The organism is Ruegeria sp. Alg231-54 (genome assembly GCF_900143525.1).
Classification (GTDB): Bacteria; Pseudomonadota; Alphaproteobacteria; order Rhodobacterales; family Rhodobacteraceae; genus Ruegeria.
Genome location: NZ_FREZ01000011.1, coordinates 57672 through 158214, shown reverse-complemented (window position 1 = coordinate 158214; position 100543 = coordinate 57672). Strand labels below are relative to the sequence as shown.

At 54.0% G+C, this 100543-nt stretch carries 83 protein-coding genes and 2 pseudogenes (1 of these 85 running past the window's edge); 51 read left to right on the top strand and 34 right to left on the bottom strand.

Annotated features, from left to right (window positions below):
- Nucleotides 1-471: 471 nt before the first annotated feature.
- On the bottom strand, nt 472-1503 hold the full coding sequence (locus tag DHN12_RS18410; RefSeq protein ID WP_159090073.1) for a GlxA family transcriptional regulator: 1032 nt from the start codon (nt 1501-1503) through the stop codon (nt 472-474).
- Nucleotides 1504-1646: 143 nt separating this feature from the next.
- On the opposite strand from DHN12_RS18410, the gene DHN12_RS18405 reads away from it, so the two are divergent.
- The 5 genes from DHN12_RS18405 to DHN12_RS18385 all read left to right on the top strand — a co-directional run bounded on the left by DHN12_RS18405 (nt 1647) and on the right by DHN12_RS18385 (nt 7793).
- On the top strand, nt 1647-3041 hold the full coding sequence (locus tag DHN12_RS18405; protein WP_108861489.1) for an FAD-binding oxidoreductase: 1395 nt from the start codon (nt 1647-1649) through the stop codon (nt 3039-3041).
- Nucleotide 3042: 1 nt separating this feature from the next.
- The gene (locus tag DHN12_RS18400) at nt 3043-3987 is read left to right on the top strand and encodes a homocysteine S-methyltransferase family protein (protein WP_108861488.1); all 945 of its coding nucleotides are present in this window, start codon (nt 3043-3045) and stop codon (nt 3985-3987) included.
- 217 nt (nt 3988-4204) lie between these two features.
- Complete coding sequence (locus DHN12_RS18395; RefSeq protein ID WP_108861487.1) at nt 4205-4837, top strand: TetR/AcrR family transcriptional regulator; 633 nt, start codon at nt 4205-4207, stop codon at nt 4835-4837.
- Nucleotides 4827-6926, top strand: a complete 2100-nt coding sequence (locus DHN12_RS18390) for an alpha/beta fold hydrolase (protein WP_108861486.1) — start codon at nt 4827-4829, stop codon at nt 6924-6926. The genes DHN12_RS18395 and DHN12_RS18390 overlap by 11 nt, the downstream gene beginning before the upstream one ends.
- A 12-nt stretch (nt 6927-6938) precedes the next feature.
- Entirely contained in the window at nt 6939-7793 is an 855-nt protein-coding gene (locus DHN12_RS18385; RefSeq protein ID WP_108861485.1) for a class I SAM-dependent methyltransferase, read from the top strand.
- 106 nt (nt 7794-7899) lie between these two features.
- Here the strand turns inward: DHN12_RS18385 and DHN12_RS18380 are convergent, their stop codons facing one another.
- Complete coding sequence (locus tag DHN12_RS18380; protein ID WP_159090072.1) at nt 7900-8697, bottom strand: methyltransferase domain-containing protein; 798 nt, start codon at nt 8695-8697, stop codon at nt 7900-7902.
- 463 nt (nt 8698-9160) lie between these two features.
- Here DHN12_RS18380 and DHN12_RS18375 point away from each other — a divergent pair, with 463 nt between their 5' ends.
- Entirely contained in the window at nt 9161-10084 is a 924-nt protein-coding gene (locus tag DHN12_RS18375) for a sulfotransferase domain-containing protein (protein WP_058276742.1), read from the top strand.
- Nucleotides 10085-10272: 188 nt separating this feature from the next.
- On the opposite strand, the gene DHN12_RS18370 is transcribed toward DHN12_RS18375, so the two are convergent.
- On the bottom strand, nt 10273-11601 hold the full coding sequence (locus DHN12_RS18370; RefSeq protein ID WP_108861483.1) for an adenylate/guanylate cyclase domain-containing protein: 1329 nt from the start codon (nt 11599-11601) through the stop codon (nt 10273-10275).
- Nucleotides 11602-11765: 164 nt separating this feature from the next.
- Nucleotides 11766-12746, bottom strand: coding sequence for a LysR family transcriptional regulator (locus DHN12_RS18365; protein ID WP_159090071.1), 981 nt, complete (start codon nt 12744-12746; stop codon nt 11766-11768).
- On the opposite strand from DHN12_RS18365, the gene DHN12_RS18360 reads away from it, so the two are divergent.
- Entirely contained in the window at nt 12736-14172 is a 1437-nt protein-coding gene (locus DHN12_RS18360) for an FAD-binding oxidoreductase (protein ID WP_306418413.1), read from the top strand. The genes DHN12_RS18365 and DHN12_RS18360 overlap by 11 nt on opposite strands.
- A gap of 114 nt (nt 14173-14286) precedes the next feature.
- Here the strand turns inward: DHN12_RS18360 and DHN12_RS18355 are convergent, their stop codons facing one another.
- Entirely contained in the window at nt 14287-14925 is a 639-nt protein-coding gene (locus DHN12_RS18355) for an alpha/beta family hydrolase (protein WP_108861481.1), read from the bottom strand.
- A 372-nt stretch (nt 14926-15297) separates the two neighbouring features.
- Between DHN12_RS18355 and DHN12_RS18350 the strand changes: the two genes are divergently transcribed.
- The 3 genes from DHN12_RS18350 to DHN12_RS18340 all read left to right on the top strand — a co-directional run bounded on the left by DHN12_RS18350 (nt 15298) and on the right by DHN12_RS18340 (nt 17532).
- A complete protein-coding gene (locus tag DHN12_RS18350) occupies nt 15298-15897 on the top strand; it encodes a VOC family protein (RefSeq protein ID WP_234416690.1) in 600 nt (199 codons plus the stop codon).
- A 189-nt stretch (nt 15898-16086) separates the two neighbouring features.
- Nucleotides 16087-16617 (top strand): CIA30 family protein, encoded by a 531-nt coding sequence (locus tag DHN12_RS18345; RefSeq protein ID WP_234416692.1) that lies wholly within the window; start codon nt 16087-16089, stop codon nt 16615-16617.
- A gap of 336 nt (nt 16618-16953) precedes the next feature.
- Nucleotides 16954-17532, top strand: coding sequence for a YitT family protein (locus DHN12_RS18340; RefSeq protein ID WP_234416689.1), 579 nt, complete (start codon nt 16954-16956; stop codon nt 17530-17532).
- 117 nt (nt 17533-17649) lie between these two features.
- On the opposite strand, the pseudogene DHN12_RS18335 reads toward DHN12_RS18340, so the two are convergent.
- The 4 genes and pseudogenes from DHN12_RS18335 to DHN12_RS18320 all read right to left on the bottom strand — a co-directional run bounded on the left by DHN12_RS18335 (nt 17650) and on the right by DHN12_RS18320 (nt 20693).
- Nucleotides 17650-18657 (bottom strand): annotated as a pseudogene (locus DHN12_RS18335) (LLM class flavin-dependent oxidoreductase).
- 76 nt (nt 18658-18733) lie between these two features.
- Nucleotides 18734-19153, bottom strand: a complete 420-nt coding sequence (locus tag DHN12_RS18330) for a DUF3010 family protein (protein ID WP_108861479.1) — start codon at nt 19151-19153, stop codon at nt 18734-18736.
- Between the two features lie 153 nt (nt 19154-19306).
- Entirely contained in the window at nt 19307-19786 is a 480-nt protein-coding gene (locus DHN12_RS18325; protein WP_108861478.1) for a TspO/MBR family protein, read from the bottom strand.
- A gap of 127 nt (nt 19787-19913) precedes the next feature.
- Complete coding sequence (locus DHN12_RS18320) at nt 19914-20693, bottom strand: hypothetical protein (protein ID WP_234416688.1); 780 nt, start codon at nt 20691-20693, stop codon at nt 19914-19916.
- A gap of 532 nt (nt 20694-21225) precedes the next feature.
- Between DHN12_RS18320 and DHN12_RS18315 the strand changes: the two genes are divergently transcribed.
- On the top strand, nt 21226-21837 hold the full coding sequence (locus DHN12_RS18315; RefSeq protein WP_108861477.1) for an HdeD family acid-resistance protein: 612 nt from the start codon (nt 21226-21228) through the stop codon (nt 21835-21837).
- Between the two features lie 291 nt (nt 21838-22128).
- Nucleotides 22129-22929 (top strand): hypothetical protein, encoded by an 801-nt coding sequence (locus DHN12_RS18310; protein ID WP_108861476.1) that lies wholly within the window; start codon nt 22129-22131, stop codon nt 22927-22929.
- A gap of 151 nt (nt 22930-23080) precedes the next feature.
- Here the strand turns inward: DHN12_RS18310 and DHN12_RS18305 are convergent, their stop codons facing one another.
- Nucleotides 23081-24457 carry an exonuclease domain-containing protein gene (locus DHN12_RS18305; RefSeq protein WP_108861475.1) on the bottom strand — a complete coding sequence of 459 codons (1377 nt, stop codon included), beginning with the start codon at nt 24455-24457 and terminating at the stop codon, nt 23081-23083.
- Nucleotides 24458-24958: 501 nt separating this feature from the next.
- Here DHN12_RS18305 and DHN12_RS18300 point away from each other — a divergent pair.
- From DHN12_RS18300 to DHN12_RS18290, 3 genes are all read left to right on the top strand, one after another.
- On the top strand, nt 24959-25705 hold the full coding sequence (locus DHN12_RS18300; protein WP_159090069.1) for an alpha/beta fold hydrolase: 747 nt from the start codon (nt 24959-24961) through the stop codon (nt 25703-25705).
- Nucleotides 25706-25964: 259 nt separating this feature from the next.
- Nucleotides 25965-26219, top strand: coding sequence for a hypothetical protein (locus tag DHN12_RS18295; RefSeq protein WP_108861473.1), 255 nt, complete (start codon nt 25965-25967; stop codon nt 26217-26219).
- A gap of 514 nt (nt 26220-26733) precedes the next feature.
- Nucleotides 26734-27372 (top strand): hypothetical protein, encoded by a 639-nt coding sequence (locus DHN12_RS18290; protein ID WP_159090068.1) that lies wholly within the window; start codon nt 26734-26736, stop codon nt 27370-27372.
- A 417-nt stretch (nt 27373-27789) separates the two neighbouring features.
- Here the strand turns inward: DHN12_RS18290 and DHN12_RS18285 are convergent, their stop codons facing one another.
- From DHN12_RS18285 to DHN12_RS18255, 7 genes are read right to left on the bottom strand one after another with little or no spacing between them, the layout of a single operon-like run.
- Entirely contained in the window at nt 27790-29103 is a 1314-nt protein-coding gene (locus DHN12_RS18285) for a TRAP transporter large permease (RefSeq protein WP_058276740.1), read from the bottom strand.
- Complete coding sequence (locus DHN12_RS18280) at nt 29100-29609, bottom strand: TRAP transporter small permease (protein ID WP_058276739.1); 510 nt, start codon at nt 29607-29609, stop codon at nt 29100-29102. The genes DHN12_RS18285 and DHN12_RS18280 overlap by 4 nt, the downstream gene beginning before the upstream one ends.
- 59 nt (nt 29610-29668) lie before the next feature.
- Nucleotides 29669-30682 (bottom strand): TRAP transporter substrate-binding protein, encoded by a 1014-nt coding sequence (locus DHN12_RS18275; protein WP_058276738.1) that lies wholly within the window; start codon nt 30680-30682, stop codon nt 29669-29671.
- A gap of 55 nt (nt 30683-30737) precedes the next feature.
- Nucleotides 30738-31544 (bottom strand): DNA-binding transcriptional regulator, encoded by an 807-nt coding sequence (locus DHN12_RS18270; RefSeq protein ID WP_058276737.1) that lies wholly within the window; start codon nt 31542-31544, stop codon nt 30738-30740.
- 32 nt (nt 31545-31576) lie between these two features.
- Entirely contained in the window at nt 31577-32557 is a 981-nt protein-coding gene (locus tag DHN12_RS18265) for a fumarylacetoacetate hydrolase family protein (protein WP_058276736.1), read from the bottom strand.
- Entirely contained in the window at nt 32523-34025 is a 1503-nt protein-coding gene (locus tag DHN12_RS18260; protein WP_058276735.1) for a bifunctional 3-(3-hydroxy-phenyl)propionate/3-hydroxycinnamic acid hydroxylase, read from the bottom strand. Before DHN12_RS18260 ends, DHN12_RS18265 begins: the two co-directional genes overlap by 35 nt.
- A gap of 3 nt (nt 34026-34028) precedes the next feature.
- Nucleotides 34029-34997 carry a VOC family protein gene (locus tag DHN12_RS18255; RefSeq protein WP_058276734.1) on the bottom strand — a complete coding sequence of 323 codons (969 nt, stop codon included), beginning with the start codon at nt 34995-34997 and terminating at the stop codon, nt 34029-34031.
- A 443-nt stretch (nt 34998-35440) separates the two neighbouring features.
- Between DHN12_RS18255 and DHN12_RS18250 the strand changes: the two genes are divergently transcribed.
- Both DHN12_RS18250 and DHN12_RS18245 read left to right on the top strand, forming a co-directional pair.
- Nucleotides 35441-36145 (top strand): IS6 family transposase, encoded by a 705-nt coding sequence (locus tag DHN12_RS18250; RefSeq protein ID WP_108861471.1) that lies wholly within the window; start codon nt 35441-35443, stop codon nt 36143-36145.
- A 209-nt stretch (nt 36146-36354) separates the two neighbouring features.
- A complete protein-coding gene (locus DHN12_RS18245; protein ID WP_058278265.1) occupies nt 36355-37938 on the top strand; it encodes a hypothetical protein in 1584 nt (527 codons plus the stop codon).
- A gap of 230 nt (nt 37939-38168) precedes the next feature.
- Here DHN12_RS18245 and DHN12_RS18240 read toward each other — a convergent pair whose 3' ends face one another.
- From DHN12_RS18240 to DHN12_RS25250, 3 genes are all read right to left on the bottom strand, one after another.
- Nucleotides 38169-38399 (bottom strand): hypothetical protein, encoded by a 231-nt coding sequence (locus DHN12_RS18240; protein WP_108861470.1) that lies wholly within the window; start codon nt 38397-38399, stop codon nt 38169-38171.
- Between the two features lie 57 nt (nt 38400-38456).
- On the bottom strand, nt 38457-38927 hold the full coding sequence (locus DHN12_RS18235) for a hypothetical protein (RefSeq protein WP_058278267.1): 471 nt from the start codon (nt 38925-38927) through the stop codon (nt 38457-38459).
- Between the two features lie 296 nt (nt 38928-39223).
- Nucleotides 39224-39574 (bottom strand): mechanosensitive ion channel domain-containing protein, encoded by a 351-nt coding sequence (locus DHN12_RS25250; RefSeq protein ID WP_108861469.1) that lies wholly within the window; start codon nt 39572-39574, stop codon nt 39224-39226.
- Nucleotides 39575-39646: 72 nt separating this feature from the next.
- Here DHN12_RS25250 and DHN12_RS18225 point away from each other — a divergent pair, with 72 nt between their 5' ends.
- From DHN12_RS18225 to DHN12_RS18215, 3 genes are all read left to right on the top strand, one after another.
- Nucleotides 39647-40354, top strand: a complete 708-nt coding sequence (locus DHN12_RS18225) for an IS6 family transposase (protein WP_108861468.1) — start codon at nt 39647-39649, stop codon at nt 40352-40354.
- 131 nt (nt 40355-40485) lie between these two features.
- On the top strand, nt 40486-41103 hold the full coding sequence (locus tag DHN12_RS18220; RefSeq protein WP_108861467.1) for an isoprenylcysteine carboxylmethyltransferase family protein: 618 nt from the start codon (nt 40486-40488) through the stop codon (nt 41101-41103).
- Nucleotides 41104-41514: 411 nt separating this feature from the next.
- Complete coding sequence (locus DHN12_RS18215) at nt 41515-43146, top strand: oleate hydratase (RefSeq protein ID WP_108861466.1); 1632 nt, start codon at nt 41515-41517, stop codon at nt 43144-43146.
- Nucleotides 43147-43693: 547 nt separating this feature from the next.
- Here the strand turns inward: DHN12_RS18215 and DHN12_RS25245 are convergent.
- A pseudogene (locus DHN12_RS25245) lies at nt 43694-44626 on the bottom strand (adenylate/guanylate cyclase domain-containing protein); the annotation flags it as partial.
- A gap of 72 nt (nt 44627-44698) precedes the next feature.
- On the opposite strand from DHN12_RS25245, the gene DHN12_RS18205 reads away from it, so the two are divergent.
- The 9 genes from DHN12_RS18205 to DHN12_RS18165 all read left to right on the top strand — a co-directional run bounded on the left by DHN12_RS18205 (nt 44699) and on the right by DHN12_RS18165 (nt 56312).
- The gene (locus DHN12_RS18205; RefSeq protein ID WP_058271332.1) at nt 44699-45406 is read left to right on the top strand and encodes an IS6 family transposase; all 708 of its coding nucleotides are present in this window, start codon (nt 44699-44701) and stop codon (nt 45404-45406) included.
- 153 nt (nt 45407-45559) lie between these two features.
- Nucleotides 45560-46675: a phage terminase large subunit gene (gene terL, locus DHN12_RS18200; protein WP_159090067.1), complete on the top strand. Its 1116-nt coding sequence runs from the start codon at nt 45560-45562 to the stop codon at nt 46673-46675.
- A gap of 587 nt (nt 46676-47262) precedes the next feature.
- A complete protein-coding gene (locus DHN12_RS18195; protein WP_058271399.1) occupies nt 47263-48807 on the top strand; it encodes a tannase/feruloyl esterase family alpha/beta hydrolase in 1545 nt (514 codons plus the stop codon).
- Nucleotides 48808-48907: 100 nt separating this feature from the next.
- Nucleotides 48908-50791 carry an alkyl sulfatase dimerization domain-containing protein gene (locus DHN12_RS18190; RefSeq protein WP_159090066.1) on the top strand — a complete coding sequence of 628 codons (1884 nt, stop codon included), beginning with the start codon at nt 48908-48910 and terminating at the stop codon, nt 50789-50791.
- Between the two features lie 194 nt (nt 50792-50985).
- Nucleotides 50986-52197, top strand: a complete 1212-nt coding sequence (locus DHN12_RS18185; protein ID WP_058271397.1) for an MFS transporter — start codon at nt 50986-50988, stop codon at nt 52195-52197.
- A gap of 9 nt (nt 52198-52206) precedes the next feature.
- Nucleotides 52207-53328, top strand: coding sequence for a calcium:proton antiporter (locus tag DHN12_RS18180; RefSeq protein ID WP_058271396.1), 1122 nt, complete (start codon nt 52207-52209; stop codon nt 53326-53328).
- A 367-nt stretch (nt 53329-53695) separates the two neighbouring features.
- Nucleotides 53696-55120: a mechanosensitive ion channel family protein gene (locus DHN12_RS18175; protein WP_108861463.1), complete on the top strand. Its 1425-nt coding sequence runs from the start codon at nt 53696-53698 to the stop codon at nt 55118-55120.
- A 78-nt stretch (nt 55121-55198) separates the two neighbouring features.
- On the top strand, nt 55199-55702 hold the full coding sequence (locus tag DHN12_RS18170; RefSeq protein ID WP_108861462.1) for a DUF3124 domain-containing protein: 504 nt from the start codon (nt 55199-55201) through the stop codon (nt 55700-55702).
- Between the two features lie 244 nt (nt 55703-55946).
- Nucleotides 55947-56312 (top strand): hypothetical protein, encoded by a 366-nt coding sequence (locus DHN12_RS18165; RefSeq protein WP_108861461.1) that lies wholly within the window; start codon nt 55947-55949, stop codon nt 56310-56312.
- Nucleotides 56313-56502: 190 nt separating this feature from the next.
- Here DHN12_RS18165 and DHN12_RS24485 read toward each other — a convergent pair whose 3' ends face one another.
- Entirely contained in the window at nt 56503-56766 is a 264-nt protein-coding gene (locus DHN12_RS24485; RefSeq protein ID WP_159090064.1) for a hypothetical protein, read from the bottom strand.
- Between the two features lie 77 nt (nt 56767-56843).
- Nucleotides 56844-58268 carry a DUF1214 domain-containing protein gene (locus tag DHN12_RS18160; RefSeq protein WP_108861460.1) on the bottom strand — a complete coding sequence of 475 codons (1425 nt, stop codon included), beginning with the start codon at nt 58266-58268 and terminating at the stop codon, nt 56844-56846.
- A 237-nt stretch (nt 58269-58505) separates the two neighbouring features.
- Here DHN12_RS18160 and DHN12_RS18155 point away from each other — a divergent pair, with 237 nt between their 5' ends.
- On the top strand, nt 58506-59897 hold the full coding sequence (locus DHN12_RS18155) for a DUF1214 domain-containing protein (RefSeq protein ID WP_108861459.1): 1392 nt from the start codon (nt 58506-58508) through the stop codon (nt 59895-59897).
- A 418-nt stretch (nt 59898-60315) separates the two neighbouring features.
- The gene (locus tag DHN12_RS18145; RefSeq protein ID WP_058271395.1) at nt 60316-61023 is read left to right on the top strand and encodes an IS6 family transposase; all 708 of its coding nucleotides are present in this window, start codon (nt 60316-60318) and stop codon (nt 61021-61023) included.
- 114 nt (nt 61024-61137) lie between these two features.
- Here DHN12_RS18145 and DHN12_RS18140 read toward each other — a convergent pair whose 3' ends face one another.
- Nucleotides 61138-61824: a hypothetical protein gene (locus tag DHN12_RS18140; RefSeq protein ID WP_145974965.1), complete on the bottom strand. Its 687-nt coding sequence runs from the start codon at nt 61822-61824 to the stop codon at nt 61138-61140.
- A 92-nt stretch (nt 61825-61916) separates the two neighbouring features.
- The gene (locus tag DHN12_RS18135) at nt 61917-63077 is read right to left on the bottom strand and encodes an IS30 family transposase (RefSeq protein WP_108861457.1); all 1161 of its coding nucleotides are present in this window, start codon (nt 63075-63077) and stop codon (nt 61917-61919) included.
- A 327-nt stretch (nt 63078-63404) separates the two neighbouring features.
- Here DHN12_RS18135 and gltS point away from each other — a divergent pair, with 327 nt between their 5' ends.
- The 5 genes from gltS (at nt 63405) to DHN12_RS18110 (ending at nt 70182) form a co-directional block, all read left to right on the top strand.
- Nucleotides 63405-64637 (top strand): sodium/glutamate symporter, encoded by a 1233-nt coding sequence (gene gltS / locus DHN12_RS18130; RefSeq protein WP_058272842.1) that lies wholly within the window; start codon nt 63405-63407, stop codon nt 64635-64637.
- Nucleotides 64638-65043: 406 nt separating this feature from the next.
- Nucleotides 65044-65457: a cytochrome c gene (locus DHN12_RS18125; protein WP_058272843.1), complete on the top strand. Its 414-nt coding sequence runs from the start codon at nt 65044-65046 to the stop codon at nt 65455-65457.
- Nucleotides 65458-65879: 422 nt separating this feature from the next.
- A complete protein-coding gene (locus DHN12_RS18120) occupies nt 65880-66596 on the top strand; it encodes an ABC transporter ATP-binding protein (protein WP_108861456.1) in 717 nt (238 codons plus the stop codon).
- Complete coding sequence (locus DHN12_RS18115) at nt 66593-68956, top strand: ABC transporter permease (protein ID WP_234416686.1); 2364 nt, start codon at nt 66593-66595, stop codon at nt 68954-68956. The genes DHN12_RS18120 and DHN12_RS18115 overlap by 4 nt, the downstream gene beginning before the upstream one ends.
- A gap of 5 nt (nt 68957-68961) precedes the next feature.
- Nucleotides 68962-70182 (top strand): efflux RND transporter periplasmic adaptor subunit, encoded by a 1221-nt coding sequence (locus tag DHN12_RS18110; RefSeq protein WP_108861454.1) that lies wholly within the window; start codon nt 68962-68964, stop codon nt 70180-70182.
- Between the two features lie 359 nt (nt 70183-70541).
- Here the strand turns inward: DHN12_RS18110 and trpS are convergent, their stop codons facing one another.
- Nucleotides 70542-71543, bottom strand: a complete 1002-nt coding sequence (gene trpS, locus DHN12_RS18105) for a tryptophan--tRNA ligase (protein ID WP_108861453.1) — start codon at nt 71541-71543, stop codon at nt 70542-70544.
- Nucleotides 71544-72096: 553 nt separating this feature from the next.
- Nucleotides 72097-73095: an AraC family transcriptional regulator gene (locus DHN12_RS18100; RefSeq protein WP_234416685.1), complete on the bottom strand. Its 999-nt coding sequence runs from the start codon at nt 73093-73095 to the stop codon at nt 72097-72099.
- A 233-nt stretch (nt 73096-73328) separates the two neighbouring features.
- Between DHN12_RS18100 and DHN12_RS18095 the strand changes: the two genes are divergently transcribed.
- Nucleotides 73329-74750 carry an amidohydrolase family protein gene (locus tag DHN12_RS18095; RefSeq protein ID WP_108861451.1) on the top strand — a complete coding sequence of 474 codons (1422 nt, stop codon included), beginning with the start codon at nt 73329-73331 and terminating at the stop codon, nt 74748-74750.
- A gap of 303 nt (nt 74751-75053) precedes the next feature.
- Nucleotides 75054-76223 (top strand): amidohydrolase family protein, encoded by a 1170-nt coding sequence (locus tag DHN12_RS18090; RefSeq protein WP_108861450.1) that lies wholly within the window; start codon nt 75054-75056, stop codon nt 76221-76223.
- A gap of 325 nt (nt 76224-76548) precedes the next feature.
- On the opposite strand, the gene DHN12_RS18085 is transcribed toward DHN12_RS18090, so the two are convergent.
- Nucleotides 76549-76974, bottom strand: coding sequence for a lipocalin-like domain-containing protein (locus DHN12_RS18085; protein ID WP_108861449.1), 426 nt, complete (start codon nt 76972-76974; stop codon nt 76549-76551).
- 328 nt (nt 76975-77302) lie between these two features.
- On the opposite strand from DHN12_RS18085, the gene DHN12_RS18080 reads away from it, so the two are divergent.
- Nucleotides 77303-78535 (top strand): dienelactone hydrolase family protein, encoded by a 1233-nt coding sequence (locus DHN12_RS18080; protein ID WP_108861448.1) that lies wholly within the window; start codon nt 77303-77305, stop codon nt 78533-78535.
- Between the two features lie 189 nt (nt 78536-78724).
- On the opposite strand, the gene DHN12_RS18075 is transcribed toward DHN12_RS18080, so the two are convergent.
- Nucleotides 78725-79300, bottom strand: a complete 576-nt coding sequence (locus DHN12_RS18075; protein ID WP_108861447.1) for a TetR/AcrR family transcriptional regulator — start codon at nt 79298-79300, stop codon at nt 78725-78727.
- A 116-nt stretch (nt 79301-79416) separates the two neighbouring features.
- Here DHN12_RS18075 and DHN12_RS18070 point away from each other — a divergent pair, with 116 nt between their 5' ends.
- The 3 genes from DHN12_RS18070 (at nt 79417) to DHN12_RS18060 (ending at nt 84328) form a co-directional block, all read left to right on the top strand.
- The gene (locus tag DHN12_RS18070) at nt 79417-81000 is read left to right on the top strand and encodes a sulfatase-like hydrolase/transferase (RefSeq protein ID WP_108861446.1); all 1584 of its coding nucleotides are present in this window, start codon (nt 79417-79419) and stop codon (nt 80998-81000) included.
- A 72-nt stretch (nt 81001-81072) separates the two neighbouring features.
- A complete protein-coding gene (locus tag DHN12_RS18065) occupies nt 81073-81873 on the top strand; it encodes an outer membrane protein (RefSeq protein ID WP_108861445.1) in 801 nt (266 codons plus the stop codon).
- A 520-nt stretch (nt 81874-82393) separates the two neighbouring features.
- Nucleotides 82394-84328 (top strand): DUF3604 domain-containing protein, encoded by a 1935-nt coding sequence (locus tag DHN12_RS18060; RefSeq protein WP_108861444.1) that lies wholly within the window; start codon nt 82394-82396, stop codon nt 84326-84328.
- Nucleotides 84329-84731: 403 nt separating this feature from the next.
- Here the strand turns inward: DHN12_RS18060 and DHN12_RS18055 are convergent, their stop codons facing one another.
- On the bottom strand, nt 84732-85685 hold the full coding sequence (locus DHN12_RS18055) for an SDR family oxidoreductase (protein ID WP_108861443.1): 954 nt from the start codon (nt 85683-85685) through the stop codon (nt 84732-84734).
- A 168-nt stretch (nt 85686-85853) separates the two neighbouring features.
- Between DHN12_RS18055 and DHN12_RS18050 the strand changes: the two genes are divergently transcribed.
- Nucleotides 85854-86747, top strand: coding sequence for an AraC family transcriptional regulator (locus DHN12_RS18050; protein ID WP_108861442.1), 894 nt, complete (start codon nt 85854-85856; stop codon nt 86745-86747).
- 413 nt (nt 86748-87160) lie between these two features.
- On the opposite strand, the gene DHN12_RS18045 is transcribed toward DHN12_RS18050, so the two are convergent.
- Together DHN12_RS18045 and DHN12_RS18040 are read right to left on the bottom strand one after the other, a co-directional pair.
- Nucleotides 87161-88471: a sensor histidine kinase gene (locus DHN12_RS18045; protein ID WP_255415474.1), complete on the bottom strand. Its 1311-nt coding sequence runs from the start codon at nt 88469-88471 to the stop codon at nt 87161-87163.
- 53 nt (nt 88472-88524) lie between these two features.
- The gene (locus DHN12_RS18040; protein WP_108861441.1) at nt 88525-89193 is read right to left on the bottom strand and encodes a response regulator transcription factor; all 669 of its coding nucleotides are present in this window, start codon (nt 89191-89193) and stop codon (nt 88525-88527) included.
- Between the two features lie 139 nt (nt 89194-89332).
- Between DHN12_RS18040 and DHN12_RS18035 the strand changes: the two genes are divergently transcribed.
- From DHN12_RS18035 to DHN12_RS18015, 5 genes are all read left to right on the top strand, one after another.
- On the top strand, nt 89333-90421 hold the full coding sequence (locus DHN12_RS18035; protein WP_108861440.1) for a tricarboxylate transporter: 1089 nt from the start codon (nt 89333-89335) through the stop codon (nt 90419-90421).
- A 79-nt stretch (nt 90422-90500) separates the two neighbouring features.
- Nucleotides 90501-92531, top strand: coding sequence for a tripartite tricarboxylate transporter permease (locus tag DHN12_RS18030; protein WP_108861439.1), 2031 nt, complete (start codon nt 90501-90503; stop codon nt 92529-92531).
- Between the two features lie 88 nt (nt 92532-92619).
- The gene (locus DHN12_RS18025; RefSeq protein WP_108861438.1) at nt 92620-93708 is read left to right on the top strand and encodes a 4-oxalomesaconate tautomerase; all 1089 of its coding nucleotides are present in this window, start codon (nt 92620-92622) and stop codon (nt 93706-93708) included.
- A 51-nt stretch (nt 93709-93759) separates the two neighbouring features.
- A complete protein-coding gene (locus tag DHN12_RS18020; RefSeq protein WP_050605950.1) occupies nt 93760-93978 on the top strand; it encodes a hypothetical protein in 219 nt (72 codons plus the stop codon).
- A 14-nt stretch (nt 93979-93992) separates the two neighbouring features.
- On the top strand, nt 93993-94973 hold the full coding sequence (locus DHN12_RS18015; RefSeq protein WP_108861437.1) for a D-2-hydroxyacid dehydrogenase family protein: 981 nt from the start codon (nt 93993-93995) through the stop codon (nt 94971-94973).
- Here DHN12_RS18015 and DHN12_RS18010 read toward each other — a convergent pair.
- Nucleotides 94942-96006: an AbrB family transcriptional regulator gene (locus DHN12_RS18010; protein ID WP_186437349.1), complete on the bottom strand. Its 1065-nt coding sequence runs from the start codon at nt 96004-96006 to the stop codon at nt 94942-94944. The two genes, DHN12_RS18015 and DHN12_RS18010, sit on opposite strands and share 32 nt — an antisense overlap.
- A gap of 78 nt (nt 96007-96084) precedes the next feature.
- Here DHN12_RS18010 and DHN12_RS18005 point away from each other — a divergent pair, with 78 nt between their 5' ends.
- From DHN12_RS18005 to tcuB, 3 genes are read left to right on the top strand one after another with little or no spacing between them, the layout of a single operon-like run.
- Entirely contained in the window at nt 96085-96765 is a 681-nt protein-coding gene (locus DHN12_RS18005) for a GntR family transcriptional regulator (protein WP_108861436.1), read from the top strand.
- A gap of 11 nt (nt 96766-96776) precedes the next feature.
- Nucleotides 96777-98171 (top strand): FAD-dependent tricarballylate dehydrogenase TcuA, encoded by a 1395-nt coding sequence (tcuA, locus tag DHN12_RS18000; protein ID WP_108861435.1) that lies wholly within the window; start codon nt 96777-96779, stop codon nt 98169-98171.
- A complete protein-coding gene (gene tcuB, locus DHN12_RS17995; protein ID WP_058271345.1) occupies nt 98161-99240 on the top strand; it encodes a tricarballylate utilization 4Fe-4S protein TcuB in 1080 nt (359 codons plus the stop codon). The genes tcuA and tcuB overlap by 11 nt, the downstream gene beginning before the upstream one ends.
- A 225-nt stretch (nt 99241-99465) precedes the next feature.
- On the opposite strand, the gene DHN12_RS17990 is transcribed toward tcuB, so the two are convergent.
- Nucleotides 99466-100543, bottom strand: the 3' portion of a protein-coding gene (locus DHN12_RS17990; protein WP_108861434.1) for an IS1182 family transposase. 293 nt of this gene lie beyond the right edge of the window; the window shows 1078 of its 1371 coding nt (coding positions 294-1371); its start codon lies beyond the right edge, outside the window; the stop codon is at nt 99466-99468.

Genomic DNA, 100543 nt, shown 5'->3' with positions numbered 1-100543 from the left:
GATCAGGTGGATGCCCTGACCCAGTTCGCTGAATACATGCGTCGAAGCCAAGGGACATATCTCGATACAGATCCTTACACAGGCCGCCGCCAAGGCAACTATCGACCCGAACGACCAAGAAGGGAAGATCGCATGCGGTTCTGACGCCACGCCAAAGCGCTTTCAAGCGACCTCGGGTTGGATATCAAATCTTCGACCTCGAACGTCTGCGATGAAGCGCAAAGCTGCCGTAAGGGCCAACTGCAGCGAAGGTCTGCTCCGAGCCTAACTTGTGAATTCACTTTTTTCGCTGCGAGCGCACGCAGCGCGAAAATCGCTACAAGTGCTCGACTTCCAACGCTGCGCGGCTACAGAGATAGCCGCCGTTCGTTCATGGTGCAGCGAAAATTTGAAGAGGAATTCTCAGGTCGCGTACATAGCGGGCTTTTGAAGCAGCTGGTTCGACGTCTGATCCGTTGACAGAGCCGAAACCTAGTTATCAACGCTGGCGATCTGAGAAATGCGCTGAAACTTCTTTCGGTACGCTGCAGGAGACATTCCGGTGCCGCGCTTGAACACCCGTCGGAAAGATGCAGGATCATCGTAGCCGACGGTAGAGCCGACATCGTCACTGTTATGTTGATCCGTCTCCAGCATCTGCTTCGCCTCTTCGACCCGCAGCGCCTGCACGTATTCGATCGGGGTGAAACCCGTCGCCGCACGGAAGCGTCGGGAGAATGTGCGGGAATTCAGCCCTGACCGCTGAACCATTTTCTCTACAGGCTTGGTGGTGGCGTAATTGTCAGCAATCCAGATCTGGCACTCCGATATCGGGCCGTCATTGGACTCCATCGGCCTTGTCATCACCGAGTATGGCGACTGTCCTTCAGAGTGGCCGCTGATCAGAAAGACCTTTGCGGTTTCTATTGCGGTTTTGTAGCCACAGAAACGGGCGATCAGATAGACAGTCAAATCATGCCAAGCGCTGACACCTCCAGCGGTTACGATGCGGTCTGTTTCGGCGGCAAGGCATAGTATGGATTCATTTCGAAAGGTTATTTCGGGGAAATGCCGCTGAAACATGTCGCGATATGCCCAATGGGCCGTTGCCTCATGCCCATTCAGGAGGCCCGACTCTGCGAGCAGCAAAGACCCAGAACAAACCGAAGATAGCAGCGCGCCGTCAGCGTGCATTTTCTTGAGCCATGCGATTTCGCGCGGATAGCGACCCTTTGGAACATCGTAGATTGACGTATACATATCGCAGATGACAACTGCATCCGGCGTGTTCACATCACCAACAGCAGCGTGAGGTTCGACCGGAATGTTGCCGATGCAGTGAAACGGCTTCCCGTCCGCTGACACGATTTTGACATCGAGCAATTCATCCCCTGGCGCACCGTTCACCATATCGGGGTAAACAGCGCCCGCGGAGAGCAGAACGTCATAAAGCCCGTATAGAACGGATGCCGATGTTTCTTGCGCAGCAAGAAGTGCGATTGTTGGTTTGCGGTCGGATGGCATCGGTGCTCCTGTCATAATTGGCTCTGTTTTGGCAGAAATGACTTGTCATGATGTCTATTATGCCACGTATCTGGCAAAGTTGCCACTGAACGCGCGGCATCGAAGCTCTTACTGTAAAGGAAACAACCGATAGGAGGGCTGACATGGATAGTCATGAAACGACGGGTATGACAGGCATTGCGGGGTTTTCCGGCGAAATCATATTGCCGGGCTCGGATGAGTATGACACCGCCAGAGCAGTCTGGAATGCCATGATTGACCGTCGCCCCGGCATGATTGCTCGGTGTCGCAATAGCGAGGACGTGATTGCGGCAGTCAATCATGCGCGCGCGCATGATCTGCCAATCTCGATCCGTGGTGGTGGACACAATGTTGCCGGTCACGCGGTCTGTGACGATGGGTTGATGATTGATCTCAGTGGCATGCGCGCGGTTACCATTGATCCCGACAATCGCATTGCGTCGGTCGAAGGTGGTGCATTGTGGGCAGATGTCGATTCCGCAAGCCAATCCCACGGCTTGGCCACGCCCGGCGGGCTGATTTCCGACACCGGTGTTGCCGGGTTGACGCTTTCCGGTGGGATCGGCTGGCTTCGTGCCAAGCATGGCCTCTCAATAGATAACCTTGTTGCCGCAGAGGTGGTGACCGCCAACGGGCAAATGGTTCGGGCCAGCGACGACGAAAATGAGGATCTGTTGTGGGCGCTCAAAGGTGGTGGCGGCAATTTTGGCGTCGTCACCCGGTTCGAATTCGCCCTGCATCCCATTGGTCCCGAAGTCATGTTCGTGGCACCAATCTATGCAGTTGAAGACGGGCCGGAGCCGATCCGCGCCTGGCGAGACATGATGAAAGAACACGGCAACCTTGTCGGATCGCTGTGCGAGTTTTCGACGGCCGGGGGCGAGGATTTCGCGGAGAAGGATCAGGGCAAGCGCGTCTACACGTTGGCGTGCGTATACAACGGGGATGCGGCCGAGGGCGAGGCGCTGTTGCAGCCGCTGCGTGAGCTCGGCACGATGGTCGCCGACTTTTCGGGCCGAATGAAGTACTGCGAGGTGCAGCAACTCTTCGATACGCTGATGCCTGCGGGTGATTTTCGATGCTATTGGAAAGCACGGTATCTGACCGATCTCTCAGACGAGATGATTAGTCTTGCCATGCAGAACGCGCTTTCTGCACCTTCTGACAATTCGATTTCCTCGTTGTGGAATTTCGGCGGTGCAACTGCTGAAGTTCCAGCGGCTGCTACGGCCTTCGGGGATCGTTCGATGGGGTGGATGTACTCTCTGGATGGGGTCTGGACGGACCCGGCGGACGATGCCCGAAACATTGCTTGGTCACGCGACGGTTGGGAAAGTTCCGCGCCCTTTGGGCACCATGGCCGGGCCTACCTGAATTTCCCCGGCCACGGAGAGGACGGCGACGCGCTGACCCGGACGTCTTTTGGTGAGAATTTCCAGCGGCTGGTTGAGATCAAGACCAAATATGATCCGCATAACCGGTTTCGCTTCAATCAAAATATCCAGCCGGAGGTTTGAAATGACCATTCAATCCCCATTACCCGCTATGGGCTCGGGCGAGATTTTTCTCACCGAGGGCGGTACCGAAACCGAAATCATGTATCGTCATGGGTTCGAGTTGCCTGAATTTTGTATGCTGCCGCTGCTGGATAATCCAAAGGCCGTATCCGCGATGCGGGACGTGTTTTCGCAACAGCTTGATGTGGCCGCAGAGTTTGGCTTGTCCTTTCTGCTGACTGGGCTCGACTATCGCGCGAGCCCGGACTGGGGTGCCAAGTTGGGCTATTCATCGTCTGGTCTGGCCGAGGCCAATCTGGCCGCGATCTCGTTTCTCAGAGACGTTGCCAAAGGGTATAAGAGCCAGATACCGCGACTGTTGATCGGCGGCATTCTTGGCCCAAGAGGGGATGCATACAGCCTCAACCAGGAAATCACCGCCGAGAGCGCCGAGGACTACCATGCCGTCCAGCTTGAGACGTTGAAACGGGCAGATGTGGATTTTGTATGCGCTGCAACATTCAACAATATACCGGAAGCCGTCGGTGCTCTGCGCGCGGCGGAAAGGATTGGGGTGCCCCTCTCAGTGTCGCTGACGCTCGACAGTTCATGCCGGTTGAAATCAGGCCCAACTCTGGGAGAGGCGATCGTTGAAATTGACCGTCAGGCTGCACAGGCCGCGCCGGAGTTTTACATGGTCAATTGCTCCCATCCGCTTGAATATGAACCCGCTCTGGAGAACCGGGAGTGGATCAAGCGGCTGCGCGGGGTCCGCCCCAATGCCTCCAAGATGGAAAAGCTTGCCCTGTGCAAGCTCGGACATATCGAAGACGGCGACCCGGTTGAGCTTGGCGCACAATTGCGGACGCTTTCAGATCGCTATCCTCATATGGATATTTTTGGGGGGTGCTGCGGTACCGGACACGCGCACTTGCGTGAGATTGCAAAAGCACTTTTGCCTGGCTGAAGGTTGAATATTGCTTTGAAATTATGGGTGCCGCCATTCGTAGGATGTGCGGCACCCTCATTTATGGGCACATTTCGACCCGATGTTTTGAACAAGTCACGCGAAATATCCCGGCAGAGACAGGCTGTTCTACCCCGCAGTAGTGGTGCGACAAAACTAGATTGCAATTGATTAATTCGTTCGATCGAATTATAAAATTCACTCGAAAGGATTCGCCATGGCTCGAGTGACGGCAGACCGCGTTGAAAAGACCAAAAGAGTGCTGCTGGAGGCAGCCCGCCAAGTGCTGACCGACGAAGGGTTTGCAGGGCTATCAACGCGTCGGGTTGCAGAGGTTGCAAATACGCAGATGAGCCAAATTCGGTACCATTTCGGGTCGAAAGAAGGGATGATCCTTGCGCTCTTTGAGTACATGAACGCAGGGCTTATCAAGCGGCAAAGGCAAACCTTCTTCAATCCTTCGCTTCGGATTTCGGAAAAGTGGTTTCTCGCCTGCGATTTTCTGGATGAAGACATCCAGTCAGGGTACGTTCGCGTTTTTCAGGAACTTATTGCGGCAGGCTGGTCAAACCCAAAGATCGGGGACGCGGTGCGTGAGGCCCTTGCGCAATGGCACGAACTTCTAACGGCGCTGGCGCAAGAAGCTGTTGAGGAACACGGTGATATTGGCCCTTTCTCGGCCGAAGCGATGGGGTCTTTGATCGCCTGCGCGTTTGTGGGGGCCGAAGCGCTTATCCTGCTTGGCTATGAAGAGCAGATTCACCCCGTCCGAAAAGCATTGCGCCAAGTTGGTGAAACTATCGCGAAGTTGGAGGATCTTCAGAAAGAGAGGCACAGTCATGCGCGCTAAACTTCTGCATACCGAAGGAAATATCGACCGTGATGGCGTAAAGCTGCATTACGAGGTCTATGGACAGGGGGAGCACACGATCGTTTTCGTTCCGACCTGGGCGATCATTCACTCACGCGTGTGGAAGGCCCAGATCCCTTATTTCTCGGAACATTTCCGAGTCATCGCCTTCGATCCCCGTGGCAACGGAAAATCCGACCGCCCCCTTGATCCCGAAGATTATGCGCTGGACAAGATCGTGGGCGACGTCATCGCGGTGATGGATCATACGGAAACCGAAAAGGCAACGCTGGTCGGTCTGTCGTTCAGCAGCGCTATCGCTTTCGTGGTTGCTGCCAATCACCCGGACCGCGTCGAGGCTGTCGTCTCAACCGGCGGCTGGAGCCCCATTGTCCCTCCATACGCGGAAAGGTTTGTGGCTTATGAGGCTGAGGCGGAAGACAATCCCGAGGGTTGGAACAAATACAATGCCGATTACTGGCTCCGCGACTATCCGGATTTCATCAGCTTCTTCATGAGCAAAGTGCATAACGAGCCGCACTCGACCAAACAGCAGGAAGACGCTGTTGCTTGGGGTCTTGATGGGGACGGCACAATGCTGCGCATGACGCAGGATGCGCGCTCAGATGGTGCATCTATCGTAATCGATGAAGATATGTACCGGCGGGTTGCCTGTCCCAGCCTCATATTCGTCGGAGATGCGGATGAGGTGACGCCGCCGGAAACCTCGCACCGGATTGCAGAACTGACGGGCGGTGAACTGCATGTGATTCAAGGAGCAGGGCATGGCTTGCACGGACGTTACCCGGCTATGTTCAATACGACGATGCGAGACTTTCTGGCCAAGCACCTTGGAACTTACAAACCGTCGCGCCAGAGGCTGAAACGTGCGAAGCGTGCCCTCTACCTGTCCTCTCCCATCGGGTTGGGGCACGCGAGACGCGATCTGGCGGTGACGCGCGAGTTGCGCAAGCTGCACCCGGATCTGCAGGTCGACTGGTTAGCACAGGACCCGGTGACACGGTTTCTGAACGCCAATGCCGAGCGCGTTCATCCGGCCAGTAAACTATTGGCCAACGAAAGCGCGCATATCGAGGCGGAATGCGGTGAACACGACCTCCATGCTTTTCAGGCGATCCGCAGCATGGACGAGATTCTGATCAAGAATTTCATGGTGTTTCAGGAAGTACTGGAGGAGGAACCCTACGATCTGGTGATCGCGGATGAGGCCTGGGATGTCGACCACTATTGGCACGAACACCCAGACCTGAAAAAAGCGACGATGGCGTGGTTTACTGACTTCGTAGGCTGGCTGCCGTTCGCAGAAAACGGCCCGCGCGAAGCGTTTTTGACCACCGACTACAACGCCGAAATGATTGAGCACGTTGAACGGCATCCCGACATCCGGGATCGCGCCATTTTTGTCGGCACGACCGAGGATGTCGTGGATCAGAGCTTTGGTGAGGGTCTACCAGAGATGCGAAACTGGACACCGAAGCACTTTGAGTTTTCTGACTACATCATTGGGCGGCATCCGTCGGAGTTCGGCACACGCGACGACTTGCGCGCCGAATTCGGATATGATGACGGGCGCAAAACCTGCATCGTGTCTGTGGGCGGGTCCGGTGTGGGCGAGGCGCTGATCCGGCGCATTCTCAAAGCGATTCCTTTAGCGCGCACACGTTTGCCGGAACTGCGGGTCATCGTGGTTGCCGGCCCGCGCCTTGATCCGGATATGTTCGATCTGACCGACGGCGTCGAGATGCGCGCCTTTGTACCTGACCTCGACCGGCATCTGGCGGCTTGCGACCTTGCGTTGGTTCAGGGCGGTTTAACCACCTGCATGGAGCTTGCCGCCGCAGGTACACCCTTCCTCTACTTTCCCCTGCGCAACCATTTTGAGCAGAACTTCCACGTGGCAAGTCGGCTGGAGCGCTACAACGCGGGGCGCAAGATGATTTTTGCCGAAAGCGACCCTGACAGGATTGCAGCGGCCATGCTGGAGGAATTGAAGGCGCCACGCATCCCGATGAGCGTGGCCGCAAACGGGGCCTCCCGCGCCGCCGCGATGCTTCACGACTTGCTGTAAGGAGAGAGAAGAATGACGGAATTTGATCCCATTGCATTTAAGGATTCCACTCGAAATCAGTGGGATAACGTCGCTGAACATTGGAACGCCTGGGGCGGGTTGTTGGATCGGTGGCTTGGGCCAGCCACCGAAGTGCTTTTGGATATGTGCGGTGTCGGACCCGGGGCCCGCGTGCTGCACGTCGCCGGTGGGTCCGGTCAGGATGCGATGCAGAGCGCGAGGCGGGTCGGGCCGGAAGGGTTTGTCTTGTCCACCGATTTTTCTGATGAACTCACGCGACTTGCCAATGATCAGTTCACGCAAGCCGGAATGACGCAGGCGCGAGCCTCCGTAATGGACGGCGAAAACCTTGAGACAGGAGATCAACTGTTCGATGCTGTGATTTCGCGGGTTGGTCTTATCTTCTTCCCAGATCAGAAACGCTCGGTGCAAAGCCAGATCGCCGCGTTGCACGAGGGCGGATCTGTTGGCGCGCTGGTTTATGCAACGCCGCAGGAATGCCGGTTCTTTTCCGACCCAGTCGGTATCATTCGCAAACACGCCAATCTTCCGGCACCAGCACCAGGATTGCCCGGCCCGTTCAGCCTCGGCGCGCCTGGGGTCATCGAAAACTTGTTTGAAGATGCGGGGCTGCGCGATGTTCGGACGCAAAAGATTGAAGCGCCCGTTGTTCTCAAATCTGCACGGGAATGCCTGCGTTTTGAACAGGAAAGTTTCGGGGCGCTGCATCAAATGCTCGGTGATCTGGATGAAAAGGCCAAGCAGGCTGCATGGGATGACGTTGAAACCGCCCTGGAAACTTTTGAAACCGACAAAAGATTCATTGGCCCTTGCACGATGATTGCGGCGACGGGCGTCAAGCAGTGACCGGATGGGGCGGCAATTGTCAGACCCCTGACATCATCATCGCCAAATTTGATACCGGATTGCCCGTTCCTCGATTAGAGAGCCGACTGCGGCGAATGCCCGTCACTTAGTCTGTTCTTCTTCCGGTGACTACAAATTGCGGAGAAACAACCAAATATGACCCAGCGGCACGTGCACGTTCAATTTGGGACACAACCTGATCAACTGCCTCAGAGTCGATCGATCGGCTTTCGACGGCGTATTTCGCCATATTGCGGATCATGCCAATCAGCCGACCCTCAACGTCGGCATTGGCGACGACTGAAACTTTTACATCTTGAAAGCCGGCCTTCACGAATGCGCCAAATAGTTTTCTGCCCATGTCCGAGTTGCGACAGGCGTGGGAGGCCGCTTCGACAAACGCTCTCCAGGGGGCGTGGGCAACAGGCTCGGCGACCATCATGTACCAGTCACCTTCGATTGCATGTGCCAACCCGCCTGGACGGAGAACCCTGTGGAACTCTTTCAGTGTTTCAACCGGCTCATCAACATACATCAGGGCGTTTCGGGCCGTGATCCGATCCAAGGACGCGTCCCCCATGGGGAGCTTAACTCCTTCGTTCAAGCAGGTCGTTAGTTGATCCGAAACTCCTGCGAAGGCAGCATTCTCTTTAACCAAATCCAAAAACTCGGCATTAATGTCGATTGCGTGGACATGTCCTCCCGCTCCAACTTTCTCGGCGAGCGCCACGGAAACCTTGCCGGGACCACATCCAAAGTCTGCAACCGAGTGCCCAACAGCGATCTCGGCCGGGATGTAGAGTTTCTCTGCCGCTTCATCCCAACCAAAACCGTCACGGTACGCGGACATCCGTTCAGGTTCGATGTTCCTCCAATGCGTTTTGTAGAATGGTTCGTCTGCCAAACTGCTGCCCTCGCCAACTTTGATGCTAACAATAGCATGCGTTCAAACGGAAGGCTGCAGCGTTCCGCGTCTTGGTGGTTTAAGTGGTTGATAGCGAAAGGGCGGTCTGAAATTTGCCAGAATCGACGCCGCTGAAGGTCCGGTCTGGGGAAAATGTTGCTTTACTGAAATTTGACTGCCGCATCTGCGAACGAATGCTGCGTTAGCAAACACTTGGAATAGCAACGGCGGCAAAGTCCCGCGTAGCAGTCGTTCAAGCCGACTGCAGCGAAAGACTGCTTTAAGCCCAAAGCGGACTCGTTGCGCCAACTGTGCTATACAAGGCTCTTGCATTCTTAAAACGTGCCGATGGGAATTGCCAATGTCTGACAAGGACGAGAGTTTCACATGCGTGACACGGCTCACTGAACGGAAAATAGTTTTTTGCACGTCTTGGTGAATAGCTAGTAAGGAGATCGATAAGATGAGCGATACTGTGGAAAACGATGCTCCTCCCGCAGGACCTCCATGGATTCAGCCTGAGATTCAGCAGATGATCGAATGGCGTGATGGGGACGTCGTCATTTCGGTGCCCATCAAAAGCGGCACAACTTGGACAATGAACATTGTTCATCAACTGCTGACCGGTGGGACTTCTGAATTTCGCGATATCTACGAGCAAGTCCCTTGGATTGAGTTCTTGGGTTACCCCGGGCAGCCCCATCAGGATGTTGTGGACCGAGTGGCCGCGATGCCCACAGATACTCGCCGCGCATTTAAGACACATTCCCCACCTCCCGGTGTGCCATTCCAGACAGCCGGTTCAGGCAAAGACGTGAAATACGTCGTCGTTTTCCGCAATCCCGAAGAAGGGGTCGTCTCTTTTAAGACATTCCTAGACAAGCACACAGACGAATGGTTCGACCTCTGGGAGATGCCAAGAGAAGCAATGTGCCGCCCAGACTTTCCGTCATTCTATTCCGAGGTTATAGATGGCCATGGCTTGCAGGGGGCCTTCTTTGGTTTCCTTGCAGCGTGGTGGCCGCTTCGGCATGAGCCAAACGTCATGTTCATCCATTTTGCGGATATGAAGCGAGACCACGAGGGATCTGTCCGAAAGATAGCGGAATTCTTAGGTGAGGAGCCGAGCCACGATCATTGGGCAAAAATCCTTGAGTACACATCGTTTCCGTGGATGAAGAAGAATGAGAACAAATTTGAGGCGAGCACTGCTGGCAAAGTTCCGATTCTCGGTTCTGGCGCAATGATCCGCAAGGGAGAAGTTGGCAAAGCAAAGGCCGACGGTATGACGGGCGAAATATCTCGGCACATGCGTGAGGTGGGTAGTCAGATTTTTCCTGATGTAGCGGCCGTAAATTGGCTTTACGAAGGGGGTGAACTCCCCTGATATGAAGGTCGCTGGGGTATCCCACGGAAGTACAAGGAAAATAGCTCTGCCCCTTTCGAGATTGAGGCGTTTTTCGCGAACGGCGGCATTGTCCGCATCTCGGTCATCTGACGGAAAAGGTCAGATGACCGCTCCGAGCCCAATGCGGTCGCTCATCTCAAGTGACCCGATAATCGCTGAGGTTCCGCTCAGACCGTTGCGTGCAAATCCCAAGTGCCCGGCACGCCTTTGAACTCGTGCGTGCCCGCCGGAGCGAATTCCAGTCCTGATCCCGTGGTCAGATCCCGTACGGTGGACGAAACATGGCACGCGCCGCCAGGAGTGACGTCCAGAATGCGCGCGGCCACATTCACCGCAATGCCAGATATATCGTCGCCCCGCAGCTCACATTCGCCTGAATGGACACCTGCGCGGACGGAAAGGCCAAGATGCGCCGCTTCTCTTTGCAATTCGCAGGCACATTCGACGGCGCGGCTCGGGCCGGAAAAGGTTGCGAGAATGCCGTCGCCCATGGTCTTGACCAATGTGCCTCCGTAACGGGTCACGGCGCGCGCCGCTGCGGCATCATGTGCATCAATTACCTCCCGCCAGCGGGCATCGCCCATTTTGGCTGCAGCCTCGGTGGAGCCTTCAATATCACTGATCAGAATAGTCGCGAGCACGCGGTCGGATGGGCGCGGCTCCGAAGATGAGAGCGCGAAATCAGTGATGTATTTCGCCATCATGTCCACATCCCCGATCCACGGCAGATGGTCTTCTCTATCAAGCACTTTCAGGTTTGCATTCGGGATGGATTTGGCAAGCTGTTCGGCTTCTTCGGTACTCACAGATCTGTCCCCGCGCGACTGCAGAACCAAAGTGGGTGCTTGTATCGACGGCAGGATCGGGCGCATGTCCAGTTCATAGTTTAGCCGCGTGATCTTGGCCGCCGTACGGGGGCTACCGGAGTGCAGGAAAAGCCGGTTGTGAAAGGCGATCTCGGCGGGGTCATGCGCTACTGACGGCATGCGCATGGCCAGAAACTCCCCCAGATCTCCCCAGCTTTCCTCAAGAATTTTCATCATCTTCTCAAAGTCGGCTTGCCGCATACCATAAGGCCAGTCCGGTTTCCATTTGCGGCAAGCATAACAGCCAACAAGAGTGAGGCTCGACACGCGCTCGGGGTAGATGGCGGCGAACATCGTCGACATGTTCGCACCTTCACTGACACCGAAGATGGCCGCTTTTTCTGATCCCACCGCCTCCATTACTGCGCGAATGTCGTCTGTCCGTTCTTCCAGCGTCGGTGCGCCTACATCGCGGTCCGACATGCCCGTACCGCGCTTATCAAACAGGATCAGACGGCATTCTTCAGCCAGATTGGAAAGGAACCTGTTGTAGCCCGGATGCTCCCACACAAGATCAATGTTATGAAGCCAGCCCGAGGCATAGATCAGATCTACGGGGCCATCCCCGACCACCTGATAGGCAATCGCCACATCGCCGGCAGTTGTAAAACGTGTGCGAGGTTTCTCCATTGGCAGCTCCGGACTTTTCGATGGTCAAATTTGAGCATGAAAGGTGGCGTCAAAGCAAACAAGTTCCTGTGTGCGAGAAACGCGAAAAGCGTCTGGCGGCTTCGTCCCGCAAGGCGGACCATTGTTTGCCGCGCAGCGTGCGTCTGCTTTGGCGGTAAGCGCCCTTATGTTAAGTGCTTGGTCTGTTGCCATGAAGGCGAAGCCAGACGGCCTTCGAAAAGATCAATGTCCTTCTTGATCTGGTCAATAAGGAAATCGGCGAAAAGCCTCAGGCGGCCGGTGTGGCGCGTATCACGGTGGTAAAGCATCCAGATGCTGAACTTCGGGTCGATTAAAGGCGTTGGGGTCAGGCGCGTTAACGACGGATCGATGTCGGCAGTATAGCAGGGCAAAATGCTGACACCGAGGCCTTCACGGACCATTGCCTGCATGGCAGCCATGCTGTCGACCCTGTGTTTGGGACGCGTGCTCGGCAGAAAAGTGCCATAGAGCATCCGATTGAAATTTTCGTCGAACATTCCAATCCATGGCAGCTCATCAGTGTCCATTCCTTGGAACTCTTGCCCTGCTTTGCTCGAGGCAGCGTAGATAGCGTAGGCAACCGTGCCGAGACGCCGACCCACAAGAGTTTCCGGTGGTTTTTCGGTAAAACGGATGGCGATGTCCGCTTCTCCCCGGCCGATGTTGAGTAGGTTTTGGGTGCAGGCGAGGTGCAACTCGATCTCGGGATGTGTGCCTAAAAACGACCACAGATGCGGGCCTAGGTAACCATTCACAAAGATTTCGGTACTGGTAAATCGCAGTCGCCCCGAAATTTCCTGGTCACGACCCTTTATTGAGCGATCGGCCTGCATCAGTTCTTCTTCTACCCTGACAACAGTTTCGAACAACTCGGCACCGGCAGGCGTCAGAGCATAACCTTTGCGTGTCCGCGTGAACAATCTGACGCCGAGCCCTCTTTCCATGGTTTCAAGCCGACGCGAGACCGTTGGTTGGCTCACGGACAGTGATTTTGCCGCTGCCGTAAGAGAATGGGTGCGTGCAATTGCGAGGAAGAAACGGTGGTCGTCCCAAGATGTAGCCATATTCAAAAATGTATGCAGATTATGCAAAATACACAATCTGCATTCACTCATGTTTTGCATAGACTGCCTGCAAGACTCAAAAAAATGCAGGAGTAGTTGGATGTCGCTGGATATGAAGAACAACGTAGCACAACTCGATGCTCTAAGCGCTCGGCTGTCTGGCGCTGTCCTTTTGTCCGGGGATTCCGATTACGATGATGTGCGGAGGGTTCATAACGGAATGATCGATCGCCGCCCTGCGGTAATCGCGCGCAGTCAGGGGGCAGCGGACGTTGTTGATGCTTTGGCCTTCGGCATTGAGCAGGGCTTGGAGGTCGCGGTTCGGGGCGGCGGCCATAATGTCGCGGGCCGAGCGGTCTGCGAAGGTGGGCTGATGATCGATCTTTCTTTAATGAAGGGTATTTGGGTCGATCCGGCAAACCGTCGCGTCCGAGCGCAGGCTGGTGTCTGCTGGGCGGAATTCAACAGGGCTACTCAGCTACACGGCCTCGCCACAACTGGGGGAGCGGTGGGAACCACTGGAATTGCCGGTCTGACGCTGGGTGGTGGCTTCGGATACCTGATGGGTAAATATGGATATACAGTCGATAATCTTGTGTCGGTGGAACTTGTGACCGTGGACGGCGAAGTTCTGACCGCGTCAGAGCAGGAGAATTCAGAGTTGTTCTGGGGCCTGCGCGGCGGGGGAGGCAACTTCGGGATTGCCACCAGCTTCGAATATGCCCTGCACCCGGTCGGGCCAGTTGTGCACGGTGGCCTTGTCGCCTTTGCGGAAGAAGATGCTGCCGGGACGTTGGCTTTTTTGCGCTCGTTAGCTGAGGAGAGTGACGACGACATTACAGCGGTCTGCAGCATGACGCATGCGCCCGACGGTTCGGGGCGAAAGCTGGCGGCAATGCTGGTGTGTCACTGCGGAGGCCAGCACCGGGCTGAGCCTGTTCTTGATAAGATACGCGGACTGGCGCCACCTGTCATCGATCGGCTCGGGCCTATCGAGTATACGGAGCTGAACCTGCTCCTCGATCCGGGTTTCCCGAAACTCGCCATGAATTACTGGAAATCCTGTTTTGTCGCGGATCTGACCGATGAGGTCGTCGCAATCCTGAATGAGCAGTTCCGACTTTGTCCCTCGACAATGAGTAAGCTGATCGTCGAGAGTCCCCACGGTGCGGCCCTGCGCAAGAAACCGGACGCCACAGCGTTTCCCCACCGTTCAAAGGGTTTCAGCATCATGATTTTGGCGCAGTGGAAAGATAGCAAGGAAACAGACGCGAATATTGCCTGGGCCCGCGAGACTTACGAGCGGTTACTACCTCACGCGCAGCAGGGAGGCTACATTAACTACCTGGACGAAGACGACATCGAAAATCGCACCAGGCAAGTTCTGGGCGCAAATTTCCAGCGTCTGCAAGCTCTCAAGGATCGGTACGATCCTCAAAACATTCTGCATCTCAATCAGAATATTCCGCCGTCCTTGGCCAATTGAGTCTTGCGAACGTGTTAGCGCCAATATGTTAAATTTGTGCGGCTGCCAGCTGTTGCCGTTTTAAACCCTGTAAACACGTCAAACCCGGGGTATGGGCACCAAACAGCCGCGCTATTAGTTTATCCCGTCAACCCAAGCCGAAACCGCCAGACCCATCGCCTTCATGTGATCAGCGTGAGAGAAGCCTGAAACGCGTTTGCGTGGTTTCAAATCGTGATTTCCATCTTCGAACCAGTCTATTTGGATGGATGACGAAAGATCGTACGTGTCAACTTCATCCTTTGTGCCAAACTGATCCCGCGTTCCCTGACAGATCAAAGTTGGCGTCTGCAGATATTGCAAATGCTCGGTGCGCAGCTGGTCGGGTTTGCCAATCGGGTGAAACGGATAACCCACACACAGCAAGCCAGCGATGCGGTTAGCCTCGAAAAGTTCATCCGCAATCATGCTGGCTACACGACCGCCCATAGATTTGCCGCCTATGATCAGCGGTCCATCAACTTTGAGCTTTTCGATTTTAGCAAGATACTCCGAATTCAGTTTGTCCGCGCGGGGAGGGGGTTTGCGGCTGCCTTCGGTTCGGCGTTGTGCCATGTAGGCGAATTCAAATCGAACGACCCTGACGTTTTGCACAGCCAGCGCTTCTGCAATCATCGTCATGCCAGGAGCATCCATCGGGGCACCTGCGCCATGGGCAAGCAAAAGCGTTGCACTTGCTGCTTTGGGGCCGAGCTCCAGAAAGTCGATCGGCATAGTCTGTTGGCTCCTTTCAAACCGCGGTGCTTTTCCGCAGGACCGATTACTACGGTACTACCACAGCTATAACTCCGGCTGACCCCACCCCACCAACGTGTTTTGTAGTCTCTAGCCCACCCGTAGCCGGGTATCGCGAGGTATTGCTGGATAATCCTGGCACCTACGGTCGGTTAAATCGCCGTCCAGCGAACAAAATCGCAGTTTCATGCAATGTTCGCATTGACTGCTTCCAACCCACGCCGGATCTTGACGCTATCTGAGGTGAACGGACGATCAGGCACTGTACCACCCTTTGCTGTGTTTTGCCTGATGGGTATCTTATTGATCTAAAGCACTGCACCACTCGCTTTGGAAAAACAGAAAGTCAAAATGACCATGACCAGTGAGCTTCGCAAAATTCAAACGCAAGGTGTGCATCAAATCACCATTACTGGCGCCGACAGGCAGACTTCCATCGATTTTTGGGAGGGCGTATTAGGTATGCCATTCATATTTGATCAACCCAATCTCGACCGCCCAACAGAAGGCCATCTTTATTTCGATCCCGGTGACGGGCGGCTGATAACGATCTTCACCAATGAAGATCGCAAACCCGACCCCACGCATGTCCCCGAGGCCACAGGGTCGCTGCATCACTTGGCGTTCAACGTGAGCCAGGCGACCTTCTGGCAGGTGCCCAAAAGGCTCGACCCGCGCGGTGTCGAACATACTGGTCCGGTTGATCGCGGCTTTATGGATTCGATATATTTCCGCGACCCTCTGGGTCTTCGCATCGAACTGGCGAGCTACCGGTTCGAACCACCTGAGGGCACTCGGCACGCAGACGTCATGATCGAAGCTCACCGGATCCGCGTGGAGCGCGGCGACCACCACATCGACAAAGACCACCTTGCAGATGCCATCGAACTTCTTGTCGAGCGCGTCCAGCAGTCGCTTTCGCCTGACCGTGGGCCGCGCAATCCATACTGATTGCCCGGGGTGAAGTTGCCCATTAGTCCACGCCTCACCCAGATACGATTATTCGCTGGAAGAGATCATCGTCGACTTCATCGATCTACACGAACGGGCCTAAATGCTGTCTATCAGCGAAAGGCCCACCGCATGCCGCACTCACAAAGATATGGAGAGAGAATGCTATCAATCTTGAAACTGTCTGCCGTGGCGTTCTTGCTGTTCGGCGTTCCCTCGCCGTTAATTGCCGAGGAAAATATGATTGATAATTTTGAAAGCCAGCCTGAAACAAGATGGCGCTTCTTCGCTGATACCGTAATGGGAGGTGTCTCGTCAGGTCAGGTGGCTTTTGAAACCGACGGTAAGACGGCTTATGCCCGTATGACCGGAATTGTCAGCACTGCAAACAACGGCGGTTTCATCCAAATCCAGACGGATTTGCCAGATGCGGCACCGGCTGGGACAGCTGGTGTGCGTTTGATAGTGCGCGGTAATGATCAAAGGTATTTCGTTCATCTCCGAACAAGCGGAACAGTGCTGCCTTGGCAGTACTATCAGGCCGGGTTTGATGTCACAGGCACTTGGAATGAGGTCCGCTTGCCTTTTGAGGCCTTTGAGGCGTCAGGTCGAATGCTGCGAAGGATTCCCCGTGCCGAAAGTCTAAGGTCGGTTGGTATAGTCGCATACGGGCGGGATCATGACGCTCAAATCGATATTCGAGAAGTTGGATTCTACTAAAACGCGTTGGGACTGATCTGGCTTTGAACTAGCCACGATTGTTATAACGCGGTGCGTCAGGCTGTTATTAGTGACCCCGCCCCATCGACGGGTCTCGAAGGAGGCGGCCTAACTGCGTATCCCGCTCCGAAGGAACTGGAGACCAACACCGCAGAACAGATGTTCAGCCGCTTGCGCGCAGCATTTATCGATCATGCCGGGTACTGTTTATGCTGGCACAAAACCGGATCAACCAGCGCTTTTATTTGGATCAAAGCTTTGAGTTTTCTTTCGATTACTTCAATCCCAAAACTCCGCTGGAGTTCGCCAAAAGCCTTTACCCTGAAGCCGCCAATAATGTCGGTCGTGTTTCTCATCATCGGCCTAGTCGTATTTGGCCTGGGAGAAGCATTGCTGGTCACCGCAGGTGTCGGCGTCAGCCCCTGGACCGTGCTCGCGGAAGGCGTGACCATTGTCACCGGATGGAGCCTAGGATTTGCGACCTTTATCATCAGCACATCCGTCTTGCTTATGTGGATTCCACTTAGGCAAACACCCGGAATGGGAACCGTCCTCAACGCGATAATAATAGCCTTGGTGTTGGAGTTCGTGCTGCCCTACCTGCCAACATTTGAGACGTTTGTGGCGAATGCCTTGCTGGCTCTGGTTGGTGTGTTCGTGACTGGGTTCGGAGGTGCAATATACTTGATCGCAAATCTAGGACCTGGACCAAGAGATGGCCTCATGACCGGGCTTCAGGCCATCACGCATCAACCCATCGCGCTAGTGCGTACTTTTCTTGAGGTTTTGGTTGTCGCGATCGGTTGGACTTTAGGCGGCACGCTTGGCTTGGGTACGATTTTCTTCGCCTTGGGCATTGGACCAGCCATTGCGATTGGGATGCAAATTCTGCAATTCCGCGGCACTGTTCATTAACTGCCGTTGCGGGGCGTGTAGCCCGAAATCGAAAAATCGAGTTCGTGCAATGTCTATTTTGTAGCCTGCATAGGCGGACTACGGGTATTTTTGCGCTGAGCGATTAGACCACAACGACTAGGCCGCTTTGCTAGCTTTCGAAATGTCGGATAGAGCCTCCGCCGCTATCGCGAAGGACCTTAGACGCGCGGCATGATCGTGGATCATCCCTGTCACAATAACTTCTTCTGGTTGGTATCGCTCAATCAGGGTGGCAAGTTCGCTACGCACAGTCTCGGGGCTGCCGGTTGCCGAACAGGAAAGGGCTTGTTTCACTTGTGCAAGAACCGGTGCTGGAATCTCCACTGACAATTCTGCAACCGGGTGTGGGAGTTTGCCAGGGCGCCCTGTCCGCAAGCGGGCGAAGGCGAGCATTTGGGATGAGCGCAGGTACATTGCTTCATCATCAGTTGCCGCCGCACAGACCCCAGCGGCCAATATGAAGTACGGCTTGGCAAGCCACTGGGATGGTTGGAATGTCGATCTGTATGTTGCGATTGCATCCTAAAGCATTGCGGGCGCGAAATGCGAGGCGAAAGCATAGGGTAGCCCGAGATAGGCAGCGAGCTGTGCGCCATAAAGACTAGAGCCAAGTATCCAAACCGGAACATGAGTACCTTGTCCGGGAACCGCCTGAATTTGGGCCTCATCTGAAGCGTCGTCGAAATACCCCAAGAGTTCCGCAACATCCTGCGGAAAATTGTCATTGGCTTGCATATGCCTTCTGAGAGCCTGCGCCGTCACGCCATCGGTGCCTGGAGCGCGACCAAGCCCAAGATCAACCCGCCCCGGATAAAGCGTGGCAAGCGTGCCAAACTGCTCGGCAATGACCAGAGGCGAATGGTTGGGTAGCATGATGCCCCCAGCACCAACCCGTATGGTGTTGGTGGCTGCTGCGACTGCTCCTATCACGACAGCGGTTGCAGCACTGGCGATGCCCGGCATGTTGTGGTGCTCGGCCAACCAATAACGATGATAGCCGCTTGCCTCCGCATTACGCGCTAGGTCGATTGTATTGTTCAGGGCATCAGCGGCGGTTCCACCTTCCGGGATCGGCGACAGATCAAGCAGAGAGAAATGCTGCAACTTTGGCTCCTTGTTTTCTGAACGTCCAAATAACGCAAAAGAAGGTCTATCGCCGCCGGCGCAGGTGGTTAGGAAATCAGCCCCTAGTCAAAGCATATGCACCGGAAAGAAAGGCATTCTTCAAATATACCGGCAATTTCACGGGATACTCTTCAACTTCCTTCTTGGCGAAGTGAGCAAGGGCCACTGGACTGACAAACCGCGTGTTGCATCCGTCCACGAGTTGGATCAGAGTTTCGATTTTGAAGGACACGGCTCCACCGGCCATTCGGCCTTTTTTGGCACGGGTTTTGATCACAAAGGTATCTACGGCGTTTTCGCGAGCAAAGTCGTGAAGAGCCGCCAGAAATGAACGTAGATCGTCCTCAGATGTGTCATCCTCGAGCTCTATTCGCGTTGTTTTTAGGCGATGCATCTCCACGTTGCCGTCATCATTTAAGTAGACGACGGCAAGCCGAACTTCCTTTGCTGATATCTCGCAGCCGCATACGACCATGTACTTTTCCTCAATGTGCTAAACTCACGTTACCAGTCTTTTCTGATCTGATAACCCGATTACCGAGTGCTGCTTGTTTCAGTGTTGTGCTAACGGATTTGTGTCCAGTGAATGAGGCGCAAGGGTGGTGATTTGTAGTAGCAGTGCCGAAACTCACAAATTCGCCATATCCAACGGTTTCTGATCCGGGTTCAAGAGCACTATGGACAGGTTTAATGCTGCCGCCACACTCACCCACGCCAGATAGGGCATGAACGCTAGCCCAGCCCATGTGTCCAATTGCCAATGGGTTATTGTCGCCCCCAGAACGGCGCACCATAGGCAGGCCATGATAGGGATCGAGGCACGTAGATGACGCAGCCCAAAGAATACCGGCGTCCAAAGCGCGTTGAGCACAATCTGAATAGCCCAGAATGCCATTGCATATGCACTGCCCTCAAGACCGGCCACCCGAGCGCCAGCGTATGCGATCAGCAGATAGATGGACGTCCAAGCCACCGGAAAAAGCCAGTTTGGAGGTACCCAGGTAGGCTTGTTCAAACCTTTGTACCAGGATCCGGTTGGGAACAGCGCACCAGTCGCTCCAGCGCCAATTGTTGCAGCAAGAAACAGGAAGAACAGAAAGATATCCATGGAAGGCCTTTTTAGTTGATCCCATAAAACTAAGCCAACGGGCGGACCCTGCTAATCGCTGGGTCGCACGCCCTTAATCCCGATTGGGAACTGACAGATTAGGTGATGGCGGCACCGGCTGGCTCAATCAGTTGCATTGGTCGTACCGATAATCGCCGAACTCAAGCCAATTTTCCCTTCGGTTGCGGAAGATCAGAAATTCGGCCCGATCCTCCGCCAGTAAGGCAACCACGAAGTCCTTGACCGGTTCTGAGTTGCCGAAATAGCTGTAGGAGGTCATCGCCCGCTGGGTTTCGCCGTTCACGGTGACGCGCGCGTCCCATTCATCGCTGGCGTCATCGAGGATCACGAACTCGATTTTGCGTTTGATCCCACCGCCGCCGCAATAGACCACACCTTCTGGTGCCTCCATCGGCGCGGAGGTTTGGTCCAGTGCACGACATTCGGCCTGGAGCGACTGAATGGCTGTACCTGATCCCTTGAGATCAAAAATGCTGTAGCTGACGTCTTGATCTACCATTGAGAGGTTCAGGGTGGCGTTTGCGGCAATCTGGTCGAGGACGAACGCATAGTCCGCCTCGTCGCTGAACTGGATCTCGACAGGATAATTGTCGACAATCTGGACGAACGAGTTTTCGCGTCCCATCTGAAAAGCAGCGACTTCCTGCGATCCGTTTGCCAGAAAACGAAAGGAAAGGCCGTTCTTTCGAACGATATCTTCCGAATCCTCATACCCAGCGGGAGCGAACCTGATCCTGTCGCACTGCACCTCGAGGGACATGTTGTTTGTCTGGATCGTGGCGTTTGGATACGGACTACCGTTATAGACCCACTCTGCAACCGCCGTGGTGGCAACAAGAGTGCTGCCGAACAGAGCTACTATTGCCGACATCATTTTATTGCGCATCAGATTCGCCTCCCTTTTCTGTTATTTAGTATGCTTCCGTTAGTCGGGTAGTGCGCGTGTCCGTTCTATTCCGTGGTTAGAGCGAAAGCTCCACTCAACTGTAAATGTGACCGCCAAGGAATTTTGATCCGTTATCGCATCCCAATGTCGCAACGCGCTTTCCTGGACCAAGTTCGCGTGTGAACTCAATAGCCGCCACGACGTTCAATCCCGTTGGCCCTCCGGTAAAACACGCGCACGGCTCGCCAGCCTTCGGCACATATCAAATGCTAGCTCCTGATCGATTGTTAGGATGTCATCCAACCTGTCCTGGTCGAGAAACGGTGGTTCGAAGCCCACGCCGATATGCGCCCTTATGTTAGCTTGGGTCGATAGGCACAGCTACATAAAGCAGTGCCACGCCAAGGGCGGTACCAAACCCGGTAAACACGGAAAACCCGGCCACAGCACTCCACTAATCGTTATTCGGCTTGTATGGAGACACCATCGGGTTGTTACGCTAAAATGGTGCCATTCCCAAAAGGAAACGCACATGGACCAACCAGAAACCCCACATGCCGAGGTAGTAGAAGATGATCGGCTTGAGGCCCGTGAGGCGCTTAGCAGCAGGCTTGCTAATATCTGGTGGACCTTTTTTCTGCGTGGACTGCTGGCGGCGGGCGTGGGGATCGCAGCCTTGTTTTGGCCAACCGGTAGCATTGCACTATTGCTGCAACTTGTAGGCCTGCTTCTGGTTCTTGATGGTGGGCTGACACTGTTTGGGTTCGGACGTCGGGGCGCAGTTGGCGGTGTCGGCATTGGTACTATTGTGATCGGCCTGGTTTTGCTGATTTGGCCTGAGGGAACCGCACGCTTTGCCTTCGTGCTTTTGGGCGCCTTCGCGCTGATCACCGGCATAGGGTCTCTGCTGACCTGGCGCCAACTACCAGAATGGGACCCTGAGCGCGTGACCGCACGCAATGCTGGCGTTGTTGCGTTGCTGATCGGCCTGTTTCTCATTTTCTGGCCAGGCACAGGGCTGGTCGCTCTCGGTTGGGCTATCGCTTTTGCTGCAATTTCGTTGTCTGCAATGATGTTCTGGCTAGCATCACGGTTTAAAGGTGCGAACGAACGTCTTAAAACCAAAGTTATCAACCCGCGTTAAATCGATTTTCTGGTCAGAATTTCTTGGAAATCACTAGTGGCGCAGCCGCACTGTACGTGCTCTCGAGTTAACCGCTGGCTGGGCTAGCTTATTAGCCTTGAAAAACCCTGCAAACACGGGCAACCCCACTCCAACGACGGGCTTCAGCGCTCCCACTCAGTCAATGGCCTGGTTCAGACTGAGGCGGAGAGAAATGTGGTGTCACTGGTGCTCACCAATTCTGAAATACTTCTATACAGGATTGTCCGTCGTCAGAGTATTAGGAACCAATAGCGGATTGGCGCGGTCTTGATGGCCGGCGACGGAATCGTCGTCATTGATAACTGTGATCGCCCTATAAGCGGCGACTCGCTCTGCACTGTGCTGACAACGGAAGAATGGGGCGCCCGCATCCTCGGGAAATCCGAAGTTGCTAAAACCCCTACCAATGCTCTGTTCATGGCCACTGGGAATAACCTTGAAGTGGCCGGAGACATGGGGCGGCGCACCCTGGTTTGCCGCCTCGACCCGCAAACAGAACGGCCTGACCTTGTTGAACATGACTTTGACCCACGGGAAGAAGCCGCAGAAAACCGAACACAATTGGTGGCCGCAGGTCTGACAATTCTGCGCGCCTATATCGCAGCGGGCCGCCCCAAACAGTCGACACCTATCGGGTCGTTTCGGGAATGGAACCTGGTGAGGGATGCGTTGCTGTGGTTGGGCTTGCCTGATCCAGCGGTGACGCGTGAGAGAATCATGTTGGATGATCCTTTGAAATCCGAGCTTGCGGGCCTCTTGGATGCCTGGGTCGCAGCGCTGGGCGATCGGGAGTACGGCCTTGCTGAAATCGGTGCAATGGCGGAGGAATCCAGTTCTCCGGAAATCAAAGAACTTTATGGGGCTCTGGTTGCCATGACGCGAAATGGCCAGTTCAACACCAAGAGCATTGGCCGGTTGCTGTTGAAGCATAAGGATCGGATTGTAGGCGGCCGTGTTCTGTGCAGTTATGCCGATTCAGCAGGCTCGAAACGGTATCGCGTAGAGTTTGTTGGCAGCCATGTTCCGGATGTACCCGATGACATGGGGGGTGACATGGAATTTCCGTTCTGATCAACAGGGCCGTTCACCGCAAAAAATTGTCAAACCTAGAGCATGAATTCGAGCCCGGGTTTGACGGGTTTACCGGGTTTGGTTTTGGCCTCAGGGCAGTGCAAAAGCTGCGTTTCCCAACTGGTGTTATGCCCAGCAAACTCGAGTGCACTCAGAAAGCTTCAAGCCAATTCTTTATGGCGGTAATTGGCTCACTGCCTGCTGGGTGTTCTGTTTCGACTTTTTCCAGGTCTGACATTGCGTCCGCCAGAGTTCGCCCGGCTTCGACACCCTCACGGCCGTGTCGGCGGTTGTTCAGCCAAGTTTGCAACTGGGCCCGTCGCGCGGTCGACATGAACTCTGGGGCATGCACAAATACGAGCCGCCGCGCCAGTTCGCGGTATCTGTCGTCCTCGAAGGTTTCGGCTATCTCCGCACGTTCCGGCCAATCCGACTTGTGGAACGCCTGCATTTGGTTTTTGTCGGCACGGCTTGGGAAACCTTCATACATGCGCTGCTCGACGATCTCGGCTGGCTCGAAGGGCGGGTAGCGCTGTTCCATCGCCCTGCCTACCCGTGCAGCAAACTGGCCGTCGGCGGACACCACAGCGGCCCGGCGGACGATCTCAGCCATCGGTAAGCCAATAACGGCTGGCAGGTCTGGCGCTAGGGCTACGTCGACCAATGCTGGCATTTTGTTTGTGTAGATGGTGCGAAGCGCCCGGTTGGGCACCTTCGTTTCTTCCACCAGGTCTGCCTCGCTCAAATTCAAAACTTCTGCTGGATCTCGACGCAGATCAAACGCAGCCTGCATGGTTGGGTTCTTTGGATGGTGGCCACAGCCGACAATGGCACGAACGGACGGCACCCCCATGTGATACTCGACGATGCAATTGGGTTCACCGGAGCCCAGGCGACGAGCGACCTCGCCCTTGTCCACCAGTGGAAGCAAGGAATTCCAAATAACAGGTGCACGGTCACGGATCAGCCGCGCCATGTAAATGGTCGCTTCCACATCTGCCAAAGCGTCGTGGGCGTTTTCATGCGCGAACCCGTTCGCCGGGGCCAGCGTGTCGAGGCGTAAGGTCGGTTTGCCCTTGGCGCTAATGGGAACAGCCATGGCGTTTGGGGCCAGTGCTGCTGTTGCCTGGGCAAGGCGCAATACATCCGCGCGTTTGTTGCCACTGGTGTTGGTCAGGTAGATCGGCTGCAAAGTCTGATAGAACGCCTGGCGCAGCAGCGGCTCGTCGAAGGCGAGGGTGTTGTACCCGGTGAAGATCGCAGATGACCATTTGTGCAGTTTCTCCGCGATATTCAGCATCATTTCGTAGTGCGATGGCAGGCTGGGGTCGGTTAGCATTGCTGGTGTCACCCGTGTGGCCAGCAGAGCGCCTGGCGCTGGGATCACGTGTGGCAGAAGGCGGCAACGAACTTCGAAACGGTCGAGCTCGTTCAGGTTCGCATCGGTCAAGATCGCAGCGAACTGCAAGATCTGGTCGAACGTCGTGTCCGTGCCGGTGGTTTCGGTATCGTAGAATACAAAGGCCATTTATCGAAAGTATCCGAAAACCATGAGGCTTCCAGAATACTTGCCCGCCCATATGAGCGCTAGATGCTTACAACTAGGTATTGCGGAAGCCAGGCTCTGAAAAGTCTGCCCAAGCGGCAACAGGAAACACTCAGGCGTTCGCGCCAATAACCAGCGTCATGCTCAAAGCAGTCATTCGTGCTTTCTGCAGCGAATGGCGGCTTCGAGCCCCAACCTGCCGTTGATCCTATTTCCACCTTTCGCACATGCAGTGGACCGCAAACCGCATAAAGCGGTCGTTCACAGTCCAGGGCCGGATGGCTGGTGAGCGGACAAAGCGGTCAAGGATTGTTATACAGGCAATGGCAGCTATCGGGTGAGAGACCTCTGATCCATTTTAGTTTTGAAAGACCCTGCTGGTGCCGATTCATTGCACATGCGACACAACACCACCTTTTGTTACGACAATGCAGACCCAACGGATTGAGCGAACAACATTTGAAAAAATAAGGAAACAGTGCTGTGAAAACGGTAGTTTTTTGTCACGGCATGCCGGGCAGCGAAGCGGACGCGGACCTACTCCGCCAAGCCAACCCAGGCACCAAGATTATTGCATTGGGTCTATTGGAAATAAAATCTGCACAGATGACATCAGATCTGGAAGCCTTATCAGATGAGGCATTGGGACAGTCCAACGAAAAGAATGTTCATTTGGTTGGCTTTTCAATTGGAGCGATGGTCGCAATTAGGCTAGCTGCGATGCGCCCTGATATCGTGTCCCAACTAACCTTGATATCACCAGCTGCCCCTCTTTCGTTGGGTGATTTCTTACCAAAAATGGCAGGAAAACCTGTATTCGACTTAGCTCTGAAACATCCCAAATTGTTGAGACTGTTGACACGGCTTCAAGGTTTAGTCGTGCGTGTCTCACCCAAAACGCTAATCAAAATTCTATTTGCAAACTGCGGGACTGTTGAGAAAGAGCTTTTGAACGATCCATCTTTTAAAGAGGTCATGATCCAAGGGCTCTCTGCCAGTCTTGTAAGAAGGCCAGAAAATTACATTTCTTACGTCTCTGCCTATGTCGCCGATTGGAGCGATGCATTGCGCGAAGTGAGGTGCCCTGTCACTCTTTGGCATGGTACAAAGGACACCTGGTCGCCGCCGGAAATGTCAAAAGAATTACAGGGCGCATTTGGGCAGAAAGCCACCATTAATTTAGTTGAAGATGGCGAGCATTATTCCACGCTCGCGCGAGCTATACTCTAATAGAGCATCCAAGCAGCCGTTCATCCGCGCCGCAGCATCAGTCGGAATGGGCTCAAACTAGTCATCTGACGGTTTCGGTTGGGCATCGTGCCGATTCAGACGGCATCGATGCCTGCTGTGCGGACTTAGCTGTCGTTGGTCTTCCGAGTTGCAATGACCGTTTTAAGTGTATTGACCCAGTACTCAGCCAGCATATTGCAGCTTACGAATTGTCATCTTAGGCTTTCCTGAACGCGGGCGGGGCTGTAGAGGTAACCGCATGTACTTCCAACTTTCAGCTTTACTTACATCAACCCTGCGACGGGTAAAAGATGCGTATCTTTGGGTCACAGGTGGGTTTGTACGGCTCGTATTTGTGGTCTGCGCATTGCTTTTTGGAACGGGAATTGCGTTTATTATCGTACTGAATCTTGGTGGAAATTTTTTCTGGCAGCTCGGGGTGTTTGGGTTGGGAGCTGCGTCGACGTTACATTTTGCAATGAAAGTGGATAAGTTCCTGAGCTTAGACGAATAGATTTATGCTTAAACTGCCGTTCGCGCCCGCTGCAGCATCCGTCATTCTGGGCTCGTTCCAGTCATTCGCTGCGCGGGTTTAGACAAGTAGTTTGAGCCCTTAGCTGCCGCTGCCGAGCTACATGAGTGCTGCAGATGCATTCGGCAGGTCCCAGCCCAAAACGGACATGACGATCAGGCACCAGGGCGGAAAGTGTGAATTCGCTGCAAGCGCGAGCCTCATCGGTACTCACTGTGAAAGTCGACCTTGAATTTGTAGATGCTTTGGAGCTACTTAGGCGCCATAAACACTTATCTCGATGACATTACTGTGCGAATTATCTTCAATGGCTATCCTCAATTTTCTAATCTAGCCTGCCTATCAACGTATTAGTATTTTGACACAAGTTGGCGAACGTTTAGGGCGGAACAAATTGGAAAGTAGGATTGCAACACGCCATCGGGCGGTTCTAGCGGCGGTAACTGCACTTGGTCTTTTGGGTGTCGCATCGCTGCTAACGGCACCATTGACTTCAATGCTGCCGGAAGATGTTGAAATCCCCACTCTTATGCTGTTGATCCAGCCTGCTATCCTCGTGTGCTTATTCTCTGTGCTCGGCTGGTGGGCTTCGGCGAAAGTGGGGTTTTCCGCACCTGTCATCGAGGGATTAGTCGGACACGGCGATGCGGTTGCACCGTTCTTACGAGCTCTACTGCCAAGCGCTCTAGTTGCATTCGCAACTGCAGTGGTTCTCGGTGCCTATGGCGTGTTCACAGTAGGCATGATCCCCATTGTAGAGGCACAGCCGTCCCTACCTATTGCTGCAAAGCTTTTGTATGGTGGGATAAGTGAAGAAGTTATCGCCCGCTGGGGTATACTGTCAGTCCTGATGGTTTTGGCGCTGAGACTTGGCTTTGGCTATGTAGCCGCATTTTGGATTGCTAACCTCTTAGCTGCGTTTCTTTTTGCGATCGGGCATTTTGGATTGGTGTTTGCTCTTCTGGATGAGCCGTCGGTTCTATTGCTTGTTGCGGTCATAGTTGGAAATTCGTTGCCAGCCATCGCTTTCGGTTGGCTATATCGCGCCTATGGCCTTGAATCGGCAATGATGGCCCACGCGGGCGGCCATGTTCTGTTTATTCTTGGTGCTGGTATAGCCGGACTACCTTCGTGAGTTGGGGGCCTTTTTTTGCTTTTCGCTAGATGCAACGAACGGAGGCGCACCAATTTGGGTGCCTTGTCCAGTGCTGCAGGAATTCAGGTTGCAAAAATGCTGCGCGATGCACGAATGGCCGGTTTGGGGAAGCTGCGGCGCGGCATCGGACACATCAGACAGGGGTGGCTTTGGGCTGTTCGCCAAACTTAGCAAAGGTAGCTATCTGCGCATTGCCGCCGCCATTGAGGTCGAATGCTGCGCAAGCAGCGAACGGCAGCTTGGTGGCCTTCCTGCCAGTTCGGGCATCGTGCGGCGAACGGCTGGTTTGTCCGCAAGGCAGTCACTCACGAAATTTCGACGAACGACCGCGTTGAGCCCAAAACAGACAACTTGAAAAGGCAATTTCAGGTTTAAAACCAACCACCGAGAGCCGGCCTACATTGAATTTGGTAAGAAAAGTACAAGCCAAGGAAAAAAGACGATAATCAAAAGTCGAAGGATATCCACTACCCAGAAGGGAGTGACACCTCGAAATATCACAGATGTGGGGACATCCTTAACGACACCTTTTAGTACAAAGACATTCAAACCGACGGGCGGGGTGATCAGGCTTATCTCGGTGACCACGACGACAACAATACCAAACCAAACCGGATCAAACCCGAGACTGGTCACTACCGGGAAGAAGATGGGCACCGTAAGCAGCAGCATCGACAAGCTTTCAAAAACGCAACCAAGAAGAACGTAGACCAGCAGGATCAACACAATGACCAGTGTCGGCGACAGCCCCTGGGAAAGAACGAAGTTGCTAAGTGCCTCGGGCAGCCCCGCAAGATTGACAAAGTTCGAAAATATCCACGCTCCGATCAAGACCGCAAATAGCGTGGCCGCTGTCTGCACAGTTTCGATCAATACCTCCATGGTCGATGAAAAACTCAAGGATCTTCTGGACAATGCAATCAGGAAAGCGCCAGCGGCCCCCATTCCTGCAGCCTCGGTCGGGGAAAACGTTATGAAGAAGGGCCAGACATCCAACACACCGTAGAGCCCGCCAATCACTAGGAAGAACAGCAGCAGCACTGCCCAAATATCCCTGAGCGACAAAAGCCGCTCTCGCCATGAAACCCGCTCGCCCGCCGGTCCGGCATCCGGGTCTCGGGTCACCGAAAACCGGACAGCCACAAGATATAGCAAAACGCCCAGCAACCCTGGAGCAACGCCGGCGATAAAGAGCTTTCCGATGCTTGTTTCCGTCAACAGGCCATAGATGACCAAGATTACGGAGGGCGGTATCAGGATGCCCAAGGTGCCCCCCGCCGCAATGGAGGCCGTCGCCAGACTGTCTGAATACTTGTATTTTCGCATCTCCGGCATGGCGACCTTGGACATTGTCGCAGCTGTCGCCAGGGAAGAGCCACAGATTGCGGAGAAGCCAGCGCAGGCCACAATCGTCGCCATTGCCAATCCACCACGCATATGGCCGAGAAATGCGTAGGACGCGCGATAGAGCTCCTTTGAAAGGCCGCCCTTGTTCACGAAGAGGCCCATCAGGATAAAGAGAGGTACCACCGACAACCCATAATCCTGAGCCGTGTCGATAATCAGCCGACCCACCATCGAGATCGCGGCGCGAAATCCGCGCAATTCCACAAAACCCAGAAAGCCGACAAGCCCCATGGCTATGGCAATGGGCATGCGCAAGAAAACGAAAATTAAGACCGCTCCGAGCCCCAACAACGACAGAGTCATTCGGAGACCTCAGTATTAGCGATCTGGCGCACGACACTGCGCGCCAGAAAGGCAATTGCAGTGAGGGCGACAAAGATCGAGATAAACCATCCGACATAAAACTGTGGCAGGTTCAGATACTCTGTGACGTCGCCATACTGACGCGCCCGTTCCGCAAGTTCCCACACCCGTATTGCCGGCCAGATGAGAACTATCCCGCAGATTGCATCGATCAGGCTATCGCGCATTTGGGCCAGCCGTTCGCTGAAGAAAGGATCAAGCAGGTCCACGACGATGTTCTCACCCTTCCACGACACCAAGGGTAAGGCGGAGAATACGATAATAGCCATAAAAAGCCGGGTCAGTTCGGTCGCGCTTTCGATTGGATTGTCGAAGGCGCTTCGCAAAACTACGTCCAAGAACGTCATGCACATCAGCATGAACAAGGTGCCCGCCGCGATCCATGTGGGCAGATGAAGAACAACGTACCAGGGATTGCGTAGCCTCGGTTTCTGAATGTTAGCCATGCCTGCCTCGTAAAACTGCGGTCCCTTTACTAGGGCCCGCAGTGTTTCTTCGTAACGGTTCAGTTGCCTGACATCTGCTCGGCAATGAATGTTTGCACCGTTGCGGAGTCGATTCCTTTGTCCGACACCTCGGCAAGAACGCTTTCGATGATCGGGCCCGTCATTTCGTTCCAGGTTGCGACGTCAGATTCGCTGGCTTCAGTCCACGAGTTGCCCTCATTGGCTTCAATGGTTTCGATGCCAATCTGGTCAATCTCGTCCCACATGCGCCCGGCCACCTGAGAAAGCGCTTCGCCAGCTATGGTATCCAAAGCAGCGCGATCTTCATCTGACAGCCCGTCGTATTTGTCCTGGTTCATCACGATTGCAAAAGAGCCGCGATAGAACCCACCGGGCACAGAGTAACTGTGCGGTGCAACTTCGAACAGCTTGAAGCCTGCGCGGGCCTCCATGGGCATCATGACACCGTCAGCCGCCTTGGAGGCCAATGTTTCATAGACTTTTGGTGCCGGCACCCGGATACCGGTGGCACCGAGCGCTGCACCCACGTCTCCTGAAACCCCACCACCAAGCCTCAACTTCATGCCAGATATATCATCCAACGAGGCCAACTTGGTCTCCGAGTGCAGGATGCCGGGGCCGTGGGTCATCATAGCAAGAACCTTCACCCCGTCATGCTCGTTTGCTTCGGCGAGATATTTTTCATACGCTCGCCAATAGGCCACTGACGCGGCCTCGGCATTGCCTTCGTAACCAGGCAACTCGATCATCTTGGATGCCACAAAACGTCCTGGATTGTATCCGTGAAAAATCCAGGTGACATCCGCTACCCCGTCCAGAATAAGGTCGAACTGTGCCGGTGGCGCTCCCAATCCGTACTTTACTTCTGCGCTGATACGGCCTTCGGTGGCCTCTTCCAGCATTTTCGTGAATTCGGGCCAGAGTTTCGCATTCATGCCATGCGTTGGCGGCGCCCATGACGAGATTGTAAGAACAGTGTCCGCAGCCAGAGCTGCGCCTGCCGTCAACGAAATTCCAAAGGTCAGTAAAGTCGATCTGATGAGATGTTTCATGTTTCCTCCCGGTTTTTCCTAAATCTATCGCTTCCGCAGAATTCCTTACTGTGATTTAGATCTTTTTGTCCGCTTGGCGGACAGATGCGCTTTGTGCCATTTGCGCTGCTATCTGATGGGCCAAGTCTTTCATCGAACCTGTATAACGGGTGATAGCTTCGGTCATTGAAAACGCGCTGGCGATCCAGATGATCGATAGGCATCCTAGGACGCGATCCTCACATATGATTGGAACCGCTAAACTCGATGTGTCCGGTCGAAAGGTGCGAGGACTGCGCGTCGCGTATCCTTGTTTGCGGTATTGATCGAGGCGTGAAGCAATCCAGCTTTCCAGCAAAAAACGCTCGTCTTCGGGGTCGTTTTTGTTGCGCAGCAGATCAAGAATAATGCTTCTTTCCTTGTCTTCCAAGAATGCCAGAAAGGCGCGCCCAGCCGAAGACCTGAGTATCGGCAAGGACAACCCGGCCATGTTCCGATCAATCGAGAACGGGCTGCGCCAGTGCGTGGTTTCTTCGATGACCATGTGCAGATCGCGATAAACCGAAAGATCGAGAGGCCATGAATGCACGTCGGTGAATTCCGCAAGACCTGGGGCAGCAACACGGCAAATGTGCGAATGAGCAGCATAGTTGTCGCCCAGACCTGATGCACGAGGCGATACCCTGACCCGGGCGTCCGATGCCGACATCAGAATGTATCCCGCTTCTTCCAAAGTGTGGAGCAGCCGATAGACAGTCGGTCTCGGCACGCCAATCGCAGCGGCGATTTCGGCAGGCTTCGCCGAACCCTGACTGTTCACGAACCGCAACAAGTCCAGTCCGCGTAGCAGGGCACGAATGCTGGGTTGGTTGTCTACCGCCATTCTCATCCTTCAGGCCGTTCTGTTAGGCATTCTCAGGTGGCGACGACCTTTTGGTCAATAGCGCCGAAAATTGAATGGCCAGACGGGTTTCGCATCTCAAAGCGAATAGTATCTCCAGGTTCCATAAATCGTGTCTCTGCCTCACCCGTGGCGATGATCTCGATCATCCGTTTTTCTGCAAGGCATGACGATCCGACGATTTCATGGTCGGTGTTCGAAACTGTACCCGATCCAATGATGGTACCTGCACGCAATTCTCTGGTCTTTGCAGCGTGCGCAATTAACTGGGCGAAATCAAAGTTCAAGTCGGTGCCAGCTGGCACTTTGCCAAAGACTTTGCCGTTGTAGAAGGTTTCGAGCGGCAATGTAACTTTCGATCCGGTCCAGTATTCACCCAGTTCATCCGGCGTCACGCAAACCGGCGAAAACGCACTTGCAGGTTTTGACTGATAAAAGCCAAACCCCTTAACCAGTTCCGGTTTCATAATATTGCGCAATGAGACATCATTGCACAGCATTATCAGTTTGATGTGACCGGTCGCCGCCTCGGCAGAACACCCGACGGGCACATCGTCGGTGATCACAGCAATCTCGCCCTCAAAATCTAATCCCCAGTCTACATCAATGCAGGGAATGTCATCGGTCGGTGCCAGAAAATAGTCACCGCCCCCCTGATACATCAGTGGGTCCGTCTCAGCACCGGGGGGCATGTCAGCACCGCGGGCTTTGCGTACCAAGCGCATATGGCTGAGATATGCACTTCCATCAGCCCATTGATATGATCTAGGCAGCGGACTGGCCAATTGGTCCACGTCATAAGCCATCGTGTCAATCTCACCTTGCTCGACCAAGTCCGAGATCTCTTTCAGCGCTGTGGCTGAACTTTCCCAAGTTTCGAGCGCTTGCTGCAACGTTTGCGCAACTGATGTGGCAGATGCCATTTTGGTCAGGTCTTTTGACACGACGACGAGTGATCCGTCACGACCGCCGGATTTCAGTGATGCCAGTTTCATATCTATCTTTCGTTTTTTTCGGCTTAAAAAGGGACAGGGCTTGTTCTGGAAGTTCCAGGAGGGTTTCCGCGACAGCCGCGACGTACCGGTCGGGTCGCACCCAGACGGCGTTTGTTCCAATATCTGAGAGCACGGCGTCCAGCTGGGGGTGATCACGCGCATTAAGTGCGACAGCATCATCGCTGCATTCCGGCAATGAGGCGCGGCTGACAAGAAGGTGCTTGTGTCCAACAGCATCGTCCAGCCGCTGTCCGTCGGTATCAAGGTGCACTTGGGGAAAGGGACGCCCGACATAAGGGTTGTTTGTCTGCACCTGCAACAGTGCGCTCTGACCAAGCTTGGGCGCAATAGATCGCATGGCACCTGAACGCGAACTGTCTGCAAGTTGCAGGGCACTTTCCCGATCAAGCGAGTTGATCAGGCCGCCCAGACGAACCGCAGTTTCAACATAGCTGCGCGCGTGGGGCTTTCGTTCATCCTGATAGCTGTCAAAGAGCATCTCTTCATCGCCGCCATTGAGTGCTTTGACGAGCTTCCATGCCAAATTCGCGGCGTCTCGAATACCGGTGCACATTCCTTGGCCCATGAAGGGTGGCGTCAGGTGGGCGGCATCTCCGGCAATCAGAACCGGTCCCTTTCGCCAGATTTTCGCGACCTGTGAACGGAAAGTATAGACAGCACTGCGCTCGATCTCGGCATCGTCAGGCGTAATCCACCGCGATAGCAGATCCCAGAGACTCGAATGTTCCATTATTTCGGCGTCGGTTTCACCGTCCAAAGCCATGATTTCCCAGCGGCGGCGAATACCGGGGGCCCGGCAATAAGTCATCGGTCGGTCCGGGTCGCAGAATTGAATGGAATGATCGCCAAGCTCTGGCATTGGATGTTTGAGATGCAAATCGACAACCAGCCAGCGTTCTTCAAACCCCAGATCTTCCATTTCGCTGCCGATCCAGCGACGCACGGACGAATTGGCCCCGTCGCAGCCAACAACGTATCGAGCTTCAATGGTGGACTTGCAGTCGTTTGTCTTATCCTGTGCGGTTAACTCTACGCCATTCCCTGTGGGTTCAAGATTTACTACGTTGTGAAGTTCCAGCGTGGTGGCCGTCGGGGAACGCGCCAGTTCGGCTCTCAACAGCGTTTCGAGATCAGGCTGATGCAATCTGTAGCTTGCGTGCCACCCATGTTTCGTAACGTTTTGCGGTCTTGGCCAGTCCAGCAGCAACTCATTGTTTTCATCTACGAACTTCATGCCCGGGTTGATGTGCACCAGCTTAAAAAGCGCGTCAGCTATCCCGACGGTCTGGAAAACGCGCATCACTTCGTCATCGAAGTGCACGGCGCGGGGCAGATGGTACATCTGGCCTTCGCGATCCAGAACCACAACCGAAACACCGCTTTTGGTCAGGAGGTTGGCAAGTGTCGCGCCGGTAGGACCAAACCCGATAATCGCAACGTCATACATCGTTCAGACCTCGGGGACTTGTCCGTAGAGCCACGGGCAATTCACAACGTTAGGTGCCCGGTGCCCCGCGGCTGCGGTTGCCAATCGCTTATCCCGAAAGGCGGCGCGTTCCTGTTCGTTCAGGTACAGCCGTTCGTGGCCCCAAAAGCTGGGCCCGACATTTGTTTCACATGCCTCCCAGGTGGATGGATCAATGATCCTCCCGCCCCAACCGCTTTCCACGAAAAAGCCCGACGGCGTATGGGCATAAAAGCTTGTCATGTAATCATTTGTGTGCCGCCCTAATGTGTAAGCGATTTCGGCAAGACCTATTTGCGCCAGGTCATATCCCTGGCCCACGTCGTCCAAATTGTCGTACTCCACCATAAAGTGATGAAACCCTGCCTGCCCTGACCCAACGATAGCAAAGCTGTGATGCCGGCCATTGACATGAAAGAAGTAGAGAGGAATTGGCTTCAAGCCGTAGTCGCTCAAATGAAAGCCAAGAACGTCGCGATAGAATGGCACAAGCGCTTCGGCGTCGGACACATGTAAAACAGCGTGCCCCATGCCATATGGGCCGGTCTTGAAACCCTCAATTGGTCGACCCGGGATAAAGGGATCTGTTGTTTTCTCCGGCTTCCAGACGAACTCAAGCCGATTCCCTGCAGGATCGACACATGTAATGATTTCCGTCACATAGCGGCGATCGGCCAGTCCGCGATCCCCCGGGGTCACATTGTGCCCCGCCGCCTCCAGTTTGGTGGCAAGCCTTTCCAGGTCAGACTTCTCGCCAACCTCCCATCCGATGTAGGCCAGAGTATCGCCGGGCTCGTCTGATATGATTAACCGCTGGCGCTGATCATCCATCCGAAACGCCGTATTGCGACCCCCGTGATCCAAAACCTGCATGCCCAGCACATTGCCGGCGAACTGCCGCCAATCGTCTGACTTGTTGGAACGAATACCGATGTAGCTTAGCGCGGTGATCATACTAATCTTCTCCCGAAGATATTGCTTCCCCAATTCACGGTAATAAGCATGCCACAAAATACTTTTGTCCATCAGATGGACAGGAGGGACAGCAATGTTCCGCCTGGCTGGCTCCTTTAATTTGGATGCTCGTCTTAGACTACCAATAAACTACAGCTCAGAAGAAGCGAACCGTGCTCTGTCGTAGTGCAGCAAGGCTCTACTAACTTGGAGCGAATATCGCTGACGGCCGCCGCAATTAGAGATGAACAATTTATTTTCCCGAGGCCCAAAAAAGTTCGAACGGCATTGTCAGAAGGATTTGACTTGAGCCGGGCCGGGTGGGTTTGTAGCGTCCGATCATGACAAAACGCGATCCGTTCAAGTATTTCCACAGCAGCCCCGAGGGTACTGTCAGAGCAAATTAACTTGAGACGGGCAGGGCGGTTTCGTAGCCTCGCCTGATGACCAAACCTGATCCATTTCGCTACTTCAAAACCAGCCGTGAGATTATCCGCCTGGCGGTGATGATGTACGTCCGGTTCCCGCTTTCACTTCGGAATGTCGAAGACTTGCTGCATGAACGCGGCGTCGATGTCAGCCATGAGGCTGTCAGATACTGGTGGCACCGGTTTGGTCCGATGTTCGCTTCCGAGATACGAAAGCGACGGATTGAGGGGATGAAGTCAAGCAAATGGCGTTGGCACCTCGACGAGATGTTCGTCAAGATCAACGGCGAGCGGCACTACCTTTGGCGGGCTGTCGATCACGAGGGCGAAGTCCTGGAAAGCTTCGTCACGAAGACGCGTGATAAGAAGGCCGCATTGAAATTCTTAAAGAAAGCAATGCGTAAGCATGGTTGCCCGGAGGTGTTCGTCACGGATCTGCTGCGGTCCTATGGCGCCGCGCTGAAGGAGATCGGCGCCGCAGACAGGCAGGAAACGGGTCGGTGGATGAACAACCGAGCGGAGAATTCGCACCTGCCGTTTCGACGACGAGAACGGGCCATGCTTCGCTTCAGGCGCATGCGAAGTTTGCAGAAATTCGCCTCCGTCCACGCCTCGGTCTACAATCACTTTAATCAGGAACGCAGCCTTTCAAGCCGACCCAATTTCAAGCTGAACCGCGCCGCTGCTCTTGCCGAGTGGCGCGGTCTCGGCGCGTCATAAGGGACAGGCTCACTGTCCATTCTGAGACTGGTTCGAATTAGTCTGGCAGCACCAAGCTGTCGGATGACTGCTTCGAGCCCAAAGTGGACGTCAGGTTGTTTGTAACGGTTTTTTCGCAGCGCATCATTTATTTGAATCCGAAGAGACCACTCTCAGCGGTGACCGTCACATCCCCAAGATGATGTCTCCTTTGCCGCAATATCCAGGTTATGCTAGTTAGTCTGTATGGCGCAGTTGATCCTGAGGTGTATTTTTTGGCCTTCAAAGTGACAAGAGAAGAGATCTTGGAAGAGCTGGAACGTATTGTTGGCTCAAAAGACTTCGCCGCCAGCAAACGCACCCGAATGTTTTTTGAGCACCTCGTCAAAAGTGAAATTGACGGAAAGGGTGAAGAACTTCATGGTACTGCGTTGGCAATGGATGTGTTTGGAAGGGGTGTTGACTTCGATCCCAACACAGACCCCGTAGTAAGAACTGAAGCAGTAAAACTGCGAAAGGCGTTGAGTTACTATTACTTAACATCAGGTGGAGAAGACAGGGTAGAGATATCAGTTCCCAAGGGTCGGTATCGCCCGACGTTTCGTTTTCGAGAATTGGAAACTACAAATGCGACTTTGACTGATTTGCAACTGCTCAGGTTGCCCACGCTCGGCATCAGATCGTTCTCAGGTTCAGACACCGAGCGCGCAATTTTTTTTCGAAATGGTTTGCCGGAAGAAATTGCATTAGAACTTGCCCGCTTTGGTCACATTCGGGTACTGACAGGTTTTCGGGCAGAAAACTCAAAAGTTGGAGGCCAAGAAGACTGCAAATCGCTTGAGAGTTGCGACTATATTTTGGGAGGGACGGTGCGCGAAGATGGCGAATGCCTGCGAGTAATTGTTCAGTTAAAGCGTAGAGAAACAGGGGCCTTGCTATGGTCGGAGCGAAAAGACATCTATCTGAGCCACGCCAACGTTTTCAAAACACAAGAAGACATCGCAAAGCACTGCGCCATCTACATTGCGGATGCGTACGGGTTTGTCGCGACAGACATTGAGAGGAATGTCCAAACGCGGCCTGCCTCGGACTCTAATGTTTACCAGGCTTTGTTGGCCTTTCATTCGCATCTACGCACAAACAGAGTGAGTAGTTTGTCTCAAATGATGGAGCTTTGTAAACTTGCTGTTGCCAATAACCCAACCAGTGGACTTGCGCATGCGCTTTTAGCGTTTGGACACGTCGAAGAAGTATCCGTTGGTCAACAAAGACTGAAATCGGTTATTGAAGACGGACGTACCCACGCGGAGAAAGCCTTGGCGCTTGAGCCACAATGTCAGGAAGCTCTTGTGGCTGCAGCCATATATGCCCAACTGGATGGAGACGAACCAAGGTTTTTGCAACTAGTTGATGCTGGGATACGGGCTAATACAAATGGTAACCTTCTGCTCGCTGTAGCTGGAGGATGGATTGCATTGGCCGGCGACCCTAAGAAAGGCATAGAGTTGGTGCGGAAAGCGACAGATGCGAACCCCGTTTTGCCGACGTGGACCAAAATTACGCTTTGCCTAAAAGATGTTGAAAGTGGCGATTACAAGGCCGCATCCGAAAAATTGCGCCAATTAGATGTGCGTCACAGTGTAAGTGATCGGTTGATTGTTTCTGCGGTGCATAGCCTCGCAGGCGAAACAGAGCGAGCTAGGGCACAATTGCCTCAGCTTAACGGCGACTTTACGATTGAAGAGTACCTTAATGATCTACCTTACGCACCCCGCGTTATTGAAATGATCCGCACCGGGTTGAAACTCTTGTGATCCAACACAACGCTGGCAGAGCATGAAGCAAGCTAGAAAGGTTTCTGCGCATTCAATCATCTCGTGATCACGGCGGTCTCACTGCAATTTCATCTGAGTTTTTAGCAGAACAGCGCCGCAAGATTCAGCCAATACCGATTAGAGATGTGACTGACAGCTCTGGTGCTTGACTGAAAATTGCGGCGGTCAACTCTTGGCAAGTTTTTTGACTACTCCTGAAGAAATGCTTTTCAAGGCTCGATAGATTCTTGAGCATGTAATGAAATGGCATAAAGCTCAGCTGCATTAGAATAAAAGAAGAATTCCTGATGCACGCAGGAGAACCGCCCATTCATCTGAAAGTTTTGGTAAATATGACGATGGAGGTCGCTAAGCTCCTCTGTTTCTTCATAGAATTCAATCAAGTCGTCGGGCTTTATCGACAGTACAAGATCCCAAGCTTTTGAATCAGCATTGTTCATTTGTTCCTCCTTTCAATTTGATTGCGATAGATTGCTTGAGTCACCGTGTTCCTTTCTTCATGGCGACCCGGTTGGGGCGGCAAGCGACGCCATGGCGGCTTGCTGGTTTAGTACGATAGGTCTTTTCCCGATACCAATCATTATGGATTGCTCGCTTTTCACCTGATGGACGGCGTCAATAAGTAACGAGTGTTCAGCGCTGCTGGCTGCAATCAAAAAGTTAGTGACTTCAGGCATGACGTAGTTCCAAGTTGGGCAAGCCAGAGCAAACTGAGCAAAGAAGTTTGCCGTGAACTTAAACAACCGCTCTGCACTCGTCGCGTTGGATTCTCGTGCTGCCCAGAGTAAGGTTTCCCACAGCCCATTTTCGAAGGCGATTTGAGCCCTATGAGAATTATGCAGGTCAATTTGTACTTGGTGCTTTCTAGCAAGTAAAAGCTCAGACGTACGTAAGACCAAATTGTGCGCCGAAGCAGTAGTGGCTGGGTATTGGTCTCGAAGGGTAATTAGCAGATCAAATTGTGACATTTCGTCTCTCCACTTTTTGTGTTCACAAAACCAAAATGCGAAGATTTTCCCGACTTGGGAGGAGTTCTACAGTAGTGAAACTGTAGTCGGAGGAGCTGTTTAGCATCGCTAATAAAAGGTAGTTTCTTGGAGCCGTCTGAGCCAAGGCTTGCTTATCAGACCGACCGGGCGACGCCTCGTGATTCTCCTCGCCAATTTCTCATAACGAGGGTGGCAACATACTATTCCGTCGGGAGATTAATCTTTCAGAGTGGCGAAAACAGAGGGCTTTAAACGTTAGAGCACAACACAACGAGCTAACTTGGCCAGACCTCAGATGAAGCTGACTTTTTGGTGTGTACATGCACATCCATTTGCGGAAACGCTATAGATATACCTTCATTCTGTAAGCGGGTTTTTCCGATTTCCGTGAGGTCCCACATCACATCCCAGTAGTCGTCGGTGCGCACCCAGGGCCTACAATAAACGTTCACGGACGAGGGACCCAATTCGCCGACAAATATCCGCGTTTCCGGGCTTCTCAGGCATCGTTTGTCTGCCCCTACCATCTCAGCGAGCGTCGCTTTGGCGCGCTCAATGTCGTCTGTATATCCAATCCCGAAAACAAGATCGACACGCCGCACTCTGTACTTAGTAAGGTTCTCCATGGATCCTTGCCAGATGGGCACTGTCAGAAGAAACTTATTGAGGCGGGCAGGGCGAGCACTTAGCGTCGCAGGATGACAAGACGCAGCCCTTTTCGCTACTTCAAGACGAGCCCCGAGATCATCCGTCTGGCCGTCATGATGTATGTTCGGTTTCCGCTTTCGCTTCGCAATGTTGAAGATCTTTTGCACGAGCGCGGCATCGAGATCAGCCACGAAACTGTGCGTTATTGGTGGAACAGATTTGGCCCGATATTCGCGGCAGAGATCCGCAGAAACAGGGTCAATCGGATGCGATCTTATTCGAACTGGCAGTGGCATCTGGACGAGGTCTTCGTGAAGATCAATGGCGAGACGCACTACCTATGGCGGGCTGTGGATCACGAAGGCGAGGTGCTGGAAAGTTATGTGACCAAGCGCCGTGACCGCAAAGCTGCGTTGAAATTCCTCAGAAAATCAATGAAACGCTACGGTCAACCTGAATCCATCGTGACRGACAAACTGCGGTCTTATGGCGCGGCGATGAGAGTTGTCGGGAACGGTAGTCGGCAAGAGACCGGCCGCTGGCTGAACAATCGGGCCGAGAATTCCCATCTGCCATTTCGACGACGAGAACGTGCGATGCTCCGCTTCAGGCAAATGCGATGTTTGCAGAAGTTCGCCGCAGTTCATTCTTCCGTCCACAACCATTTCAATCAGGAACGCGCCCTCTACAGCAGAGACAATTTCAAGCTCAACCGCGCCGCTGCTCTYTCCGAGTGGCGCCAACTTTGTTCAGCATAAGTTCCGGCATTTAGGGGTAAACAGAGACTGGTTCGAATTCGTCTGACAGCACCGATACTAGCGATGGATTAACATTCAATACTGACCGATTAATGGGGCGGCCCACAAGAATACAGCGCGAGTCGCAGCCCATGGACGCAACCACTGACATTCACAACTTCGTACGGATTTACTTGGCGCTTTTTTTTACTTTCGTTGCAGTGTTTTACTCCCTTCGGATTCTGTACAGGATGCGCCACGACGGTCAGGTGGTCGTATTCCCTGGACAGCGCTTCAGCGCAACGTGGTGGAATCATTTTGCATTCAGGTGGTTCAGGATTTTCATATGGGCCATCTGTGTCTTTCGCGCAATCGAGCCCGGTGTTGATCGGTATCTTGGCATGATCGGTCCTCTTCAACACAACTGGTTGATCTTGTCCGGGGCGGTCTGTCTTACGCTTGGCTTTGGCTTGGCGCTGGCCGGCCACTTTTCGTTGGGAATGGACTGGCGTTCAGGAATTGATCGCATTTCCCCGTCAAGTCTTCGGGTTACTGGCTTGTATCGCCATTCGCGCAATCCGGCCTTTTTGGGAGTTGCCTTCGCGCAATTCGGCTTTTTCTTGGCACTTCCAAGTTTGTTCTCGGCAGTCTGTTTGGTAGTGGGTGTGCTCACTTTGTACAGACAGGCCTTGTCTGAGGAACAGCACCTTGAAACGATTTTCAACTCACAATACAGGGACTATAGGCGAAAGGTGAGGCGTTGGATTTGACATTTGAGAAGAATGGGCACGGCACCCGGTAAATATTGCAGAGCAGAAGGTCGTATCATGCTCCTCGAACCGATCGGCAAACCGGACCTTCTTCGAACTCGACCAATGTCGGGAATGCGCACCCTCCGGACGCTCTTGGCAACACAGCGAACGGCAGGAAAGTCCGCAAAGTAGACGTTAAGGTGTGATGCAGTGAATGACCGTTTCGAGCCCAGACCGGTCAGATCAAATTCGTGCCTTTCGCTCGTGCGGCAAGATCGCTCTAGAGCCAACGGTATGGAATGTGGAGACAAATAAGCCTTCAGCGCGACAACAATCAGATAAACTTGGGGATAACGGTTGGCTGATCAAAAACCGACCTTGCCAACAGCTTTGACGGCATTACCGTTTTATACTTTAGAGGAGAGTAGAATGGGCCAGACGCAAGATAGCAGCAAGAATGCCAAGGTATATCTCAACGGTCTGGGCCTAGGATCTATATCGGCCGCAGTCTATCTGGTGCAGAAAGCCGGTTTTGATCCGGCGAACATCCATATTTTCGAACAAAATCCGGAGAGAGATCTGGTAGGCGGCTCGATGGATGCCTCAATGAAAATGGTCGACGGCAAGCCTGTCTATTTCATGCGCGGCAGCCGGATGTACGAAGACAAGGTCTACTGCTGCACCAAGGAGCTTTGGTCGTTGATCCCCTATGACGAACATGGCTCTTGCCTCGACGATCATGAGCGCAACCATGAAGAATGCCAGGTCGATACCGTCGTCCGCCTGCTGCACGCGGATGGCGAAAAGGACAGCGGCCACGACCTCGGCCTCGGCCCAATTGAGACAGTTCAGATGGCGCGCTTGATGGCGACGCCCGAGTCGTCGATTCCCGATGATGCCAAAATCACCGACTATTTCAGTGACGCCTTTTTCCGCAGCAACTACTGGTACATGTGGCGCGCCCTTTTCGCATTTCAGCCATGGCACTCGGCGGTCGAGATGCGGCGCTATATGCGTCTGTTCTTCCATCGGATGTCCGATATGGAGAAGATGACCTCGCTAGAGCGTACCCGCTACACTAATTACCATTCCTTCATCTTGCCGGCGCTGCGTTTGTTGACCGAGAAAGGCGTTCAAATCCACTATAACTGCCGCGTTACGGACGCGGACTTCAAAGTTGACGGCACACAGCGCTGGATTGAGCGTTTGCATTTGGAGAGCTCGGACGGTGATGTCATGGACCCGATCGAGGTTCAGCCTCACGATAGGGCATTCTTGACGATTGGTTCAATCGTATCCAACCACGCCTATGGGTCCCACGACCAACCCGTCTCGATGTCGCCCCCGGAGAAGCCAGGCGGAGCGTACTTGCTCTGGCAGAAATTGGTGGCTAAGCAATCTGACTTGGGCCGCCCTGAGCGCTTCCTGCGGGATGTATCGCTCTCCAGGATGATGCATTGCACTGTGACCTTCCGCGGCAGCCTTTTTGAGCGAAAGTTCCAGTGGCTCGTAGAGCGGTTGATGGGACGGCAAAGCCCATTACCCCTTACGCACTCACCTTGGATCTTGCATCTGCACACCTATCGGCAACCCTTTTATCCTGGACAGGCCGCTGACACCTGCGTGATCTGGGTTTCAGCCCTCGGCGAGGACAACGAAGGGCAATTCGTGAAAAAGCGAATGTATGAGTGTACCGGGCGCGAGATTCTGGAAGAGATCCTTGGTCATCTTTGGGGCGACCTGGACGGGGACGAAAAAGCAGAACTCCTTGACTCCTCGTACTGCGTGCCCTGTCGCTTGCCCTATGGCATTGCTCAATTTTTGCCGCGCGCAGAAGGGGACCGACCATCCGTCATTCCCGAAGGGTCTCAGAACTTCGCATTGCTGGGGCAGTTCGTGGAAATCCCCGACGGGATCGTGTTCACCACCGAGTACAGCGTCCTCGGGGCAATTTTGGCGATCAAAGGGCTGGTCGACTCCTCGATAGAACCTCCTGCGATGTACTTTGGCCAGCACGATCCATGGACAAACTTGGCGACGGCCAAAGCTATCCTCAGATAAGGCGTTGTATTGTCCCTTCCCAAAAAAATTACCACTCGACTGGCCGCAGAAGGGAGCGCACCTGCAAAAGTCCGCTAGGTCCGCGTTGCGGTCATTGACGAATTTTTGACCAGCGTCTGCTTTCGCCCAAAGTAGACATTGAGAGCAAAAAGTTCGGTTTTTCGTGACCGAACGACCGCTTAGCAGCGCTCAGCTGTCATCTGAGAAAAACAGTCAGATGACTGCCTTGAGCCCAAAGCAGACGTGGAGAAAAACGGCGATATGTGATAGCCAACAGGGAATAATTCAATGCTGAGTGCCAAATGGTTTGCAACCCCGTACCTAAGAAAGTCACCCATATTCCGGATTTCTTTGCCCTTGCTACCTGTCCATTTTGCCGCGATCAGCAGATTGTTTCCCACCGTGATTTAAAGAGCAAGAGCAGGCCAATTGATGGAACTGCGGTGTGGGTGTGTTCACTTTGCAAGGGCATTCCGCGAAAAGGGCAATTTGATTGAATTATCCCCCGGGGGCGGGGCTGATCTTCGAGGTCATACCCAGCGAGCAGCTATCGCCTCCATTGCAAACGGTAGACTGTGTGATCATCTGGAAGTCCTTTGAGGACCAAAGATCGTGCGGCCGCAAATTCGAACTCGTGATTTCCCCCAACTATGGCTCTCGTCACATCCGACACAAGAATTTCACCCGGATTGGCCGATGAAGTTATGCGAGCCGCTTTGTTGACCACGGTTCCGAAGAAGTCGCCACGCGCCAAAACAACGTCGCCGGTATGAATGCCAACTCGTAGGCTCAAGCGCGGTTCCACATCGCTCAAAGCCACGGCTTCCTGTATTTTGATCGCCGCCAGAAGCGCTTCAGTCGCTGATTGGAAACTGGACAATGTCCCGTCTCCCAGCGACTTCACGAATTGCCCCCGATGTATTGCGACAATACTCTCAACAGTCTGAAAATGCTGATCTATCAACGCCGACCAACCCTGATCTCCCATGGCCGCCGCGAGCATCGTACTGCCTTCGACATCAGTAAACAGCACCGAGGCCAAACCTTCTGCCTGAAGCAATTCCGGACCTTCTTCGAGCGCAGCTTTCACAAGAGTTTGAATGGCCAACTGTTCGCTACCTACAAAATCTATATTTGGGTAGGGAAGAGAGGCGTGACGATTAATGATCTTCCATGACGCACCCTCTAAGACGAATACCAGCACCGTGCGGACGATGTAATCATCTCGAAGCCCGGGAAACCCAACCCGATGTAGAAAAGCAGACCAGCCCGTCTCTCCGTTCTCGAAGGCTTCGGCTTCGAGAACTTCCCACACATCCGGCTCTGGCATTTCGCCGATGAATTCGCCGACTCCATCGCGGACAACCTGACCTTTCCAAAACTCATTCTCGCCAGTTCCAATGAAGCGCAGATCGACCGAGTCGGAAAGGTAGTCCTTCAAAACGTGCGTATTTAGGGTCCTGATCGCCTCAAACCAGCGTTCTGTAACAGCAAGGGTCTTGTCAGAAGAACTTTGCTTGAGCGGGGCAGGGCAGTTGCGTAGCTTTTGCCCATGACCAGACCTGCCTCATTCAAATACTTTAAAACCAGTCCCGAGATCATCCGCCTTGCGGTGATGCTGTACATCCGTTTCCCGCTCTCGCTTCGGAATGTCGAAGATCTGCTGCACGAGAGAGGCATCGACGTGAGCCACGAAACTATCCGATATTGGTGGAACAGGTTTGGCCCGATGTTTGCTGCTGAGATCAGACGGAAGCGTGTTCAGCAGCTGCGCGCATTCTCCAAATGGAAGTGGCACGTGGACGAGGTTTTCGTGAAGGTGAATGGCAAGCGGCACTATCTTTGGCGGGCTGTTGATCATGAAGGCGAGGTGCTGGAAGCCGTTGTCACCAAACGCCGAAACAAGGCTGCAGCACTGAAATTCCTCAAGAAGTTAATGAAGCGACACGGCAAAGCGGAAACCGTCGTGACGGATCGCTTCGCCTCATACAGAGCTGCGCTCAAAGAACTGGATGCACTCGAAAAACAAAGGACGGGCAGGTGGCTCAACAACCGCGTCGAGAACTCGCACCTGCCTTTCCGACGAAGAGAACGGGCCATGCTGCGTTTCAGGCGTATGCGAAGTTTACAGAAATTCGCCTCCATCCATTCTTCCGTTTACAACCACTTCAACCAGGAAAGATCGTTAGCCAGTCGAGACACCTTCAAGCTGACCCGCGCCGCCGCTCTTAGCGAGTGGCGTCAACTCTGTTCCGGATAAGTTCGCGATTTCCGCGGCAAACTGAGCCTAGTTCGAATTAGTCTGACAGCACCAGTGGTTGTTGTCAGTTACGGCAAAGATCTGGCGCGCGAACATGCCGAACAGTTTCGACGGCTGGTGACCAGCCCGTTTTATCAGCGCCTCTTTCCAAAGATGAAGGTCGATCCCAAACACAACCGGTTCGAACATATGAAAACCACTAAAGGAGGCGGGCGCAAATCTGTCTCTCTTGGCGGCGGCATAACTGGCTTCGGTGCAAACCTCATTATCATCGATGATCTGGGTAAACCCTCCGAAATGCGCCACGATACGTACCGGCAGGAGTTGCGTGACTTCTTCGATCAGACCCTGTTCTCACGGCTGAACGACAAGCGCACGGACCGTATTGTCTCGATCCAGCAGCGATTGCACCCGGATGACTTCTCCGCCTACCTTTTGGAAAAGGACACATTTGACCATTTGTGCCTGCCGTCTATCGCGGAGATCCCGGAAGAGATCCCGCTCTACAACAACCGGGTGCTGACGCGTCGGCCAGGAGATTTGTTGAACCCAGAGCGGGAACCGCAGGAGGTTCTTGATCGGATTAAGGCCGACATAGGCAATTTTGCCTTCCAGGCACAGTATCAACAAAACCCAACGGACGGTGAAAACGAATTTCTCTCAATGTCCGATTTGCATCTGGTGGAAACTTTGCCGGACGAAAGCGTGTTTGTCCGGCGGGTCCAGAGCTGGGATACAGCGGCGAAGGATAGTCCGCGTTCGGACTTTACGGTTGGGCTGACCTTTGGTTGGCATGCGTATGAAGAGAGATGGTATTTGCTCGACGTCTTTCGTGCTCGAACGAACTACACTCAGGTGCGGAACGCTGTTCTTCGATTGCGCAAGCAATGGCGCGCTGACAGAGTCCTGATTGAATCCTCGGCGATGGGTATCCACCTTCTGGATGAATTGAAGCGCACTGCAGCAGGTGTCTACATGCCMGTCAACGTTGTCACTAGCAAGCTGGACCGCTTCATCCCACAGACCGACTGGATTAAATCTGGCAAGTTAGTCATCCCCACCGACAAGCCCTGGTTTGATGAGTTCCGCAGGGAACTGCTGGCGTTTCCGGACGCTCTCAAAGATGATCAGGTGGATGCCCTGACCCAGTTCGCTGAATACATGCGTCGAAGCCAAGGGACATATCTCGATACAGATCCTTACACAGGCCGCCGCCAAGGCAACTATCGACCCGAACGACCAAGAAGGGAAGATCGCATGCGGTTCTGACGCCACGCCAAAGCGCTTTCAAGCGACCTCGGGTTGGATATCAAATCTTCGACCTCGAACGTCTGCGATGAAGCGCAAAGCTGCCGTAAGGGCCAACTGCAGCGAAGGTCTGCTCCGAGCCCAAAGCCGAAGTGCTCCTCCGCTGACGCTCGCTTATGCAGCAATACGAACACTAAAACTGTAAACAGCGCCGCAAAGAGAAAAGCGGCCGTTCATCCACAGCGCAGCAAGATTTGGGACGTCAATTTCTGCTATGCGGGGACAATCTCGCCGTTAGCAGCGGCGCAGTATTGGTGGTTGCTTTGAACTTCGGCTATTGCCATTGAAGCTTGTCCATCTGGCAAGGTTGCCGAAATCACAATCGACTCGCACCGCGACAAGAAAACACTTGTGAGCCAAAGACCTACCGTTGTTAGCAAACAAAAAGAGACAGCATCTGGCAAACTCTAAGCCAAAGGTGTGGCCACTCGACATTCACAGTCTTCAATCATTACACTGGCATCAGACAAGTCTGAGATCATGAGGAAGAGCTCAAAATGAAGGTACAGTCCATTGCTGCCGGTTTTGGTGCGCACAAAATGAGACTAATGGCAGTAACTACCGCGCTTGCTGCCTCAGCGACTGCGTCAGTCGCAAGCACGGGTGAATGCAATGTTGCGGGCATTCCCAGCTTTCCCGATATGAGCGTTATTTCGGCCGATGCTGTATCTGAACCTGCTGCTTACTGCCGCGTCATCGGCAGAATAGGAACAGAAACCGAATTTGAACTGCTGCTGCCGGATGAGTGGAACGGAAAGTTCATCATGGGTGGCAGCGGCGGATTCGCTGGCAACTTCGACAACATGGCAAACGACGCCTTTAACGTCGTTACGGATGGGTGGGCGACGGTCTCGACCGATACCGGGCACAAGGGCAGCAACATTGTCGCATCTTGGGCGTTGAACAACCTAGAGCGTCAGGTCTCTTTTGGGTTTCAGGCCGTTCACAGGACCGCCGTCACATCAAAGGCGATTATTGCCGACTTCTATGGGACTGAAAGCCAGCGAAACATTTTCCTTGGTTGTTCCCGTGGTGGTGGCCAGGCAATGATGGTAGCACAGCGATCCCCCGATGTGTTCGACGGGATCTATGCTGGAGCCCCCGCTTACTCCTGGACAAAGGAAATGGCTGGTCGTTGGACCCACGATGCTCAAATCATGTATCCAGATCCAAACCAGATCACGACGCCCGTGATTGATGCCGACGCGCTTGCCATTCTGGGTGGCGGGATCATGGAACATTGTGACGCTCTGGACGGACTCAAGGATGGAATTCTGAATGACCCGAGGCAGTGTGACTTTGATGTCGCGTCGCTGACCTGCGGCGAAGGCGAAACCAATCAATGCCTCAGCCCGGAACAGGTTGCAGCAGCGAAAGCCATTCACGGCGAAGCCGAGTTCGGTGGTATCTCGTGGCCGGGAACGCCGATGGGTGTGGAATTGCCCGGCAATCCGCTTGGTTGGTTGATTTGGATCTCCGGAGGCTATGTCGAGGGCGCAGAGATGGACTTTCACCCTGGCTCTGAACAAAGCGCGTTTGAAGAACCCCCGATCCCGAATGCCACTTGGGGATTTGCGACCCAGATGATGAAGTACTTCTTCTACAACGACCCTGATTGGACTTATGAGGGCTATGATTTCTCAGACTACGCTCATCACGCCGAACGCCTCAGTTCTTCGGTGGATGCCGACAATCCTGACCTTTCCGAATTCAGAGCCAATGGTGGAAAGCTCATCCTCGACAATGGTTGGATGGACGGATCACTGACCGCCTACGGAACAATAAACTACTATGAAAGTGTTCTGGCTCTAGATCCTACAGCCCGTGATGACGTGCGCTTGTTCGTTCGCCCAGGTGTTACCCATTGTAGTGGTGGACCAGGACCGGATGGCACAAACTACATTGCAGCTTTGGAAGAGTGGTTGGACACAGGCGTTGCTCCCGATCAACTGGATGCTCCCTTCGTGGACCCGAGGACGCGACAGCCCGACGGTCGAGGTGGGCGCATCATCTGCGCACACCCGTCAGTCGTGACCTACGATGGAAGCGGTGATCCCAACAGCCCAGAAAGTTTCCGTTGCGAAGTGCCGTAGCAGTAATCAGGGGAATTCTTCCCACGCGAACTCCCCGGTGAAACGAACGACATCATATCTGAAACACACTGCCACAATGGCAAACTCGAGGCCGGAGACTATGACTACAAGACGAAATTTTCTTCAAAGCGTGCCAGCGCTTGGAGCTTCTCTCGCGGCGGCGCCGCTGGGAACGATGAGCGCCGGAACAGCACGCGCTCAGAGCACCGTCTCATCGGTTGCGGACTCTGATCAAAGGCCACTGTCCTACCGAGGCAGTTTCGACAACAATAAAGCGGAGATGCCGAACGGGGGAGTTGCAAATGGTGACTACATAAACTGGCTAGTTTCCCAACCCGCCGAAGCGACAATTTTCGAGCCGCAGGAAGGAGTATGGTCGATCGTCGGCTATATGCTCGGGAATTTCACCTTCGTACAAGGAAAAACAGGGCTGATTGCTTTCGATGCTGGCAATAACATCGGCATGGGGCGCGAAATCCTTGCATTCCTTCGGTCAAAGACACAGCTTCCGATTGTTGCAATCATCTATTCGCATCATCACTACACTGCGGGCGCGCGCGCCTACGTAGAAGACAGCGGCGTTGACTTGCCCATTTTTGGGCACCCCGACGTTGACGCAAACCTACAGCTAACAGCCGGCGCGCTTGGGCCGATGCAGTTTCGCAGGGCAAGCCTTCAGCTTGGCTTCTATTTGCCGCACGACGGTCCAGATGCTTATGTTGGCCCAGCTGAACCGACATTCGACGATCCTGAGCTTCAGGCGAATGGTCACCTACCGGTGACGTACCCTGTTGCCGACGGCGAGGAAATCTTGATCGACGGATTGCGTGTCGTCTTCCACCACGCGGTTGGTGATACCCGGGATAGCGTGATCGTGCATTTCCCGGATTTGGACCTCGTGTTGCACAACACAAACGTCGTTCCTATGGCATTTTCCATGTATACGCTACGCGGCGATTTTTACCGCGCTCCGGACGATATGATTGCATCGATCGACAAAATGCGCGCCATTCGCCCTGGTGTCTTGGTCGGCTGTCACGGTGTGCCGCTTATTGGCGACGAGGCCTACGAAGTCATGACGGCGCATCGCGACTACTATTCATACATCTACAATCAGTCGGTCAGAGCCATTAATCGTGGAATGACGCCGGACCAAATGGTCGAGGCCATTCAAGTACCGGAGCACCTCGCCAATCATTCTTGGTTGTTCCCAGGATATGTCGAGCACGAGTACAATATTCGAGGCGTTTACAGAGGTATCGTTGGCTGGTTTGCCGAGGACACCGCCGATTTGCATCCTCCTACAGATGCCGAACTCGGCAGCGTGATGATCGAAGGATTCGGTGGCGTCGATGTTGTCATCGACCGAGCGCGGGCCGCCTTCGAAGAGAGAAAGTACAATCTGACTGCGAAGCTTCTAAGCTTTGTTCTCGCGGTTGATCCAGGAAACACAGACGCTCTCCAACTCAAGGCGGACGCGCTGCGAGCCATGGGGCAAGCCGCCCAAGCAGGCATTCAGGCCCGAAACTTTTTCCTGACCCATGCTCTCCACCTCGAAGGCAAACTCGATTGGAAGCAACCGCCGGAAATTGGATTTTTCTCCCCTCCTGGTGTTGACTTGGTCATGAAAACGCCGCCAGGCACCTATCTCAAGCTGTTAGAATTCAACGTCGACCCTGTGAACAGCGCAAACGTTGAAGCCATCGCCAAGTTTACATTCACCGATGTGGGGGAGTCGTGGGCCGTGCATGTTCGACGCGGTGTCGTTGAAGTTAATGAGGGGTTCTCGACAACGGTCGATGTTGAGGTCGAGCTAAACCGAAAGGTCTGGGCTCGCATCGCTCTTCGGGAAATCTCGCTGGCAGACGCGGTCGCTTCCGGCGATGCAGTTGTCACGGGTGAGCAATCCACGATGGAAGCGATCGTCAACTCCTTTGACCGCATCCCGACGCGCCAGCCTGAACCGGAGCACATGAACCTTTAATCGTCGACTTCTGGCGAGTTCTCAATTTGTTTCTTCGGCCAATGGGCTTGACCCAGACGGTATGGCAGTTGCCGCCGCGTACGAAAAACTACAAGTAAAAATAATGAGCTGGACCGAAAGTTGTGGCAGTTAGAAAACAAGATCCAACTAGCTTTAACGCAAAACTTCTGACACTGAGGTCGCTCTTCATTGGAATGGCCTCCGTTCAGATCGTAACGGCCGCGTCTGCGACTCTTGTTGCATTGTATTTTGCCGAAACCGGTGCGTCGCAAGAGGTAGCCGCGCTCGCACCGGCGTTCTATTCACTAGGATTTCTTGTCGGGTGTTTCTATATCGCTGGCTGGCTCAGCGCGATCGGCCATATTAGATCATTCGCGGCTGGAGCCGGGATTTGCACGGCCTCAGCACTGGCCTTTTCCGTAAGCGACTCTGTACCGTTCCTTTTGGTCGTCCGTTTTGCGATCGGAGTTGCGACGGCGGGATTATTCGCCATCGGAGATGCTTGGATTAGCGAGTCAGCCGACAAAGAAAGTCGTGGCAGGTTGCTCGCGATCTACGCGATTGTGCTTGGCACGATGTCAGTGGCCAGTCAGTTCTTGATACAATTGCTGCCGGGCGACCTAGACGAAGCTTTTGTTCTCATTTCCATGCTGTATTGCCTTGCCATCGTTGTTCTTTCCGCGGCCCAAACGGATCCTCCAGCCCTGAAGTCCAATGCAAATGTCCGAATAAAAGCAATGTTCCAGGACTCGCCAACAGCATGGGTTGGTGCGTTCGTGGTGGGTATGGTCGCCACAACACTCTTAAGTGTGGCGCCCTATCACGCAGCAGTTCTGGGCATCGAAACAAGAGATATCGGCCTTGCAATCGGGGTTCTCTACCTTGGGCGGATCGTGTTCATGTATCCATTGGGGAACCTGTCTGACCGAATTGATCGTCGCTTGGTCATTATGATGAGCAGCGTTCTTGCGGCTTTCCTGCTGGCGAGCGTTGCGGTTCTCGGATCTGGCGATGAGACCGCCTACATCCTAGCAGCCGGGCCCGGTTGGCAAGTATTGCAACTGGCCGCTTTTCTTCTTTTAGGGGGATCTCTGCTAACCTTGTATTCGTTGCTCGCAGCTCACGCGATGGATCGCACGCCACCTGTTTTTGTTGCGTCTGCTTCCGTTACGATGCTTTTTGTGAGCACCGTGGGTGCCATTGTTGGGCCTCTCTTGGCTGGTGCGGTTTCGGGAATTTTTGGCGACATCTCGCTATTCTGGTTTCTTGTATTGATTACGATCAGCTACGCTGGATTTGCCGGTCTCAGGCTGATACGAAAGGATGCTGCAGCGAGTGCTGAGAAAACTCACCATAAAGTCGCACAAACAAACAGCGTCGAGCTGACACCGGAATTAAAGAGATAGGAAAAATCGATGGCTCATGGAGGCGACAACACACTTCGAGCCGAATGGCCAACCGGGCTCATCTGGCTGACTTTTGCTGCGATGTCTTTGATCGGAGACGCCTTAAAGCCTGATATTATCGGTTCGGGCGCTTCTTGGATTATGCTCGGCGTGATTTTCGCGATTATGCTCGGTACTGTCTTTCGAGTTGTTCATCATGCCGAATGCCTGGCGATCATTTTCGGCGAGCCCTTTGGTACGCTAATTCTGACGCTTTCAGTCATCGGGATCGAGGTCGCCCTTATTACCGCCGTCATGCTAAACGGCGACAACAACCCGACCTTGGCGCGGGACACGATGTTCTCTGTTCTGATGATCGTTATGAACGGCCTCGTTGGCCTCAGCTTGTTGATCGGCGGTCTCCGGCACGGGCTTCAGGTTTTCAACTTGTCGGGTGCCAACGCCTATCTAGTCGTTCTGCTGCCGATTGCGTTGACGAGTCTCGTTCTTCCCAGCTTTACGACTTCAGCCGAGGGCGGAGGGTTGTCGCCCTTACAAGCAGGGTTTCAAGTCGTAATGTCCTTGGTGCTCTACTGCATCTTTCTGGCATACCAAACGCTCGGGAAACCGGAAATATTTCGCCAGCCGGCAGATGAGATTCCGACAACTGCAGGTTCGTCCATTCATAATCTGGAAACCAAAAGTATTGGCTATCATGTGGCTGGCCTTCTACTGGCAATGCTCCCGATCGTATTGCTGTCCAAGATGCTGGCTGTATACGTAGACTTTAAGATCGCAGAACTCGGTGCGCCTGTCGCGCTTGGAGGGTTCCTGGTGGCTGCAATGATCCTCACGCCCGAGGCGCTGGCTGCTCTGGATTCCGCACGGGCCAACCAGTTACAACGCGCCGTGAATATCTGCTTGGGTTCAGCCGTTGCGACTATCGGCTTAACAGTCCCGGCGGTACTTGTCGCATCAACGATGTTTGGCCTTCCGATTGAACTCGGCCTGGAACCAGCCGAAATTGTACTGCTCGCTCTTACTCTCGCGATTAGCATTGTTACCTTTGTGGGGACCCGAACCAATTCACTGCAAGGGGTAGTACACTTGGCAGCCTTTTTTACTTTCGTGGTTTTGATTTTTGACACTTAAAGCACAGAGCCCACTACACAGCATACCCAAAGCACTTCCGCCAATGGGATGAACTCGCTGCTTTCCCCTGTGGATTAACCTGAAAGGGTTTACCCTGTACACAACAAACCAGCCAGATGTTTGAGCCTCACAAATTGGGGTTCCCAAGCGCGGTTGTGGCACCAAAGTTGCGCTGATTTCGCCGCAGTGAAAGTGAATTCTGGAAATTGTCCGGACCGGAACGCTGTAGGAAAGAGCAACTCCGGCTGTTCCCCGCTGCGACAAGTTAAATTGCGGATCGCAAGAGTATGTCTGTTTACCGGCACTTGAAGCAATAAAGCCGAAAAGGTACTGGTTTCAGCCAGCGCAGAAATGAGGGACCATCGCAATGGCTACAGTCGGCTTCTTCCAACACCCTCCATCAGTGAGAAGTAGAACCATACCAACGGGAACGGAAGATGCATCTGTTGCCGTACATGTTTTTGCAGTGCTGCTGTCCGTGGTGTTGATCGCCATGCCAGTCCCGGTCGCGTCGCAAACGCAAAATTCCTCGACACCAAGCGCGAGTGAAGAGCCTAATGCGCCGGAGGGTGATCGAAATCAATCTTACGTTGAAGCTGCGACCGATCCAGATGTCAGCAATGCTGATTTGAGGAAAATGTTAACGCCGTTGACCGCCGCGCAAATTTCACAGGTCACAGAAGGTTGGCAAATAATACTTCAGGAAAACGTTCAGAGAACCGTCGATCTGCAACGTTCGCTCAAGAACTTGGACAACGCCGAAACGCAAATAGCGCGAAGAAATCTCGTTGAGCTCGATGACGACAGAAGCCGCATTCAACGGAACTATTCCTCAGCCTTGCAGGCGTGGACAAAGAAAGGAGGGTCAGTTGAGGAAACCAAGCCCTACCGCGATTACCTTACTGCTTTGACGTCCGAACTCATTTACGTAACGGACAATTGGGCACTGGTTGAGAGCGCTGTCCGTTGGACGTTTTCCACAAGCGGTGGCCTTGATTTCATTAAGAAAATCGGGATAGTAGTGTTTTCGATATGGGCCATAAGGTTGGCTGCCCGCGTATTGGCCCGAATGAGCAAGAAGGCCTTGGATCGGCAGCGCGAGTTATCTGAGGCATTGAAAAGTTTTGTTCCCAGGATTGTTTACTGGGGAACATTTGTAGTGGGACTGATGTTTCTTCTCTCTGGGCTGGGATTTTACCTGGGACCCATTTTGACAGTGTTCGGCGGTCTGTCGATTGTCGTTGCGTTTGCAATGCAGGAAACTTTGGGGAATCTGGCCGCCGGTTTGATGATCATGGTGTTCAAGCCATTTGATTTTGGAGATTTCGTTGAAATGTCCGGAATTTCTGGCGAAGTCTATGGTATGAGCATCATTTCAACAACCATACGGACCTTTGATAACAAGTTCATTATTGTCCCGAACTCGACGATTTGGGGGGATGTGATAACCAATGTGAACGCAGCTAAAACACGCCGGGTCGATATGGTGTTCCGAATTGGGTATGAGGATGACGTCGATAAGGCCAAGGCTATTCTGATGGACCTCTGCACCACCCATGAAAAAGTTCTGGAAACCCCCGCACCGTCAGTTTTCATGGCCGCAATCGACGAGTCTTCCGTGAACCTGAACTGCCGACCTTGGGTGGCAACCGCCGACTATTGGTCCGTCTACTGGGACCTTATCGACCAAGGAAAGAAGGCATTTGATGCCGAAGGTGTGTCCACACCGCTACCGCAAAAGCAGGTTCATATTGTCGACAAGTCGCCGCCAGACGATAAAACCTCGTACTGAACATAGATATTGAGTCAGGAGACAAGTAATGAAAACCCGGAGTGTTCTGATGCCCTTCGCTTCCACCGTCATAACGATATGAAACACCAGACCGTACGTCATCTCCCCAAAGCCAATCTATTGGCCGCAATATGCTCAATGGCTCTGGTTTTCCCAGTTAAAGGGGTACTTGCTCAGGAAGCCGAACCTTTTGCCCGGTTGAATGCTCAAACCCTTTTTGTCCCTGGATATTCTGAGGTTCTCACTCGTGAAGGATCGAGTGAACCGCTGGCATCCACCCTGTATATACACAATGTTGACCCGGAACTGAGTATTGCTGTCTTGGAAATCGAGTATCTCGATACAGATGGCGGTTTGGTAAAACGCCATCTTAACGGTGAAAAAGTGCTTGAGTCATTTCAGTCTATTAGAGTTTTGGTACCACTCGGGTCGACACAAAACGCCCATGGTGGAAATTTCGTGGTGAAATGGGAAGCAGAAGACGCGGTTCTTCAACCAATCGTTGAAGCCCTTATCGTCGGCGGAAACGGCACCCACGGCATTTCTTTCATCTCCAAAGCACGCGTGCTGTCTCAAAGATAATATTGAATTGGGAAGTTTGGCGTCGAAGGATGCTTCACGCAAAGCAAGATTGGCTTAGGGCAACCAAATTTAGGCCGTCTGAGGCTCTTTGTGAGGTCAGCCAGAGTCTCACTCTTCACAAAACTGCCAGCTACCTTCTGAACTACTCTGATATCGTAACATAAGCCCCTAACACTTTAGGCTGCATAGTGACTTCAAATGAAACCGACACTACTGTTGCGTCGACGATAACCAGAGGCACGAAATGGCACAAATACTGATCACTTTGAAAGTAAACCCTTCGGAAGAGACCGTGATCTCTGAAGAAACGGTAGAAATGTCTTTCGGTGACCACGACTGGGACAGACGACGAACATCGATAAGCAATACTTTCGACTGTAAGGGCCTGACGTTCGTAGAGTTTCCACCAGGATATACAGATAGAGATCGGGTGCTTGATTGCCCGAGAATAGTTTTCTGCCTTGCTGGGCAGATGAAGTTGGAAGTTCCCAGTGGAGACTTCAGAATATTGCAAGCAGGCGATGTTTTGAAAGTCTATCTTCCCGAGCCGCCGGATTTTTCACTTTCGATCGTCGGTAAGGACAGGTTTCGGTGTGCTGTGGCGATGTAAAACTAAAGAACCAAGTGAGCGAAAGAACAAATCCGCAAAGTCCCGCGTCTTGATAGTTATGACACTCTGCAGCGAAAATGCGGTTTGGATTTGACGTCATGGAGCCAGATTGAATGACCGCATTAGCGACGTGGGCTGCAAGGCAGCGACAGACATACCGCAAACGCGTGGCCATGCTGCGTCAGCAAAGTCAGAAAGACGAATGTCGGTAAAGTCCGCAAAGTGGTCGTTCATGCCCAGTGCAGCGAACGACCTCATTGAGCCCAAATTGACCGATGCTGTGAAACGCACCGACGGCAGCTTTGCGCAGGTAGCGCCCTTTGCAAAGCCCGACTTTCAGCCTGTTAACAATGCCTACGACCGCTGCGTTGCCGCATGAAAAGCGGTCGTTGATGAGAGGTGCGACGAGCTTTTGGGTGCAGATGTCGGCGGAGCGGACGAAGCGGTCGGTCACGATTGCAAACCTAGGGATTTTGCGGCCAATGATTTGGGTGGAACATGAGCCTGCGCGCGCCACACCAAACGAACTGCCTATTGCTTCGAAATATTTGGCAGAATCCAGCTATCGTCATACCAAGCATCTGTCGGCCCGTAGGTGCGGAACCAAATCATGTAGCCTTCACCTGGGTTCGTTTCGACCCAATTGCGCATAGCGACCCCATCAGGTTGCTCGGGCGCAAAGTGAAGGACAGCGGACCCGTCATCTTCAAACTCAAGATCTTCTGCGTAGGAATTTACGCCCCAGCGGAAACTCTCGTTTTTTAACATTGAGCGATACTCGGCGTCGTAGAGGATGATCGACCAGAAGTCATCGGCCGGAGGCTCAGCGGGGATGGTCAATGTGTAGTGGTTGCCACCGTCGAGCCATTGGCCTTCAGAATCCTTGGAGGAATAGATGTATTGTGAACCGGTACCCCGTGGCGGGCGCGTCATACCTACCGAGTTAAAGGTCGCCATGTGCGACCAGACCTGGTGCTGCGAGGACGAGTAGACGCCATTGGCGCGGTCGGTGAAGTTCTCGTCGGCATAATTATTTGCCCACTGCCACGAACTCTCATCCGGCCACTTGAAAGAATTTGGGGCGCGGTTGTTGAAGGTTCTTGTGCGCTGGTTGATGTCGCCGATTGCAGCCGCTTCATTCATAAGTGTGGGATCGACCGTCCCATCGAAGAAGCCCGCGTCGTAGAGCAAGCTGTAGAGGCCCTCGCGCATCGGGTTTGCGTTCGGCCCATTCAACTCGAAATACTGCCGGACCATCGGTAGGACGTCCTCCTTCTCGTAGAGCATGTCCATCGGCTGGCCATTGGTCATGCTTTCCGAGGTATTGTAGAAGGTCGTTTCCGGTGGGTTGGCCGCGTCCGAGAGGCTGTATGTCCTGATACCCGCCTGCATATTGGCGACCGCAGCTTCGGTATCGCCATCTTCGACGAAGCCTCGCAACAACCAAAGGATCGTATTCGCCGGGCTTTCAAAATGATAGTAGCCGTCCGGAATCTCTCCGACGTAGCCCGGCGCGGTGAAGAGGTACCTACCGCCTTGCCCTCTATCAGGACCCAGCCCGCCGATATCCGTGATGTTCCACCAACCCGGTACGTTGGCCATACCCTGCATGCCCTGAGGCACCTCGACCACCACTGCGCCGCCTTGTTCCGAAAGGTTTACCGGGTGAACAGCGTAGATGGTCTCAGAGTTGGCAGTCAAAACGATTTGACGGCTATCGACCGACGTTTCCATGATCCCTACGTTCTGCTGGGTTGAGCCTTCTTTTAGATAGGCGTTGTAAACTGAAAGGAAGCCAACTTCGGGATGCATATCAGAATAGGCGCGAACCAATGTCTGCAAATCCATCTCCCGATAGATTTCGGTCGCATCAAGGGGTGGGAAACCCTCAGGTTGCGCAGAAATCGGAGAGGCCAAGCAGACGGCGAGCACTGCAGCAAAGGAAAAACGGGACATATACGGTCTCCAAAAAGCCGATTGGTGAGAGCTTGGCAAAAACGATAGCCCAAAAAACGGGATCCGCAAAAGGGGCTTACCCGCAAAGGGTCTCCGCACTCAGCAGTTCTTCGCGCAGCGCGGCCTGAGATCTTTGGCAGAGGTCAACCCAAGGCCATCCTCGGCTTGGATGCCGACTCGACAATGCTAGATGCCCAACCCATAGTCGCCGAAACCACTCGATTGTGAGTATGCACTATGAAGCTGATTTCCATTCTATCCTTGGCTGCAGGAGTAGCGATGGCCGTTGCACCAGCGTCCGCGACCGAACGAGACTTTGAACGAGAGAGGTTTGAGCGACGTGCATATGAGAGCGCCTTGTGGGCGCAACCGCTAGTTGCGGGAAATCAGATGATTGCCGGTGCAATTGACGCGGGCCAAGAACTCAATCAGGTCGCGTTTTTCTCGCAACCTCCCAACTGGAAGTTTCAAGCGCCCACACCAAACAATTCCACGCCCTACGCTGCTCTCATTTATGATTTGAAGGACGGCCCTGTGGTGGTGGAAATTCCTGCGGCCACGGAAGAGTACAGCATCTTTGGCACCTTTCTCGATGTCTGGCAGCAGCCGGTTGTCGATGTCGGCCCGCGCGGGGATGACAACGGTGAGGGCGGCAAATACTTCCTCTATGCAGCAAACACCGACACTAAAGTACCCGACGGATACTTTCCCGTGCCTCTCGAAACCTATCGGGGCTATGGAAATCTACGCATTATCACGCCGGATTTGGAGCCTTCGACTTTGAAAGCGGCCGAGGCTTACATCAAGAACGGCATCCAGCAGTACCCTTATGGCAGCGATGAACGTTTGCCGCATATGGACGTCTACGATGCTCTGTACACGTCGCAATTTCCGTTCGACAGCACCTTCTTTGATAGGCTGCAAGAAATCATCAATCACGAGGAGGTTCGAGAGGTCGACAAATACCCGATGGGTATGTTGAGCAGCATCGGAATTGAGCGTGGCGGCAGTTTCAATCCTACCGATGCGGAACGTGCGATCCTCGATGAAGTCATGGCGCGGGTTCACGTGGAACTACAGCACAGCCTGAGCGTTATACCTCCCCTGCGGTGGGGGGATGCCACCCAATGGACACAACCGGTCGCAAACTCAATGATCGGGACGATGATGACCTACGAGGACGAAAACAAAGTCTACATCGATGATCGGGCGTTCACCTACTACACATACATTGCGCCTCCGGTGCAGCTCGGCTCCGCCACCGCCTACCTGATGGCTACTCGTGACGTCTCCGGAGCGCCGTTGGAGGGTGACAGAAACTACAAACTTACCGTCCCTGCAGATGTTCCCGTAGAGCAGTTTTGGTCAATTCTCGTGTACGATGTGGCCACAGCCTCCTACATCCGAGGCGCGGACCCAATCGGCCTCGCGTCAACTGAAAGCCCTACACCCAAGGTCAACGATGACGGAACTGTTGACGTTTACTTTGGCCCGGAAGCGCTGAACGACGGCGTGAATTATCTTCCGACAGGCGGTGCTGAGAACTACTTCCTATTGTTCCGCTTCTACGGTCCGAAAGAGGCATACACAAACAACGGCTGGAAGCTAAACGATCTCGAGCCAATGTAGTGTTTGGAAACCTTTAGCTCACGGCGAGATTTGCCGAGTGCCAATCTGTGAGGCGATGGCCAATTTGCCGACGCCGCGCCTACACAATGACCGCTTGGTGCGCACAGCCGCCATTTGCGCCGGGCGCGGTATCGCCCTTATCGGCTGAGTGGACCTGAAGGTCTGCTCTTGGGAAATCTATCGCACCTGCAGCAGGGCCAGCGCTGCGTCTTGAATGAATGTCGTGGTTGGGGCTGGCAGGAGACATTGGAGCAGTTTCCGGCAACGGCAGCTAAGTCCGCAGAGTTGCCGTTCAAGCAAGTTGCAGCGAAAGACCGCTCTGCGGACAAAGCCGCCGTCAGCCGCACCGCAGCATTCAAAGGGTCTTGTCAGAAGAACTTTGCTTGAGCGGGGCAGGGCGGTTGCGTAGCTTTTGCCCATGACCAGGCCTGCCTCTTTCAAATACTTCAAAACCAGTCCCGAGATCATCCGCCTTGCGGTGATGTTGTACATCCGATTCCCGCTATCGCTTCGGAATGTCGAAGATCTGTTGCACGAGCGAGGCATCGATGTGAGCCACGAAACTGTCCGATATTGGTGGAATAGGTTTGGCCCGATGTTTGCTGCTGAGATAAGGCAGAAGCGTGTTCAGCAGCTGCGCGCGTTCTCCAAATGGAAGTGGCACGTGGACGAGGTTTTCGTGAAGGTGAATGGCAAGCGGCATTATCTTTGGCGGGCTGTTGATCACGAAGGCGAGGTGCTGGAAGTCGTTGTTACCAAACGCCGAAACAAGCAGGCTGCACTGAAATTCCTCAAGAAGTTAATGAAGCGACACGGCAAAGCGGAAACCGTCGTCACGGATCGCTTCGCCTCATACAGAGCCGCGCTCAGAGAACTGGGTGCATTCGAAAAACAGCAAACGGGCAGGTGGCTCAACAACCGAGTCGAGAACTCGCACCTGCCGTTTCGACGACGTGAGCGCGCGATGCAGCGTTTCAGGCGCATGCGAAGTTTGCAGAAATTCGCCTCCGTCCATTCCTCGGTCTACAACCACTTCAACCAGGAAAGATCGCTCACCAGCCGGGACACCTTCAAGCTGACACGCACCGCCGCTCTTAGCGAGTGGCGTCAACTTTGTTCCGGATAGGTTCACGGTTTCCGCGGCAAACTGAGACTGGTTCGAATTCGTCTGACAGCACCGTTCCAATGGTGGCGGTAAAAGAAACATAAGGTAGGCCTGATGAAGCTGCGCCGCGGACGCCTATTCTTCAACAATTCCCACCGCGAGACCTTCCGTGAAGCTCAGAGCTACTCTGTCTCCCGGGCTAAGCTGTTCAACAAACTCACGACCAACATCCGTTTCAACCTCGATCATTTGTTCAGTGCCGCTGCTGTCTGTCACAGTGGCGATTGAGTTCGCGGCGTCGAATGAAACAAAAGTCAGAATTAACGTGACCATCGTTCCGGCAGCTACGCCCGGTGTTGATCCCTCTGCAGCCTGGCCTTCCAATTCAACCATACTGTCAACCTCGCCGGGGAACGCCATGGTTGCGGCTACCCCCAGTGTGTATACCGCTTTGACTGTGTCGCCTGTTTCAATTTGGTCGAAGTTTACGACTTCCGGTCCTGCAACAATGGTCTCTTCTTCGCCCGTCTCTGAGTTTTGCAGCACGATAAGCCGAGTGTCCGGATCAACCGACTTAACTGTCGCGTCGGCTTCGATGGTCACGCTGCGCTCAGCTGTTTGAGCAAAACTGAGCGCGGGCAAAATCAAGAAAAATGCGGGCACAAGAAGTTTGGTTAGCATGTCTTCTCCCAATGAAATTGATGATGGAAGTCTGCAAAGTATCACACAGTTTCGCAGGATAGCCAAAACGTTGCCACACCGCTTCGCAGTTTCAAAGATGTTTGTCAGCCAGTATAGCCAAAGACCGAAGTTATCGAGCATCAGATTTCCGGCAGATAGTGCGCATGCAATCTAGAGTAATTGGGCGGACAACGCTTAGTCGCATTTAGTAACGTCTGTTTCGTCCGGCGGTTTCAACGGATCGACGCAACACATGCATTGAAACGCTCGGCAGGTGTTTCGTAGTTGAGCGTCTTTCGAGGTCGTTCATTGAGCTGTCTTGCGACGGCGCTCAGCTTTGCTTGACTATGTATCGACAAATCTGTGCCTTTTGGAAAGTACTGTCGCAGCAGGCGGTTGGTATTTTCGTTTGTACCGCGTTGCCACGGCGAATGTGGTTCACATAAAAAGACATCGATGTTCGTCGCCAAGGTGAAGGTCTTGTGCCCGGCCATCTCGGTTCCGCGATCCCAGGTCAGGGAGCGATAAAGCTCTTCGGGCAACTTGCGTGACTGTTTGATCAACGCCTGAATGACACTGTGACTGTCTTTGTTGCTCACCTTAGCCAGCATGACAAAACGCGAATGTCGCTCGACCAGTGTCGCGATGAAGCTGTTGGCGGAGCCTGCAATCAAGTCTCCCTCCCAGTGGCCTGGTACGGCTCGATCTTCGGCTTCTGCCGGTCTTTCTCGGATCGATATCGCATCGTTGAACCGACCCAACCCGCTGCGCTTCAAGGTGGCGTGGCGAGACCGGCGTATGGATCGCGTTGCGCGCAGATGTGCCAGCAATTCCTTCTTAAGTACGCCACGTGTCTGGATAAACAGGCTTCGATAGATTGTCTCATGCGAGACGCGCTTGCCTTCATCTTCGGGATGTTCGCGCATCAGCCAGCCTGCGATTTGTTGCGGGGACCATTTGCGGATCAACTTGGCCGATATTGCGCGACAGAGATAGACATTCCCGGCCAACTTACACGGCTTTGGGCGCAGGGCACGGTTCCAAGCTGCTGCATCTGATGGCGCAGCACGATAGTCCTCGGTGCCACCATTGCGCCTGACCTCTCGACTGATTGTGGATACCGGTCGCTTTAATGTTTGGGCAATTGAACGAAGCGAGGCCCGCGCTCGTAAGCCTCTGGAAATCTCCTCTCGCTCGGAAAGTGTCAGCGCAAGGCGGGATCTGACACGGCCCGGCGGGCGAATGCCGCCAGTGCGAGCCAACAGCGGATAAATCGAAGACGACTCGCGATCAAACAGCCGTCCAATCGAACTCATCGACTCCCCGCGTTGCCATCGATCCCAAATATCTGACTTCTGTTTGTCCGTGAAGAATATGCGGCGACGATACTTCATGATGCTCACTCCATCTTTCCAAAAAGATTAAAGTGTTGCGTCGACCCGTTGAAACCGCCCCGCAGAGCGGTCTTTCCGACCGTCGCAGTTCATTGGTTGTTGTAATCGCTTGATTCACGTCAAATCGGGTTTCTGACGGTTGTGTATATTGGCAGGTATGTACTTGGGGAGGATTTCGTCGTTGGGGACCTTTCCAGGGCTTTCCCATCCCCTCAGCGGACCTCGCGGCGCTGGTATCGTGTATAGTCGCGGAATGGCCAGAAATGGCGATAGATCTAGGTAGCCGGGTGTCTGGCGACTGTGCGGAAAAATGCCAAAGGAGCGAACATGGAGCCAAACGCATTGCTTGAGCCTATCGTAGTACAGAGCTTTGGTGCCTTCACGCTCGGGATCGTCGTCTACTTCCTCGGCGCCAGGATGACACGCCGGTACCCACTCCTGCAGCGTTACAGCATTCCAGAACCGGTAAGTGGGGGGTTAGTGGCAGCGCTCATCGCGCTTGGAGTCGTTTTGGTTACTGGGCGCGAGATCCAATACGATCTCTCTGCCCGAGACTTTCTGCTCGTCTACTTCTTTACCACGGTCGGGCTGAACGCCCGAGTCTCGGATCTTGTGAAAGGAGGACCCATTCTGGCGATTTTACTTGGGCTGACTATCGCCTTCATGCTCATTCAAAACTTGGTGGGCTTTATCGGGGCTAGCATATTCGGGCTTGCTCCCCAAGCTAGCGTTCTGCTTGGTACGGCGTCGCTCATCGGCGGCCATGGAACGGCAATTGCCTGGGGGCCCACAATTCAAAGTGACTTCGGAGTCCAAGGCGCAGCCGAGCTTGGAATTGCAGCTGCGACCATCGGCCTGATCCTGGCGAGCGTAATCGGAGGCCCTATCGCCAAGTACCTGATTCAGAGACATCACCTCGTTCCTGATAGCCCTACACATGGACATGTCCCAACGGCAGCGACAGGTAAGGCGGGCGACGACGACACCGGGATTACCCAAACCTCGATCATGTCGAGCATCTTGTGGATTCACGTGGCCATCGCGATCGGATTTTCGGCCTTTGAGGCGCTCGAGGCCGCAGGAGTAAAACTGCCCCTATTTGTTCCGTGCCTGATCAGCGGGATACTGTTGGCCAACCTTCTCCCTGTGCTATTTCCAAGGCGCAGTCTCAGCCCGCGTAGCAGTGCAACCAACCTGATCTCGGAGTTCAGCCTGTCGGTCTTTCTCGCAATGTCGCTGATGTCTATGGAACTATGGACCTTGGCTTCGAGCGCGAGCGTATTGGCCGTAACAATGACTCTTCAGGCACTGGCCGCAACCTTGTTCATCATCCTTATTGTGTTCCGCCTAATGGGAAGCAACTATTTTGCTGCGGTTCTTTCGGCGGGGTTCGCGGGCTTCTCGCTCGGTGCCACGCCCACCGCGATCGCCAACATGACCGCCGTCACCCAGCGTTACGGCCCATCACCAGTTGCCTTCATAGTACTTCCACTTGTCTCTGCTTTCTTCGTCGACCTAGCCAACGCGGTGATCATCAAGTGGGTGGTCTCTGTCTTCTAGTGTTGCACACACCAGAAGCAGCTGGACAATACGGGTTGCCATTTGTGCGGGGCTCGTAAGGCCGTTGCAATCAGAAACTCACCCTCACTGTTCGGTCGGCAGCTTTGGTCTACCAACCGGACAAGCTTGAAGACCAAAACCAGTGGCTGCCTTTGCCCGCAACCCAGACCTTCGCCGCCGTTTTCTGACAGTCTGTTTCCGCTTGTCGCCGTCTCTCAAGGGATGCAGAGCAGGAACCTGACCCAGAACCGTTTTAACTCGCGAAGTATCCCCACTTGCGCTCGCATGGATGCGAATGGCTTCGATCTGTCATTGCTTGATCCATGATAGGTCCCTTGACCGAGATCAAAGTTTCCGTTTTCCTTAAGCGTTAACGCTAGCGCACAGTTTCAGAAAGATCGCCCTTATGAAGTATTGGCTGCTTTTGGTTCCGTTTGTTTTGATGGGAACCACCTTAGAAACCACAAGTGCCGGCAAAACACTCTACATGCAGCACTGCGTGTCTTGTCATGGTGTTGATGGGAAGGGCGATGGGCCTGCAGCAGTGCGTTTGAGCACAAAGCCGGCGGATTTGACTAAGATTGCAGCCCGACGCGACGGTATGTGGCCCGCCCTTGAGGTTATGGAGATACTGAGCGGGTATTCCCGCAATACCCTACCGCGGGAGGATATGCCCGTTATTGTAGACATTTTGGACCATGAAATGAGTGAGTTCGATCCGGGAAATAGCGAGCCGTTCCTTATGCCGACCAAGCTGATCGAGATCGCAAACTACCTTGAGGCACTGCAGGATCCAGCGTCAGGGTCTAACCTTCCCTGAAAAAGGTAGGAGCAGACGGACAGAAAATCGATTTGGCCTAAGCCATCTTTGTTTTTCATGCTTTAGCTCAGTTGAATTAGTTGAGCTAAAGCAGCTCACACAACAATACGGAAAGCGGCGGTTTTGTCCGCACAGCAGACATTCGCCCAAACTCTACGAGCGACCGCTTCGAGCCCAAAGCGGACTCTCAACGGGTCTCCCAAAGCTACCGTTCGTTTCTGTACTTGTGGTGTCGATAGCGTCCTCGACTAATCGAGAAAGGTAAGGTTTATCGACGGGCACTAGTTAGCGCAATTCCGAAGCAAAATCGGTGTAAGGCGCGGCCTTAATCGTTCGAATGGCAAAGATAACAAAGACCACGGGCAAGTTGCTGCATTTGCGAACGTGTTGACCCGTCGTCACTGCTATTACAGGGTGTTGTTATGAAACACCCGCCCGGCTATACCTTCCGTACGGAAGCATTATCCAAGGTTTACGGAGAAGGGGAAGCCGCCGTTCACGCTCTGCGAGGCGTCGACCTTGAAATCCCGAAAGGTGAGATGGTCGTCTTGCTCGGTGCATCCGGCAGCGGGAAGTCCACTCTGCTCAATATACTCGGAGGCCTCGATCACGCATCGGGCGGGCACGCGTGGTTTGAAGGGATAGAGTTGACGAACCTTTCGGACCGCGAGTTGACGTTATACCGGCGTCAGCACGTAGGGTTTGTATTTCAGTTCTACAATCTCATGCCCAGCCTTACAGCCGAAGAGAATGTGGAATTGGTAACCGAAATTGCACAAAACCCGATGCGACCTGCGGATGCACTGGGCCTTGTCGGGCTGGACGCAAGGAAGGATCACTTTCCAGCGCAGCTTTCAGGGGGTGAGCAGCAACGCGTTGCCATCGCCCGTGCCATTGCGAAAACACCCACTGTTTTATTCTGCGACGAGCCGACCGGAGCGCTCGACAGCCAGACAGGTCGGGCCGTGCTTCGCGTGCTGAAAGACGTCAATGAACGACTGAATACTACTGTTCTCATTGTAACACATGCGGCTGCAACAGCAGATATGGCAGACCGGGTAATAAAGTTTGCAGACGGCATGATCCGAGATGTTCAGGTTAATTCCGAAAAGCTCACACCTGAAGAGATCAACTGGTGAGTCCGCTTGACAAGAAAATGGTTCGGACTTTAAGCCGCTTGAAAGGGCAAGCCGTCGCGATAGCCAGTGTTATCGCATTGGGTGTAATGACCCTCGTGATGATGACCGGTTTGGTTGGTACGCTTTCCGAGACACGCAGCACGTATTACGAACGCTACCGCCTTGCGGATGTCTTTGCTCCAGCCGCGCGCGCGCCGCAAACGGTGCTGCAGCATTTGGCTAATCTGCCCGGTGTTGCGGCGGTTGAAGGTCGGGTGATTGGCGGGGCTCTGATTACGTTGGCAGAGGCTGGCAGACCCGTGCGCGCCACGGCACTTTCAATACCGCGGGATGCTCGTCCGCTCCTCAACAGCTACATGCTTACAAGCGGTCGCGCGCCCCGTGTCGGGCGCAATGACGAAGTCTTGCTGTTGCAGAGCTTTGCCGAGGCCGTTGGTCTGGCACCTGGTGATAGTCTGTCTGCGACGATGAACGGCGCTCGTAGAACCCTTGTTGTGGTCGGATTGGCGCAAAGCCCGGAGTTCATCTACATCGCCGCTCCGGGAGAAATTGTGCCGGACGACACACGCTTTGCCGTTTTGTGGATGTTGGAGGATGCCATGGCAGCAGCCTTCGACATGAAGGGGGCTTTCAACGAGGCACTGCTCTTGCTCTCAAGAAATGCCAATACGCAGGAGGTGATCGCCGGGGCAAACCGCCTACTCGATAAATATGGAGGTTTGGGCGCTTACGGATTGGAAGATCAAGCGTCCAACAGGTTCGTGACAGAAGAAATCGCTGGTCTTCGCGCAACAGTTGGGGTGGTGCCGCCGATCTTTCTGGCTATTGCGGCGTTCCTGCTCAATATCGTGATTGCCCGAATGATCCAATCCGAACGAGAACAAATAGGAATACTAAAAGCCTTCGGGTACACCAGCCTTGAAATAGGCGTTCACTATTTCAAGCTCGTCTTGGTGATCGCTCTGTGTGGTGCCGTTTTCGGCGGGGCGCTTGGGATTCTGTCGGGGCGCCTCTTATCGGGTGCTTACCAGACGTACTACAAGTTTCCGTTCCTCGTGTTCCAGATCAGTGCGGGTGCCTTTGCTATTGGAGTGACAGTTAGTGTCTTGGCGGCATCCGCAGGCGCAATTCTCGTTCTTAGATCGGTATTCAGTCTGACACCCGCCATCGCTATGCGACCTCCCGCGCCTGTGGATTATAGCAGGACTGGGGCCTTCGGTTCGCGCATGAAAAGACTATTGGACCAGCCAACCCGAATGGTGATACGTCGCATTGTGAGGCAACCCGGCCGTATCCTAGGCGCGATCGTCGGGATTGCCTGTGGGATGGCACTGTCTGTTGGTATGGTTAGCATTCTGGCTGGCTTCGACAAGACCATTGACATGACGTTTTCCGTTATTGACCGCAGTGATGCCATGGTCAGCTTTACACATCCGCTGTCCGATACGGTTCAGTATGAGCTTGCATCGCTTGGCGGCGTTCATGCGGTTGAGCCCGTTCGCGTGGTGCCTGTGGAGTTTCGGCATGGATTGCGCCAGTATCGTGGTGCCGTAAACGGGCTGCAAGAAGGCGCGCGACTGAACCGCGCTTTGAAGTCAGACTTGGAACCGGTAGAACTTCATACGAATGGTATTGTGCTTTCAACTGCTTTGGCAAAAGTCCTGAATGCGGAAATCGGTGATACCATCGAAATTGACGTGCTGGAGGGGCGGCGCCCGAACTTGACTGTACAAGTTACCGGTGTGGCGGAAACTTTGCTTGGATCTCCTGCGTATATGTCCCTCGAAGGGCTTAACCGCATACTCAAAGAACCGGGGCGTGTCTCGGCAGTCTATTTGTCGGCGGAATCCGATCGGCTTGAGGCCTTGCAGCTTTACTTTGCAGAACTGCCGCGGGTGGCCGGGATCTCGGTCAAGCGTGATGCGGAGCAGGCGATGCAAAAGATCATGAACGAAGGTGCAGGGTCCACCCGTTATGTAATGGCCCTCATCGCGGCTGTAATCACCTTTGGGATCATCTATAATACTGCGCGCATTTCATTTGCTGAAAGCATGCGTGATCTGGCAAGCTTGCGCGTCATCGGGTTTACGAAGGGCGAAGCATCTTATGTGCTTTTGGGGGAGTTGGCGGCTGTCGTACTCGTTGCTTTGCCTCTCGGAGCACTCATGGGCTACTTTTTGTCGTTTGCTATATCGGCGGGTTTCAGCACCGACATTTACCAGGTCCCAAGCGTGTTTAATCCCAGCGGGTATGGCACTGCGGCGCTGGTGGTTCTGGCTGCTTCAATAGTTTCTGGGTGGATTGTAAAGCGAGATGTGGACCGGGTTGACTTGGTTGAAGCGTTGAAAATTAAGGAGTAGTGCCCATGGCGCAAAAAAAATCACGGTGGGTGCTTTCGATTGTCACCATTGTGATACTTGCGATCGTGTTGCTGGTAGCGTTCTGGCCTCGAGCAGTGGCCGTGGATTTGGCTCAGGTCAAAGTTGGGGACCTTATCGTCACAGTCGATGAGGAGGGACGCACGCGTGTGCACGATTCATATGTTGTGGCGACACCGGTTGCCGGACGACTGCTCCGCGTCGGTGTTGAACCGGGTGATCCAGTTGTTTCTGATCAAACGGTCATCGCACGCATGTTGCCCACCAATCCTTCCATGCTGGATGTACGTACACGCGAGCAGGCCCGCGCAGCAGTTACAGCTGCCGAAGCTGCGCTACGCGTGGCCCGCGCCGATCTGAACAAGGCGGTCGCAGATATGGCGCTGGCAAAAGAAGATCTGGAACGCGCGGAATCGCTGACGGAAAACGACCGCATCAGTAAGGCGGCGTTGGCCCGCGTTGAGCGCGAAGCCCGTGTTGCACAGGCCGTCGTCGATAGCGCCGAGGCTGCCATATCGGTTCGAACAGCGGAACTGACGAATGCACGTGCGCAGCTAATCAGATTTGATGACCCTGGAATTGCATCGGCAGTCGCAGCACAGTCGGATGAAGTGATCCCGTTACTGGCGCCTGCGACCGGGCGGGTTTTGCAAGTGATACAGCAAAACGAGATTACGCTGCCTGCCGGGGCCCCCATCCTAGAGATTGGCGACATCGACGGTGACCTTGAAGTCGTTGCCGAACTTCTCTCATCCGATGCCGTTCAGGTGTCCGTAGGTGATCGCGTCATTATTGACGAATGGGGTGGGGGGAAGCCGATTTTCGGAACGGTAGAGCGCATAGATCCTCTCGGATTTACAAAGTTCTCGGCCTTGGGAGTCGAAGAACAGCGTGTGAACGTTGTGATTTCGATGGAAACTCCAGAAGTATCCACTGGCCGACTGGGCCACGGCTACCGAGTAGAAGTACGGATCGTCATTCAGGAAGATCGGGAAGCGTTGATTATTCCCGCCAGTGCCATGTTCAGAACACAGCAGGACTGGTTTGTGTTTCTGGTCGAGGACGGAAAAATTTCTGAACAACCGATCGAAGTGGCCGCGACCAATGGCGTTCAAGCCAGCGTCGCTAGTGGTTTGGATGCAGATGACGTCATCGTGCTCTATCCATCGGCAGGATTGGTTGCAGGGACGCGGGTCACAAAACGGTAGATACGTCGCTGACCCAAAACTCTCAGTTCGGTTGACCACGAAGTTTAAGTCACCAATTTCGGGTACGCAGGTTGGTGAGTTTAGTTTAGAAATTAAAACTTTGCTTAGAAGAAATCTAACTTCGAGGATTTTTAGTGAGCGGAAATTGAAGCCGATTGCCTTTATTCAGAGAAGGATCTTGAGGCGTTGAGTGCTTTTTAGGCGACACGCAGAACCGGAGATCTGGGGTTTGCTGCCGAACGGATGGTTTGTCCGCAGAGCAGTCGTTCACGCCGAGTGCCTTGAATGACCACTTAGAGCCCTTTGTAACCGATGCTGCATGATATACGAACGGCAGCTCTTTCGCCAAAACCTGCAAGTCAAAGCCTGAACAACCCAAGGTGCTCGACAACTTCGCACTTCGTAGTATTTGTTCGGTCTCGTGCAATCTCCGTACCTTTTCTGATTACATCTAGGACATAGGCGGGGTCTTTCGACAATTGCGCTCTTCGCGTCCGAATGGGCGCAAGCAGCTCTTGAAGAATGCCGTCCAATCGTTTTTTGACCAATCCGTCGCCAAGTCCGCCTCGTTGGTACTGTGCCTTCAGTTCCTCAACAGCGATCTTGCCTTCATCAAATGCGTCCAGATAGGCGAAGACAACATTACCTTCTACCTGTCCGGGGTCTTCGACACGCAAATGGTTCGGATCCGTAAACATCGCTTTGACAGCGGCACTGATATCATCTGGCGATGCTGAGAGTGGAATTGCGTTGCCACCTGATTTCGACATCTTCGCTTTGCCGTCAATACCGGGAAGCCGTCCGGCCTTGGGAATAACAGCGATGGCCTCGGGAAGTACCTTCTGCTTAGCGGTAGAATTGATCCGGCGTACAATCTCGTTGGTCTGTTCTATCAGCGGCGCTTGGTCGTCACCTACCGGGACAACGGTTGCTTTGAATGCAGTGATATCAGCGGCTTGTGCCGCCGGATAACATAAGAAGCCCGCAGGTATTGCACGGCCAAATCCACGCGCCCGGATTTCATCTTTAATCGTTGGATTGCGTTCTAAGCGGGAAACGGTGACAAAGTTGAGGTACAGCATAGACAGTTCCGCAAGCGCTGGTAGATGCGATTGCAGGCAGATCGTCGTGCGTGTCGGGTCGATGCCGACAGCAAGGTAATCAAGAGCAACTTCCATCACGTTGCGTTTTACTTTTTCAGGATCATCAGCGTTATCGGTTAGTGCCTGAGTGTCCGCCAGAAGCAAGAATTGCTCATGACTGTCCTGGTATGCCAAACGGTTTGCAAGTGAACCTGCGTAGTGGCCGATATGGAGCGGCCCTGTCGTGCGGTCTCCGGTAAGAATGATTGGTTTAGTCATGAGCGTGTCCTCGATGAGAAGAGGTGCCGCAGGACGCATGGAAACAAAAAAGGCCGCCCAAACGGCGACCTCGGAATAAAATACTGTCCAGTCGCCTTATAAGGAGACCAGCCACCAAAAATTTGAGATCATTTTTTTGCTTTCCATAGACCTGCGTTTAATTCTGTAACTAAGGTCGGTCAACCCGGCATTTCTTATCTATAGTTCGATGCGTCTAAAGCCGACACTCGCGCAATCGCAGCAAAAGCTCACTTTGTCCGCGTAGCAGTCATTGATGCACTGCGCAGCGAATGACTGCTCCGAGCCCTTGTTGACCAATGCTGCAAGAGACCTCGACGGCAGCGGCCCCCCACCTACCGGACCTTCGCTGCGAGCGCTAAATCGACTGGCTCTCGAACTCACCATTGCGCAAGAAGGGCGGTTTCCAGTCATTCGAAAGGATTGAAACGGATGGCGGTTTTCAATTTGGAGAACAACTTAGAGCAGTCCCAAGATCAATTCTTTTCTGCTCTACAAAAGAATGCGGTCAGCACGATCTTGATGATCACAGTCATTATAGTTGTTCCGTTGTCTTGACCGATTGCCTGTAAGCACGGGGAGATAGCCCGGTACGTTTGCGAAACGCCCTGCTAAATGCGGTCGTGTCAGAATAGCCAAGGTTAAGCGCAATGTTCTGGATAGAGGCGCTGGAATTGGCCAGAGTGTCCTTGGCAGCCTCCATTCTCAGGACGGTAAGAATCTCGACAATGGTCGTATCAAACTTGGCCAGTCTGCGCGCCAGCGAAGATTTTGAGAACCCGCACAGTTCAGCGGCTGTACTCACGTTCAAATCACCTTCGCTAATGTGTTTCCTTAGTATTGTCTGAATGGCATCCACAAACCCCGTGGGGGGCAACATATCCAGTTGCGGACCGGCCAATTCATCCGTGTCTTCGGGCAATAAGTCCCCATTCAGCGGAATCGCCAACCATGCAGCAGGGAAGCGAATGGAAAAGCCCCGGTCATTGCTCTTGATCGCCCGGATGCCGTGAAACTCATGCGGCAGAACCGCCGGATCGCACATCCTGACCAAAACCGAAGACGGATCCCAGCGGAAATCGAGCGCTTCGTGCAAGAATGTGATCCAAATTCCTATCATAAAGCCATCGCTGTGAGCAGGAGACACGGACGGTGTAAACCTACGTTTGGCACTGAAATAGGCCGTGGCATCTTCGACGAACAGGCTTTGCGAGATGGATGTCGTCTCGCTGGAGACCGCTTGTGTGAAGCTAGAAAAAAACTCACCAATGGTCGTTGCCCCTTTAAGTGGGCCTCCGAACGGTAGGAACTCTGTCAGGTCGATGTTACGGCCAACGGACGCGCAAAAACTCTGGTCGTTACGTAGGTCAGCCGCCGCCGCGAACACGCTGTAAACAACATCGTTTCGAATGTAGAAAGTCGGGTCCTTGATCGGCGCTTGCGAAAGATTAAAAGCCGCCAGAAAGACTTCAGTATCTTCGCCACAGGTCTGTAGCGCATGAACAACCGGCTCCAATACTGTTGCTCGAACCATTGGCACATCGCTACGTTCCTGATTTGCTGCCACTGGAAAGTCCTCACTTGTCGAAGTCCGGACTAGTATAAGCGACTCGACAGAATAGTGGCGTCGATATTTTCTAAAACTTGGCATTTTGACATACTAATCGTGATCAACTGCGGTAAATTGTCAGGTATTTGCTCTGAAGTTCAGGCAACCTGTACGGACATGAAGCCAGTTTCGTTTTCGGCCATCTTTCGGGGAACCTTATGAAAATCTTGTCAAAATACACGACTGGGGTTGCGGCGCTCGCTGCAGCAATAACCCTTTCTGCCAGCATCACGTTCGCTCAGGACACGCCAGCGCAGACGCTGTTCACCAATGTGAATATTTTCGATGGGATGAATGAATCTCTAATGGAGAACGCCAGTGTTCTGGTCGAAGGCAACTTGATCAAGACCGTGTCAGCGGACGCCATTGATGCACCAGATGCCACGGTCATCGACGGTGGCGGCCGCACATTGATGCCGGGACTTATCGAAAGTCACGTGCACCTGAACATGCAACATATGGTTGGTGGATACGACACGTTTGAGCACCGTGACTGGCAGGAAATCGGGGCAATGGCGGCATTCACGGCGCAAAGCATCCTGATGGATGGCTTCACGACCGTACGGGACGTCGGTGCATTGCAGACGGGGATCCGCCGCGCAATTGACAACGGTTTTGCAATTGGGCCCCGGATTTACCACGCTGGCGCTGTGATCAGCCAGACTTCCGGACATGGTGATTGGAGACTGAAAGGTCAAAACACGCTCGAAAGCCGAAACACTGGCAAAGTCGCGCAACTTGGTCTGGCATATGTCGTTGATGGGTACGATGCGTCGCTGAGTGCCGCCCGTCAGAACCTTGCGAACGGGGCAGTGTTGAACAAGATGATGATGAGCGGTGGCGTTTTCTCTTCGAAGGATGGCTTGCATACGATACAAGGCACTGACGAGGAAGTGACAGCCGTCGTCCGTGCTTCGAATGACTGGGGCACCTACGCCACGGCGCATGTGAACAACCCACCCGATATTCAACGCGGTTTGCGCCTCGGCCTGGGAGAGATCATGCATGGGCAGTTTCTCGATGAGGAGACAGCCGCAATGATGGTCGAAGCAGGCGTGTTCTATAATCCGCAGCTCTCCGTTTCTTCTCTCGAAGCAATCGAGCGCACGTTTGGACCTGAGCCGTCAGTTAACAAAGCCAAGTCATTGCTTGTTGCTCAGGGTATGGCACGGATTCCAGATATTCTTTTGAAGTTTCCGAAGCTTTTGGAAAAGACCACCTTTGGCGTGGATACCGTCACGGTTACGCCAGCGAACGCGATCCGCAACCGCGATCACGAGATCTGGTTCTGGGCGGACAAGTTTGGCACTTTGCAGACGCTGAAATCTATGACCTCCATCGGCGGCGATCTCGCCGCTCTCACGGGCGGCCAGAACCCATATCCCGCCGGTTCCCTCGGTGTGATCGTGGAAGGCGCATATGCTGACATCTTGTTGATCGATGGCAACCCCCTGGAAGACATCACGCTGATAGGTGGCAGCAAAGAATTGTTCGATGCACCAGACCGTAAACCCGGAGAGATCCCCGCGATGGATCTGATCATGAAGGACGGCGTGATCTACAAGAATACACTGGACTGAACCAGAAAATGGGCGAGGCTTCGGCCTCACCCGACAGTTTTCCAACTGGGAGCTGCTGAAAATGCTGACGAAGAGAATAACGACAATCACCGCCACCCTTTTGCTTTCAACTGTGTCTGTTTTTGCCCAGGAGGATCAACCTGCCCAGACGCTTTTCACCAATGTGAATGTCTTTGATGGCTGAAAGAAGCGCTCATAGAGAACGCCAATGTTCTAGTCGAAGACAACATCATCACGGCTGTTTCTGCTGAGCCCTTGGCGGCTGCAAACGCTGTCATAGTTGATGGCGGCGGTCGAACTCTAATGCCGGGTCTAATCGACATGCATGTGCATCTGAACATGCAATTTGTCGGCTCAGGTAATGACCGCGCCATTCAGGGTGCGCAACTCATGACTTGGGAAGAGCTGGGTGGATTGGCTTACGCAAGCGCACAAGAATACCTGCCTGCAGGCGTGACCACGGTGCGCGATCTGTGTGGCACTTCGTCCGGTCTACAGAAACACATCGACATCGGGACCCTGACGGGACCACGCATCTATCTGTCCGGGGCTTGCGTCAGTGCCTCGTCCGGTCATGGCGACTGGCGTTGGAACCCAAATGTGTTGAGCGGTGAAAAGTCATATCTGGAAGGACTGGGCCTGACCACGCTAGCCGACGGTGGCGACGCGGTTTTGAAAGCGTCGCGCAACAATTTGGCAGGGGGTGCGGATTTCGTGAAGATGATGTCGGGCGGCGGGGTCACTTCAGAGCGTGATCCGCTGGATTCGATACAAGGCACGCCCGAGGAATTGGCAGCGATGGTCAAGGCAACCGGTGATTTCGGCACATATTCGGCGGTGCACGCTTACACAGACATCTCGGTGCAGAACGCTATCCGCGCTGGGGTGGTGTCGATCGAGCATGGCAACCTGATGTCCGATCCCGAAACCTTTAAGATGGTGGCCGAAGCGGATGCTTGGGTGGTGCCCGCTATGGCGGCATTTGCACCGGACATTTTGGAACATCCGTATTACGGCAATCCTGCTCTCCCCGCTTATGCTAAGACCGCACGGGTCAACAAGAACGGCGAGGCATGGATTAAACTGGCCAATGAATATCGGATCAACATGGCATTTGGTTCCGATTCCCTTGCCGTGACACCTCCCGCGTGGCGACAGACTCGCGACTTCCAGATTACCCAATGGGGTCGATCATTTGGCAACTTACGCACATTGCAGGCTATGACGTCGGATGCGGGCAAACTACTGGCACTTAGTGGCATCATGAACCCCTACCCGGAGGGAAAGATCGGCGTGATAGAGGAAGGTGCCTACGCCGACATTATCTTGGTGGACGGCGATCCGCTGGAAGATCTCAGTGTGATCGGGGCATCCGAGTCGATGTTCGGATCTGCGCCGCGCCCAACATCCTCCGTCGATACGATCCCGTTCGTGATGAAGGACGGCGAGATCTATAAAAACACTCTCAACTAGCATGAGAGTAATTGGGCTTCCGAATCCATATTCGGGAGCCCAAGTTGGATTCAAAGCTGCCGTTAATTGCGAAACGCACTGACAACGGCTTTGGGCCGTTCACGCGAACCCAACTCCGCCGCACCCGCGCAGTGAGTGGACCGATTGGAGGTCCGGAATAGGCAGACTGCGGACGCGTGTCCGTCGTCCTCGAACGGCAGAAACGTCCGCGATCCGGTCACTCATGCACCCCGTCGCGGACGTCGGCTGTGGACAGTGGCTGACATTCATAGAGCTTGCAGCAGTCGTCGTCCCGGTGCTTGCGTATCGAATGGCTTAGGCTGGTCTAAACCCTGGTGAATTCCAGTTGGTAGACGACTTCTTCACCTGTCCTTGGGTCGATGCCGGGGGCGCCGCTGATCACCAGCCGATCCACCCTAAACTTGAACGGACGAGACACGTCTCCGGCCCATTTGGGGTTCCATGAGCCATCTACGTGGTGAATGACGCGATCTTCCTCAAGCGTGCAGGACGCGACGTAGGCGAGCATGTCATCAAACATCTGCGCCTTTTGCTCCTGAGACCAGTCGTCCTTGCAGTGTTCGGGTAGATCGCGGCGAAAGACCGTGGCCATCATCCGACCATCAGCATGATATGCTATATACCCAATTGGATCCGGCCCTAGGGCGTCGGTCGTCTCCCCCGTCTCGACCGAGGTGCGCGTCCAGGCGTCCATCTTCCACGATCCGATCAAAGCACTTTCGTCTGCCATGTCACCTCCTTCGAGCGATTGGTCGTTCTTATCGACAGTACAACTCGCAAAAATCCGCGAAAAGGAGGCGCCCTGCCTCTTTGCTCAAGCCAGGGTTGATGCTGTCCGCGTCCTCCTGGTGAACTAATGCCCCATTCCGAAATGGCTGCTCAGTCCGCAGAGCGTTCACTGATGCTAGCCGCAGAAAATGACTGCCTTGAGCCCAAAGTCCCGAGTTTCTGCAAGATGGCGAATGTCAATTTTAGTGGCTCAAACACTTAATGTGTGCCGACGTTCTGTGCTCTAATGGGAATGCCTTGTATCAGACCGCGAAATTCGGAAACCAGCCATGCGCGTCATCTTTGCAATCGCCACACTTTTCATTCTGACCAGTCAGTCACTGGCACAGGAATCAATCCTCGTGGGTGACGCACCTCTGCCCGACGATGTCGAAATCACCGCCCACGACAATTCGCCCTTCCTCGGGGTTTGGACGGGAAGATGGGACACTTGGAGAAGTCACATTCTCGTCGTTGAAAGCCAAGGCGAAGACGGGTTATTCAGCGTCATCTATTCAGTGGGACGCGGCCAGCATGGCATTCGCAATTGGTTCCGCAGCCAAGCGCGTTTGGACGGCGACACTCTGGTATTCACCGATAGCGACTTCGCTGCGCGATATTCAATTTCAGCTACTGGACGGTTGCGCGGTATCTATCCGACTGAGGATCGTTTTGCCATATTGGAGCGGCAATCTCTCACAGCTGTACTGGCAGCACCGACCAGCGAGTGGTTCGAGCTCGGTACGCGCGAATTCGTTGCAACAGAACTGCAAGAAGACAGTTCGAAAGTTGAGCTTGCGGTCGCAGTCTATACGCCTGCTGGTGATGGGCCGTTCCCGCTGGCTCTCGTTCATCACGGGTCAACGGGCTACGGGACTGATCCACAGGCTTTTAATCGGTTCTTTGCCAACGATTGGCTTGCAGATGTTCTGAACGCCCACGGTTGGATTGCCGCATTCCCTCAGCGTCGTGGTCGGGGTGGGTCTGATGGTTTGTACGATGAGGGCTTTGCTGAGGATCGGTCGCAAGGATATTCGCCGGACACGCAGATATCCTTGGCAGGGGCGGAACGCGCTCTGATCGATGCAAACGCTGCCCTGCGAGCGTTGCAGCAGCAACCCAATGTGAGTCCGGAACCCGTCCTTCTCTCAGGGTTTTCGCGAGGGGGCGTCGTAGCCCTCATGCAAGCAGGAGACGATCCAGAGAATACTGCCGGTGTGATTAACTTCGTTGGGGGTTGGATAGGAGAAGGTTTCGGAGACCCCGAAATCAACCCGACACTTTTTCGGCGGACTGGAAGCTTTGATGGACCGGTGTTGTCAATTTATGGCGAGGACGACGCGTTTTACAGCATTGAGCATTCGCTATCGAACCTTGCGGCAATGGAAGAGATGGGCACTGAGAGTGAAGTTCATGTCGTGTCTGTTTCTGGCCACAATAGAGGCCATTGGTTGATGTTTCAGCCAACTCTCTGGGAAGAAATAGTAGGCAACTACTTAATGCGTATAGAAAGCCGCCGTTGAACCAAGTGCAACGAACGGCAGCAATGTCCGCTTAGCCGACCTTGATGCCGTCTGAACCGGCACGATGTCCAACTGAGACCATCGGATGACCGGTTTGAGCCCGAAGCAGACTTCTGAATGCGTCAGCTTGATTAAGCTGGCCGCGATTGAAATTCGTTTCAATTGCAAGCAACCAATTGAGCCTCGTAATTAGTCCTTAACCAAAAGCTCCAGTCTTAGCTTCCGAATCCTGGAGCGATCTTTTGCAGAAAGCTCGGAGAAAAGTTCACGTTCACTGACTTGATAGGCAACAAATGTCCGAACACGCATCTCCAACTGATCGCCCTCAAAGCCAACATTTCGAAAAAGTCCGCGTATGTGCTCGAGTCTTTTGTTCATTTCTTTTCGCCAGACCCGGCGCACTTTGGGATCTTGTCGAGCCCATTGTCGTATTGCGTTGTCGTACCGGCTGAGGTCGGCACTATCGACAACGTCGGCGACCATCGCGAGTTTTTCCACCGGTGTTGCTTCGGAGAATTGCCTTTCCTCTAGAAAAGGCACCCCGTCAAGCTGCACCCAATGATCCAGCAATGCTTTGTGAAGGTCGGCCCGATCACGAAAATGGTAATAAAAGCCACTTTTGGCCACGCCTAACTTGTCGGCAATACGTTCCACGCGGACTGCCTCAATTCCTCCAGTACGAAGCAGATCCAGGGCAGAATCTAACCAGTCCTGCTTGCTGAAACGCTTTTTCCCCACGGTCTTACCGCCCTTGATCTGAGTCATGTTCAGCAGATATCGAATCCGCTAGATGTAATCAACTGTACGGTTCCGTATAATTATATAGACGGTTGCGTATATTAAGGTGTATATCAAGCTGAGCAGCTTTTGGGAGGGAGATTATGAGACGGACACTTGAAGTGGGAGCCGTTGTTTTGGCCTGTTTGGCAGTCGTCACACCCGCAAGCGCCCTGGAACCGGACGGTCCGCATTTAGCTCATGCCCAACGCAATGCGGAAATATGGGCGGCAGAAGACGTTGAAATCGATGCGAAACTTGCGTCTCTTGAGGAGCTCTTTGGAAAGAAGCCTAACATCATTTACATCCTTACTGATGATATCGGCTGGGGTGAGCTTGGCTGGCAGGGTGGCGGTAAGCATCGGGGCACGCCTTCAGAAGAATTAGATGCAATGGCTTTTGACGGAATGCGGTTTTGGTCTGCCTATGCAGAGCCTTCGTGCACGCCAACAAGGATCGCGATCAACACTGGTCGACACCCAGTAAGGACAGGCCTGCTTACCGTACTGTGGCCGGGGCAAGTGGATGGGTTGTCGGCTGAAGAAGTAACAACGGCGGAGCTGCTGTCAGAAGTTGGCTATAGCACGGCTATGTGGGGCAAGTGGCACTTGGGTGACTTACCGGAGCATGCACCGGAAAACCAAGGATACGATTACGCCTACTACGGGCTTTTCAATGGTGCCCCGGACTTTTGGCAGGCCTCTTACGAAGACCAAAGCGGAACGTTCCCGTTTGCAGATTTTCCCGGAAATGATGCCTATCTGGACGGCGCTGGAATTGACTTGTCCGTCGCTGGTTACGTCGGTCGCAAAGGCGAAGGCCGCACCCCTATTGAGGGCGCACCGGGGATACTGGCCCCCGAACGCCAAGAAGCTTTCGAGAATGAGTCGATTAGCCAGATCACCAAGTTCGTTCAAGACCATGCGCAAGACGATAACCCGTTTTTTGTCTACTGGGCTTCATACGCTTTGCAACTCGCTGCTTCGCAGGAATTCAGCGATGATCCAAGTGTAGACAAAAACAACCGCCAAGCTTCGTTCATGGCGCTTCACAACAAGCATGTGCGGCAACTCCTGGATACGCTGAAAGAAGAAGGCATTGCCGAGAACACGCTGGTCGTTTGGATGAGCGACAATGGTCCGATGTATGCCTTCTGGCCGACCGCCGGGTACACTTTGTTGCAGGGCGCAAAAGGAGATGTGCTTGAAGGCGGCATCCGCGTACCGGCAATGGCGTGGTGGCCCGGCATGATCGAACCGATGCAAGACCCGATGGATGTTATCCACGTCACTGATCTGTTTACCACGGCGGCGCGGATCGGTGGTGCGCTGGATAAAATTCCAAATGACCGAATAACGGACGGGGTCGATCAGACTTCTCTACTTTTGAATGGCGAAGGTCACGGTCGGCGGAATTTCATAGCGCACTACAGTGGCGAAGTCCTTGGAGCCTTCCGCTACGATGATTTCAAAATCCATATCAAGGAAGGTCACGGGGGCTTACCGGGGATGGATTTCTTCAACATCATGCGGGACCCGGGTGAAAAGTACGGCGCTCTCTACCCGGGACTTTGGGTCGTGCAACCGATGCAGCAATTATTGGGTATGCACATGGGGCGAGTGGAGCAGTTTCCACATCGGTCGCCAATGACTCCTGAAGAAGCCCGCTTAAAAGCGCAAAGCCATTGATGGTGTTGGTTCCGAGGCATTCTTTCGGTGCTTCGGAACCCGCTCGTTTAGTCAAGAGAAATGAGAATTGTTATGATTAACAGAAGCCTGATTGCGACATCCGCCGCAATGACATCGTTGGCTGCAAGTGCTTCATTTGCCGAACCGATCCCACTTGCGGGCCAAAGTGAAGATGAATGGCGGCAGACGTTGGCGATCTATGCCTTTTTACCAGCAAGAACGAGCGGAACGTCAACCGTCGCTGGTGCCACCATTCCGCTTGATCTTGATTTTGGCGATGCGCTAGAGCTTTTGGATTTTGCTGCCGCTGGCCGGTACGAAATCTGGCGCGGCGATTGGGGTTTCATAATTGACGCTAACTATGTCTCTCTGGAGGCAGATGGAAACCTACCAACTCCAGGAAGTGCCGCGTTTACTGCAGATATCCGACAAAAATGGATTGGCTTGCTTGCGGCCTACAAAGCTGTCGATGCTGTCAGTGACAATGGCCAGCGCTACGCCGTCGATCTGCAATTTGGTGCTCGCTACAACTCATTGAGGCAAGAAATCACAGTTTCGTCGCCCCTGCCAGTTCCTGTTCTTGGAGGAGATCAGGGATGGTGGGAGCCAGTAATTGGTGCTCGCGGCACATGGGTGCTTAATGACCAATGGACAGCAATTGCATCATTGGACCTTGGTGGTTTCGGCGCGGGGGGCAACGATTTGCAAATCGGCGCCAACATCGGAGTTGATTGGCGCGCTTGGGACAGCGCGTCACTTTTCTTTGGCTGGCGCTACTACAGCATGGATTATAGCGACAGCCTCTTTACAGGTGCATTTGAATATGACGTTGATCAACATGGTCCGGTGCTCGGTGTTAAATTCAGATTCTGATTTGCACAACACCATCTATGCTCCAGCACTGAATACGATTTGAATGTCAGCTTCGTCCGCAAGCCGGTCGTAGCTAAGTTTTGGGAGAGCGACCGCTTTTGGTGAGAGCGGTCGTTCCTGTTCAAAACTCCGGGTTTTTCGGGGGTGAACGTCCGTTCAAAGCCGCTAATCGGTCATCTGAGTAAACCCGTCAGGTGACTGCGTTGAGCCCGAAGCAGACGATTTCTTCGCAATGATCGCCAGAGTTAATCTAGCTTTCAGTTTTTAGTTGAACGGACCCCGCCCGGTCCGGAAACACCTCGCGGCTTTCAGCCGACATTAGATGAGCTAGCCAACGATATTCACTGTCTCACAATCCTCTTTATGACCGCATCGCTGGTCTAAAACAGACCCAGCGTGCTTGCAACGTAGCCGCTGATCCATCATCCTCACATAAGAAACGTTGGTGTTTGCGTTGTCAGCTTTTGGTCCGGTGTGGCGAATGCAAATCCAAAACGAATTGCAACGCGGAGGACGATCTATGCCGATTTCAAAAAAACCTTGGACGCGGCGAATAGGTGCGTTCGCAGTACTGACCTTTGCAACTGGAATTGGTCACAGCTCAACTGCTCAGGTGCAAGATGTGCTTCCCGCAAAAGAAGATGTGACGGCCAATTTCGAAACCGACCACTTTTCACCTTATGCAGGACGGAATTTCCCGACTCGGGTATTGTGGGGTGACACGCACTTGCACACGGAAGTTTCGGTGGACGCTGGAACAATGACCCGTATGAGCCAAGAGGAGGCGTTCAGGTTTGCGCGCGGTGAAGAGGTCACTACAACTCATGGACTTAAAGCAAAGCTAGGACGCCCGCTGGATTGGCTGGTAATAGCGGATCACGCTGAAATGTATGGGCTGATGCCTCAGCTTCTCTCTGGTGACCCGGACTTGCTATCACAACCACAAGCCAAGGCATGGTATGATGAATTGGTCACAAATGACCCTGATCGGATCTTCGCAACGGCTATGGAGATCGTTGCGTCTCTTTCTCAACCGACTCCACCTTTCGAAGGCACCAAGGCCGTAAAAAACGCTTGGAGAAAGTACACAGCATTGGCGGAGCGCTACAATGAACCGGGCGTTTTTTCGGCTCTCATTGGATATGAGTGGACCTCACAGGGAGGCGATAACATTCATCGCAACGTGATATTCCGCGATGGTGCCGACATGGCAAACGCTGTTGTCCCTTACTCCCAGTTTGACAGTCAGAATCCTGAGGACTTATGGGCGCATTTGGCTGAGTACGAAAATCGCACCGGCGGTGATGTGCTCGCCATTCCACATAACGGCAACCTCAGCAACGGCCGCTTGTTTAGCGTTTCAAACTTTGATGGAACGCCTCTCACAGCGGAAATGGCCACCTTACGTGCACGGTTTGAACCGGTCATTGAGACTACACAAATCAAAGGCGACAGCGAGGCCCACCCATTTCTATCTCCCGACGACGAGTTCGCGGATTTCGACACGTGGGATGCGTCAAATCTCAACGGTACGCAAGCCAAGACACTAGATATGTTGCAGTATGAATACTCCCGTGAGGCCTATAAAACCGGTCTAATGTTGGAAGATACAATTGGTATTAACCCCTACAAGGTTGGCCAAATTGGCTCCACCGACGCGCATACCGGTATGGCTGCGGTCGAAGAAGAGAACTTTTTTGGCAAACACTCTGGTGTAGAGCCAGAGCCAAATAGGTGGGAGCACGTGGTCATCGAAGCCCCAAACCCGGAGTTTACTATTTATGGGTGGCAACAAGCTTCGGGTGGATATGCCGCTGTCTGGGCAACCGAAAATACGCGTGAGGCGATTTTTGACGCCTTGGAAAGACGTGAAGTATACGGAACCACCGGATCGCGAATAATGTTGCGCTTTTTCGGTGGATGGAACTTCGAGGAAGAAGACGCAAACTCGCGCCTTCCCGCTGATATCGGTTATGCGAAAGGTGTACCAATGGGCGCCGATCTGCCCAAGCGTTCAGACAACGGGGTGCCAAACTTCCTCGTTGCTGCGCTGAAAGATCCTTTCAGCGGCAACCTTGATCGTGTGCAGATTGTGAAAGGCTGGTTAAATGATGACGGGACGCGTGGCGAAAAGGTCTACGATGTGGCCTGGAGCGACGACCGGCAACCTGGCGCTGACGGTAAGCTGCCGTTAGTTGGCAACACAGTAGACGTAGCAAATGCAACTTGGACCAATACCATTGGATCGCCTGAGTTGCTTGGCTTCTGGCAAGACCCTGATTTTGACCCAAACCGAAGAGCTTTTTACTATGTTAGGGTGTTAGAAATACCAACTCCACGATGGACCGCGTATGAAGCAAAACGCTTTGAAGTTCAGATGACAAACGACGTGCCTATGGTTACAACCGAACGGGCTTATTCCTCACCGATTTGGTATACTCCGAGCGGTCAATAAACGCAGCGAACCTTCTCCAATGCGCAGCTGGCTGCTGTTTAATCAAATGTCTGCGCGATCCGATAGATGCGTTTTAAGAGCTGTATTCCAATGGCTGCTTTGTCCCGCATGCGAGACGTTGCACAGAGACGCAGAGAATGTCCGGATTGGATTTCGGCCGATTTGAGTGATTTGAACGTCCACTTTCGGGAAATCGCGCTGTAGTGCCGCTACTCGTTCCAACTTTTGGTGGGCTCGCGACCACCAAACTCGACGCATGAGCAAAAGGCAGCTTCGTCCCGCTTAGTGGTCATTCGCGATTTTTTGACCAACGTCCGCGTTGAGCCCATTCTACTAAATGCTCCACGGTGCACGAATTTCCGATGGTGGGTGAAGCATCACCAGCCGCACGGGACCCGTTGGATCAAATCTCCCACTTCAAGCCTGTTTCTTGTTCACTGACCTCCCAAAGCCTTGCCATGACGGTCTTGTCATACGCGTGTGGGTTCAATTTACCCTTGCCAACCGGGCCAACGGCTTCAAGGCGGCCCGTTGGCCCGTAAAGCGCGCGTTGTTCGGTCAAAGCCTCTTCGGTGGCGCACATGACTTCGGGATAGGACCCTTGCTCGGCAGTCTGAACCATCGGTGTTTTGGTCATGAGCCACCAGATGAACCGCATCGTCCGGCTACCGCTCGTGCTGATCAGTGACGTTGCCGACGAGCCGGGATGGCAGACATAGACCTCGACCTCGGTGCGCCCAGCGGCGGCAAGCCTGTCCTGTAATTCATAGGCGAACATCATTTGCGCCAGCTTGCTTTGTGAGTAGGCGGTATTCGGCCCGTAACCCTCTTCCCAGTTCATGTCGTCGAACTTGATCGTCTTCAGGCCCATGTTGTAGCCAAGACTTGCCACGACAACGATGCGGCCCTTTGAGGCTTCGATCCGCTCAAAAAGAAGGCCACAGAGTAGGAAGTGACCGTAATGGTTGGTGCTGAGCTGGCTCTCAAACCCATCCTCTGTCAGCTTGCGGGTTGGCACCTGTGCGATGGCCGCATTGCAGATGAGCGCATCAATCCGGGGAACCGAATTCAGAACCTCGTCCGCAGCTTTGCGTACGCTTGCGAGGGAGGCCAGGTCCATGCGAATGAAGCTCACGTCCGCCCCGCTTCCGAACTCACTTTTCAGGTCCGCGACAGCTGCCTGAGACTTCTCTGCCGAGCGGTTCAACATCACGACTTTGGCCTTCTTCTTAAGAAGCGTCCGCGCGGCCTGGAACCCGGCACCGGCGTTGGCACCCGTGATGAGGTAGATCTTGCCGGAGAGATCACCAAGGCGCTCGGGCGTCCAGCCGTTGGGTCCGAATGTGGTATCTGGCATCTTTTGTCTCCTATCTGCGTTGGCGCGGGGACAGAGTGAATTGTGTTTCGGCTTGGAAATGCAGATAGCTCTCACCAGAATGCGGAAACAGGCGAGATCATCGCAAATACTTGCCCGATTGTATCAAGGTAGTTGCCTGCATCGATGTAAAGCCTTTAAATCTCTCATATGAGTAAGGATCAGATCAAGCAAATCATAGCAGACCGAACCGAAACGGACGGCCTGACCGAGACGGGCATCAAGGGTGTGCGGTTTTTTCGCGCCACCCAATCAATCCCCTGTGTTCCCGCTGTTTATGAGCCCTGTGTCGTGGCCATTGTCAGCGGGATGAAGGAAGCCGTCCTGGATGGCCGAAGATACGAATACGACAACAGTCAATATCTCTGCTGCCCAATGTCGATGCCGGTCAAGGCGGGGACGCCTTTGGCCTCGCATGACAACCCTCTCTACGGGATTATGATCTCACTGGAACAACGTGTTTTGACTGAACTGGCGATGGAGATGGAAAATGCCGGGGGCGTTCTGCCTTCGGTCAAAAGAGAATTGCGGGAGCCCGGAATTAGGCTCGCGCGATGGGACGATGGTTTTACTGATGCGCTGCTACGGCTACTGCGCCTCGGATACAGCGAGACGGATACAGCGGTTCTCGGCGAGGCGCGATTGCGTGAATTGCTTTATGCGATCCTAAAGGGAGAAGCTGGCACCTTCGCACGGCAAGCATTCGGTGCTGGCAACGCCATCGCACGTTCAATTGCGCATGTGTCGTCACATCTGGATGCGCCGATCTCCATAGAGGATATGGCAAGCCGAGCGGGCATGAGCCGGGCGGTTTTCCATCGCAAATTCAAGCAGGTCACGACGATGGCTCCAATCCAGTTCGTTAAGACGATGCGCCTCAACAACGCCGCCATGAAGATCGCGGGCGGGATGCCTGTGAACGAAGCCGCAATGGACGTTGGTTACGTCAGCCCGTCCCAGTTCAGTCGCGAGTTCAGGCGCATGTATGGGCAATCGCCGAGGCAATGGGGTGAGGCACAGAAACTACTGGTCAAAGTTGCTTGAGGCAGACTTGCGTGAGCAGAGCGGACATTGGAGCCACCGCGGCGAAGGGGAGCTTTGTCCCGCATGTGAGACATAGAACGGGCGCGCAGCGAATGTCCGGTTTGGGTTTCGGCCCATTTGCAAGATTTGAATGTCCGGTTTCGGGAAATCGTGCTGCGCCGCCACGGGCAATTCCGTGACACGGTCCGGCAATCGAGGTGATTTTCGCTGCACTGGCATCAGGCCGCAAAGTCCCGCATCTCGGCCATCCGTGCATATCGCAGCGAATGACCGCTGTGAGCCCAAAGACGACATAGATACAGATTTTGAGAGCTGCGTTCTTCGCTCAGGGCGAAAACCTGAATTTCGCAGCAATCGCAAAAACTCGCGTTGACTTTGGCTGGTTTTGGGTTCCGAGTGAAATTAGAAACAGCTTACAGGACTATGGGAAGCTCAAGCGTAATGCTCGCTCCTCTTTCGACTTGGTTGATTTCGATCATTCCTCCGTGGCGCTCCGCCACTGCAGAGACGATGGACAACCCCAATCCGCTGCCCCCGGAATGCTCCAATTGAGAAAACCGATTGAATGCCGCTTCGCTTTGGTCTGGCGAAAGGCCAGCACCATCATCGGTCACAGTTAGGTTGACGTATTTGCCGTCACACCGCAGCACCACTGAAATTTGGCTCAACATTGTGCCACCGTGTTTGACTGCGTTGTCCAACAGGTTCTTTATAGCCTCAATCAGAAAGACCCGGTCACCGATTACCGGGACCGCCGTCTCAGGTATCGTGACATCGAACTCGATACCCTTTGCTAGGATTTGAACTCCCATCTCCGCGCAGGCCTCTTCCACGACCGAGCGGAAGTCAATTTTTTCCATTTGGTCTTGGTGCGTCGGCTGCCTGAGCCTTTCAAGTGATAACAGCTGTTCCGCGACAGTCGCTGAGTTTTTTGCAGCCGCCACAAGCTCTGAGATACGTTTTTCTCGGTCGTCATCCGTTTTCGCGTCCTGCAGAGCTTCGGCCATCGACTGAACAGCCGCCGCCGGGTTTCGCAGCTGATGTGCTGCTTCGGAAATAAACACTTGATGGGCGTTGATGCTTTTTTCCACCTGACCAAAAAGCCGGTTCAGGGTTCTAACAACACCCTGAACTTCGATCGGGACAGGGCGCTTAATCTCACTGAGGTCATCTGGTGAACGCAGGTCAATTGCGTCCTGCAAATCCAGCAAAGGCCTCAGTCCACGAGCGACGCCGAACCATACCACAATGGCGAGGGTGGCCAGCAGAATTCCCATGAGAATTCCTGCGCGGATTGACAGTTCATTTGCGAAAGCGTTGCGATCCGCCATACGTTGCCAGACTGTAACTGTCGCATCTCCGATTAGATTTTCTATGGTCACTCGTTCCGTCATTTTAAGAACGCGCACTGGTTCTTGGCGGTAGAGCGCTTCGAAAAACTGCGGCTTGTACACCTCTTGATCAGACGGGTTGGTGGCGGCCGGAGGGTAGGCATAGCCTGTCACATAGATGCCGCCGGGGCCCGTTACGTGGTAAAAAATCTCTCCACCTGATGCGTCACGGATCATGCTGCGTGTCGTTGGTGACAGCGCATCACCTCCCGAAATCGCAACATCTCGTGATATTGCGAGACCAGCAGATAACAGGCTGTCATCGAACAATTCCTGAGCCGTTTTCTGCGCAATCATAAAACGCCAAAGACCAAGCAGAGCAGCAATTAGCACCAAAGGGGTTAGGATAAGAATGAAAAGTCTTAACCTGAGCGAGCCGTGATTGATCACTTCTGCACCTCAAGCAGATACCCCAGACCACGGGCTGTCTTAATCCTAATACCGAGATCTTGAAGACGTTTTCTCAGCCGCGATACATGAGGTTCGACGGCTGAGGCCTCGACATCGGCACCCACGCCGTAGACGTAATCCGTTAGTTGGCTTTTGGGAACAATTCTGCCCCTGCGTTCCAACAGGCACTCAAGCACCGCGACTTCCCGCCGCGGAATATCCATAACCTTGCCCTGTACACTTACCTGACGGGCAGCGCGGTCGAATTCCAGGGCGCCGATGCTCTCTTTTGCTCCGTAGTCGAGTTCCTTGCGTCGAGAAAGCGCCCGGATACGTGCTTCCAACTCGTCCATTTCGAATGGCTTAACCAGATAGTCATCGGCGCCCATATCCAACCCCGAAACCCGGTCGCTTGTTTCGGCACGTGCCGTAAGCAAGATCACCGGTACGCCGTCACCACGATTGCGAAGAGATTTCAGGATCTCCAGTCCCGACTGTCCAGGCAAATTGATGTCCAGAACAACTAAGTCTGCGCCCTCTTGCGCAAGATACAAGTCAGCCTCATCGCCATCCAAAAGCACTTCTGCTGCATGACCCCGGTCACGTAGGCGATAGGCAATAGCTTTGGCGAGGGTCTCGTTGTCTTCGACGATGACGATCCGCATCGGGTCTCCTGCAAGTTTCGCGCAAGGTTGGCACTCCATGATTGCCAGATGGGAGGGGGAATCAACCCCACAGTTCTATTTGCGATCACGGTAGCGCGGAGGGCGTTGACGTGGTTGTCTGGTCAACAGGGAGGAACCAATGACCATTTCTAACTTCACCCGCCGCGCCGTCGTGGGGCTGATCGCCGCCGCCGGTATCGCCGCACCTGCCGCAGCCGAGGTTGATTTCTCGGGTAAGACTGTGGAATGGGTCATCCCGTTCTCGGAAACCGGCGGGTCTGCCAAATGGGCCAACTTCTTTGCGCCGCTTCTGTCCGAAGCGCTGCCGGGTCAACCGACCGTAGTGGTGAAATTCATGCCGGGCGCTGGTTCGACCAAGGGCGCGAACTGGTTCCAGGAGCAGAGCCATGACGACGGTACGCTGCTGTTTGGCACCTCCGGTTCAACTCAATTCCCATATCTGCTTAGTGATCCGCGGGTACGCTATGAATACAATGACTGGATTCCTGTCATGGCATCAGGAACCGGTGGCGTTGCCTACCTGAACGTAGAGGATGGCGCGAAATTTGATGGCTCGGCGAATGCGCTGAAGGACACCAACTTCATTTACGGTTCGCAGGGTGCGACGCGTCTTGACCTTGTACCGCTGTTGGCCTGGCAAATGCTTGGCATGAATGTCGAGCCGGTCTTCGGCATCAAGGGACGCGGAGACGGTCGTCTGATGTTCGAACGTGGCGAAGCCAATATCGATTATCAGACCTCGTCCGGCTACTTGGGTGGTTCGGCCCCGTTGGTTGAATCCGGTCAGGCTGTTCCGATGATGACCTGGGGTGCTCTGGATGCAGACGGCAACATCGTTCGCGACCCGACCTTCCCGGATATCCCGACTTTCAAAGAAGTGTGCGAAGCCACCGATGGCTGTGAAACCACCGGTGAGGCATGGGATGCGTGGAAAGCGTTCTTTGTAGCCGGGTTCCCGGTTCAGAAGCTGGCCTTCCTGCCGGGTGATACACCTCAGGAAGTGGTCGACGCATACACAGCTGCGTTCCAGGCTGTGACCGAGCGCGGCGACTTTGCCGATATCTCCTCGAAGCGCGTGGGCAAATACGCAGTGTTCGTAGGTGACGGCTCTAAAGCGGCACTGCAAACCGCGACAAACGTGGACGACAACGCCAAAGCCTACGTTCTGAACTGGCTCAAAGAAGCCTATGGTGTCGAGCTGAACTAAGCCCAAACACCACCGCGCGTGCCCCAATGTCGGGCGCGCGCTTTTCCAAACACAAGACAATTTATGAAAGGCGGCCGCTATGGAGGTTTTCGCCACAGCTGTTCCTGCGCTCAGTGACGCGTGGGGTCTGATCCTGCAACCTATCGTTCTGGGGTACCTTGTTCTTGGTGTCGTTATGGGACTGGCCGTAGGTGTTTTCCCGGGGCTTGGCGGTATTGCTGGTCTGTCCCTGTTGCTGCCTTTCATGTTCGGCATGGACCCGATCCTTGGATTGGCGTTGATGATCGGAATGGTTGCCGTTGTTCCGACCTCTGACACCTTCGCATCAGTTCTTATGGGCATCCCCGGTAGCTCTGCCTCGCAGGCTACGGTGCTGGACGGCTTCCCGATGGCGAAAAAGGGCGAGGCCGCGCGGGCATTGTCAGCGGCCTTTGCTTCATCGCTGTTTGGCGGTTTGGTCGGCGCAACTTTTCTGACCATGTTCATCTTGGTCGCGCGGCCCATCGTTCTGGCATTCGGTCTGCCCGAGATGCTGATGATCACCATTCTTGGCTTGTCGATGGTCGCCATTCTAGCCGGACGTATCCCGCTTAAGGGTGTCGCCGCCGCTGGGCTGGGCCTGATGGTCGGCACTATTGGCGAGGCGGACGCAGGCGGTTCGCTGCGTATGGCGACTTATGACATTCCTTACCTGACCGATGGTCTGAAGTTGGTCATCGTTGGCTTGGGTATCTTTGCGGTGCCCGAAATCGTCTCGCTGTTGCGACAAGACCGATCCATTGCCAAGGGCGCTTCGCTAGGGGCTGGATGGCTTGATGGCGTCAAAGACTGGGCTGCGAACATCTGGTTGTCGGTCCGCTGTTCGATCATTGGCGTGGTTGTCGGTGTTATTCCCGGCCTTGGTGGCTCGGTTGTTGACTGGATCGCTTATGGCCATTCGGTTCAATCGACCAAAGACAAAAGCAACTTCGGCAAAGGCGAAGTGCGTGGCGTCATCGGGCCGGAAAGCTCGAACAACGCCAAGGAGGGCGGGGGGCTCGTCCCAACACTGCTGTTTGGTATCCCCGGCTCGGGTTCCATGGCGATCTTTATCGGCGCTGTTGCACTGTTGGGATCCGGCGATATCGAGGTCGGTCCTAGCATGCTCAAGGATAATCTCGACATCACCTATTCAATTGTCTGGTTGCTGGCTCTCGCCAACGTGGTGGGGACTATCCTGTGTATTGCTGCCTCGGGTGGGATCGCCAAGCTGACGACAATCCGCTTCACCTATCTGGCGCCGTTTCTGTTCATGCTGATCAGCTTTGCGGCTTTCCAGTCCGGCCAAAACTTCGAAGACCTGCTGGCCCTGTTCGGCATCGGCCTGATCGGCATCTTCCTGCGTCGTTTCGACTGGTCGCGTCCGGCCTTTCTGATCGGGTTCGTTTTGTCGAACCCGGTTGAAAAGTTCACCAACCAGGCGTTTCAGATCGCCTCTTTCCGCTTCCGCAAAAGCTTTGGCGAAGGCATGGAGTACGTCTTCAGCCCAATCGTTATCGTACTGATCGTGGTCACCGTGGTTTCGGTCATTCTAGGCATTCGTCAAGCCAAGATGATCATGGCCGAAGGTGAGGTCAAATCCGGCAGCAAGCGCGCGCCGCTGATCTTTTTGCTGGTGATCATGGCCTATCTGATCGTGGCTTTGGTCAATGCCAACATGATCCCTGACTACAACATGACCGACAAGATCATCCCGCTGGTGATCGGCAGCGTGTCGCTGTTCTGCTGCGTCATTCTGTTGATCCAGATGATGCGGCGACCCGAGGGGGATGCAATCTTTGCCGACAAGGAAATTGCCGGCGAGGATGCAAGCGCGCCACATGGACTTTGGTCAACGCTCGCGTGGTTCGCAAGTCTGATCGCGGCCACCTGGGTTGTGGGGTTCATCCTCGCCCTGATCGGGTTCCTGATCGCCTTTCTCCGTATCCGCGCCGGGTCCAGCTGGCAGATGACTCTGATCCTGACCGCCTGCGGCATCGGGTTCATGTGCCTGATGGCGGGCGCTCTGAACCGGGATTTCCCGCCGGGTCTGCTGCAAGACATGGTGAACCTGCCATGGCCACTCAAGTAGGCGCTCCACGGATGCCCGGCCTGCCAATCTGGCGGGTCGGGCAGCGCTGAATTCAGAAATTTCAACGGTTTGTAAAGGAGGGTTCGCAATGACCCAGACAGCAATCCCATATGTTTTCATGCGCGGCGGCACTTCCCGAGGTCCTTATTTTCGACGCTCTGATCTGCCTGAAGATAGGGACAAGCTGGCTGATGTGCTGGTTGCTGCCCTCGGGGCCGGACAAGCGCTCAACATCGACGGGATCGGTGGTGGTAACGCAGTGACGACCAAAGTGGCGATGCTTTCGGTCAGCGAGGACGACTGGGCAGATATCGACTATTTCTTCGCGCAGGTTTCTGTTGATGAGAAGCTGGTCGATTTTAAACCCACTTGCGGAAACATCCTCTCAGGAGTTGGTCCAGCTGCGATTGAAATGGGATTGCTTCAGCCCAACGGCGATGAGACCGAAATCCGCATTCGCGCCGTCAATACAGGCGCTCGTGTCGTTGCCAAAGTGCAGACCCCGGGCGGTGAGTTGGTCTACGAGGGCGATGCGGAAATCGCGGGGGTTCCCGGTCATTCTGCACCCGTGCAACTGAGCTTTATGGGCGTTGTGGGCTCGGCAACAGGTTCATTTCTACCCACAGGAAATTTGCGCGATGCAGTGCAGGGGATCGAGCTGACTTGCATGGACGTCGCTATGCCGATGGCCATAGCCCGGGCTTCAGATTTCGGACTGACAGGATATGAAAGCGCTGAAGAGCTGAATGCCAACCGGGCTTTCTTTGACCGGATGGAGGCAGTACGGATCGAAGCCGGGGAACTGATGGGTATGGGGGACGTATCGAAATCGGTGACTCCCAAAGTCGGCCTGATGGCACCCGCCAGAGAGGGTGGAACACTTGCGGTTCGGTATTTCATGCCATGGAAAACTCACCCGACAATGGCCGTTACGGGTGCGCAATGCATAGCATCTTGCGCTTTGACGCCAGGAACCGTCGCAGACGAGTTGCTTGATCGCCCGGATTTAAGCCCGGCTGAAGTTGTTTTGGAGCACGCCTCGGGCAAGATCGACGTTCTGGTGGACTTCTCGAACGACCAGGAGTTCAACGTGAATTCCGCAGGTCTGGTGCGAACCGCGCGCAAACTGGCAGATGGGCATGTTTATGTACCGGAATCTGTGTGGAACGATAGTTGAAAAGGCTGATCTCAAAAGGTATACTGTGGTATACATAGTGAGGATGTCCCGATGGACGACTATTCTGAATGCCTTGATATCGCGCTTCAGGAACTCAGGCTGGCGCAGTCGGCTTTGCGGAGGGACATTGCGGAATACCCGACACCGATTGCCGGGTGTGACGAGCAATTCAACCATTTGCTGGATCAACGCGAACGGGTTCGCAATGCGCTAGAAGCACTCGACACACGTCATTTTGTGCCTACGCCAAGAAAACTGAGCACCGAGTAGGGTATAGAAAGTCGATGAAAATACACATTCTGGATGACTGGTTTGACACACTGCAGGGCCTGCCCTGTTTTGAAAATCTATCTGGCCATGACGTGAAGGTCTGGACAGATCATGTCGAGGATACCAGCGAATTGGCTGAACGCTTGCAGGAGGCTGAGGCGCTGGTGTTGTTTCGCGAACGCACCAAGATCACCCGCGATTTGGTTGAAAAGCTCCCAAACCTGAAGTTGATAAGTCAGCGCAGCGTATACCCGCATGTCGACGTGCAGGCATGCTCGGATAACGGAGTACTGCTGTGTTCGAACATGCACGGCGGGACGCCTTCATATGCCGCAGCTGAACTGACATGGGCGCTGATCATGGCGGGGATGCGCGATTTGCCTGCGCAGATGGCCTCGGTCAAAACCGGGCATTGGCAGGCCGGAGTTGGCAAGACCTTGAGGGGGAGGAAACTGGGGCTGTACGGATATGGCCGTATCGCCCGCGCTGTCGCTGGCTACGCCGAGGCGTTCGGGATGAATGTGGTATGGTGGTCCTCGGACGAAGGTCGGGCGAGAGCGCATGCAGATGGCGTTCAGGTCGCCGCAAACCGCGAAGCGTTCTTTGCTCAAAGTGATGTTGTCTCAGTCCATGTTCGCCTGAAGCCAAACACACACGGCATCATCACCGCGTCAGATTTCGCGCAGATGCAACCTGGAGCACTGTTTGTGAATACATCACGTGCAGGCCTTATCGCAAAGGGTGCATTGCTTGAGGGGCTAAATGCCGGTCGCCCGGGCAAGGCCGCAATTGATGTCTTCGATACTGAGCCGCTCACCGACCCGAATGACCCTTTGCTATCGCACCCAAACCTGATTGCGACACCACATATAGGTTTTGTGACCGAGGACGAATTTGACCTGCAATTCTCAGACATTTTCGATCAGGTGAACGCTTATGCTGAAGGCGCTCCCATTCACATGATTAACCCCGAGGTTTTGACCAGCGCAGGATAAGGTTGGCTGCTATCGGCGCACCAATGATTACCAACACGATCCTTGTAAGGTGGTGCGTTATGACAAAGCCCAGATCCGCGCCAGAAACGATGGCTAAAACCGTCATCTCTGCCTGTCCGCCGGGCGCAAAGGCCAAGAATGCCTCGACCGGCTGGCCTAGCCCCAACGTGGTGACAACAGCAGTGAAAGCCGCTGCAAGGATGGCAAGGACGATGACATAGGCGAAGCCCGCTGCAACCACCCGGCGGAGTTCGACCCAAGTGACGCCCACGAATTTCACACCGATCCCGCAGCCAATAAAGAATTGCGCTGCAAGTATAGCCTCGCGAGGCGGTCGGGTATGAATGAAATCACCCAGTGAAAGAGCCGCCGTCAGGATCATTGGTCCGAGGATGGATGCCCCGAACAGGCCGATCCTCTCACCGCCTTTCCAGCCTACAAGGGCGGCCAGTACCATCAGCGCCAACTCATGTATTGGCAGGTCGCGCGCAGGCTCTCCGATTGGGTTGGTGAGCTGGGCATCGTAGAACACTGTCAGAAACAGTGGGGCCAGTGTCACGATGATCAGCACGCGCGTACCGTGGATCAGGGATAGAGTACGCGGGTTGGCGCCTGCTTCGGCACCAAAGATGATCATGTCCTGCAATCCGCCTGGCATGGCAGCATAAAACGCGGTCGTGGAGTCAAAACCCCAAATCTTGCGAAAGAAAGGCACTCCGACCAGTGCGATCAGCAGGATGAAGAATGGGACCAGCGCGATAGATGCGGCCATCTTCGGCAATTCGACAAAAAGGGCAGGGGTAATCGAAGCCCCAACTGCAACGCCGAGTATGGTGCGCGCTGCAACCGATATCTGACCAAAACCTTCCATAGGGGCATGTGCTAGGGCGGCGATCAGACACGCGCTCATTGGGCCGAATAGAAAGGGCAGCGGCAGGTTCAACGCCCAAAATACTCCGGTGCCCAGAAGCGCAAGGACCAGTGTTACGGCCCGCTTTGTCAGGAAAGAGGGTGTTTTGTTTTGGGTGGGCAAGGCGCGGCTTTCGATAATATTGACTCATAACGTATCCAAATGTATACACTTGGACGCAAGAAGACAAGTGAGCGCTCGATGACCATTCAAGACGACCCCTTACAGCCAGGCCCACAAGGCAATTCAGCGTATCAACAACTGCTGGATGAGATTCGGGATGGCACACTTCAGCCTGGCGAACGCCTACGCGAGATTGAGTTGTCAGAACGATTAGGCGTCAGTCGCACCCCTGTGCGCGAAGCTATCCGGCAGTTGGAGTCCGACGGGCTAGTAACTCATGTGCCACGGCAGGGCGCAACTGTACGCAGCCTCGATTATGCCGAAGTAATGGAGCTCTATGAGATGCGCGCGGTGCTCGAGGGAACCGCGGCACGACTAGCGGCACGTGCAGCGTCGGATGTCGAGTTGGACGAGCTGGGCGTTTTGAATGATCGCTTGGCCGAGGCTGGCACAGGCTCGGAAGCGGCTCGGATCAACCGGATTTTCCACGCCACACTTTTGGACGCAGCAAAGAATCGGTTTCTTTCCAAGTCTATGTTGTCTTTGCAAAAAGCGCTGTTGATCCTTGGGCCATCACAATTGCTGGAGGGTGACCGGGCCGAGACAGCAGTGGCCGAGCACAAGCGCGTCATGGCTGCCTTAAAGGCCCGCGATGGCGCTGCGGCTGAAAAAGAAATGCGCGCGCATATTCAGGCCGCACAACGGATGCGTATTCGGGCGTTGCAAGAACGCGACCGCACAACCGACGAAAACCATTAGGTAGACAGGATATGACCACCCAAAAGGAAGCTTATGACATCGCTGTGATCGGCGGCGGGAATGCTGCTCTATGCGCTGCAATGACTGCTGCCGAGGCAGGCGCCCGTGTTCTGATTCTCGAGACAGCGCCAAAACCCTATCGTGGTGGAAACTCGCGCCATACACGCAATTTTCGTTGTATGCATAGCGCTCCTCTGGGCCCGCTGATCGAAGAATACAGTGAAGATGAGTATCTTGAAGATCTGCTCAAGGTCACTGGCGGCAAAACCGACGAACATCTTGCTCGCCTCGCGATCCGAACCTCCGAGGAATGCCTTCCGTGGATGGAAGAACACGGCGTCAGGTTCCAACCATCCCTGTCCGGGACACTGTCACTGGCGCGGACCAACGCCTTCTTCATGGGGGGCGGGAAGTCTCTGGTGAACGCCTATTACCGAACTGCGGCGGGTCTGGGTGTCGATGTTCTGTACGAAGCTGCTGTCACGCATCTGGAGTTGAACGGTGATCGGATCGAGTGGGTCGATTACACCTATGAGGGCCAATCTCATCTCATCACGCCCAAAGCTGTCATCGTTGCCTCAGGTGGGTTTCAGGCCGACACCGATTGGCTGACCCGTGCATGGGGTGAGCCTGCCAAGAACTTTTTGATCCGGGGCACACCCTATAACCGTGGCGTGGTTCTGTCCGATCTGTTGGATCAAGGTGTGGACAGCGTCGGCGATCCGACTCAGTGCCACGCCGTCGCCATTGACGGGCGCGCGCCGAAGTTCGATGGCGGTATCGTCACCCGCCTGGACTGTGTGCCGTTTTCAATCGTCGTGAACAAGAATGCCGAGCGGTTTTATGACGAGGGCGAAGACGTTTGGCCCAAGCGCTATGCGATCTGGGGACGTCTGGTGGCGGCCCAACCGAATCAAGTTGGCTATGTGATCATCGATGCTAAGTCGCTGAACCTGTTTATGCCGTCGGTCTTTCCACCACTGAAGGCGGACACCCTGGAAGAACTGGCTGCAATGATGGATCTGCCCGCCGACAAGCTGAAGGCGACCGTTGCAGAATTCAACGAAGCATGCGGCGATACCAGTGGATTCCATCCGACTGAGTTGGACGGGGTCACGACCTCGGGTCTGACGCCGCCCAAGACGAACTGGGCGCGTCCGATCACCGAGCCTCCGTTTTATGGCTATTCGCTGCGCACCGGTGTGACCTTCACCTATCTGGGCCTGAAGGTCGACGACACAGCGCAATGTTCGACCGCCAACGGAAAGATCAAAAACCTTTGGGCCGCCGGCGAGACAATGGCCGGGTCGATATTGGGGCAGGGGTATCTGGCCGGTTTTGGCATGACCATCGGAACCGTTTTTGGACGCATCTCAGGACGTGAGGCCGCCGCTTATGCAAACTGAACTTATCCAAGAAGCTCGCCGTCAGGCCGAGATTTGTAACGCTTGCCGCTATTGCGAGGGCTATTGTTCGGTCTTCCCGTCGCTGCACGCGGAACGCGCGTTCTCGGATGGAGACATCACGCAACTGGCCAACCTGTGCCACAACTGCCGGGGGTGTTACTACGCTTGTCAGTATACGGCGCCGCACGAGTTTGACCTAAACCTGCCGAAAGCTCTGGCTGAAGTGCGGCGGGAAAGTTGGGAAAGCTTTGCTTGGCCGCAACCTCTGGCGCGGCGGTTTCATACGCATGGTGGCGCGATCGCGCTGGCCCTTGTTGTCGGTTTTGCCCTGCTGTTCTGGGCAATTCGCGTTATCGGCTCCAGCGGAGGAGAGGGGTTCTATGCAGTCCTGTCCCACAATGCGATGGTAGCAATCTTTGCGCCGGCATTCTTGTTGCCACTCTTTAGCTTGGCTATCAGCCTGAGGCGCTATTGGGCGGAGGTCGGTGGCAAACCCATCCAAATGTCTGATCTGATTGCTGCGTTGAAACGCGCTGGCAAGATGCAGGACTTGGCCGCAGGCCACGGCGAGGGTTGCAACTTCGAGGACGAAGACCGGTTCAGTCAGGGCCGACGCCACATTCACCACGCCATCATGTACGGCTTCCTGCTGTGCCTTGCCTCGACCTCGGTGGCGACGATTTTGCACTATGCGTTCGGGTTACACGCGCCCTACGGGTTCTGGTCCCTGCCAAAACTCTTTGGGGTTTCAGGCGGTATTCTGCTGACAGTGGGTTGCGGAGCTATGGTTCTGCTCAAGCAAAAGTCTGATCGCGAGCTTGGTGACCCGTCCGCATGGGGCGGCGAAATCGGGTTTGTCCTGTTGCTCGGATTTGTCGGGCTGAGCGGACTGGTCCTTTACACCCTTAGTTCAACTGCTCTGATGCCCGCGCTGCTTGCCATCCACCTTGGATCGGTTCTGACGTTCTTCCTGCTCGTACCATACACCAAGATGGCTCATGGCTTCTATCGACTTGCAGCTTTGATCAGAGACGCGCAGCGTAAGAGAGAATTGTCAGTTGGTTGCTAGCAAACATCCAACGCCAAGGGAGTAAAAAGTCGCAATTCAAGCGCATTTTGATGCCCTTGCAGGCTTCGTTCCAGCACCCCGGGTGGCGGTCAACGTCTGGAATGGGTCTGTTTGCTGTGATTGACAACATCGACACGAAAGGCAGCTTTGTCCGGATAGTGTTGAAGAAGTCGATGTTTTGGCTGGTTTGCCGACTGTCGAGATTTGGGGTGACACGCCCCTTCTTCATGTGGGGGCTGGTGCAGGGACCAGTTTTGCGAGTTTCCTGAGGTTTTGTGCTGTGGCTGCTAGCTGGAACTGTTCATATGCGCCTTTTGGTCCTCGAAGCCGCATCATCCGCACGCCGATGTATCGCTTCAGATGAGCGAAGAGCATCTCGATTTTCCGCCTCTGAATGAATGAGGTCATGTAAGCGTCGGTTTTTCGGATATCGCGTGCGACGTCTCGGGCAGCTTCGTGCACGGAGCGCATGAGGCGTCTCCCGTTGTCCTTCGGACAGCATTGCGGTTTCAAAGGGCATATGTCGCAGTCATGTTTGGAGGCGCGGTATCTGATGAAGCCGTCTTTGCCGCCATTTGCTTTTCGTGGCGTTGAGAAGTTCCGGCGATAGGTCTGCAACGCCTTGCCGCCCGGACAGGTGTAGCTGTCGGTCGCGGGGTCATAGACAAAATCTTCGCGTGAGAAGGTGCCATCGGTTCGTTTCGATTTGTCCCAGACCGGAATGTGCGGAGCGATGCCGTGCTCTTCCACCAACCAGCCCAGCATCTCTGCTGATCCGTACCCGGTGTCACCGACCAGTTTGTTTGGGGTCATACCAAAGCGGTCTGTGATCCGGTCGATCATGCGCCGTGCGGCAAAAGCCTCAGCGGTTCGGATCGGAACCGATGGTTCAACATCGACAATCACCGCATTATCCAGATCCACCATATAGTTGGTGGAATATGCGAAGAAGGCAGCCCCACCGTCTGCACCTGTCCAGCGTGCCGCAGGGTCGACTGGCGAGATGTATTTGGGGACGACTTTAGTGGACGCGCCGAATGCGGCATCATCCAGCGTTTCGAGGTACTCGTTCAGAACACGAGAGGTCAGTTCAGGTGGCAGGCCTTCCTCGCTATCAATGCCGCGTGTCTGGTTTGCATTCGCGGGTATCAGGCTGGCGTCAACGCCAAAGCTGTGGCCACCGACAAGGCCTTCATCCATGCAGCGCTGCAAAACTGTCTCGAACAAATGACGGAACAATCCGCTCTCCCGGAAACGGCCATGACGGTTCTTTGAGAACGACGAATGGTCAGGCACCGGATCG

What these genes read in the sequence shown, in the direction of transcription:
- DHN12_RS18285 (WP_058276740.1), bottom strand. Translation starts at nt 29,103, where the DNA reads ATGACTCTGTCGTTGTTGGGGCTCGGAGCGGTCTTAATTTTCGTTTTC.
- DHN12_RS18120 (WP_108861456.1), top strand. Translation starts at nt 65,880, where the DNA reads ATGAAACACCCGCCCGGCTATACCTTCCGTACGGAAGCATTATCCAAG.
- DHN12_RS18375 (WP_058276742.1), top strand. Translation starts at nt 9,161, where the DNA reads ATGAGCGATACTGTGGAAAACGATGCTCCTCCCGCAGGACCTCCATGG.
- DHN12_RS18325 (WP_108861478.1), bottom strand. Translation starts at nt 19,786, where the DNA reads ATGGATATCTTTCTGTTCTTCCTGTTTCTTGCTGCAACAATTGGCGCT.
- DHN12_RS18270 (WP_058276737.1), bottom strand. Translation starts at nt 31,544, where the DNA reads ATGGCGGTAGACAACCAACCCAGCATTCGTGCCCTGCTACGCGGACTG.
- DHN12_RS18100 (WP_234416685.1), bottom strand. Translation starts at nt 73,095, where the DNA reads ATGGTTCGAGCAACAGTATTGGAGCCGGTTGTTCATGCGCTACAGACC.
- DHN12_RS18305 (WP_108861475.1), bottom strand. Translation starts at nt 24,457, where the DNA reads ATGGCCTTTGTATTCTACGATACCGAAACCACCGGCACGGACACGACG.
- DHN12_RS18180 (WP_058271396.1), top strand. Translation starts at nt 52,207, where the DNA reads ATGGCTCATGGAGGCGACAACACACTTCGAGCCGAATGGCCAACCGGG.
- DHN12_RS18245 (WP_058278265.1), top strand. Translation starts at nt 36,355, where the DNA reads ATGCTAGTTAGTCTGTATGGCGCAGTTGATCCTGAGGTGTATTTTTTG.
- DHN12_RS18190 (WP_159090066.1), top strand. Translation starts at nt 48,908, where the DNA reads ATGACTACAAGACGAAATTTTCTTCAAAGCGTGCCAGCGCTTGGAGCT.
- DHN12_RS18035 (WP_108861440.1), top strand. Translation starts at nt 89,333, where the DNA reads ATGACCATTTCTAACTTCACCCGCCGCGCCGTCGTGGGGCTGATCGCC.
- DHN12_RS18030 (WP_108861439.1), top strand. Translation starts at nt 90,501, where the DNA reads ATGGAGGTTTTCGCCACAGCTGTTCCTGCGCTCAGTGACGCGTGGGGT.
- DHN12_RS18350 (WP_234416690.1), top strand. Translation starts at nt 15,298, where the DNA reads ATGACCATGACCAGTGAGCTTCGCAAAATTCAAACGCAAGGTGTGCAT.
- gltS (WP_058272842.1), top strand. Translation starts at nt 63,405, where the DNA reads ATGGAGCCAAACGCATTGCTTGAGCCTATCGTAGTACAGAGCTTTGGT.
- DHN12_RS18145 (WP_058271395.1), top strand. Translation starts at nt 60,316, where the DNA reads ATGACCAGGCCTGCCTCTTTCAAATACTTCAAAACCAGTCCCGAGATC.
- DHN12_RS18140 (WP_145974965.1), bottom strand. Translation starts at nt 61,824, where the DNA reads ATGCTCGATAACTTCGGTCTTTGGCTATACTGGCTGACAAACATCTTT.
- DHN12_RS18330 (WP_108861479.1), bottom strand. Translation starts at nt 19,153, where the DNA reads ATGGTCGTATGCGGCTGCGAGATATCAGCAAAGGAAGTTCGGCTTGCC.
- DHN12_RS18060 (WP_108861444.1), top strand. Translation starts at nt 82,394, where the DNA reads ATGCCGATTTCAAAAAAACCTTGGACGCGGCGAATAGGTGCGTTCGCA.
- DHN12_RS18095 (WP_108861451.1), top strand. Translation starts at nt 73,329, where the DNA reads ATGAAAATCTTGTCAAAATACACGACTGGGGTTGCGGCGCTCGCTGCA.
- DHN12_RS18310 (WP_108861476.1), top strand. Translation starts at nt 22,129, where the DNA reads ATGGCCGGCGACGGAATCGTCGTCATTGATAACTGTGATCGCCCTATA.
- DHN12_RS18370 (WP_108861483.1), bottom strand. Translation starts at nt 11,601, where the DNA reads ATGGAGAAACCTCGCACACGTTTTACAACTGCCGGCGATGTGGCGATT.
- DHN12_RS18080 (WP_108861448.1), top strand. Translation starts at nt 77,303, where the DNA reads ATGCGCGTCATCTTTGCAATCGCCACACTTTTCATTCTGACCAGTCAG.
- DHN12_RS18155 (WP_108861459.1), top strand. Translation starts at nt 58,506, where the DNA reads ATGAAGCTGATTTCCATTCTATCCTTGGCTGCAGGAGTAGCGATGGCC.
- DHN12_RS18065 (WP_108861445.1), top strand. Translation starts at nt 81,073, where the DNA reads ATGATTAACAGAAGCCTGATTGCGACATCCGCCGCAATGACATCGTTG.
- DHN12_RS18410 (WP_159090073.1), bottom strand. Translation starts at nt 1,503, where the DNA reads ATGCCATCCGACCGCAAACCAACAATCGCACTTCTTGCTGCGCAAGAA.
- DHN12_RS18070 (WP_108861446.1), top strand. Translation starts at nt 79,417, where the DNA reads ATGAGACGGACACTTGAAGTGGGAGCCGTTGTTTTGGCCTGTTTGGCA.
- DHN12_RS25250 (WP_108861469.1), bottom strand. Translation starts at nt 39,574, where the DNA reads ATGGAGAACCTTACTAAGTACAGAGTGCGGCGTGTCGATCTTGTTTTC.
- DHN12_RS18295 (WP_108861473.1), top strand. Translation starts at nt 25,965, where the DNA reads ATGTACTTCCAACTTTCAGCTTTACTTACATCAACCCTGCGACGGGTA.
- DHN12_RS18320 (WP_234416688.1), bottom strand. Translation starts at nt 20,693, where the DNA reads ATGCGCAATAAAATGATGTCGGCAATAGTAGCTCTGTTCGGCAGCACT.
- DHN12_RS18340 (WP_234416689.1), top strand. Translation starts at nt 16,954, where the DNA reads ATGTCGGTCGTGTTTCTCATCATCGGCCTAGTCGTATTTGGCCTGGGA.
- DHN12_RS18240 (WP_108861470.1), bottom strand. Translation starts at nt 38,399, where the DNA reads ATGAACAATGCTGATTCAAAAGCTTGGGATCTTGTACTGTCGATAAAG.
- DHN12_RS18160 (WP_108861460.1), bottom strand. Translation starts at nt 58,268, where the DNA reads ATGTCCCGTTTTTCCTTTGCTGCAGTGCTCGCCGTCTGCTTGGCCTCT.
- DHN12_RS18075 (WP_108861447.1), bottom strand. Translation starts at nt 79,300, where the DNA reads ATGACTCAGATCAAGGGCGGTAAGACCGTGGGGAAAAAGCGTTTCAGC.
- DHN12_RS18175 (WP_108861463.1), top strand. Translation starts at nt 53,696, where the DNA reads ATGGCTACAGTCGGCTTCTTCCAACACCCTCCATCAGTGAGAAGTAGA.
- DHN12_RS18355 (WP_108861481.1), bottom strand. Translation starts at nt 14,925, where the DNA reads ATGCCGATCGACTTTCTGGAGCTCGGCCCCAAAGCAGCAAGTGCAACG.
- DHN12_RS18215 (WP_108861466.1), top strand. Translation starts at nt 41,515, where the DNA reads ATGGGCCAGACGCAAGATAGCAGCAAGAATGCCAAGGTATATCTCAAC.
- DHN12_RS18040 (WP_108861441.1), bottom strand. Translation starts at nt 89,193, where the DNA reads ATGCGGATCGTCATCGTCGAAGACAACGAGACCCTCGCCAAAGCTATT.
- DHN12_RS18405 (WP_108861489.1), top strand. Translation starts at nt 1,647, where the DNA reads ATGGATAGTCATGAAACGACGGGTATGACAGGCATTGCGGGGTTTTCC.
- DHN12_RS18385 (WP_108861485.1), top strand. Translation starts at nt 6,939, where the DNA reads ATGACGGAATTTGATCCCATTGCATTTAAGGATTCCACTCGAAATCAG.
- DHN12_RS18090 (WP_108861450.1), top strand. Translation starts at nt 75,054, where the DNA reads ATGCCGGGTCTAATCGACATGCATGTGCATCTGAACATGCAATTTGTC.
- DHN12_RS18050 (WP_108861442.1), top strand. Translation starts at nt 85,854, where the DNA reads ATGAGTAAGGATCAGATCAAGCAAATCATAGCAGACCGAACCGAAACG.
- DHN12_RS18220 (WP_108861467.1), top strand. Translation starts at nt 40,486, where the DNA reads ATGGACGCAACCACTGACATTCACAACTTCGTACGGATTTACTTGGCG.
- DHN12_RS18360 (WP_306418413.1), top strand. Translation starts at nt 12,736, where the DNA reads ATGTTTTGCATAGACTGCCTGCAAGACTCAAAAAAATGCAGGAGTAGT.
- DHN12_RS18165 (WP_108861461.1), top strand. Translation starts at nt 55,947, where the DNA reads ATGGCACAAATACTGATCACTTTGAAAGTAAACCCTTCGGAAGAGACC.
- DHN12_RS18400 (WP_108861488.1), top strand. Translation starts at nt 3,043, where the DNA reads ATGACCATTCAATCCCCATTACCCGCTATGGGCTCGGGCGAGATTTTT.
- DHN12_RS18395 (WP_108861487.1), top strand. Translation starts at nt 4,205, where the DNA reads ATGGCTCGAGTGACGGCAGACCGCGTTGAAAAGACCAAAAGAGTGCTG.
- DHN12_RS18085 (WP_108861449.1), bottom strand. Translation starts at nt 76,974, where the DNA reads ATGGCAGACGAAAGTGCTTTGATCGGATCGTGGAAGATGGACGCCTGG.
- tcuB (WP_058271345.1), top strand. Translation starts at nt 98,161, where the DNA reads ATGCAAACTGAACTTATCCAAGAAGCTCGCCGTCAGGCCGAGATTTGT.
- trpS (WP_108861453.1), bottom strand. Translation starts at nt 71,543, where the DNA reads ATGACTAAACCAATCATTCTTACCGGAGACCGCACGACAGGGCCGCTC.
- DHN12_RS18390 (WP_108861486.1), top strand. Translation starts at nt 4,827, where the DNA reads ATGCGCGCTAAACTTCTGCATACCGAAGGAAATATCGACCGTGATGGC.
- DHN12_RS18055 (WP_108861443.1), bottom strand. Translation starts at nt 85,685, where the DNA reads ATGCCAGATACCACATTCGGACCCAACGGCTGGACGCCCGAGCGCCTT.
- tcuA (WP_108861435.1), top strand. Translation starts at nt 96,777, where the DNA reads ATGACCACCCAAAAGGAAGCTTATGACATCGCTGTGATCGGCGGCGGG.
- DHN12_RS18365 (WP_159090071.1), bottom strand. Translation starts at nt 12,746, where the DNA reads ATGCAAAACATGAGTGAATGCAGATTGTGTATTTTGCATAATCTGCAT.
- DHN12_RS18015 (WP_108861437.1), top strand. Translation starts at nt 93,993, where the DNA reads ATGAAAATACACATTCTGGATGACTGGTTTGACACACTGCAGGGCCTG.
- DHN12_RS18275 (WP_058276738.1), bottom strand. Translation starts at nt 30,682, where the DNA reads ATGAAACATCTCATCAGATCGACTTTACTGACCTTTGGAATTTCGTTG.
- DHN12_RS18290 (WP_159090068.1), top strand. Translation starts at nt 26,734, where the DNA reads ATGCTGCCGGAAGATGTTGAAATCCCCACTCTTATGCTGTTGATCCAG.
- DHN12_RS18020 (WP_050605950.1), top strand. Translation starts at nt 93,760, where the DNA reads ATGGACGACTATTCTGAATGCCTTGATATCGCGCTTCAGGAACTCAGG.
- DHN12_RS18125 (WP_058272843.1), top strand. Translation starts at nt 65,044, where the DNA reads ATGAAGTATTGGCTGCTTTTGGTTCCGTTTGTTTTGATGGGAACCACC.
- DHN12_RS18005 (WP_108861436.1), top strand. Translation starts at nt 96,085, where the DNA reads ATGACCATTCAAGACGACCCCTTACAGCCAGGCCCACAAGGCAATTCA.
- DHN12_RS18110 (WP_108861454.1), top strand. Translation starts at nt 68,962, where the DNA reads ATGGCGCAAAAAAAATCACGGTGGGTGCTTTCGATTGTCACCATTGTG.
- DHN12_RS18315 (WP_108861477.1), top strand. Translation starts at nt 21,226, where the DNA reads ATGGACCAACCAGAAACCCCACATGCCGAGGTAGTAGAAGATGATCGG.
- DHN12_RS18135 (WP_108861457.1), bottom strand. Translation starts at nt 63,077, where the DNA reads ATGAAGTATCGTCGCCGCATATTCTTCACGGACAAACAGAAGTCAGAT.
- DHN12_RS18255 (WP_058276734.1), bottom strand. Translation starts at nt 34,997, where the DNA reads ATGATCACCGCGCTAAGCTACATCGGTATTCGTTCCAACAAGTCAGAC.
- DHN12_RS18260 (WP_058276735.1), bottom strand. Translation starts at nt 34,025, where the DNA reads ATGTATGACGTTGCGATTATCGGGTTTGGTCCTACCGGCGCGACACTT.
- DHN12_RS18205 (WP_058271332.1), top strand. Translation starts at nt 44,699, where the DNA reads ATGACCAGACCTGCCTCATTCAAATACTTTAAAACCAGTCCCGAGATC.
- DHN12_RS18265 (WP_058276736.1), bottom strand. Translation starts at nt 32,557, where the DNA reads ATGAAACTGGCATCACTGAAATCCGGCGGTCGTGACGGATCACTCGTC.
- DHN12_RS18170 (WP_108861462.1), top strand. Translation starts at nt 55,199, where the DNA reads ATGAAACACCAGACCGTACGTCATCTCCCCAAAGCCAATCTATTGGCC.
- DHN12_RS18025 (WP_108861438.1), top strand. Translation starts at nt 92,620, where the DNA reads ATGACCCAGACAGCAATCCCATATGTTTTCATGCGCGGCGGCACTTCC.
- DHN12_RS18195 (WP_058271399.1), top strand. Translation starts at nt 47,263, where the DNA reads ATGGCAGTAACTACCGCGCTTGCTGCCTCAGCGACTGCGTCAGTCGCA.
- DHN12_RS18235 (WP_058278267.1), bottom strand. Translation starts at nt 38,927, where the DNA reads ATGTCACAATTTGATCTGCTAATTACCCTTCGAGACCAATACCCAGCC.
- DHN12_RS18250 (WP_108861471.1), top strand. Translation starts at nt 35,441, where the DNA reads ATGACCAAACCTGATCCATTTCGCTACTTCAAAACCAGCCGTGAGATT.
- DHN12_RS18280 (WP_058276739.1), bottom strand. Translation starts at nt 29,609, where the DNA reads ATGGCTAACATTCAGAAACCGAGGCTACGCAATCCCTGGTACGTTGTT.
- DHN12_RS18185 (WP_058271397.1), top strand. Translation starts at nt 50,986, where the DNA reads ATGGCCTCCGTTCAGATCGTAACGGCCGCGTCTGCGACTCTTGTTGCA.